The sequence below is a fragment of the Paenibacillus lactis genome (genome assembly GCF_017873605.1).
In the GTDB taxonomy this organism is placed as follows: domain Bacteria; phylum Bacillota; class Bacilli; order Paenibacillales; family Paenibacillaceae; genus Paenibacillus_AQ; species Paenibacillus_AQ lactis.
Genome location: NZ_JAGGKI010000003.1, coordinates 345738 through 461080, shown reverse-complemented (window position 1 = coordinate 461080; position 115343 = coordinate 345738). Strand labels below are relative to the sequence as shown.

Sequence of the window (115343 nt, the reverse complement as noted above, 5' to 3'; positions counted from 1 at the left end):
ATGCTCTTGATGATTTCAATTACACGCTGCGTAAAGGGCTGCATGGGTGATCTAACTCCTTTTTTTAAAACATGATATCCAAAAATAAAAGGACGCTGCCCGGCGGAAATCCCGCCCTGAGCGTCCTTTCGCCTTGTGCTAAAGAGAGCTGCCTTTCCGGAAGTTTCACCAGGAAAGACTAATAGGATCTGCTGTAATCAATGACATTGCGGATCAGAGTCCCGTCCTTGACGTACGATTTCAGATTGTCCAGAAAAATCTCCACAGCGCGTTCCCCGTACCGGTCGGTGTCGCCCGCCATATGCGGCGTAATAATGACGTTGTCCATCGTCCACAGCGGATGCTCGGGCGGAAGCGGCTCCTCCTCGAACACATCGAGGCCGGCTCCGGCAAGCGCGCCGGATTGGAGGGCCTGGATCATATCGCTAGTAATCACCGTTGCGCCCCGTCCCACATTAACGAAGAACGCGGAGGTCTTCATTGCGGAGAAACGCTCGTGATTAAAAATATCCTTGGTTTGGGCCGTCAGCGGTAAAATATTGACGACGTAGTCGCCTTGGGACAATGCCTCATCGATTTGATCCACCGTATACATCACGTCCACATGCGGATCCGGCTTGCCGGAATTCCGAACGCCGATCGTCCGCATGCCGAAAGCCTGCGCAATGCGTGCGGTATGGCTGCCGATCTGGCCGACGCCGACGATCACGATCGTTTTTCCCGCGAGCTCGGTGAAGGTTCCGGACGTATCCCAGCGCTTGTTCGTTTGCTGGCGGACGGCGAGGTGGAGATTGCGGTTGAAGGCGAGAATCATCGCAAAGATATGCTCCGTAATCGGAACGCTATGTACTCCGCTGGCGTTCGACAGCAGGATTGCTCTTTCTTCGAATTTTTTCAGGGGCAATTTATCCACGCCTGCCGACCATGCCTGAATCCATTTCAGCTTGCTGTCTTGGGCTAGTGCTTCCTCCTCGATCGTACGCGACCAGCCGACCAGAATGTCGGCGTTACGGATCATTCCCGGAGCAAGATCCTTGGCTTTGGTGACGGTCAGCTCGTAACTGGGGGCGATTTCCTTGATTTTTTGCCGCTGCTGGGGTGTAATGTCATGTAAGGCAATGATTTTAGGCATGGTACTACCTCCTTGGAATGTAATGAGAGCCTGGGCATAAATTACATCTATTTCGTTCATCTTATCAGATATTGCGGTTTTCCGCATAGCCGCTGACAATCGAAAGGAAGTGAACAGGTTTGACACACACGGATTCGAATGCGATGGATCGTCTGTTTGTTGCCGTCCATTTGTCGCCGGATGCCTCTGCAAGTCTGGCTGCATGGGCGGACAAGCTGAAGCCGCAAGCGTCGTTCCGCAAATGGGTGCATCCGCAGGATTATCATATCACCGTTCAATTTCTGGGCGATACGCCGAGGGAGCGTATTCCCGAGCTGACGGCCGGGCTTGCGGCGGCAGCTGCAGAGCATAAGCCGTTTTCCTTAGGGGTACACGATGCTGGGGTTTTTGGCGCAAGCGCATCGCCGCGAATTTTATGGGCTGGAATCCGAGGCGATCTGAACGCCCTGGCGAAGCTTCAACGCTCCGTCGTATCGAGGATGGAATCGTACGGTTTCGTACCGGAGGATCGCCCTTATCGCCCGCACATTACAATTGCCCGCAAATTTCAAGGGGATGAAAAATTTTCAATGGACATTATTGGAAGCCTTCCTGTAAACATCCAGTGGGACGTTCATGAACTGGTTCTTTTCCGAACAAATTTACATGCGGCCCCGATGTACGAAATCGTTGGAGTGGCGCGGCTTTCAACAAATTTCTGAAATTAAAAATAAAATGTTCATAAAATTACCATGTTTTCAATGCCCAAAAATGTGGTTACATAGTGTAGGAATGTGCCGACATTATAGGAGGAAAAATATGGTTATTAAACTGCTACGGCAAAATCGCTGGGTTGCGCTGCTTCTTGGTGCGCTCTTGGTGAGTTTGTCTCTTATAAGCTTGCTTGGTATGCAAACAACAGAAGGGGAGCAGCTGGAAGCGAAGCCAGGGTTTGCGATGACAGCGTTGGCTGCGGAAGGCGTCCCCAATCCTGCTGGGAATAAAGCTAAGATCATAAGTAATGGGGAACCTGTCAACATTTTATCTTCAATTGTTTACCAACCATGGAATATGAAGGGCGAAGATATGCTCTCCTTTCCTAATATAGAGCGTGGCACCACCGCCACCGGGAACCCGAATTCACAGTCTAAAGCGAAGACGGCTAAAGCGCCGAAGGCCAAGACTGCCGAGGATACAACGGGGAACAAGAAGGGGACGCATGTCGCCAAGTCACAGGCCGAAAGCCTAAAACCCCCCACAACTTTATTCTTCACGAGAACAAAGACGTTGACCCAGGATCAGAAAGACCAAGCAACCTGGACCTACGATTTGTCAGCTGAAGAACTGCTTCTGCTCCAGAAGATTGTCATGGCGGAAGCGGAAGGCGAACCGTACGAAGGCAAAGTGGCAGTTGCCAATGTTGTCTTAAACCGGCTGCGGTCAGCCAATTTTCCCGATACCATTACTGAAGTCATCTATCAAAAGCATCAATTCAGTCCTGTTGCGAACGGGCGTCTTAAGCGTGTCAACCCGAACGAAGAGACGATCAAATCCGTCAATGCGGCGCTTCATGGCCATAAGGCGGTTCAGGATGACACGTATTTTTTTCTGTCTTTAAAGCTTGCTCAGGATTTGACCGTGCATCATTCCCGAACGTTTGTGAAAAAAATAGGAAACCACTCTTTTTACAAGTAGTCCCCGAACGGGTAAACTAGGTTGTAGGAGGTGTGTTTAACGATGAAAATAACGTACTACGGCCATTCTAGCATTCTAGTGGAAGCGGGCGGAAAGAGCGTCATCATTGACCCGTTCCTATCCGGAAATCCCGGCTCCGGCATCTCGCCCAGCGATGTAAAGGTGGATGCGGTGGTGCTCACCCATGGGCATTCCGACCACTTTGGCGACTGCATTGAAATTGCCAAGAACAACGATTGTCCCATCATTGCGGTCTATGAGCTTGCCGTATATTGCGGGAACCAGGGGGTCAAATCCCATGGTATGAACATCGGGGGAAGTGCGCAGTTTGACGGCTTCAAGGTGAAGTACACCCCTGCGTTTCACTCCTCATCCATCTCGGTGGGAGACACCTGGATTTATGCAGGTCAGCCAGGCGGCGTCATCCTTACGATGGGAGGCAAACAGTTCTATCATGCGGGCGATACGAGCCTATTCGGCGATATGAAGCTGATCGGCGAGATGAATAACATCGATGCAGCCGCGCTTCCGATCGGCGATTTGCTGACGATGGGACCGGAGGATGCTCTCCTCGCGGCGCAGTGGATTCGGACCAAGCACGTCATTCCGGTGCATTACGATACGTTCCCGGGCATTCGCCAGGATGCGCAGGCATTCTGCGAGGAGCTGGCCAAAACCGGCGTATCCGGGCATCCGCTGAAGGCGGGAGAAAGCCTGGAGATTTAGATTCATTGAAGAATAGATTCATAGCAGCAAAGATTCAATATCTTAGCTATCTATAACAAAAGCTTCCCCGTCTGAATAGCGACAGGGAAGCTTTTTTATTATGCGGTCGATCGGGAATGAATCTATTAGAATAAAGCAGTTGAACATCGTGAGAATAACGATCAACCCTAAGGCTGATCCGAGACTCGTGGAGCCTCGTCGCCTATCGCTGGCAGCTGCTCATCCGTCAACAGCTCCATGACCTCCGCGGCGCAATGCTTCGGCGCCAGATGCGAGGAACGCGACTGGGCGGTGGAGGTGCGATGTTCCTGCACCTGCTCATAGTGATTGGACAGCAGATCCAGCCATTTGTCGATCACGGATGCGGAATCCAATATTTCGGCATATCCCTTGCTGACAAAGAAATTGGAGTTCTCCTCCTCCTGTCCCGGAATCGGCTCATAGAACAGCATGGGGATGCCTTTTGCCACGCCTTCCGTACAGGTCATGCCGCCCGGCTTCGTAATCAGGAGGTCGGATACGTCCATCAGCTTATGTATATCGTCACGGTAGCCCCAAACGTGGATGTTGGGGTGCTGAAAGATCGGGTCCTCGCGCATGCTTGCTACCAGCTTCTCGTTCTGGCCCATACAGAAGACGAGTTGGATATCGTCCGCTCTCGCAGCCAGCTTGCTCAGAAGCTCCTTATTGAATACGAGTCCCCAGCCCCCTCCCATGATCAGCACGGTAGGCATGCTGTTGATGCCCAGCTCCGCCTCCAGCGCCTTCCTGTCGCCGCTCTCCCAGAATTTCGGATGCACGGGTATGCCGGTCACGCGGATGAACTCCGAAGGAACTCCCCGGTGCATCAGCATCTTTTTCACATGAGGGGTAGATACCAGATATTCATCCACCTCCGAATTGACCCAGGTGCCGTGGGCATCATAATCGGTAATCAGCGTATAAAGCGGAACAGAGAGCCCTTGGCGCTTCAAACGGGAGACGACCGCGTTCGGAAACGGATGGGTGCAGATGATCAAATTCGGCTTCAGCTGCTCGATCACGCGCTCGGCCTGTGCGTAGAAAATGCGATGCAGCGCCAGCCTCGTCAAACGGTTTAACGATTTCTTATATTGCGAACGGTACAGCATCCCGACAAGGCGCGGACGGGTGCTGACGGTTTTGCGGTAAGCGGACAGAATCAACGGGCCCACCGTCGGGTTCAGAAAATTACCCAGCTCGATGACGCGGCAGTGGATCCCGGGATTCATCCGCCGGATGCCTTCAGCCAGCGCATAAGCTGCTTGCGTATGCCCCGTACCGAATCCTTCGGAAAAAAGGAGCACTCTTGGATATCGCATGATTTCACCTACTTCTTTCTCCCTCTATCTTACAGAACAGGAATCATTTTTTGAAGAGCGCGTGGAAAAAAAGAGCATGCGTCCTATATATACGCGCCGATGGGGGAAAGCATTTCAATTATTTTGTCCATCCACCACGGGGATGCGTCCTTGCCCAGACCTTTTTCTTCTATAATATAGAGATGGTTGAATAGAGCTCCCGAGGGCTCTATGATCTAAATATGAAATAAACCTATTGCAAACCGGATGACAATCTGGTAAAGTAAATTTTGACCAAATGACCAAAAGTGTATTTCGGTCAGCTTTGAGAAATCGGACGAAGTGCGCTTATTACAGGAGGAGGGGTTGGCATGTCAGCTGTGGACCGTCGGAAGCAAGTGCTTGATGCGGCCTCCAAATCGTTTGCCTTGTTCGGCTACAAGGCGACGACGATGGAACAGGTGGCGAAGATCGCGAATGTGGGGAAGGGCACGATTTATACGTTTTTTACGAATAAGGATGAGCTGTTTGACGAGATTTTGCACTCGGCGATCATGGAGATGAAGCGGATGGCCGAGCGGGAAATCCGGGAGGACAGGGAATTCTTCGACAATCTGTATCGTGTGCTGGATGTCCTTCTGGAGTTCCGGAGCGAGCATGAGCTCTTCATTAAGCTCTCGCAAGAGGTAAGAGACATCGGGACCCCTAAGGCGCATGAAGGATTGACCAAGGTAGAGAACGGGATTGTCGGCTATTTGAAGGGGATTGTGGAACGCGCCATGGCAAGCGGCGAGATCAAACCGCTGGATGCCCAGGTGGTATCCTTCGTCATGCTGAAGCTGTACATTGCCCTTACAACCGATCTCAACCAGCTGCATGCCCCCCTGAGCAAAGAGCAGATCAAGGAATATATGATGGTGTTTCTGGCTGACGGGTTAAAGACCTCGAAGTAAGAAATAGAAAGGGACTCCTTTCTTGGTCTGCCGCATTTAGGAGACCTTCCGTTCACGGATAAGATCATAAGATCAGCGGGTGAATGAGGAGGTCTTCTTGGATCGGTCATTTTTTTTCGTCTCGACTGACCAAATGAGCATATTGGTCATTATGTACTGGCTTGCCATGTAATACCTCCACGAATGTGGAGCATGTCGGCATGCAACACCGTTATTTAGAGAAAAAGGGGAGAGACTCCGATGAAGTCATTATCTGTATTTGCAAAAGACATCGGCGCGGCGCTTCGTAATCCGAAAATTCTGATTCCGATCATCGCCGTGCTGTTCATACCGGTGATGTACAGCGGTATGTTTCTTGGGGCCTTCTGGGATCCATACGGGAAGATGGATGATCTTCCTGTCGCCGTCGTGAACAACGACCAGGGAGCCGTATTTGAAGGCAAGGAGCTTCAGGCAGGTAAGGACCTGGTAGCCGAGCTCAAGAAGGGTAAAGATTTTAACTGGCAGTTCGTGAACAAGAGCGAAGCCGAACAAGGAATGAAAGACAATAAGTATTACATGACGATCACCATTCCTGAGAACTTCTCGCAGCAGGCGACGACGTTAATGGATGAACACCCTCAGCCGGCCCAGATCGTATTCGAGCCGAATGAGGGCTACAACTTCCTCGCCGCCCAGATCGGCGGTACGGCAGTGAAGGAAATCCAGTCCAAGGTATCCCAGAAAGTGACGGAGGCCTATACGGAAACGCTGTTTGACCAGATCGGCAAAGTGTCGGATGGTTTGGGTGAAGCCGGAGACGGCGCATCCAAGCTGTCGGAAGGCGCGATCAAGCTTGATGACGGAGCCGTGAAGCTGAAGGAGAACCTGGCGAAGCTCGTTAGCGGAACCCAGGAGCTCCAAAACGGCTTGGCCCCTCTGACTAAAGGCGTCCAGGAACTGAACAGCGGCGCCGGCAAGCTTAGCACGGGGGCAGGAACCCTGTCCTCGGGCTTGGAGCAGCTGAAGAGCGCTCACGGCCAGCTTACAGCCGGGGCCGAGCAGGCAAGCAAGGGCGGCGCGAAGCTGCAGGCCGGGATTGAAGCTGCGGCAACGGGCAGCGCGAAGCTGAACGAAGGCCTGCAGGCCAACCAGGCCGGTGCCGCGCAGCTGGCGGCCGGTGCGAACAGCGCTGCGGAGGGCAGCGGCAATTTGAAGGCAGGGCTTCAACAATCGCTTGAAGCTGCGGCTTCCCTTGAGCAAGGGGCTAACGCGGTCGCAGACGGCCTGAAGCAGCTTGCGGAAGGGAACCCTGAGCTTGCGCAAAGTCCGGAGATGCAGAAGCTGCTGGCTGCCAGCCAATCCGTTGCTTCCGGTACTTCACAGCTGAATGCAGGCCAGAAGAAGCTGGCCGAAGGCGCAGCAGCCCTGGATCAAGGGGTGCAGCAGCTGAATGCGGGAGCGGGCAAGCTCAGCAGCGGTGCTTCGGAGCTTGCTGCAGGCGGCAAACAGCTGGCATCCGGCGGTAAGGAGCTGCTGGCCGGCGCGAAGCAGCTGAATGCAGGCCAGACGCAGCTGGTTGACGGCATGAAGCTGTTTGGCATGAAGCTTGGCGAAGCGGCAGCCGGAGGCAAAGAGCTCGCAAGCGGCGCCGCAACGCTGGCGCAAGGCACGCAGCAGCTGGCAGGCGGAGCAGGCAAGCTTGGCAGCGGCGTAGGCGCGCTGGCCGACGGCTCGAAGCAGCTGGACTCCGGCGCTGGTCAGCTGGTCAGCGGCATGAGCGAATTGAAGGACGGCAGCGGAGAGCTGGCCGGCAAGCTGAACGAGGCTGCCGACAAGACGGGCGATATCAAGACGACGGACGAGACCGTCACGATGTTTGCCGGACCGGTGCAGATCGATGAGCACAAGGTGAACGAAGTGCCGAACTACGGCACGGGCTTCGCGCCTTACTTCCTGTCGCTCGGCTTGTTCGTCGGGGCCTTGATCTCGACGATCATCCTGCCGATTCGCAACTCCTCCGTGCCGGATGCATCCGGCTGGAATCGATTCGTCAGCCGCACGCTTTCATTTGCCGGCATGGGCATGCTTCAGGCGCTGCTGGCGGTCATCGTCATGCTCTATGGGCTGAAGCTTGATGTACAGAACGTACCGCTATTCTACCTGTTCTCCTTCGTGACGAGCCTGTCCTTCATGTTCCTGGTTCAGGCGTTTGTCACTTGGCTGGATCAACCGGGACGCTTCGTTGTCATCGTGATTCTGATTTTCCAATTGACGACGAGCGCAGGTACCTTCCCGCTGGAGCTTATTCCGGACTGGATGAAGGTGCTGAACCCGCTGCTGCCGATGACGTACAGCGTGAAGGGGTACAAGGACGTCATATCGACGGGCAATTTCGACGGCATGTGGAGCAATACGGGCGTGCTGTCTGGATTCGGCCTCGTATTCCTGGCATTGACCGCCATCTACTTCCTGTCGAATCGCGGTGTTAAGAAATCGGTAAATACCGAGAACGCAGTATCGGCATAAGATGAAAGCAGTCACGCAGGCTTAGCTTAAGCCGAAGGGTTGGCAAGCTTGAAGGCACAAACCATATGCTGACGGGATAACCCCCTAAGGGTAAAGCAAATACTTCAGCGAAAAACGTAAAGCGGCCATCCAAACGATGAGCTAAAAGCGCGATAAGCAGTATCCACAAGGGGCTTTCCAAGGTCATCGGACCTGGGGAGCCTCTTTTCTGTGCTTATGATTTCACCGGGCGTCTATGGTCTGAACGCAAAGTGAGGCATGTAAACGGGTATGGAGGGTATTCGGAATGTTATATTTGCATTATTTTTTGCACTATTCTACATGATTTCGAACATCTATCTATCACGCATTTTCTTAAAAGTAATTCTTATCATCTTCATAAAAAGTTTGAATTGCCCCCATCGTATGACGGTGATACAATAATCTGTACTAATTAATCTAACGTATCAGGTAAGGAATAACCTTTGTCCATTTTGCACTAAACTGCATCATTTCTAATCGGTGTTCTTGCTTCAGCATGGTGATCGATGCAGGGTCGTATGCTTTTAGTTCATTCAGCCGCATTTTATTCTATAACAAGAAAGGTTGCATTCTATGAAACATACCGATTTTCCCCAGAAACAGGGCCTTTATGATCCGCAGTTTGAAAAAGATGCGTGCGGTATGGGCTTCATCGCCCATATCAAGGGCAAACCGTCCCATGCAATCGTCAGCAATGCGCTTACGATGCTTGCCAACATGGAGCATCGCGGCGGTCAGGGCAGCGAGCCGAACTCCGGCGACGGCGCGGGCATCATGCTGCAAATCCCTCATGCCTTCTTCGCCGAGGAAGCGGCGAAGCTGGGCTTCGAGCTTCCTGAAGCCGGACATTACGGTGTTGGGATGCTGTTCCAGTCCCATGACCCTGAAGTTCGTGCCGCGCATGAAGACCGGCTGGCAGCGATTATTGCCGAGGAAGGCCAGGCGCTGCTCGGCTTCCGGGATGTTCCGACCAACGACGAGATGCTCGGCAAATCCGCGAAATCGGCAAAGCCGTATGTCCGTCAGGTGTTCATCGGACGGAGCGAGGACATTTCGGATGATCTTGCTTTTGAACGAAAGCTCTATATTATTCGCCGCCGAGCTGAGCTGGCGATCCGTTACAGCGGCAAGCCCGAGGGCGACAGCTTCTATGTGTCCAGCCTGTCCTGCCGCAAAATCGTTTACAAAGGCATGCTGACGACGGAGCAGGTGGGCCAGTTCTACCTCGACCTGCAGGAGGAACGCCTCGAATCGGCCATCGCGCTGATTCACTCCCGGTTCAGCACCAACACCTTCCCAAGCTGGGAGCGTGCGCATCCATACCGCTTCATGATCCATAACGGCGAGATCAACACGCTGCGCGGCAACGTGAACTGGATGCATGCCCGCCAATCTCTGTTCGAGCACGAGCTGTTCGGCAGCGATCTGGAGAAAATCAAGCCGATTATCAACCCCGACGGGTCCGATACCGGCATGTTCGACAATACGTTTGAATTCCTGTATCTCAGTGGACGCTCCCTGCCGCATGTAGCCATGATGATGGTTCCTGAGCCTTGGAGCAACCATGAGAGCATGGATGAGACGAAAAAAGCATTCTACAAATACCACAGCACCCTGATGGAGCCATGGGACGGCCCGGCGGCGATGGCCTTTACGGACGGCGTCCAGATCGGCGCAACGCTGGACCGCAACGGTCTGCGTCCGTCCCGTTATTATGTAACGAAGGACGATCTGATCATCCTCTCCTCCGAAGCGGGGGTATTGGATATTCCGCCGGAGAACGTCCTGTACAAGGACCGTCTGCGTCCGGGACGGATGCTGCTTGTAGACACCAAGGAAGGCCGCATCATCTCCGACGAGGAGGTCAAGGCGGCGATCGCGGCCGAGCTGCCGTACGGGGATTGGCTGGAGGAGCATCTGGTCGAGCTTCATGATCTTCCGGATGCGCCGGAGGCTCCGGAGCCGAAGCACGAGAACGTGCGCCAGCTTCAGCAAGCCTTCGGCTACACGTACGAGGAGCTGCGCAAAGTTCTGGAGCCGATGGCGATTACCGGTGCCGAAGCCATCGCTTCCATGGGATACGATGCGCCTCTGGCGGTGTTGTCCGAGCGCCCGCAGCGCTTGTTCAATTACTTCAAGCAAATGTTCGCCCAGGTTACGAATCCGCCGATTGACGCCATCCGGGAGGAGCTGATTACCTCGACCGCCACGACGATCGGGCCGGAGCGGAACCTGCTGAAGCCGGAGCCGGAGAGCTGCCGCCATATCCTTCTCGATTCGCCGGTGCTGTCCAATGAGGACTTCGCGAAGCTGCGCCATGTTCGCCGTCCGGGCTTTAAATCGATGACGATTCCGATCTTCTTCCCGGCGGCCGAAGGGGCCGAGGGGCTTCGGAGAGCGATCGATACGATGTGCGAAGCGGCGGACCGTGTCATCTCGAAGGGCCATAATATTCTGATTCTGTCCGACCGCGGCGTCGACAAGGACAATGCGGCCATTCCTTCGCTGCTTGCCGTCTCGGCGCTGCATCATCACCTGATCCGTCAAGGGACGCGGACCAAGGTTGCGATTATGCTGGAATCCGGCGAGCCGCGGGAAGTGCATCATTACGCGCTCCTGCTCGGCTACGGCGTGAGCGCCGTCAACCCGTACCTCGCGTTCCAAACGCTGGACGATATGATCCGGGAGGGCATGCTTCGCGGCATTTCCCATGAGAAGGCCGTGAAGAACTATATTAAAGCGGCTAGCAAGGGCGTCGTGAAGGTTCTGTCCAAAATGGGGATCTCGACCATCCAGTCCTACCGCGGCGCACAGATTTTCGAGGCGGTCGGCCTGAAGGAAGACTTTGTCGAGAAATACTTTACCCGCACGCCTTCCCGCATCGGCGGAATCGGGCTTGAGGAGGTCGCGCTTGAGGCGCTGGCCCATCATGAACGCGCCTTTAGCGATAAGGACGGCAATGATAAAGTGCTGGATTCGGCCGGTGAATACCAGTGGCGGGCTGACGGGGAAGAGCATCTGTTCAATCCGAGAACGATTCATTTGCTGCAGCAGGCGGTACGTACGGGCGATTACGCCACCTACAAGAAGTATGCCGAGCTGGTGCAGGGCGAGAACGAAGCGCATCTGACGCTGCGGGCTCTTCTGAAGCTCAAGCCAGCGGGCGCACCGGTTCCGCTTGATGAGGTAGAGTCGGCTGCGTCGATCATGCGCCGCTTCAAGACCGGCGCGATGTCGTTCGGTTCCATCAGCAAGGAGGCCCACGAAAGCCTGGCCATCGGGATGAACCGCATCGGCGGCAAGAGCAATACCGGCGAGGGCGGTGAAGATCCTGCACGCTTCGTGCCGGATGCAAACGGCGATTCCCGCCGCAGCGCGATCAAGCAGGTGGCATCGGGCCGCTTCGGGGTAACGTCCAACTACCTGGTGAACGCGGACGAGATCCAGATCAAGATGGCTCAAGGCGCGAAGCCGGGTGAGGGAGGACAGCTGCCTGGGCGTAAAGTATATCCTTGGGTGGCTGAGGTTCGCGGCTCCACGCCGGGGGTTGGCCTCATTTCGCCGCCGCCGCATCATGATATTTATTCGATCGAGGATTTGGCGGAGCTCATCTATGATTTGAAGAACGCGAACCCGCGTGCGGACATCAACGTGAAGCTGGTGTCGGAGGTCGGGGTCGGCACGATCGCTGCAGGTGTGGCGAAGGGCCGGGCGGATATCATTCTGATCAGCGGTTACGACGGCGGCACAGGCGCTTCGCCGCAGGGCTCCATTCGCCATGCCGGCATGCCGTGGGAGCTGGGGCTGGCGGAAACCCACCAGACGCTGATCATGAACAACCTGCGCGACCGTGTCGTGCTGGAGACGGACGGCAAGATGCTGAACGGACGCGACCTCGTTGTGGCCGCTTTGCTCGGGGCTGAGGAATACGGGTTCTCGACGGCGCCGCTCGTGGCGATCGGCTGCATCATGATGCGGGTATGTCAGATGGACACCTGCCCGGTCGGCGTAGCGACCCAAAATCCGGAGCTGCGCAAGAACTTTACGGGAGACCCGGAGCATGTCGCCAACTTTATGCGCTTTGTCGCTGAAGATATGCGTGAAATTATGGCGGAGCTCGGCTTCCGCACCGTGGATGAAATGATTGGGCGCACCGATTGCCTGGATGCCGTGAAGGCCGATGATCATTGGAAGAAGAAGGGCGTCGACATCTCGGCGCTGCTGTATACGCCGGAGCTTCCGGAAGGCAGCACGCGATATCGCTCCCAAAGGCAGAACCATGGGCTAGAGCAGACGCTCGATATGCGTTCCCTTCTGGAAGCCGCCCAGCCTGCGCTGGAAAGCGGCACTCCGGTGGAAGGCACGTTCCCGATCACGAACGTGGATCGCGCCGTAGGCACCATTCTGGGCAGCGAGGTCACGCGCAAATACGGAGCTGCCGGATTGCCGGAGGACACGATCCGATTCAGCTTTACCGGATCGGCTGGTCAAAGCTTCGGCGCATTCGTGCCGAAGGGAATGACGCTGACGGTAGAGGGCGATGCCAATGACTACATCGGCAAAGGCCTGTCCGGAGGCAAGCTCATCGTGAAGCCTTCTCCGAAAGCGACCTTTAAAGCGGAGGAGAACATCATAGCCGGAAATACCGCATTTTACGGAGCCACCGGCGGCGAAGCTTATATCCGGGGAATTGCAGGCGAACGCTTCGCGGTTCGTAACTCCGGCGCTAGCATCGTCGTAGAGGGCGTAGGCGACCACGGCTGCGAATATATGACCGGCGGCCGGGTGGTCGTGCTTGGCGAGACGGGACGCAACTTCGCGGCCGGGATGTCGGGCGGCGTCGCTTACGTCTATGATCCGGAAGGAGCCTTCGTCCAGCGCTGCAACCTGGAGATGGTGCTGCTTGAGCGGGTGGAGGAGCCGAAGGAGAAGGACATTCTGTTCCGTATGATTCAGCAGCACTCCATCCACACGGACAGCGTGCCTGCCCAGCAGATTCTCGGGGAATGGGATGAGGCGGTTCAGCGCTTTGTCCGGGTCATTCCGAAGGATTACAAGCGGATGCTGCAGCAGATCGAGAAGGCGGAAGCCCAAGGCTTGGCGGGCGAAGCCGCGCTGCTTGCTGCGTTCGAAGCGAATATGAAAGAGTTGGCTCGCTCCGGCAGCTAAAAGGCCTATAAGACTTTTTACGTATAAAAAAGCTGCATTGTGTTCTTTAATCAGAATACAATGCGGCTTTTTTTCATATATAAGAAAACGGTAAGGCTGCACTGCACACTAGTACATGACGAAGGGGCGGCGAACCTCAATATTCGACAAAAATAGAAGCTTTGTCGGAGGACAATGCTTCCACCAGACGACACCATCATAAGGAAGGGTCCGCTATAATATTGGTAAGTAAGTTGTTTGTCGGTGAATCGTACATAACAACGTTGAAGAGCAGTAAGGGATGGATTAGGGAATATAGTAGATAGGAGAGTCGTTTAAGAAAATGAGTATGGACAAGGAGAGAAGCTCAGGAAGCACCGAGCAGAAGCTTGACCGACCGAAGACGGATCTGGACATTCACAAGCTCATGATCCAATTAGGAATCCATCCTGAAAAATGGCTGCAGGCAAAGGAGCGTCAACAAGGACAATAACACGGTCAACATATGTGAATACTGTTGCACAAAAATCCCCGGCGGACGGATCGATAGGATCAAATCCGCCGGGGATTTCGTTGATTTGCCGGGCAGGCGGCAAATGGGAATGGAAGAATAAAGCCGGGAGACCCCTTATTTCATGGAGCGCTCCATTCGCACAAAAGCGATGAACCGCTTGGCTTCTTCCTCCGTCAGCTTGCGACCGTCGATCGTGAGATTAAAGCGCTCCAGCAGATCGTCGTCGGAAAGCTCCAACTGGTCGACAAACTCACGTACCTCCGGCTCCAGGACTGCTTTGGGCAGTGCCGTTCGTCCGATGAGATAATCTATCGATACGTCAAAGAGGTCTGCAAGGCGGGTCAATGTTTCAAAATCCGGTTTGCGCCGGTTTTTTTCATAATGGGATAGTGCCGCACGAGTGATTCCGACAGAAGCAGCAAGCTCTTCTTGGGTCCATCCCCGCTGTTCGCGTAATTCAGAGATTCGTTCTCCGTAGTTCATATGCATTGATCCCCCTTTCGATGGAGTGTTTGTATCTATAGAAGCTGATTGCATCGATCTGTCATCTAGATGCCTGTGACCGAAATTATGGGAAAATCGGTATTATGCGGTTGACTAGATACAATATGTATCGTATTATGTTGAGTAGTAATGACAGATACGATTCGTATCTGCAAATCGGTCAATGGGTGACATTTAGTATCATTTTATCCAGCAAGGAAACGTCCCATACCAAAAAAATCGATAAGGGATGGCGGAGATATCTTATCATGTTACACGAACGGCAGCACCAAATCACCGTTAGCATTCGCCTGCTGCGAATCGGAGAGATGACCATTCATGGGAAAAGCCACCCGGTTACTCCGCTTGAGCTGGTTCCGAATGGGCTGGTATTCCTATGTCCGTGGAAAATCCCAATACAATCTAATGTTTTACTCGGTTATGTGATTGACGATCGGGTGGACCATCTTCTGTTAACAGGAACTCTTGAGGATCGGGGGCTCTTTCAAGGTCATTATATGTACCGGTTGGAGTTTGAAGCGGACCGCGAACAGAAAAGCCGGATCATCGGTATGCTGAACAGAATGATGCTCCAAGAACTCCAGCCAAGCAGGCTAAAATTGTACAGCTGAAAAAATACCGGACATCCCAGACATGACCGCTGACAAAAAAACTTATGACTTAAGATGTGATATACGAACTTCGGCTCATTGTTATTCTACTATATTTACGATGCCCGGTCATTAGTTCTTTTACCTTAAATCAGAGCGTCCTATATGGCGAAAACCTTGACGATTTAGCTCGTAACGGCATTTACATGACCCATGCGAACTACTCTCCCGATACCCCTTTTTGGCGTGAATCATGATTGATTCAGCTATAATCCACGCAATGCTCCTCCTCATAATACGACAGAATAAGTTGCAAATCGACAGATTTCGAGCGAGGCATTTTGTTATTGTATGTTGGTCTTATAATCGTGGTGATTTTATTAGGAGGGCAGCTTCGAAATGAGAATATGGAGAAAATGGTGGGTGTGGCTGCTCATCGTTCTTGTGGTTGTCCCTGCGGGTTATATGACGTATGTGTACCAGTCCATCAAATCGACAGCGAATCAAATTTACGAGGAACGAGAGGAAGGATTGCCGCCGGTAGTGCCAGTGTCTACTGTCGATCAGAATGTCCCCGTCAAGCCGGATAAATTGAAGAATGCGGATCAGCCGGTCCCGTTTACGGTGCTTATGCTTGGGGTGGATGAACGACCGAATGACAGGGGGCGCTCGGATACGTTGATGCTGATGGCCGTGAACCCTGCCAAGGGCTCGATCATGATGTTCAATGTTCCGAGAGATACCCGAACGAGCATCGTCGGCCATGGCAAGGTTGACAAAATCAATCATGCATACGCCTTTGGCGGTGTAGATATGTCGATTCGTTCGGTCGAGAACTTCCTTCAGTATCCGATTGATTATTACGTTAAAGTCAATATGGAAGGCTTCTCGCAGATCATTGATTCCCTCGGCGGCGTAACGGTACGCAACCAAATGGAATTTGATTATGCGGGCTATCATTTCGGCGAAGGCATTCTGAAGCTGAGCGGGGAGGAGGCTTTGGCCTATTCACGGATGCGTTTCGAAGACCCCAAGGGAGATCTGGGGAGAAACGCTAGGCAGCGGGAGATCATCAAGGGAATCCTCGATAACGCGATGAGGATAACGACGGTGTTCAAGCTCGAGGCCCTGCTGGATGATGTCGGGGGCAGTGTCAAAACGGATATATCCTTTGATGAGATGAAACGGTTCGTCACCGATTATCTTCAGAAGCTGGATCGGATCGATCAGGTGGAGATCCAGGGGCGCGGCCAGACCATTGATGGAATATGGTACTACATTGTCGATCAGAACGAGAAGGAACGCATTCATTCTCTGCTTAGTGATTTTATGGGGGGCTAGGGCGCGTGTCCTTATCTCGTCGCCTTAGTCAACGAAGAGGTTCATGAGGAAAAGGAGGTGCAGGTTAACTGCCTCACCGCCGTTTCCTCTTTTTTATTCGGCAAAATAGGAGCGCTTTCATTGGAAGCCGGATGCTTGGTCCAGCCTGCCTTGTTCCTGTATTCCATCCTCTCTTAGCCGGAAGCTAGCGTCCGATAATTTTATCGATCGTGGTCTCGAATATGTCCGCTAGACGCGTCAGCGTCTCCAGATTGGGTTTTCTTCGGTTTTGTTCGTAATGCGATAGGGATGCACGGCTAATTCCTATTAACTCTGACAGCTCTTCTTGAGTCCATCCTTTCTGTTCCCGCAGTTTCGCTATGCGAGATCCATATGTCATTCATATTCACCTCACTACACTCATCAAGGATTTTAAAGAAATCAATGACTGCTTCTAGGTTTATCATGATACAAAATGTATCCTAAAATAGCAATATCGTCAATACATATTGTATCAAAGTGTTAAAAATGAAACAAATTGTATCAAAGAATATCGCGAGCCATTTTTTTCTGTTTTATTTGACAAAGGTCAGCATATTTTATAATATGGATACAAAATGTATCATAGTGAGATGAGCATAACAGCTTATGAATCCCGGAAAGGAGATGACGGGATGAGTGAAGGGTTGATGTATTGTGTCAGCTGCTGCCGAATACTGCCCGTGATGGAAAGCTACACTTTGTATAGAACCGGATTTTATAAGCATAATGTCCCTGCGGGGATGTGCAAGGAATGCCAGGCGGGTTTATCGGAGGACCGCAAATAGCATTGCAGGGTTACTGGGGTTGAGGGGATTGGGCTGGAAGTTGAAGCTTGGCATAAGGCCTGTTATGACTGCGCACATTTAGTCTTTTGCTCTGGTATTGTATAATGGGCATGTTTCAAAGGATAGGATACCAGGGCAAAGGAGAGTAGATGATGCAGCAGGAACCGCTTGTAAGGCTGCTCGGCGTGACGAAGAAGATATCGTCCAAGGTGCTGGTGGACAACGTAACCTTTGATATACCGCCGGGCCAGATCTTCGGATTTCTTGGGCCGAACGGCGCGGGCAAGACGACGACCATCCGGATGATGGTCGGGCTGATGTCCATCACGGAGGGGGATATCGTGATCGGAGGCTACAGCATCCGGTCGCACTATGAGCAGGCTGCCGCATTGATTGGGGCCATCGTCGAGAACCCGGAGATGTATAAGTATCTGTCGGGGTATAACAATTTGAAGCATTTCGCCCGGATGATGCCGGGAATATCCGAAGAGCGCATCCGCGAGGTGGTGGAGCTCGTGGGGCTTGAGCATCGAATCCATGACAAGGTTCAGACCTATTCACTCGGGATGCGCCAGCGGCTGGGCGTGGCGCAGGCCCTGCTTCATCGGCCGAAGCTGCTCATCCTGGACGAGCCGACGAATGGATTGGATCCGCAGGGGATCCGCGAGCTGCGCGACTACTTGCGCAGATTAACGCGGGAAGAGGGGACGACGGTGTTCGTTTCCAGCCACCTGCTGTCTGAGATGGAGCTGATGTGCGACCGCGTCGGCATTATCCGGCACGGCCGCCTGATCGATATCCGGCAGCTTCGGAGCGCCGACGGGCAGCGGACTGCCGAGGAGACTGCCTTTACCGTTCATGATGCCTCTGCGGCTGCGGCATTGCTTCAATCCTTCGGGGCGAAGACCGAAGGGAATAGGGTGATTGTCCGGGGCAATCCGGAGACCGTCGCGGATATCAATGCCCTTCTGGTTGAAGCGGGAATTCGCGTATTTGCGATACAGCCGGTAACCGAATCGTTAGAGGATCAGTTTTTGGAAATGACGGGAGGGGATCGCCATGTGGAGTAGCTTTCCCAATCTGGTCGCCAATGAGAATATGAAAATCTATTTCCGCGTAAGGACCTGGATCATGCTGGCGATCCTCGTGTTTTTCAGCGCCGCGATGCCGGCGATGCTGTATGTAACGGGGGCTGCGATGGACGCATGGACCGTTTTTACATGGACGGAGAGCTTTACGCTCTACCTGAGCGCGATCTTCACCGTTGTCATTGCCGCTGACATCGTAGCCGGGGAGTTTGCGGCGGGGACGATCAAGCTGCTGCTGATCCGCCCGCTCCGGCGGGGGAAAATATTGATGTCAAAATGGGTCGCCGTCCTGCTGTTCATCCTGCTCTGTGCCGTCCTGACAGCCGTGGTCGGCATCGCGCTGTCACAGCTGTTCTTCGCGGGCACGGGCGGCCTGGGCTCCGGTTCCGGAGCCTCATCGATGGTAAACTCATTGCTGCTGCTGCTCACCGATACGATCCAGCTGGTCATGATCGCGCTTGTTGCGTTTATGCTGTCAACGCTGTTCCGGTCGGGCAGCCTCGCCATCGGCATCTCGCTCCTGGTCTTGTTTACGAAGGATCTGTTCGGCTTTATGTTGAACCCGGATAAATACGTATGGGCGAAATACATCCTGTTCCTTCATATCGACCTGAGCGGATATATCCAATCGCCGATCGGTCCAGGCGGGGTTTCTCTCAGCTTCTCCATCTTCATTTTGGCCGCGTACAGCCTCGTCTTTCTGCTGATTACCTGGTGGGCCTTCGCCAAGCGGGATGTTGCCGCGTAGACACGCGAGCTGATGGAAGTTCTCGTTCGGTCATCCATATTCTGCTGTGCATTAGGGGAAAAAATAAGAGCTCCTTCGGCCAAGTGAATGGCGGCTGAAAGGGGCTCTTTTGCTTGGAGGGCCTTGGAGGGTAAGGGAGCGGTAGGCAGAGGATCCGCCCTGCCGGCAAGCTGAGCTTCCTGCAGGAACGTCGTTTCTCGAAGCCGCGCGCAGAGGCTGAAGGCCGAGGCTCGCACATCCGCCGAGTCAGCCTGCTTCCGGCTGCTGCATCGACGGTGCGGCCTCCGATTGCTCCGATGCGGCACCTGCTGCTTCCGCATGCTCCATCCGGCTGGCCCCGTTAAGTAATCCGCCTTCCATGATAATCAGGGAACCGGCGTAGACATCGCCGTACATCTGTCCGCTCGGGGTTATGGTCAGCTTGCCCTCGGCAATGACGTCCCCGTATACCTTCCCGGCTACAATGACCTCCTTGGCGGAAATATTGGACCGGCACGATGCGCTCTCGCCAATGGTAACGCTGCCTTGGCTTTCAATCGATCCGTTAAACCGGCCGTCGATCCGCAAATTATCCTCGGACTGCAGCACGCCCTCAAACTCACTGCCCGGGCCAATCAAGGAATCGATAAGATGAGCAGATGCTTTGCGTTTCTTTTTCTTCATAATCTGTTGTCCTCCTTACCAATCAATTAAATTTCTGGATTATTGCACATAACGCATAGGATCGACGGTCTCGTCGTTTTTGACAACCTGAAAATGCAAATGGGGCCCTGTGCTGCGACCTGAAGATCCCAGCTGGCCGATGATCTCGCCCTGGGCAACCTGGTCTCCGACCGAAACGCTCAGCTTGTTCAGGTGCATATACCAGGTCTCAAGGCCGTTAGGGTGCTTAATCACGATGTACAGCCCTCGTGCGCCGCTGCGCTCTGCCGCGGTAACCTGGCCGCTCCCCGCCGCATAGATCGGGTCGCCGATTTTGCCGGCAATATCGATACCGGCATGATAGGCGGACCGGCCGGTGAACGGATCGCTGCGGTAGCCGAAGCTCGAGGTCAGCCTCCGCGAGTCAGTCGGCCACAGCGAAGGAAGGCCTTCCCGCCGCTCCTGGGTTTCCTGGGCTTGGTCCAGCGTTCGCGGAATATGGCGCTCCAGCTGGGATAGCAGCTGCTGGATTTCCTCGAAATCATCCCGAATGTCGCTCGCCATATCAAGCATTTCGTTCTCATGAACGGCAATGTATTCTCCGCCGACATGCAGCTGCGCGTCATCGGACATCGAGGATGTCGGCGTGCCTGATAAAGACCCGTGCTTCTCGATGAATTGCTGGAGCTGCTGCTCCAGCTGCTGAACGCGTTCCATCTGCGCCTTCGTTTCTTCAGCCTCGCCCGACAGCTGGATGATGGCTTTGTTCAAGCGCTCGATGGCTTCATCTTTGTCGCTGACGGTCACTTCCATCTTCAAGGCTTCGAGGCTCTTGAGCGTCAGCTGCTGCTCCAGAGTCGAAATGGTCTGAGCCGATTGGATCTGCAGCGACACGATCAGTCCGGCGATCGACAATACCGCGGCTGCTGGCACCGCGATCATGAGAGGCTTGGACAAATGAAACTGCTTGACGGAATGCTGGGCATCCCGGAGCACCAGCAGGGTTAAGCGTTGGTTACGGTGCGCGGTTTTCATGGCATCTCCCCTCCATTCATGTTTAGTGGGTATAGCATCCTCCGCAAGACTTGGCCAGCTCCTTATCTTCTATGTATTCTACTCTTTCGAAAAACATGTCAAAAATGAGATGTAAACGTATATTATTCAAGCAGGTGTGACATTGGGTAATTGAATAAATACATAATTAATTGGTCAAAGCTGTAGTTATCTGTCTTTATTTACGCTACTTATTCACGATAGCTGAGACGCCTAGACCAGCAATGTCTGTTTAAAAGAAAAGACCACTATTATTTCCGTTAGGAGGCTGCCGTATGGTGTGGCTTCTGCTTGTTCTCATTGTGTTTATTTTGCAAATGGCAGCGGTGCTGCTGCTTGAATTCCGCAATCCTTCCAAGACGGTTGCATGGATGTTTATTCTGTTCTGTCTCCCGCTGCTGGGATTCGTGATCTATTTTTTCGTTGCACAGGATTATCAGAAGCGTCTTAAGATTCGCCAAAAAGGTTCCCGGCTGTTTCGGGAGATGAAGGAGCATTTCTGGGACCGGGCGGCTGTCGTCCTGCGCAAGGAGGATATGAACAATCCCGGCTTCCATCATCATGATCGTCTGTTTAATCTGTTAAAGCATTTATCCGAAAGTCCGATCACGGGCTGCAACGAGACCCGTGTCTTAACCGATGGCAAAGAGACCTATGATGCGATGCTCAAAGCGATGGAGGAGGCCAAGGATCATATTCATGTAGAGTTTTATATTTTCAGAAATGACCGGATCGGTACGAAGTTTCAGGATGTGATGATCCGTAAGGCCAAGGAAGGGGTCAAGGTGCGTCTTGTATGCGACGGGCTGGGGAGCTATAAATTGAAGAAAGCGTTCATAAGGCGGTTTAAAGAATCCGGGGTTCAGTTCTATTTCTTCCTGCCTGCCATGGTATCCATGTTCAGCCGCAGAATCAATTACAGAAACCACCGGAAGATCGTCGTGGTGGACGGTACCGTCGGATTCCTCGGCGGCATCAACGTCGGGGATGATTATCTCGGGGAATATCCGGACATGGGCTACTGGCGGGACACCCATCTGCAAGTAGAGGGAGATGCGGTCTATTTTCTGCAGAGCGTATTCCTGCACGACTGGAAGCTGGCATCCGGCGAAGCGATCTCGAATCCGAGCCTGTATCCCGAGCACCACTGTACCGGGAAGGAGCAGGTGCAGATCTTGAGCAGCGGTCCGGATACGAGCTGGAATGCCATTCATGAGATGTGCTTTGGGGCCATATCGGTTGCCAAGGAGCGCATTTGGATTACATCGCCGTACTTCATTCCGGATGAAGGGCTGTACGAAGCGTTGAAGACGGCGGCGGTAAGCGGCGTCGACGTGAGGATTATTATTCCGGATCATGCGGATTCGCGGCTCGTCAAGCTGGCGTCGCTGTCGTACGTGGAGGAGCTGCTGGCGGCCGGAGTGTCCTTTTATGAGTATGAAAAAGGGTTTATCCATGCTAAGGTGCTGATCGTTGACGAGCTCCTTGCCTCCGTAGGCACGGCAAATATGGATATGCGGAGCTTCTTCTGCAACTTCGAGCTGACGGCTGTGATGTTCGACGAGCAGCCGATCCATCGGCTGGTATCGGATTTCAAGGAGGACCTGAACCACAGCAGAGCCATCGAACTGGAGACATTCCATGCGAGGGGGAGATGGCAGAAGGCAGCCGAAATCTTGTGCCGGATGCTGTCCCCGTTGTTATAGCCTCCATTACAGACAGTATTAAAGTCAGCTAATGATGGAATGACATGCATATAGAGGTTGATCTTTGAAAATGGTAGTAGCGGCTTTCATTAATATGATAGAATATTTATAGGAGTGCCGCTAATAAATATACAGTAGCTGAGGTTCATAATGAACGGGGGAGATTTATGTCAAATGATGTGAAGATTTCTGTACAGCCGCACACACAGCCGGAACCGCAGTCCGTGCCGCCGCTGAAAGCGGACCAGCAGAAGCCGGAGAATCCGAAGAGCGGATCAATTGCTTTAAAGCTTCTCCGTCGTCTGGTGTTCTTAACTTTCGGTGCAATGCTGATGGCGGTGGGACTGGAGATTTTTCTGGTGCCGAACAAGATCATTGACGGGGGAATTACCGGCATCTCGATTATGGTGTCCCATATAACCGATGTCCCGCTCGGGATATTCCTGACTTTATTCAACCTTCCGTTTCTGTTTATGGGTTATAAACAGATCGGTAAAACCTTCGCTTTATCCACGTTGTACGCCGTACTGGTCATGTCGATCGGAACCTATTTTCTTCATCCTGTCGCTCCGATTACGATCGATCCGCTGCTTGCTGCCGTCTTTGGCGGAATACTCCTTGGCGTGGGCGTCGGTCTGGTCATTCGATCGGGGGGATCGATGGACGGTACGGAAATTGTAGCGATCTTAATTACCAAGAGAACGCCGTTCTCGGTCGGGGAAATCGTGATGTTCATCAACGTATTCATTCTCGGCAGCGCAGGCTTTATCTTTGGCTGGGATCATGCCATGTACTCGTTGATTGCTTACTATCTGGCATTCAAGCTCATCGACATTACGATCGAGGGCATCGACCAGTCCAAATCGGTTTGGATTATCAGCGATAAGCATAAAGAAATCGGCGATGCGCTGACCCAGCGGCTTGGACGCGGAGTTACTTATCTTGAGGGCGAGGGAGCCTATTCCGGGGACAGCAAGAAGGTGATCTTCGTGGTCATTACCCGGCTTGAGGAAGCGAAGCTGAAATCGATTGTGGAAGATTGGGATTCGCAGGCCTTCGTGGCAGTCGGCAATATTCATGATGTCAAGGGCGGCCGGTTTAAGAAGAAGGCCATTCATTAAACGTTATACAAGCTTGAATAGTTCAGGGTTCCACCTGCATGCTGGTACAAGAAGCGGGCGGAGCCCTTTTTTTTGATGTCAAAAGCTAATCTCTATACGATGGAATTCCCGCTGCGATTTGTAGCCTAGGTGGGGCTTTGCGTCTTCTTGTAATGGCGTATGATGCGGGCGATTCTGTGGACGGCGGCCGACTGGCCGATGGCTTGATTTACCGTCCCGGTGAAATATAACCCCGTTTCCGGGTGGTGGAAGGCAAATGCGCCGGATTGGCCCCAATGGCCGATTAAGCCGTCTTTCATGTTCAAGAGGGACAATGGCTGACGTACAATGCCTGAACCGTAGAAGAAAGTGCCGGGTGCCCATAGAAATTTCCATTCCATGAGCTCCTTCAGATGCGTCTGCGGAAATAGAACGCCGTCGAAAAACGCTCGGAGGAAGGTCATGGTCTCTCGGGCCGTGGAAACGATGCCGCCTTCGGGTGCGATGGAGGGCATGTACAAGGGGATTTGAAGCCGGGTTTTCCGGTGATAAAAGGAAGCGGGTCTTCCATCAAGAGGGTCCTTGTATACGTAGGTCTGGGTCAGGTTCAGCCTGTCGAAGATGTACTCCTTGAAAGCCGCCTCGATCGACTGGCCGGTTATCGTTTCAATCAGCTTCCCTAACAGCTATTCCCGATTACTAGCGGAATGTTTGACAAACTGATTTGTAAATCCAGTAAATTCCGATTATAATGGGAACATGTGTTTGTTATAATAAAATCATAACATTTTCGGAATAGAACAGGTTGCGACAAGGAGGCGAAGGGGATATGGCACAAACGACTTACGAGAGCATTTCGACCAAGCAAACGCTCAACCGGGTCAAGGAAGAGCGGATGCCGTTCGACTGGTCGATCAATCCGTACAGAGGATGCGGGCATGGCTGCAGCTTCTGCTATGCGCGCGCCTTCCAGTCCTTTATCGGGATGGGGGCGGAGGATGAATTCCAGCATCATATTTTCATGAAGACCAACGCGGCGGAGGCGCTGGCGAAGCAGCTGTCCGATGCAGCCGCCAAATTCGGCCATGACATCGAAGCGATGCGGAGGTCGATCGGACAGGTGACCATCGGGACGGCTACGGATCCGTACCAGCCGATCGAGGGGAAGGCGGAGATCACGAGGGAATGCCTCAAGCAGCTGGCAAAGTACCGGATCTCAACCAGCATAACCACCCGCTCGCCGCTCGTGCTGCGCGATATGGATATCCTGACCCGGATGGAGGACGTTTCGGTCAATATCAGCCTGAATACGCTGGACGCCGATCTGATCCGCAAGCTTGAGCCGGCTTCGCCGCATCCTGCGAGCAGGTTGGAAGCCGTGTGGAGGCTGTCTTCCGCCGGAATACGGACGGGCGTATTCGCAGCTCCCGTACTGCCCTATCTTACCGATGGGGAAGGAGGACTTCGGGAGCTTCTGTCCAGGGTGAAGGAACACGGCGCTTCGTTTGCCATGATATCGCTCTTGCGGCTGTCTCGCGACGTAAAGAAATGGTATATGGAGACGCTCAAGCTTCATTTTCCTGAGGTCGTGCAATCTTATCGGGAGCTGTACAGAGCGGGGGCTTATGCCGAAGAGCAGTATGTACGGAGCTTTAAGATGATGGCTGCCCGCCTCTTGTCGGAGCATGGACTGGAATGGATGGCGGCGAGGCGCACGGAGAATCCATCCACGGGCTATTACGATCCCGCGACGGGAGGGAAGGCCTCCGGATTGGCGGAGGGCATTGGTGGCAATGTAGCAGGGGCAGGCTCGCAGGGAAGTGCCGGGTATAAGGAAGAGGAGGAGCGGGACCGGGAAGCAGCCCCGTCCCTTTCCACCCGACGGCGCAAGCTGCCTGAGCCTGCGGCACCGGTCTCCGCTGAAGAGCTGAAGCCGGAGGTTGAGCAGCTATCCTTTCCGTTTTGATGCTGGTTTTCCCTTGGCATTCAGATGCCGGATGATGTCTCCAATCGGCTGCGGAGGCAGGGACTGAAGCAGGTCGCCCTTCTCTTTAAGACGCTGCTCGATGTTCAGCAGGTGGAAATCCGACGGAGAGACATCCCGCTGAACCTCTTCCCAGGTGAGCGGCGTCGATACCGTCGCCAAGCGTCTTGCCCTGGGGGTATATGGTGCGGCAAGCGTTCTTCCGCTGTAATGCTGGAGATAATCGAAATAGATTTTGTCGCCGCGATTTTTCTTTAGCCGCTCGATTGTGAACAATTTGGGGTGTTTCTCCGTTACGTATTGACCTACGAATTGGCCGACGGAGCGCAGCTCATCGAACGTAATGCCTTCGGGAATCGGGACGATGATCTGCACCCCGGTTGCCCCTGACGTTTTCGGAACGGAGGCGATTCCAAGCGAGTGCAGCACATTGCCGACGATGGCGGTAGCTTCCATGATCCTCGGTTCCTCGGGGAGCGACGGGTCAAGGTCGATCATCCACTCGCATGGCAGAACGTCACCGGCCAGGTGGAGCGAAGGGTGGAATTCCAAGGCTGCGAGGTTGCCCAGCCATAACAGCTCGGGCAGCCCGTTCAGCATGACATAGTTGATGCCCTCGTGCACGTAGGTGCTGACAAAGGGCGGGAGCGGCTCGGGCGCATTTTTTTGATAGAACGATTCCCCGTCCACGCCATGCGGATAACGGATGGTTGTCAGCAGCCTGCCTTTGCAATAGCGGAGCAGGTGGGGAGAGATCGCCGCGAGCTTCTGCAGATAGATGGCTTTGGTAATGCCGACCTCTGGCCACAGCGGCTTGTCCGGATTGGTAATCTGAATCTCTTGACCTTCAATGGTCAGCGTTCCTTTGACGGTACGGGCCATAGCCGTTACACCCCCTCAATCGACAGCAGCTTCGGATGCCGCATCATTCCGTCCTGGCTCCACTCCAGGAAGGTAACCGTAGCGGTCAGCGGCTTGCTTAGCCAAGCGAGCTGCTCCTTCTTCAGGTCTGCGTGCAGCGAATTCCAACCAGGACCTGACGGATGCAGGCCTGCATACTCTAACAGCCGCTGCTTGGTCTGTTCGTTCAGTCCAAGCGATGCCCTGCCGATATAGTTGTTCTCATCGTCAGCCAGCACAAGGCTGGCTACACGGCCTTCTCTTATGATCAAGGCGACAGCCTCCGCCTGGATGGTGATGGCGATCTTTTTCTTGTACCAGTCCCGGTGCTTCTTCCCTTCACGGTAAGGGGAGGAGAGCCGTTTCATAACGATTCCCTCCCATCCGCGTTCCTCTGCCCATGCCCAGAGGCTCTCGCCTTCCAGGAACAGATCGGCCGTCAGGATTCCGGGCGTATTGGAGACGATTTCTTTCAGCCGGTGATGCCGGTCAAGATAGGGCAGCTTACGCATATCCTTATCGCCGTCGACCAGAATGTCAAACAGCACATACGTGAAATGCGGGGCGTCCGACCGAACCGATCGAGAACGTTCCCGCTGCAGCACCTTCTGGAACACCGGGCGTCCCAGCTCGGGATGAAAATAAACCACTTCACCGTCCAGGAGCAGACGATCATGCTGCAGCTTCGACAGTGCGGCAACCACCTCGGGATAGAGGGACGTCTTATTCAGCAGCTTCCGGGAATAGAGGGAGACCTGCTGATGGTCGATGCCTGCAAGGATACGCACCCCGTCCCACTTCAATTGATAGCCCCAGTCGTCGCCAGTTTCGATCTTCTCCGTGGAGATCGGCGCCATCGGCTCTTTAGGCAGCAGCTCTCTTAAATGTCCCATTTCGTTTAGGAGCCCGCTTCAGTTTTCTTGGCTTTGACGCGGCGCTTGGGCTTCGGCGTTTCATCCGTATCGTCGCCGCTCGCTTTCGCGGCCGGCTCTTTGGCTGCCGGCTTGCGCGTTGTCTTCCGCGGCTTCGCCTTCGTTCCCGGATCGGTCCCGATCGGCTTCACCGCCTCGATGCTGGCCTGAAGTGCGGCCATAAGGTCGACAACATTGGTTTCCTGGCGGGCTGGGGCGATTTTGATTTCCTCGCCGGACACCTTGCTGTTGATGGCTTCCAGCAGACGCTCCCGGTAATCATCCGTATATTTCTCCGGGTCAAACGGCGTCGAGAGCTGATCGATAAGCAGCTTCGCCATATCCAGCTCCTTGGAATTGACCTCGGTCTTCTCCGGCAGATTGGGCACCTGCGAGATCGGACGGATTTCGTCCGGATAAAAAATCGTTTCGATTGACAGGCACTCATCCAGCACCCGAATCGCCGCCAGGCTGCTCTTGGAGCGGATGGAGATTTTGGCGATCCCGATCTTTCCGGACTCCTTCATCGCCTCCATCAGCAGGCGGTACGCGTTCGCGCCCGCTTGATCGGGCGAGAGATAATAGGTCTTCTGGAAGTAGATCGGATCGATTTCCGTCAAATCGACGAAATCGAGAATCGTGATGTTTTTGCTGTTCTGCTCGGCCAGCTGCTCCAGCTCATCTTTTTCAAACAGCACGAACTTGCCTTTTTCATACTCATACCCCTTCGTAATTTCCTCCCAGCCGACTTCCTCTTCACAAACCGGACATTTGCGGACATAAGAGAGCGGGCTGCCGCATTCCTTGTGAATATAGCGCATGGAGATATCCTTGTCTTCCGTTGCCGAGAACATCTTTACCGGCACATGCACCAGGCCGAAACTGATGGCGCCTTTCCAAACCGTATGCATCTATGAAACCTCCTATCTGTTTTTGGAATGAATCGTATGAACAGGATGTGGACGTATAATCTGCTTCTATTAGTGTGCCCAAAAAAAGATGCTCCTATGAGTCATTGCCGGTCTTTGCATAAACCGGGAGCCGACCGGGGAACATGATGGGTCTTTGGAATAACCCCGGGGACTGAGGCACATGACTGTTCTTTGAATAAACCCGGGGGAATCGAGGCATATTGACGGTGAACACTGCCTTAGCAAGGAGAGTGATCTTTAATGGATAAGCACAGGGAATCAGAACCATCGGAAGAAATTCAGAAGGATCGTTCCTCGGACCGTGCTTTTGCAGAGCCGATCAGCGGAGACGTGGTGGATTGGCACAGCATGACTTCGGAGGAGAGCGACATCTCCCGGGAATCTACCATGTTTGACATTGACCGCATGATCAACGAAGGTCTTGGCGGGGGGAATGTCACGATGGACAACGGGCTGATCGGCCCTTCGACCACCGATACGATGGATCTCGTCGACGAATCGCCGAGATGCAAGAAAGAGAGGGAATAGGAATGGATGTGCAACGCGCCGTCGAAATATTCGAATCCAAGGACACGTACAAGGTGAATCTTGAAGGCGAGCCGGTCTGGATCGAGCATGTGGATCAGCAGAACGGCATGGCTACCGTCCAGGTCGGGTCTCGTCCTACTAATACGCAGACCGTGAAGGTAGACCGGCTGGAAGAGGGCGAATAACCTTTAACCGGGGGCCTTTACGTGGATGAAAATACACCTTAACCGGTGGTGTTGTGTTTTATAAAGCACCACTTGGGTAAGGTGTATTTTAATTGGTGTGAAGATGCTAACGGAGTTTTCTGAAAAACATGCGAATATCATCCGTCAATAGCTCAGGTGCCTTGATGGGGGATGTGACTTTCCTTGCAGGGGGAAGAGAGGACCGATATAATGAAGATCAAGCATTTTATAAGGCTGGATTATTTCATTAAAGGTGGGTTAAATCGTGAATAATGGCCGCACGGATGGCCGGTTTCAAATGATTTCAAGCCGTCTGGAGGAGACGGAGCAGCTTGCCGCCTGGTTGGCAGAACATGCGCAGCCCGGGACGGTGATCGGTCTGGACGGAGATCTTGGAGCGGGGAAAACGGCATTTTCCCAGTATTTCGCAAAGCATCTCGGCGTAGCCGGGGTGGTGAACAGCCCGACGTTTACGATTATTAAAGAATATAACGGGCGGCTGCCGCTCTATCATATGGATGTATACCGGCTGTCCATCGATGAAGCGGACGAGCTGGGTCTGGATGAATACTTTTACGGTGACGGCGTCTGCCTTGTGGAATGGAGCAGCCTGATCACGGACCTGATGCCGGAGCAGTATCTCCAACTTTCGATTGCCATGACGGATGAAGGAGACCGGTTGATGACGCTGACCCCTCAGGGGAAGCTATACGGCGTTTGGTGCCGGGACTTGAATGAAAAATGGGGTAAACAGGAATGAACAACAACGACACGAAGCCGCAGAAGCGGTTTTTGGCGCTGGATACGTCCACGTCTTCGCTGGCGGTGTCCGTGATGGATAACGATCAGCTGTTAACGGAAATCAACACGAGCGCGGAGCGGAACCATTCTGTGTATCTGCATCCGGTCATGGCGCAGGCCTTGGAACAAGCCGGCATCGGCATGGATGATATCGACGGCATTGCCGTCGGAGTCGGTCCGGGCTCCTATACCGGAATCCGGATTGCGGTAACGGCTGCGAAGACACTGGCCTGGGCGAACCGGATTCCGGTCGTCGGCGTTTCGAGCCTGCATGCGCTGGCTTGGGGCGGGCTTCAAGCTGGCAGGGACCAGCATGAAGCAGCAGCAGGGAATCATTGGGTTATCCCCCTGCTCGATGCAAGACGGGGGCAGGTATATACGGCTCTGTTTGCTGCAGAAGCAGCAGGCTCGAAGTCGAAGGCACCAGAGCGGCTTGCGGCAGATGGCATCCGTCTGATGGAAGCCTGGGTGGATGAACTGAATGAGCGAATCGGCCAACTGTCCGAGCAGGAGCGCCCGTCTGCTGTTTATGTAGTAGGCGAGACGGATCTTCATGCCGAGGCGGCCCGCCGTTTGTCATCCTGGTTCGGCGATCACCTGCAGCTGGTGCCTTATGCGCTCGAAGGGCGCTGGCTTGGCTATCTTGGAGCGGCTCGTTTGTCGGCCGGGGATTCGGATGAGCCGCATACGCTGATACCGAACTACACACAGCTTTCCGAAGCGGAAGCGAATTTGCTGCGCAGGCGGTGAAGTCAGGAGGGACGTTCATGGAGCAGGAGTGGAAGCCGGATGCACGGGAGGAAGGCGCGCTGTCCTTCCGGCTGATGACACTAGAGGATATTCCGGATGTTCTTGCGGTGGAGCACGAGGCCTTTTCGGTGCCCTGGACGGAAGAAGCATTTCGCAATGAGTTGAAGCTGAATCATTTTGCACATTATATGGTGATGGAATACGAAGGACGCTTAATTGGATATGCAGGGATGTGGACGATTGTTGACGAAGCCCATGTGACCAATATTGCATTGCTCGAAGCCTATCGCGGACGGAAGTGGGGCGAGCGGCTGCTCAGCGAGCTGATGAAGACGGCGGCATTTATGGGAATGGAGAAAATGACGCTGGAGGTCCGTTTATCCAATCATGTCGCTCAGCGCTTATATATGAAAAAAGGATTTAAGCCCGCCGGCGTCCGCAAGGGTTATTATTCGGACAATCAGGAGGACGCGCTGATTATGTGGGCGGATCTGCCTCCCTATCGGGGGGACGAAGGCATGGAAGGAAGTCATAAACAGTTATGATAGATGAAAGAATAGATCGGGAGCATAGCTGTATCTTGGCTATTGAAACCAGCTGCGACGAAACCTCGGTTGCGGTCGTGAAGGATGGATACAAGGTACTCTCGAGCGTCATTGCAAGCCAGATTGAGACCCACAAAGCTTTTGGCGGCGTGGTGCCTGAAGTCGCCTCGCGAAAGCATGTCGAGAGCATCACGATGATTATTGAACAGGCGGTGAAAGAGGCCGGAATCGAGATGAAGGACATTTCGGCCGTCGCAGTCACCCAAGGCCCCGGCCTGGTCGGTGCGCTGCTGGTCGGCGTTATGGCAGCGAAGAGTCTGGCCTTTGCGCTCGGCAAGCCGCTGATCGGCACTCATCACATAGCCGGGCATATTTATGCGAACCGGTTCGTTGGGGACATTGTTTACCCAAGCATGGCCCTGGTCGTATCCGGCGGGCACACGGAGCTTGTTCTCATGAAGGAGGAGGGGAGCTTCGAGCTGATCGGCAGGACGCGGGACGATGCGGTCGGCGAGGCTTACGACAAGGTTGCGCGCGCGCTCGGCTTCCCGTACCCCGGCGGGCCTCATGTGGATCGAATGGCGCTGGAGGCGCCGGAGTCCATCGAATTGCCTCGGGTCTGGCTGGAACCGGATAGCTACGACTTCAGCTTCAGCGGATTGAAGTCCGCCGTTCTGAATGTCGTCAATCAGAGTAAAATGCGCGGCGAGGACGTCCGGATCGAAGCCATCGCCCGCGGCTTCCAGGAGTCCGTGGTGGAAGTGCTGGTCGAGAAGGCAGTCCGTGCCGTCAAGGAGTATGGCGCAAAGCAGCTTCTCTTATGCGGCGGCGTGGCCGCCAACAGGGGCCTGCGCAGCGCGCTGACGGAACGCTGTCAGGCGGAAGGCATCCAGCTGACGATTCCGCCGTTCCAATATTGCACGGACAATGGCGCCATGATCGCCGCGGCCGCTCACTTAAAGTGGAAGCAGGGCAGCTTTACGCCGCTGGATATGAAGGCTGATCCGCAATTGCCGTTGGAGGATTGGGCGAAATTTTAGGCCATGCGCGGCGTTTGCGTAATGATGGGAAGGAATAAGCATAAAGGTAGAGCCTGTCGTCTCTGTTTAAAGGGACGGCAGGCTTTTTTGCTATGCTTCGCTGTATGTGAACTTGTCATCGGCCGGCATCAATCATTGCTTTATGGTGGTGGGGACTGTCTGCTTCATGGCGGTGTGCAATCGCATTCCGCACTGCTCCCCAGCGCGCGATGGGACATTGCAAGACGGGGGCACGGCCCCGTGTTTACATGGAGCGGCTTCTTCGTGATTGTGAAATTCGGATGCTGTCAAGTTGTGAACAAAGTTATCCACATATCCGGTGAAAAATGTGAATAAGCAAGAAAAATGTCGATAAACCGGACTTCTGAAAAAGAATGAAATAAGGGGACATGATTTTCATTTTTGCCGGTGGAATCTGTGGATAATGTGTATAACTTAGTGGATAATGTTGGATATCGGGCCGCGAGGGCTCGGATAACAACAAAAAAATGGCCATTTCGGCCATTTTTAAGTTTGACTTATGCACCAATTCTGGGGATAAGTTTGTGAATAAATCCAATCCCTCATTTGAAACGATTTTGTGAATTTTTTTGAAGGTGATTAAAAGGTCCCAGGGAAGCATGGCGTCGATGTCGATTCAACATCGATTTGTTCGGGCAGAACTCTCCCATCACGGCCTAGGACCGTCCACATGAGACTTCTTGAGTCGGCTCGTTAGACGGGAGGGACATTAGTCTTCCAGAAGAGCTTCCCACTCGGCAAAAATTTGATCAAGCTGCGCTTTCTTCTCATCAAGGGACTGCTGCCGCTCCTGAAGCGCCATGTAATCCTGATAAATCTCGGGCAGCGCCATTTCTTCCTCCAGCGCGGCAATCTCGGACTCAAGGGTATGAATCTGTTCCTCCAGGCTCGCCAGCTTGCGCTGCCGATTCCGTTCCTCGCGCTTGGCCTGCTTCTCGGCTTCGAAAGAAAGGGCCCCCTGCTTCTCAACCGGGGTCTCCTGCTTGGCCTGGGGCTTTATAGCATGCCGGGCGAAAGGCTCAGACGGTTCATCGTCCATATCCAGAATCTCCTGCTTTTTCTCTGTATAATCGTCATAATTACCCAGGAAATGTTGAATGCCGTCCGGATGAAGCTCGATGATCCGTTCCGCCATTTTGTTGAGGAAGTAACGGTCATGGGAAATGAACAGCAGCGTTCCCTCATAATCAATTAGTGCCGATTCAAGCACCTCTTTGCTGAATAAATCCAAATGGTTCGTCGGCTCGTCGAGAATAAGCATATTGGCTTCAAGCAGCATCAGCTTGGCGAGCGACACGCGTGCTTTCTCGCCGCCGCTTAAGGAGCTGATCTTCTTGAGCACGTCCTCGCCGCTGAACAGGAAATTGCCTAGAACCGTGCGAATACGGGCTTCCTCCATATGCGGATAGGCGCTCCACAGTTCCTCAAGCACGGTATTGCTTGGATTAAGCTCCGATTGCTCCTGGTCATAATAGCCGATCTTCACCTTGGTCCCCCATTGCAGCGATCCGGCAGCCGGCTTCATCGTTCCGATGAGGCATTTCAGCAGCGTGGACTTGCCGACCCCGTTCGGACCGATCAATGCAACCGTCTCGCCGCGATGCAGGTCGAAGGACGCATGCTCGAATAATGGCTTGCCCGGCTCGAAAGCGACCGACAAGTCCCGAACCTGAAGCACGTCCTTGCCGGACATATACTCAGGCTCAAAGGAGAAATGGGCTTTTTTCAAATCCCCCATTGGCTTGTCCAGACGTTCCATCTTTTCCAGCGCCTTGCGGCGGCTTTGCGCCCGCTTGGTCGTTGACGCCCGGACGAGATTGCGCTGGATAAAGGTTTCCATGCGCGCAATTTCCTCCTGCTGCTTCTCATATTGCTTCAGCTGGGATTCGTATTCAGCTGCCTTCAGCTCGATATAACGGCTGTAGTTGCCCGTGTATTTCTTGGAATGGCGGCGTTCGATTTCGACAATGGTCGTAACAAGCCGATCCAGGAAGTACCGGTCATGGGATACGACCAGCAGCGATCCTGAATAACCGCGAAGATAATCTTCAAGCCAAGTCAACGTGGCGATGTCCAGGTGGTTCGTCGGTTCGTCGAGCATAAGCAGATCGGGCGCCTGCAGCAATATTTTAGCGAGAGCAAGCCTTGTTTTCTGACCGCCGCTCAAAGTAGAGATGGGCGTATCCGGGGAGAAGCCGCCAAAACCCATCCCGTGAAGCACGCTTCGGATGCGCGTTTCGATCTCGTACCCGCCTTGGTCCTTGAACCAGTCGGAACGGATCGCGTAACGGTCCAGCAGCTCTTGATATTTCTTCGGATCCTCGCTCGATTTCGGGTCGGCAATTTGTTCTTCCATCGAACGGAGCTCGCGCTCCGTCTCGAGCAGCGGTGCGAACACGTCCAGCATCTCATTCCAAATGCTCCGTTCCGATTGAAGACCGCTGTTCTGGGCAAGATAGCCGATCGTCGTCTCCTTGGCTTTGAATATTTGGCCTCCGTCGTAGGACATTTCCCCCGCCAAAATTTTCAGCAGGGTGGATTTGCCGGCTCCGTTCACGCCGACCAGTCCGATGCGTTCACGCTCCAGCACTTGCAGATTAATTCCTTCAAGCACCGGGGTTACTCCATATAATTTCGTTATGCCATTGGCCTGCAGCAGCATAGATGTGAAACCTCCATCAATCGATATACTTCAATTAAGAAATGGTTCGTAATACAGTAAGTTTACCTGAAAACGGTGGAACAATCGACCTTGATATTGACTTTGCGTCTTTCTTGGCTAAAGGGAGGAACAGTGGTAAACTAGTCTTAATTAAACGTGAGAGGAAGAATCACGTTGTCGAAATTTGATGAAGAGAAGATTTCAGGAAGCATGAAACAACAGCTGCGGGAGCAGATGACAAGGCTCCGGAGCGAACTCTCCCCGGAGGAGCGGTCGGAACGCTCGCGTCAGGCATGCGGGCATGCATCCGAATTAATGAAGCAGCATTCATTCAAGAGCATGATGATTTATGTTCCTTTCCGCTCCGAGATGGATACGAGGCCTTTGGTGGAATGGGCCTGGCAGGAGGGGATTCGGGTTATCGTCCCCCGGAGCATTCCGAAAGACCGCTCCATGGAGCTGTATGAGATCCGCTCGTGGGACGAGTTGGCCCCGGGTGCATATGGCATCATGGAGCCTGATCCGAAGCGGGTAAGCAAGTATTCGGCCATGTCTCCTGATGTCATCTGGGTACCCGGGCTTGCCTTTGACCCCGACGGCGGCCGCTTAGGTTACGGCGGCGGTTACTATGACCGGCTGTCCGGCGCGCTTGAGCCGGATTCAAGGACGGAAGAGGCGGAAGAACGCGGTAAGTCATGGTGGATCGGTCTCGGTTATGAAATTCAGCTCGTGAATCAGGTCCCGATGGATGAGCATGACCGGCGATTGGACGGCGTGATCACGGACAAGGGTTACTATAGAGCGGGCATTCGCTCGCAGCGGAGGGATATCGGATGGAACTGAGTCATTTTAACCAGCAGGGCAGAGCCCGTATGGTTGACGTGAGCGATAAGGACATAACGGCCCGGACAGCCGTGGCGAAAACGACGGTGCGGATGCATCCGGATACGCTCGCGCGAATTCAAGAAGGAAAGATCGGCAAGGGCGACGTCCTGGCAGTGGCTCAAGTCGCAGCGATTATGGCTGCGAAGAACACGTCAAACTGGATTCCGATGTGTCATCCTCTGCCTCTCACCGGCGTGAACGTCGATTTCAGCGACAATGGAAGCGATGAGCTGTATATCGAAGCAACGGTGAAGACGACAGGAAAGACCGGGGTCGAGATGGAAGCCCTGACCGCCGTTTCGGCTGCGGCATTGACGGTATACGACATGTGCAAGGCGCTGCAGAAAGACATGATCATCGGTCCGACCATGCTGGTCAGCAAATCCGGCGGGAAGAGCGGGGATTACATAATGGAAACAACTTAATATCGCTATACCGGAGATTCGGATAGAGTGGGAAGGAGAGAGGCTCATGCTGTGGAAGACGGCGATCCTGACGGCGAGCGATAAAGGCTCGCGAGGAGAACGTGAGGATACAAGCGCTCAGGTGATCCGGGAGCTGGTAGAGGAAGAGCTGGGCGGTGAAATAATCGAATACCGGATCGTGCCGGATGAGCAGGATGAAATTATTGCTGCATTGATTGAGCTGACGGATTATTACCAGGTGGATCTTGTTCTGACCACAGGCGGGACAGAGCTTGCCGTCCGCGACGTTACGCCGGAGGCGACAAGGCGGGTCATTGAACGGGAAGTGCCGGGCATTGCGGAGGCGATGCGGGCAACCGTGATGCAGAAGAACCGGAGCGCCATGCTCTTTCGGGGCGTCTGCGGCGTTCGCGGCCGCACCTTGATTGTCAATCTCCCGGGCTCCCCGAAGGGTGTGCATGAAAATTTGGCTGCCGTCATGGACCAGCTTCCTGAAGCGCTGCTGATGGTGACCGGCCAGTATCGGGAGCAGCTTTAAGCATAGCCGCTGATTTGGCAGGCTTGGATTTAACAGTATCGATCATTCACTAGATAAATATGTAAATAATCTGTCACGATTGCAGACTGTATATGTGATTTACATTATGGTATGATGGCGATATATTGTACGAGGTTAAATGATGAATCGTCCATTGTAATTGTCGGTTTGGTTAACACCTGTGAAGTCAAAGGTTTGACGGATTGCTTTAAGACTTTCCTGAAGTCCTTGAATGGCAATAAGCAGGACAAGGAGGAGAATAGATATGGGCTCTACGATCGGAGTGCCGGGCATTATCCTGCTCGTGATCTTGGCGCTGCTGCTGTTCGGTCCGAACAAGCTTCCTGAATTGGGACGGGCTGTCGGCAGAACATTCCGTGAATTTAAGAACGGCACGCGCGAGATTCTGGCGGAAGATGAAACACCGGCTAAGAAGAAAGAGGAGGCTCCCCAGCAGGCTGTAGCACCCAGCAAGTCTGAGGACAAGCGTCTTCCGGAATAAGCATATGCATTAGCAAGCTGTGAAATCCCTCCTCCATGGGAGGGATTTTGTTTTGTCAGGGTCACAATAGGGTGGTGTCTATCATGTCAAAGCCAATGAAAGAGATGGCGCTTGTGGAGCATTTAGGCGAGCTTCGCAAGCGGATCATCGTCGTGCTTGTCGTATTCGTGGCTGGCCTCATCGGCGGAATATTTGTCGCGGAACCGATCTATCATTACTTAACGGCAGCGGAGCAGGCGAAAAATTTCGAGCTGCATGCCTTCTCATTCTGGGACGGTATTGGAATTTATATGAAAATTGCCGCGATCTTCTCGCTGGTCATTTCCATCCCGCTGATCTTTTACCAGCTGTGGGCGTTCGTGAAGCCGGGATTGCACAAAGACGAGCAAAAAGCGGCAGTAAGGTATGTTCCGTATGCGTTCATCCTGTTCATCGTAGGTATCGTATTCGGATACTATATTGTTTTTCCGATGACATTGTCCTTTACCACCATGATTACGAAGAGCATGGGACTTACGGAAACGTACGGCATTACGAATTACCTGAATTTTATGTTCAATCTGGTGCTGCCGCTGGCGCTCTTGTTCGAGCTGCCGCTGGTGGTCATGTTCTTAACCCGAATCCGGATCCTCAATCCGCTTCGGTTGCGGAAAATGCGGAAGCTGGCTTACTTTGCGCTCGTATTCATCGCGGTGGTCATCACGCCGCCGGATTTCATCTCGGATTTCCTGGTGACGATTCCGCTTCTGCTGCTATATGAATTCAGCGTGTTTCTGTCTTCAAAGATCTATCGCAAGCAGCTGGAGGCGGATATGGAGCGGGACAGCCGTTATGTCTCGTTGGATGAGGACACTGATTGATATTTACGTACACACCCCGACAGTCTGACTTTGTACCGGTACCGGTCTTAGTCTGATTGCCGGGGTTTTGCGCATATAACACGTTGAACTCTTCCATAAACCAAGGGTGAATACTCCGACAAACAGAAATGTCGACTTGACAGCTCCTTCCCCAGACCAGCTCTACCAGACTGGGACAGTCTTCTGTCAGCTGATCGAATCCGATTCGAATATTTGACGGGGGAGATATCCTATGAGATCAGCCGCTTGCTCATCCATAAGCCCCTACAATGGCGGGAAGATTTAAAGGCATATTTCGGCGGGGCATGGATACAATGGTGAAGTGGGTTTTGCGGACAAACCGAAGGAGCGGGAACCCTCAAAAAAATGATCAGAAATTGATGCAAAGGACTTGAAATCTTCAATCAACTTGAGTATCATAAAGTTGGTTGTTAGCACTGAGACCTGTCGAGTGCTAATACATAAAGCTTTGAAAAAAGCATTACAACATATTTAAAGGAGGCTATTTTTTCATGATCAGACCTTTAGGTGAACGCGTATTGGTAGAACCGATCGAACAAGAAGAAACTACAGCATTCGGGATTGTACTTCCTGATTCCGCTAAGGAAAAGCCGCAAGAAGGCAAAATTATCGCTGTAGGCAGCGGCTCCCTGAAAGACGGCGTTCGCGTACCTTTGGAAGTTAAAGAAGGCGACCGCGTAATCTTCTCCAAATACGCCGGCACGGAAATCAAATACGAAGGTAAAGAATATTTGATTATGAAAGAAAGCGACATCCACGCGATCTTAGGCTAATGCACGCCTGAATATATCTTGTTTCCATTTTTTCTATAAATCCACTAGGGAGGATGTTATACCATGGCAAAAGACATTAAGTTCTCTGAAGACGCCCGTCGCGCAATGCTTCGCGGTGTTGACGCTTTGGCAAACGCAGTGAAAGTAACGCTCGGACCGAAAGGCCGCAACGTGGTGCTTGAGAAGAAATTCGGAAGCCCGCTCATCACGAACGACGGTGTTACCATCGCAAAAGAAATCGAGCTGGATGATGCATTCGAGAACATGGGTGCACAGCTTGTTAAAGAAGTTGCTACCAAGACAAACGACGTTGCCGGTGACGGTACAACGACGGCTACGGTTCTTGCTCAAGCCCTGATCACGGAAGGCTTGAAGAACGTAACGGCAGGCGCAAGCCCGATCGGCATCCGCAAAGGGATCGACAAAGCCGTTCGTGCAGCGGTTGAGGAGCTTCACAACATCTCCAAGCCGGTTGAGAACAAACAATCCATCGCTCAAGTTGCAGCCATCTCCGCAGCGGACGACGAAGTCGGCGAACTGATCGCTGAAGCTATGGAAAAAGTGGGCAACGACGGCGTTATCACCGTTGAGGAATCCCGCGGCTTCGAAACCGAGCTCGAAGTGGTTGAAGGTATGCAGTTCGACCGCGGCTACATTTCTCCATACATGATTACGGACACGGACAAAATGGAAGCGGTGCTTGACAATCCTTACATTTTGATCACCGACAAAAAAGTAACGAACACGCAAGAAATCTTGCCTGTTCTTGAAAAAATCGTTCAACAAAGCAAGCCGCTGCTCTTGATCGCCGAAGATATCGAAGGCGAAGCGCAAGCGATGCTGATCGTGAACAAGCTGCGCGGTACGTTCAATGCGGTAGCTGTTAAAGCTCCAGGGTTCGGCGACCGTCGTAAAGCTATGCTGCAGGATATCGCTGCTCTGACAGGCGGCCAAGTGATCACCGAAGAACTGGGTCTTGACCTGAAATCGACTTCGCTGGATCAACTGGGTACGGCTCGTCAAGTACGCGTAACGAAAGAAAATACCATCATCGTTGACGGTGCTGGAAGCAAGGAAGACATCGAGGCTCGCGTGAAGCAAATCCGTTCCCAGCTCGAAGAAACGACTTCCGAGTTCGACAAGGAAAAACTGCAAGAGCGTCTTGCTAAGCTTGCTGGCGGCGTAGCTGTCATCAAAGTGGGTGCTGCTACTGAAACAGAGCTGAAAGAACGCAAGCTGCGCATTGAGGACGCCCTGAACGCAACTCGCGCTGCAGTTGAAGAAGGTATCGTATCCGGTGGCGGTACGGCTCTGATCAACGTTTACGGTGCCGTAGCTAAAGTAGCCGAAGCTCTTGAAGGCGACGAGCAAACTGGCGTGAACATCGTGCTTCGCGCACTGGAAGCTCCAATCCGTACGATCGCTGCCAATGCGGGTGAAGAAGGTTCCGTTATCGTGGACCGTCTGAAGCGTGAAGCAGTGGGCGTAGGTTACAATGCTGCAAACGGCGAGTGGGTGAACATGATCGACGCGGGTATCGTTGACCCTGCGAAGGTTACGCGCTCCGCGTTGCAAAACGCTGCATCCGTTGCTGCAATGTTCCTGACTACCGAGGCTGTTATCGCCGACAAGCCTGAGCCTGAAAAAGGCGGCGCTCCAGACATGGGCGGCATGGGCGGAATGGGCGGCATGATGTAACAAAGGGGTCAAAAACCCTATAATACCGCATAATGAAAGGCTCCCGAGAGGGAGCCTTTTTTATATTATATGAGCGCCCATGGTTTTTGGCGTAACGTGTTTGGACATGGTTCATCCTGAACATTCATGAATATACTGTTTGTAAATGATTCAGGAGGAAACCCATGTATTATTGTCCGAATAGGTCCGCGTATGTCCCTTTATATTACCGTCCTGCGAGTCCAGTAGCTTCTTATAAATCATTAGATGAGGCATTGAAATTAATTGAACAAGCAATCAAGGGCGAGCGGGAAGATGAATTGTTCTATGATTACCTCATTGCTGAGGCGCCGACCCAAGAGGATAAGGAGATTATTGTTAGTATTAGAGATGACGAGATAAAACATAATCGCATGTTTCGTATGATATATGAAGCATTTACCGGGAAGAACGTTCAATCACCAACGGAAGTGCAATTCCAAAAGCCAAGCTCCTATATAGAAGGTGTAAAGAAGGCTTTGCTAGGCGAATTAAAGGCCGTGGAGAACTACCGAAATATTCGGGCCGGCTTGCCAAACAGATATTACAGAGATATGGTATTTGAAATCTTAACCGACGAACTTAAACATGCCAGTAAGTATAATCTCATTTTAAATTTGGACCTTCGCAGAAAAGTTTATTCATGACGGAGTGATGAAATTGAATGAAGATGAGGGTAAACGCATCATTACGTTTATCGTAATAGCTGTGATTATTTTTTCACTTATAACCAGCCCCGCGGAAGGAGATGGGGGAGATGACGATATTCCGATTCCGATCATAGTGAGCCAGTGATGGGGGTAAGTGCAGTGAGGAAGAATGGGAACAGTGGTAATGGGAAGAACAAAAAGAATGGCAAAAACAAGAAAAACTCACTGCCCCAAATATCCCCTCAACAAATTGCAGTCATCGTCGGATTGCTAACAAACGCATTGGAGGTAGAGTCTGTCTTAATCGACAGGGATCAAAAGATACAAATCTTACTAGAAGGCTCGTTAAGGAAGAAAACAAAAGCAGATAAAGTGGCAGAAGTACTGGATGATATAAGTGTTAGCGATCTAATAGAAGCTTATATTCTCCGATGAGAAAATATGATATAGGGATTTCTCTGTTTAATTCTTCCACACTTGCCCATACTAAAAATATATAACGATAATCGGAGTGTGGGCGTTGGTGATTGAACATGTTGTCATTCTAATTCGCAGCATATCGGCATTTGTTCTATTGCTGATCATTACGAGATTCTTGGGGAAACAGACATTATCCAACATGAATTTCCATGAATTCGTAACGGCGGTTATTTTAGGGGCTATTGCTGCGAATTTTGCTTTTAACGAAAAAATACAAATCGGACATTTATTAATCTCGCTCGCGGTCTTTACATTCACTTCGTATGCACTTTCTAAAATTGTGATAAAAAACCGGAAAGTCCGCATGTGGACTGAAGGGACACCGACGATTCTTATTGAGGGCGGAAATATTCTCGAGGAGAATTTAAAGAAAAACCATCTAACATTAGACACATTAAATCAGATGCTGCGTCAAAAGGATATTTTTGATTATGGCGAAATCGAATATGCTTTATTGGAGATCAACGGGAAAATCTCAGTGATGAAAAAGAAGGAATACCAGAACGTAACGTTAAAAGACTTGAGAAAGGGATCCAAAGACGTTGGACAATTTCCGATTGAACTCGTAATGGATGGTCAACTATTAGAGGGGAATCTAAAGGTCAACAATATCCCTCCGGAGTGGGTTACAGATAAACTAACCGCTCGCGGGAAGCAGCTGGAAGATGTCTTTTATGCAGTAAAGGGGAGTAACGGACAACTGTATATTGATTTCTATCATGATAAAATAAGCCACCCCATCGATATAGAATAAATCAGGAGCACGTTAACCAAGAAATCGAAAACTCCCGGAGCGAAAAAATCTGCCCGGTTCTTAAATACAGCCCGTCCCCTTTATATCAAGGAGGCGGGCTGTGTTTTGTAAGGGATCCCGGTATACAAGTCTAACAAAGGAACTATTTCTCGTCCCAAAGTCACAAGCTTGTCTCCATTTTGTTACAACCGCGTAACAGAAACGGGGGCTGCCTTCCAATATAATGAAAGGAAGTGAATTGGAGGGGGAGAGGACATGAATAAGAAACTTGCGGCTGGAGCAGCGATTCTGCTGATGTCCGCGATATTGGCGTGTACGCCTGCACCGCAGCAGGTACAGGCAGCTGATCAGATAGAGCTGCTGGTAGATGGAGAGGCGGCAAAGGCTGCCGGGCAGCCGTTTTATAAAGGAAAAACATTGTATATTCCGATTAGAGTACTGGGTGAATTCTATCCGTATACGTTTCATTGGGACAATAGAAGAAAGATCGCTACGCTAAAGTCTTCGGATGGAGCCAGCGTTTTTAAAGCGGGAAGCAAGCTGGCAACGGCAGTGGGAATGGGCGAAGTCGTATTATCAGGTCCTGTTCTGCTGAAAAATGGCCATTTGTACTTTCCTGCATACGATCTGAACACTTTCACGGGGGCGGAGCTCGTTACGGATACCTCCGGCCGGGTTGATATCCGTTCCGGCTCGATGAGCACGAGCGTACGTGTTCCGACCGAACCGATCGCTGTAGCGGAAGAGAATCCGAAGGTGAAGCTGTACCCTGCCTTGAAGGACGGCGATAAATACCGCGGATTTATTTTGGAGGCTGAAGGCAAGCGATTGCGGTTTAACTGGGAAATTCCAAGATTTCCGAATCGGCCGCCTCAGCTCTTCTACGCGGACGTGAACGGTGACGGCAAGCCGGAAGCGGTTGCCGTGTTTGTGACAGGCTACGGAACCGGGGTGTATGCGCAAGAGATTCACGTCGTCAGTGTGAAGGACGGGAAAGAAATCAAGGTAACGCCTCCGGAGACAGCGGCAGAAGAGCTTGTCGCATCGAGCATTCAGCTTGAGGGTTCAGAGCTGCGGATCGACCTGAATTTACGAGGGAAGTCTCCTAAAAAGCTCCAGCTCCGAATGTCGGATGCGTTTCCCGATTACTCATACAGGACGGAGATCGGCTTCGGCGGGGTCACGTATTATCGGGTGGAGGGGAACAAGCTGATTGCAAGTTCGGCGGGGGATATTGGGTTTGCTTATTATATCGGCGACTTTGAGTTCACATATGCGAACGGTCCGGACGGCCTTCGTCCAGAATCCGTCAAGTTGAAGAACCTGATTGATGAAATCTCGGTAGAAGGTCAGGACAAGCCTGCAGGGAAATAAACGACGGATTCAATACGAGGGTGAGGAGGAACTTATATGGATCAGGGACCGTTTCGTTCCATCGTGACGACCGAGGAGGAGCTCCGATCGATGTTCGGGGAACCGAATCAGGTGGTCAAGCATAAAATGATACATGCTTTGGACAGGCATTGCCGGGACTTTATCGCCAAGAGTCCGCTGCTCTTCATGGCTACGTCGGATGCATCGGGAGCATGCGATGTTTCGCCTCGCGGCGACTCCGCCGGCTTCGTGCATGTGGTGGATGATCACCATCTGGTCATCCCCGAGCGGCCGGGCAACCGCCGCTTCGATTCATTTCGAAACCTGTTGACAAGTCCGGGGATCGGCCTCATTTTTGTCATCCCGGGATTGAAGGAGACGCTGCGAATCAACGGCCAGGCTGTGCTTATCCGTGACGAAGACCTGCTGGAGAAGCTTTCGGCACAGGGCAAAAAGCCGTGGCTCGGCATCGGCGTCACGGTCGAGGAATGTTATATGCATTGCGCCAAATCGTTCATGCGTTCCGGAGTCTGGGATCCGAATACATGGCTGCCGGCAGATAAGCTTCCGAACCCATCCCGCATTATCGCCGATCATGTCAACCAGGAAGGCGTGTCGGAGCAGTCGGTTGCGCAAGGCTTGCAGGAAAGCTATACGAAACGTCTGTACTAACGGGGACGTCCATATCGATGCGTACGCGGTGCATGATCACAGACGCAAAAAGAAGGCGTCCCGAAAGGTCAAATGATCTTATGGGACAGCCTTCTTGCATTCCGGCGGATTCACACGAGGAGTTACCATTAGCCTTCCGCGGCTAGGGGATATAGGCTAATCATCATCCCTGCGGTTGCTCTTGGATGCTGCGACCACAAAGGCAATAATGACAAGCGGAATAAAAATAAACCAGGGAATCGTGATCGTGGTCCCCAGTAGCATGGCCAGCAGCAGGAGGACAACCGCCCCGATAATCAAATAGAGGCAGCCTCTACCGAACGTCTCCATCTTCCATCAGCTCCTTTGTTTAGGATAACGTGAAAGACAAGAGCAAAGTTCCATTTATTTTTTCCAATCATGAAAACTCTAATTCGGGATATTCCTATTGCCACAGGCCTGCGATCCCCGCGATGACATGTACCCATAGCATATCCGATGACTGACGTTAAAACGCCATACCGTAACCGACAAGCTTTATGCTCACTCATGAATGGGTGTTTCAATGGTTTGCGACTACATAAGAATTCATAGGCCGTTTACAGTGCCATCACGCCCATGCGGTCACGCTGGCCTCCGTAATCGGCTTGGTGCAGCTTTAGTGTAAAATATGAAAAGCATACCAGATCAAGTGTTTTTTCAAGCAAGACAAAAGCGCCCCGCCATCGTCTTAGTGAGACGAATGGCAAGGGCGTTTGGTGGTTAAACGGCAGAATGGAGCTTAAGGACGACCAGCCCCAGGTCGGCGATATCGATCAGACCGTCGCCGTTGATGTCCAGTTCCCGGGTATCCTCATTCACGGCCGTACCCACGAACTTGGCGACCAGCATGACATCCAGCAGGTCGACGGTACCGTCATGGTTGACATCCTCTGCTACGGCTTTGACAATGCTCACATGCTTCACGATATCTTCGCTGATGTGGTGGAGCTCGCCTGTCTCGTCTGCATTCGCCAATGTCCAGGAGGAGCCTGCAGCAAGCGTAACGGAGGCATTCCCTATCAGATTCAATGCCTTGAAGCTGAGCGTGAACACATCGGTGTCGCCGATGACGCTGCGGTCTCCGGTCAGACTGGAGGTAATAACGGCTTTACCGGGCTCCAAGGTGGTGTTCATGTACGTGCCTTCGCCTGCAAACTGGCCGGCCTGTGCGACGTCGACCAATTCCAGCTTGGAGGCATCGTAGCTGATCCGCGAATGCATGCTGTACAATAGATCGGCATCCGCTGTCTTAACGGTCACATCAAACGTTTCACCGGTTTTGGTTTCCGCAGGTGCTGCGAGATCGAACCGGATCCGATCGTTCCCCGGGACTTCCGGTTCCTTCGCCATATTCATCGTAATCCGATACATTTGAGTCCGGTTAAAGGACGGGGCATAGTACAGATGGCCGTCAGGCCCGAGCGTGAACGATTCGGTATCGGCCAGCTCGATGAACTCGAACGTAGCCGGATCGATTGCATACAGCTTCTTCGTCAAATTGGCGAGCAGAATGCCTTCCTTGCTCCAAACCAGATCATAGTTGCCCCAGCGAAGAGCGGTGCCGCTGTCGGCTGGATTGACGTTAAAGTACTTGATGACCTGAAGCGTATTTGGCTCCAGTGCAAATACATAGCCGTTCACGCCGCCCCACAGCAATCCGTCCGGACCGAAGGTCAGGCCGCCGATGGCAGGAGGGTTGGACAGTCCGGGAATGTCCAGCGTCGTCTCCAGAATCTTCTCCTCCTTAACCGTATCCCACACGAATAGCTTAGCTTCTGAGGCCTTCGGATCAACGGCCATGCCGCCGTTAATGCTGGTGGATCCGTACAGCTTGCCGTCTTTGTAAGCTAGGGAAACGACGCTTTGATCTTGCACGACGTTTCGGAACACGCGATAAGCGGCGGAAGGGTCCGCTTCGGTCGGATCAAATACCGTAATGGCTCCTCCAAGCTCGCCGTAGGTCGAAACGGAGCCGAAGTAAATTTTGTCGCCGGCAAGGGTGCTTGCGCCGATTCGGTCCTGGCCGTTGCCCAGCGTGAACAGCTTCTTCGGATTGCCGGTTCCGTCCGGTTGACCCAGATCGTATTCATAGATATCCCCGCCAGGGTAAACGCCGAAGTACATCCGGTTGCCGTAAGACTCGACCGCGCCGGCCTGCCCCATGCTGAACGTCTTGGCCGTATTCGTTGCAATATCGTAGGCGGCCGCCTTGGAAGCCTGCATGCCGGTAACATAAATTTTGCCGTCAGGGCCATTCACGAATTTGTGGGTAATGGTTGCTGAAGGCGGTAAAATATTTTCATATCGCTTGACGGTATTCGTCTGCGGATTGAAGAACACGATAATGCCGCTGAAATTCATCGTAACCAGGCTTGTGCCCGGCAGATCGGGATCATCGACCTGCACCCAATTCGCGCCCCGGAACGCCGTTTCGTATTCCATTCCGGAATCGGCGACTTCATGTGTTACGATATCAAAGGTTTTGATTTTTTTGTCGGCCGGAAAGTAAATTTTGCCGTTCAGAGATTTCTTCGGCAGATGAAGGCCTGACGAGCTCTTCTCGATCACGACATCGAGCCATTCCCCGGCTTCGATATCATAAATGTAGCGTTTTTGCGGCGTATCGTACCGGATGACCAGGAACTTGTCGTCAACAATGCTCAGATCATACACATACCCGGTTTCGTTAAGGGAGGAAGCAATCTCAACCTTTTCCCCGGTCTCGACATTCACTTTATAGACTTTGCTGTGGGACGTACCTGCATAAATATATCCGTTGCTGTAATCGATGGATCGCACGTATTGCTGACCGGCTCCATCAACCATAATGCCGTAGTCGCGGCTCTCCTTGGTGGCCGGATCATACTTCAATACCCGTCCGCCGGGTCCCGCTCCGATATAGACAGCTCCCGCCTCATCGATGGCAAGACACCAGAACACGCTCTCGGTCGGATGGGTATACACTTTCTTCACGTCCTTTGTAACCGGGGAGTAAGCCCACAGCTGCCCGGCCGAGGTGATATACACCGTGCCGTCCGGGGCGATTTCATGGTTCCACACTTCGCCGCCGCCTTCAAGCGGTAAACTGCGGATGACACGGTAGTCATCGAGATCGACGACGTGGAACATCGGAGGGATGCCTTTTACGGTTGTGTACATAACGTTTTTGCCGTCCTCAATGCCGGCTTCGCCGTCCATCAACCCGACAACGCCGGAAATCGGAAGCGTCCTGAATTCAGGCTCGCCGAATTGAATGTCATCGAGGCTTGCTCCAGGCTGACCTGAAGCCTCTCCGATCGTAATCAGCTTCACTACATTTTCGGAGACGGATTCCATGCCGTTCAGCTGTGCTCCCTTGGCGAGCATGAGCCACGTGCTTCCGCTATCCGCGATGACGTTGAACGTCATCTTAGCGATATCGCTGTCACCATCGATGGCATCCGGCAGGCTCCCCTCCAGACGAATGCTGCCATTCTCTTTATCCGAGGAGAAGGAGGCTTGTGCATCTCCAAACGCACCGGCAGGCTTCACCTCGGCGATCTCCAGCATGGAGGGGTCGTAATAAATGGAGGCGGTAACGCTGGAAATGTCCGCGCCTTCCGTCAAGCTCAGCATCGTGCTGATGGTATCCCCTTGTTCTGCGCTAGCTGGAGCGGACAGCGCCAGCTTTCCCGGAAGCTGGACCGGTTGTTCGTAAGACATCGTAATGTCGTCATAATAAGCGGTTGCCCGGCTGTAAGCGGTCGTATACAGAATAATTCTGGCATATGCCGCATTCGCCGGCGCTTCCAGGCTTGTAGATGCCGAGGTCCACTGCTTCACGGGAAAGCCCTTCGAGGTGTCGTTATGAAGCGGCTTTTCGGCAATGGATTTATCGGCCGCATCGAAGTAACGGAGGTTCAAGCTTGCCGTCCCGCTTTCTTCCATATACACCGAGGCGGTCACGGTATAAGTGACACCGCTCGTAATATCTAGCTTGCCGCTCATGAGAGCCACGGAATTGCTTTGCGACGTATCGGTGATTTTCAGGCTCTGATTGCCGCTATGGCTGTTCTCCGTGGAAACGGCATAGGTATATTCACCCTCCTTCACAGCAAACATGCTGCTCCAGCCCGGGATGGCGGCTCCAGGAGCGCTATCCTCAAAACCAGGATTGGTTAAAGGCATGCTGACGGATTTGGAAGCCGCCGCCGTAACGCCCGCGGGTACAAGCTCAGAAGCTGCAGCTGCAGGAGACATGGATAGAAATAGCGAAACGGCCAGCGTGATTGACAGCAGGGAAGCGAGGCTTTTCTTCATTTTTCGAAGGCTTTTATACAATGAAATCCCTCCCGGTAATAAGATTAGGAATGTCTGAATGGATATAAGGAATCGGCTATTCATATTGCTGCCGCATGACAGCTACAGTTTTATGGTGACTTGCAAGCAGGCTGACTCGGTACAGGCTAGCTTGGAGAATCAGACTTTTTGCCTGGGTGGGGGGAGATTTGGAACAACAGCTCCTTCATCGTCTCTAGCGGCAGAAGCCGAAGATCGTTCTTGCCATGTTCATTTACATAGACCTCGGTTGTAATCGCTTTCACACCATGTAATTGAAGAGTGGCTACACCCGGTTTTAAAGCAGTGAACGTCATTTCTGCGACTTGAAGCTTCTTCTTATAGGACGTATCCTTGCTCTCCTTGCGGATCAGCGCAGCGGAAACCTGGCCCTCCTTGGTCTGCGAACTGGATGGGTAGTTGATATACTGATTCGAAATCTTCATCCCTTCATATCGAAGTTGGCTGGAATTGAATTTTAGATTGAACTGCAATCCATATAAATCCTGTACTTGCGAGGCATTTATGCGAATTTTGACCTTGGATCCCGGCTTGAGAGCATTAGGCACTCTCACCAGCTCCAATTGTCCGCCTGCTGCGGATGCAGGGTAGGGGGCGAACAGACTGACGAGTAAAAGGACGATCATGACCGTTAAACCGTATTGTTTTCTCAATATGATACACCTCCAGTGATTTTGAATGTTGTTTTGTTGAATCAAAGCATGCTTGCTGACCGGGCACGACCTCCTTCCCTTCGCATTCATCTTTCAGAAATCACTTTATTTACTCTGGTATCCATGAGGTATACAAAAATGATAATCTCATTCGAAATTACTGTCAATGTCCTTAAATAGAGAATAAATTGGTGTAAATGTGGTGTATGATCTGTGTAGAAAATGCTGGATATGGTATACTATCCCTACTATGAACATTGCCTTGTTGGTGAATGGGGAGTCTTGACGATGAGCAACAAACCTGATCGTGTCACGTTTCAGAAGCGGTTGGATGAGATGGTAAGCACGCTTCGGCGCGACATTCTCACCTCGGTCCGCCCGCCTGGGGATTATCTGCCTTCCGAGCTGGCGTTGGCAGAGCAGTACATGCTTAGCAAAAAATCCGTCCGCAAGGGACTTGAACTGCTTGTGGAGGAAGGATTGATAACGAAAGAACCGCGCGTGGGCAACCGGATCAACGCTCCTGCTCCTGTGCCGAAGGTATCGCTGAAGCTTGGATGCTATCCTTCTCTGGATGATGAGATGGATCTGAAAGGATTGCTTGAACAGTTCCACGCGCAGTATCCCCACATCTCGGTGGATACGATTACACTTCCCTACACGCACTATCCTGAAGCGATCCAGGGGTATTTGGAAAACGGATGGGTAGATGTACTTTCGCTAAATACGTGGAATTTCCGTGAAATGCTGGAGCATGGCGAACTGGATCGGTTTCTTCCGCTGGAGCCGGATCCGGAGGCGTATTCGTTTCTGGGGGATTATCTGGCGCATGAAGGCAGGCTGTATGCCCGGCCGCTCACATTTTCGCCGGTTGTGCTGTGCTATAACAAAACCCTATTCCGGAAGTGGGGCATGCCGGAGCCGGATAGCAGCTGGTCATGGAAGCAGCTGGCGGAGACGGCAGCTCACATCCAAAGAGAGCACCAGTTGTTCGGCTTCTACGCGCATATTGCCTCAACGAACCGTTTCCCGATCGTATTGCTGCAGAAGCACTTTCGGTTTGCGCAAGAAGAAGGCGGATATCGTTATGATGATCCGAAGCTGTGGGACAGCCTCGGCATGTTCCGGGAGTTAATCTACGGACAAGGCTTGTCTGCCTCTTTCCTGTCCGAATCGGACGGGGACGCCGAGAAACTGTTTTTGCAGCAGAAGACGGCCATGGTGATGACGACGTATTATGGATTAAAAATGCTGAAGCAAGCCGATTTCGAATATGATCTCGCCCCGCTTCCTTATGAGCAAAGCGCGAAAACGCTGCTGCTCGTGACGGGGCTGGCCGTCAACCGGCAATCGAAGCAGAAGGAGGCGGCGCGCCTACTGGTTGATTTTCTTGGCTCGGCCGCGGCCCAGCTGCATATCCGCAAGGAGACGCTGAGCATTCCGGCCCGGAAATCGTCGGCCGAATGGGACGGCGCGGAAACGATGTATCGACCGTCGCGCTTTAACCTATATCGCGAGATCGTCCCAACCTTCAGCAGCTATGCGGACTTGGGCATCACGATGGAGGAGCTGCATCGGCTCCGGAACGAGCTGAAGCTGTTTTGGGCGAATATGGAGCAGGCCCAGGATGCCGCCGCACGTCTTGCAAGCAGGCTTGGAGTGAAATCCCGACAATAAGCCTGTCCCTGCACGGGAATCTCGCCGGATGGGATAGCATATAGGCAGGAATGCAAGCATCGGGACTGAAAAATACGATTCGTGGTGACCATGGATCGTATTTTTTATTGCAATAGAGATGAAAAAGGACAGGTTTGTTCCTTTTTTATAACCCTAAGGATGCAAAAGTCAAAATAGTGCACATCAAGGCAAAAATCGGATCTACAAGAACGGTGAGACTCCCCCTATCATGAATCGTAATCATGATCGATTCGAAGGGAGCACGACGTTATGTGGAGCAGTGCGATTAAAGATGCCGTAGAGAAAATCCGGAGGAACATGGATGCCTTCGGGACCCGATTCCCCCACGTCAGCAAGGACGGCGCCTATTTGCTGAATGATAATGACGATTGGACAAACGGCTTCTGGAGCGGTCTTCTCTGGCTATGTTACGAATATACGAGCGACGAGGCATTCAGATTGGGAGCCGTACGAACGGTAGAAGACTTCCGCCGGCGCTTTGCGGACAAGAAGGTGCTTGATCATCACGATATCGGATTTCTGTATTCCTTGTCCTCCAAAGCGCAGTGGATCGTCGAGAAGGATGAGAGCGCACGCCAGTTGACGCTTCAGGCTGCGGACTTGCTGCTGAAACGCTGGCGTCCAAGCGGAGGTTATATTCAAGCGTGGGGGCCTGAAGGAGATGAGAAGGAGGGCGGCCGCATCATCATCGATTGCTTGATGAATTTGCCGCTGCTCTTCTGGGCTGGGCAGCAAACCGGTAACTCCCAGTACCGCGACATCGCCATCATGCAGGCGGAGAAGACAAGGCGTTATCTGGTGCGCGGCGACGACAGCTCCTACCACACCTTTTTCTTCGATCCACATACCGGGGAGCCGATAGGTGGGGCTACGCACCAGGGCTATACGAACGGCTCGACATGGACGCGGGGACAAGCCTGGGGGGTGTACGGATTCGCACTGGCTTATCACTATACAGGGGATCGTGTATATCTGGAAACCTCCAAACGAATGGCGAAATATTTCTTGAAGCACTTGCCGGAGGATCATGTCGCCCTTTGGGACTTTAATGCTCCCGTAACCGCCGATACCTATCGCGACAGCTCGGCCTCGGCTATTGTGGCGGCAGGTTTGCTGGAACTGATTGGACATTTGGAGGATGGGGATCCCGATAGAGCACGCTTTGAACAAGGACTGCAGGATTCCATGACCTCGCTGGTACGGAATTATTCCACCATCGGCCAAGAGGCGGAGGGCCTGCTGCAGCACGGTTCTTATCATGTGCGCGGCGGATTGTCCCCGGATGATTTCATGATCTGGGGGGATTATTTTTACCTGGAGGCTTTGATTCGTATGGAGACCGGAAACAAGGGGTATTGGTATGAACGCTGATGCCACGGAAGCTTTGGTGAAAGCCCTTTTAACCACGCTGGATCCGGAGGATCCCGCAATCGGTCCGATGCTGAATGCAGATGATCAAGGTCATCGGCACGATGTACTGGGTGAACTGCATGCATACTTCTCTTGCCGGAGAACAGCCGGATGGTGGATGAGCCGTGAGGAGAAGCGGATGATCACCGATTATGTGAAGCAGCACTGTGGGGATGAGCTGGACATCGTCATGAAGACGGCGAATGAGGTGATGCAGCAGACGTTCCTGTTCCGCTTTCCGTGGGATATGGAGCGGAGCGTCGTTCCCGTTACATTTGACGGTGATATCGATTGGTGCCATATTCCCGATCAGGACGTAGAGTGGGCTTACATGCTGAATCGCCACCGCTATTGGGTGGCGCTGGGACAAGCGTATGCGATGACTGGCGATGAGAAGTATGCGGAGGTGTTCTGCCGCCAGCTTGAACACTGGATCGATCGGAATCCTGTCCCCGAAGAGCCTACGACGGATACGTTGACCTGGCGCCCGATCGAGGCGGGGCTGCGCAGCGCGAACTGGATCAAGGCGCTTCGATACATGATCGGCAGCCCATCCCTTACTCCGTCGCTGCTCGGTAAAGCGCTGATTTCGCTTCACGAGCACGGGGAGTATCTGGCCGCTTCCTTCACCAGCTGGAAACATATCAGCAATTGGGGCGTCCTGGAGACTTGCGGCTTATACCATATTGCGTTGTTCTTTCCCGAATTCACCCAGTCGGCAGGGTGGCGGGAAATGGGCGAAGAGAGATTGAAGGAGACGGCAAGGCTCCAGATCATGGCGGACGGCATCCACTGGGAGCAATCGCCAACGTATCATCACGAGGTGCTGGCTTGTTATCTTGACTGCGTCCACCTTGCCAAGCTCAACGGGTCGGAGCTTGACGACTCATTTTGTCGTACGGTCCTCGAGATGGCCGAAGCTTCCTTGTACTGGGCCAAGCCGAATCACAGGCAGCCGATGCTGGGAGACAGCGACGATAGCGATATCCGTTCCATTCTGACCTTTGCCGCATGGCTGTTTGAGGATTCCGTCCTGCGCTTTGGCGGACATGCCCGGCCGGATTACGACAATGCCTGGCTGTTCGGCATGGAGGGAATCCGTGATTACGAAGCGATGGTGCCCGTAGAGCCGCCATCCATGAGCCGGGCTTTTCCCCATTCCGGTCATTATACGATGCGAACGGGCTGGGACGAAGAAGCGCTGTACCTTTATTTTCACTGCGGTAAGCTCGGGGGAGGCCACGGTCATGCCGATATGCTGCACATCGATCTCCATGCCTACGGCCGCGACCTGCTCACCGATCTTGGACGGTACAACTATAGCGATCATACGCCGCACAGAAAAGCATTAAAGGAGAGCTCCGCCCATAACACGACCGTCGTCGACGGAATCGGGTTCACCGGGATCAGGGATACCTGGTCTTTCGACCGGATGGCCGGGCCGATGGGCTGCAAATGGATCAGCAAGCCTGACTTTGACTATGTCGAGGGGATGCATGACGGCTATCTTTATGGGAATGAACCGTTAATTCCGCGCAGAAGGATCATCTTTATCAAGCCGTATTTCTGGCTGTTGATTGACAGCTTGGCGTGCCGTGAGCAGCATACCCTGACTCAGCACTTCCATTTTCCGCACCCGCCAGGCGAAGTTCTGATGGAAGCAGACACCAAGATTTGCCGTACAAACACCCCCGGGGAAGCGAATCTTTCGATTATCCCCATAACGACGGCCGACCTGTGCGGGGAAGTGGGCGAGGGCGTGATCTCCCGCGAGTATAACCTGCTCGAGCCTAATTCGAATGCGTCATACTCCCGGACAGGAAGAGGATGGATCAGCATCATGCAGGTGCTTTATCCCCATCGTCCAGGCGAAACAGCCTCTCCGCGAGTCCGCAAGGTACCGGTATATCGTCATACGGGGGAGCAGGTTCATGACGGGCAAGCCGAGGCTTGCGGCGTTCAGCTCCCGGGAATGGAAGAGGAGTTTATTCTCGTTGTTAGCCACCGTGCACCGTCGGGTCATTTTGATTGTTATGTGGTGGAGGGCATGCAGATCTTCGGAGAGGTTGTGCTGATGACCCCTCAAGGAAGAAAAATGCAATCAACCGTCATCATTTAATGCATGCTTCCAGCACAGAGGATTGATAGAATAAAGAGGACAAGGAGCATAAGAAAGGGCAGAGAAACATGTTCAAATTTACCTTCTACAAACGCATCCAGCTGTCGTTTCTTTTGCTGATCTTCATTCCGCTGATAGCGGTTTCTATCATATCGTTTGTTCTGATCCGGGATACGATGGTAGAGAAGCTGCAGCTCAGCAACGAGAATGTCCTGAATGTCATGACGGATGAGCTGAGCAAAACCATTGACGATATCACGTTTGCCTCTCATTTTATCGTGAACGATACAAGTGTTCGCAATATTCTGAAGTCATTCGCAGACACCGAGAGGCTGGCAACTTATGAGGATTATGTGCATTTTAGACAAATTCAGGACATCTTTTCCCTGATTAACTCCAAGCCGCTGAATAATAATGTCCGCATGTACCTGGTCAACCCGCAGCAATTCGTCATCTCTTCCGGCACGGAGGATTTGACCACGATTAACGGAAGCGTTGACGAACTGATGCAGCGCGTTGATCTCAACAAACCGGAAACCCTGCAATGGCTAGGAATGGCCGGCGGCGACTCGGCGGGGAAGGGGAAAAGCTACTACATCGCCAGGGTGATCTATGACAGCCGCGAGAAGAGGCAAGTGTCCGTATTGCTGTGCGCCATTTCCGATAAGTACTTCAACCGGCTGCTCGGTACGGTCGACTTTGGCAAGGTGGCCCTCTTTGATGCAAACGGGGAATTCATTGCAGGTCATGCGGAGCTGATTCCGCATCATACGGAGACCAAGAGCAGTGTCCGATCGGATAGAACCATTTTGAAATCGAACTGGAAGCTGGCCTACGAAGCTTCGGAGAAAGAGTGGTCGGAGCCAATTTCCCGGACGTTTTATACCGGTCTTGCCGGGGTTCTTCTGCTGTTTCTCGTGTTCTCCGGGATGTCTATCCTGATCGCCAAAAGGCTGCACAGGCCGATTCTCAAGCTGCAGCGAGTGGTGCGGCAGTTCGGAATGGGAAATCTGGACGTCCGGCTGGAGGTCAAGGGCAAGGATGATATCGCTGAGTTGAGTCAGACGCTGAATACGATGCTGGATCAATTACAGCGGCTGATCCATGATATCGAACAGGAGCAGGAACAGAAGCGGGTGATGGAGCTCGAAGCCTTGTTTATGCAAATTCGCCCTCATTTTTTGATCAACACGCTCAATTCGATCAAATGCAGCCTCATCCTGACGAAGGATACGCTTCACAGCGGAATTATCGATTCCCTGATGAGCTTGCTGCGAGCCTATCTCAAGGTCAATGAGCCGGCCACGTTGCGCGAGGAGTGCAAGCTGCTGGGCCACTATGTCGACATTATGAAAATCCGCAACGAAATACCGCTTCGCTTAGAGGTCGATCTGGAACCGGAAACCGAAGGGCTCATATTGCCAAAACTCATATTGCAGCCGGTCGTTGAGAATGCCATCGTCCACGGACTTGTCGATCATCAGACGCCACGTATTCAGGTCCGCTCCAGACGCGACCCGGACGGAATCAGGATTGAGATTATCAACAACGGTACCCGGGCCGAAGAAGGAATGCTCGAATGTCTGAACCGCAGGCTGGGGAAACCAAGCGATGAGCAGGATGGAGCCTATGAGAGAGTCGGTCTGATGAACGTGGTCCAAAGACTCCGATTGACCTTCGGGCAGGAAGCGAGGCTGACACTCGCCAACCTTCCGCATGAGGGGATGTCTGTTTTGCTGTACTTGCCCGTAAGTCAACATCATGGTTATCTACCGGAGGGAGAGGAAGAGTAATGTATAGAGTTATGCTCATCGACGATGATGTTCCTATGCTCAAGGTATTGCAGCAGATGATTGACTGGGAGGCCAACAATCTGCAGATTGCCGGCAGTACGTATTCCAGCGCCAAAGCGCTGCATATGTTTGAGGAAGTGCAGCCGGATATTGTCATTACAGATATCGGACTTCCGCAAAAAAACGGCATTGAGCTGGCGGACCATTTTATGCGCGTGAAGCCGGAGGTACGGATTATCTTCCTGACCTGCCATGAGGATTTTCATTATGCCCAGCAAGCCGTAAAGCTGCAAGCGGATGATTATCTGATCAAGGATCAGCTTACAGCGGAGCAGTTGGAACAGAGCCTCGGCAAATCCATGAACTTGCTAAAAATGCGAACCGGTCTGATTCATCGCGAAGGGGCCAATTACAATAGTCAGCTCTTTCGGCAAGACCTGCTGCAACGGGTGATCAATGGCTCGCCGTCCGAAGCCACTCAGGCTTATGCAGCGCAGCTCGGCATCTCCTGGACCTATCCGTGGTTTGCGTTGGGGCTGGTCAGCATTCGACTCTCCAGCTTTGACAAGCGCTTCAGACAAACGGAATTGCCGCTGATTTTATACGCCGTTTATAATATTGCGACGGAATTGTCCGAGTCGTACGAAGGGATTACGCCGTTCATGGAGCAGGGGAACATTGTGATTCTGCATAACTTTAGGGTCAATCTGGCGCAGAATGCCAGCTTGCATCTTCATCATTATTTGCAGCGACTGCGTTATCAGTGCCTCCACTTTCTCAAGATTCAACCGAATGTTGTCTCCGTCACGGACAAGATGGAATTAAGCTCGATCGGCTCCGTCTATCAGGATATTTTTCATGGAAAATACGAGTTTTATGAAAATACCGACTATACGATGCTGGAAGCTTCGCAAATCCGAACACGGTGGTTCCAAGCCGCGCCTCAGGGGTTTCTGGACAGTTACGTTTCGGAGCTGGAACGGATGCTCATGAAGCAGGATCTCGACGGTATACGCGCTGCGCTGCAGAAGATCGCCGGAACCGCGAAGGAGCTGTCGATTGATCCGGGCGACTTTGCCCGGGATCTTTCCTCCATGCTTCGCAGCATCGAGCTGATGTTTTCCAGTCTGAAATTCGAAGAGGATCTGTTCGCCTATCTCGGTTTAGCCCGCACCTTGGAGGATATGATGGAGCTGGTGGAGAGAAGGCTGATCCAGACGATCGGAACCCGGAAAACGGGAGCGGGAAGCCCAACGAACGAGCCGAAGCTGCAGGTGATCCAGCAATATATCGATCAGCATCTCGACGATAACATTACATCGATCGATATGGCACGCTATCTGTTTTTGAACCCGAGCTATTTTTCCCGGTATTTCAAACGGTTGACAGGGCTCACCTTCACGGATTACGTGCATCAATACAAAATGAAGATGGCCACCAAAATGCTTAGAATGTCCGGGCAGAATTTGGAGTCTCTGGCTATGGAATTAGGCTATTCGGATCGTACGTATTTTTCGAAAGTGTTCAAAAAATACGTGGGGACCACCCCGAGCGAGTATAAAGCGAAGTACACCGCGCGAAAGTAAGCGGGCCTATAGTATTCAATTTAATTATACAGCAGCATGCCGCCCGGCAAGGGCGGCTTTTAAAGTTTTCACCAAAGCGCAAGCCACCCGCAAAGTATTTGGAATAAGCATCGAAGGATAGGCTCCCCCTTTGTGGGGCTTTTGTTCTGGGGTCCCCGCAAAGTATTTGGAATAAGTATCGAAGCGTAGGCTCCACTTTGTGGGGCTTTTGATTTGGGGTCCCCGCAAAGTATTTGGAATAAGCATCGAAGCGTAGGCTCCACTTTGTGGGGCTTTTGTTCTGGGGTCCCCGCAAAGTAATTGGAATAAGTATCGAAGCGTAGGCTCCACTTTGTGGGGCTTTTTTTAGGTCAAAATCTTGCACATGGCTGGTCAGAATCCCTCCTTCTTGCCGATGGCGGATGTATTACTATAATGACAACTTACAAATTGTTGAGGTGATGCTTCATGGAGGCTGTACAACGACCAGTGCCCAAGAGCCGGCGGAAGTTTTGGACTCCCAAGCGGAAAGAGGCTTTGATCGGGTGGCTGTTTCTTGCCCCGGAAATCGTCGGGATGCTGTTATTAAATGTATTTGCCCTTGGATTCTCTTTGTATTTGAGCTTATCCGATTGGGATATGCTGTCGGGTGTCCAGGGTATCGAATTTACCGGTTTCGATAACTATATCAAGATGTTTCAGGATCCAACCATCATTCAAGCGATAAAGAATAATTTGATCTATATGGTTCTTACGGTGCCGATCCCGATTGCCATCGCCCTGGTGCTTTCGGTTTTGATTCACAACAGTGTGTTCTTCAAAAGCTATTTTAAAGTCGCGTTCTTCATTCCGTATATTTCTTCGATTATCGCGGTCGCTGCGGTGTGGAGCGCATTATTCCATCCATCGCTGGGACCGATCAACCAGTTTCTGATGGAGCTCGGGATCAGCAATCCGCCGAAGTGGCTGGTCGATCCGAAAACGTCGCTCCTGGCGATTTCGATTATCAGCTCCTGGGCGGGCCTGGGCTACACGATCATTATCTATATGGCCGGGCTTACGAACATATCGAATGAAATTTATGAAGCGGCGGATATTGACGGTGCCGGTGCAATTAAAAAGTTTTTTGCGATCACGGTTCCGATGCTCCGTCCAACAACCTTCTTCCTGTTGATCACGATGTTGATTGGTTCGTTTAAAGTGTTTGACATTATCGCGTTCCTGACGGAAGGCGGACCGAACAATTCTTCTACCGTGCTTGTATTCCGTATCTATGAGGAAGGCTTCCAATATTACAATATGGGATACGCTTCGGCCATTTCCTGGCTGCTGTTCGCGATTATCGGCCTGATTACCGCGCTCACCTGGAAGATGAGAAATGAAGAATAGAGAGGGAGAGGATTGTACATGCAGTTGCTTCGAAAAAACATGTCCAAAGGGGTAATCACCCTTTTGATGGGGGCATTGTCCATCGTGTTTCTCGTTCCGCTCATTTGGATGATTTCCGCGGCTTTCAAATACGAGAAGGATGTTATGCGCTTTCCAATTCAATGGATACCGGAAAAGGTGAATCTGGCGTATAATTTCAAGACGGTTTGGATGGGGAGAGTTCCCTTCTATGATTTCTATTTTAATTCTTTTAAAATAGCCATTATCACGACCTTAATCACGCTGATCATCTCATCCATGGCCGCTTATGCGCTAACGAAGATCCGATTCAAGGGACGGAATCTCGTCTTTATGGCCCTACTCTCGTTCATGATCATTCCGGATCAGGCGACGCTGATTCCGCGGTTTCTGCTCATTCGCTGGTTTGGTCTCTACAATACGCATGCGGCCATCATCTTCATGAGTATGTTCTCGATCTACTTCACGTTCCTGCTTCGTCAATTCATGATCGGGATCAGCGATGAATATTTGGAAGCTGCGAGAATTGACGGTGCGGGCCATCTGCGGACATTTGCTTCCATTATGGTTCCGCTGTGCAAGCCTGTGCTGGCTACGGTAGCGATCATTAAATTCATTTGGACTTGGAACGATTACCAGAATCCGCTGATCTTCCTGCTGGACAAGGACCTATACACGATTCCGCTGGGGATGACGCTGTTCCGTGATGACTATACCAACAACTATGCCATTATGATGACGGCGGCGGTATCGGCGATCATTCCACTGGTCATCGTGTTCATCGTATTGCAGAAGCAGGTCATAAACGGTATCGCTTTAGGCGGGGTAAAAGGTTGATCCGAAGCCTAATGTGAAAAGGCCGAAGGTTTCGCAAAAGTCAAAAAAGTAATCCTAGAACCTCAAAATTGTGCACTTGATCGGCCGTGCCGGTGCCTATAATGAACATGAAAACAGCACAACAACTAATTTATCTGTGCAGGGGGAAGTAAGATGAAGAAAAAAGTCAAACACAGATTATCCATCATTCTAAGCACGGTTCTGGCAAGCACCCTGATTTTAAGCGGCTGCGGGAATTCCGGTTCAGAATCGGGTGCCGGCAAGGCAGACAATGGGGTTACCACCATCAAGTATTACAACTGGGATAACGAGGCCCAGCAGGCGGGCACGGATGCCATGCTCCAGGAATTTATGGATCAAAATCCGGACATCAAGGTCGAGCATGTGGTGCTGGTTCCCGGCGATTCCGTGGAAATGCTGAAAAAGCTGGATTTCCTGATCTCTTCCGGCGAAGCGATCGATGTTATTCAATTCCCGAGCTTGGGCGGAGTTCTCGAGCGGGCTGAACGCGGAGCTCTTGCTCCTCTGAACGAGTTCTACGAGAAGGAAAGCTTGGTTCCGGAAGACGAGTATTTCGTAAATCCCAAGTTAGGCGACAAGTATTATGGCATGCAGTATACCAAGAGCACGAACTATGTCATGCTCAATAAGGATGCCCTGGATGAAGCGGGACTTGAGGTTCCGAAATATGGTTGGACATGGGACGACTACCGCGAATACGCCAAAAAGCTGACCAAGGGCGAAGGCGTTGACAAGCGCTACGGATCTTATTTCCACACATGGGAGCTTTATATGAACGCTCCGGCCCAAACCATGATGAAAGATCCGTTCGTCTATGAAGACGGAACGACGATTCTGGCGGATCCGACATACAAATATTTCTTCCAGCTCCGTAAAGACATGGAGGAGAAGGACAAGTCGGCCAAGCCTTACAGTGACGTGCTTGCTGCGAAGCTGAACTACCGTACGGAATTCTTCAATGAAGAAGCCGCTATGATTCTTACAGGCAACTTTACGATCGCAGACCCAGGCAATACCGAGCAATATCCGCATGAGTTCAAAACCGCCTTCGCTCCTGTACCTGTGCCTCCTGCTGGCTGGGAACCGAAAGAGTATGAAGGAAAATACTTCACCAGCGGCAATATGCTGGCAATGGGCGCCAACTCCGCCAACAAGGCAGCCTCCTTCAAGCTTATGAGATTCATGACAACAGCCGATTCGGACAACAGACTTGAGTTCTCTGGCTACAAAAAGGCGAATAACGAGGAATTGCTGACGAAGCTGGTTGCCGGCAAAGAGGATATGTACGATATGGATTCGTTGAAATATACGCTGTTCAGCGATGAAATCCAATATCTGGATGCCGCCAAAGTCATGATCGCGTCTACCGCGGAATTGACCAAGATCATAAATGACGGCTTCTCTAAATTCATGCTCAGCAATGAGCCGATTGATGAGGTTCAACAATGGATGGTCGATGAGGCCACGAAAATCATTAACGAAAAAGGCGTTATCAAGTAACAGGGATAGCACAGGGTAAAGAATCCTGGTAGGAATCGGGCTTCGGGGGGCCATTAAGCCGGCTTCCCAAAGCCCTTTTTTTTCAACTGTAGAGAGTTGGAGGGGAAAGCATGTCAATAACAAGAAAGCTAGAGGAGCAGCTAGCTGTTCCTTCGCCGGAGCAATTAGCTTGGCAGGATATGGAGCTCGGGATGTTCTGCCATTTTGGAATCAATACGTTCTGTGACCAGGAATGGGGGGAAGGCAAGGATGCTCCGGCCTTGTTTAATCCGGAACGCCTGGATGCCAAACAGTGGGCCCGGTCCGCGAAGGAAGCCGGCTTCCGTTATCTCATACTGACGGCCAAGCATCATGACGGCTTTTGCCTGTGGCCGACGGCGACGACGGATTACTCCGTAGCCTCGAGCCCGTGGAAGGAAGGCAAGGGCGATGTCGTGAAAGAATGCGCGGAAGCTTGCCGGGAGGAGGGCATCGGCTTCGGTATTTATGTATCCCCTTGGGACAGGCACGAGCCGTGTTATGCCGATCCGCAGCAGTATGATGACTTTTATTGCAGACAATTGGAGGAGCTCTTAACCGGCTATGGTCCGCTTGTGGAAATTTGGTTTGACGGCGCGGGATCGGAAGGCCGCGAATATGATTGGCCGCGAATCATGGGTCTTGTGAAAAAATATCAGCCAAGCGCCATGGTGTTTAATATGGGCGCGCCCACGATTCGGTGGGTCGGCAATGAGGATGGTGTCGCTCCGTATCCTTGCTGGAACACGGCCGATTCTTCTCGGGGCAGCATGTTCAGCGAAGAATCGCTGAAATGGCTGACGGAGACGCCGAGCTGGGTGCCCGCAGAATGCGATGTACCGATCCGAAAAGACCGCTGGTTCTGGCATCCGGACGAGGAACATTTGCTGTTGTCTCTTGATCAGCTTAAGGACATCTATTACCGGTCGGTTGGACATGGAGCGACCTTGCTGCTCAATGTCGCTCCGGACCCCCGGGGACTGCTTCCGGAGGCCGATGTAAAGCGGCTTCTGGAATTTGGCAGAGAGATCAAGCGTCGGTTCGGTTCTGCCCTGGCCGAAGGCTCGGGATCGGGAGAGGCCGTTCAGTTAATCCTTCCCCAAGCATGCGTGATCGATCATGTCGTGGTCATGGAGGAGATTGCATACGGGGAAAGGATCAGTCAGTATGTGCTGGAAGCCTTCGTCGGTGGAGAGTGGCTCGAGCTGACACGCGGCAGCGCGATCGGTCACAAGAAAATCGATGCGTTCTCTCCGGTAACGACCGACAAGGTGCGTTTGCGGGTACTGGAAGCGGCCGCAAGTCCGGTCATCAAAAAATTGGCGGTTTATCGCTGCGGGCAATAAGCCTTGGATCCTAACATAAGGTGGAGGAGAACTGGAATGGGAGTGCTCACTTGGAAGAACGGACAATACCTGCTGGACGGGCAGCCTTACCGGATCATATCGGGAGCGGTTCACTATTTCCGTGTCGTTCCTGAATATTGGGAGGACAGGCTTTTAAAATTAAAGGCCTGCGGCTTTAATACCGTTGAAACGTATATCGCATGGAATGTGCATGAACCCACAGAAGGGGAATTTAACTTTAGCGGGATGGCCGACGTTGGATCGTTTATCGAATTAGCCGGGAAACTCGGCTTGCACGTCATTGTCAGACCCAGCCCGTTTATCTGTGCGGAATGGGAATTTGGAGGTTTGCCGGGCTGGCTGCTAGGTTATGGAGAAATCCGGCTTCGCTGCAGTGACCCGCTCTATTTAAGTAAGGTGGATCATTATTACGACGAGCTGATCCCGAGAATGGTTCCGCTCCTGTCTTCGAACGGAGGGCCGATCCTGGCTGTTCAGGTCGAAAATGAATACGGCAGTTACGGCAACGATCACGCTTATCTGGAGTATTTGCGCGCAGGACTGGTGCGGCGTGGCGTCGATGTGCTTCTCTTTACCTCCGACGGGCCAACCGACGAAATGCTGCTGGGCGGGTCCATCGACCATGTGCACGCGACTGTAAATTTCGGTTCCCGGGTAGAAGAATCGTTCGGCAAATACCGCGAATACCGTACGGATGAGCCGCTGATGGTCATGGAATTCTGGAACGGCTGGTTTGATCACTGGATGGAGGACCATCATGTCCGGGATGCGGCCGATGTCGCCGGCGTACTGGATGAAATGCTTGAGAAGGGCTCCTCGATCAATATGTATATGTTCCATGGCGGAACCAACTTCGGCTTTTACAGCGGAGCGAATCACATCAAGACCTATGAACCGACGACGACAAGCTACGATTATGATGCCCCTTTGACGGAATGGGGGGATAAGACGGAGAAATATGAGGCGGTGCGGACTGTGCTCGGCAAGCATGGTTTTAAGCCGGGTTGCGCCTTTCCGGAGCCCATTCCAAAGGCGGCCTACGGAAAGGTCGCTTTGTCTGAGATGGCCGGTCTGTTTGCGGATGCCAATCTAGAGCATCTCTCAGAGCCGAAACAAAGCGTGTGCATCAAGCCAATGGAAACATTCGGACAGTCCTATGGCTTTATCTTGTACAGCACCTTTATTCCGGGACCAAGGCAAGGACAGCAGCTGCATATTCAGGAGGTTCGTGATCGCGCCCAGGTATTTCTGGACGGTCGGCCGCTTGGCGTTATCGAACGATGGAATTTGCAGCCGCTCGATATTACCGTACCCGCAACGGGAGCAAGGCTGGATATTCTCGTCGAGAACATGGGCCGGATCAATTATGGGCCGCTGATCCACGATCCCAAGGGAATCACGGAGGGCGTGAGAATCGATAACCAATTCCTGTATAACTGGACGGTCCGGACCCTGCCGCTTGCGTCCCAGATGCTGTCATCCCTCTCTTATAAACCGGTTATGGATAAAGGGCAGGCGGAGCATGAAGAGCTGTCTACGTCGACGTCGGAAGACACGGGTCTGCCCGGATTTTACCGCGGCAGCTTTCAGGTGGAGGACATCGGGGATACGTTCCTTCGCTTTGATGGCTGGACGAAGGGTGTCGCCTGGATTAATGGCTTCAATCTCGGCCGGTACTGGAACGCGGGGCCCCAAAAGGCCTTGTATATTCCCGGCCCTTTATTGCGTAAAGGGGAGAACGAGCTGGTTCTCTTTGAACTGCATGGCGGTCCCGAATCTTGCGAAGTTGAGCTGTCAGATCAACCAGACCTGGGACAGACCGCGGCAGTGGATGAAGCCGTGCTTAATTTCGTACAGGACGAAGAGGACAAGTAACCTATAACGACAGAATTATGCTGCAGTTTAGCTTGTTCAACGACCCGGGCAGAGAGGCTCTCTGGCCGGGCTTTTGCTGTATATGCCCTAAAATAGGGTCCGGTGCCTATCATGCAATGAAAGGATTGACAGCACGGCTTAAGATAATGGCCGGACGAATGCGGGGCTGCTTGGGAACCGGTCCTGTATGTATTTTCAAGCTTGTATGGACTTGAGGCTCTTTAATAGGTTTATATGTGTTCAAATTGGTTTCTTTTTGTTCGTTTTTATCTTACATTAGGGTAGGGAAGCGGCTTTATCACCGGATTGGGAAGGAGAAGACGATGAACGATTATCATGGAAGAATGAACCGGATTGTTCGGAATGTTGCGGAACAAGCATGGAGGCTGCCCCTGCAATCCAGCGGACTGTGGTTTCATGGGGATGTGCGAGACAACTTCTATTATGCCTCCTATTTGTTTGCAGCTTCGTTAGACCTGGAGCATGATCCGCAGTTCAACCGGCAGGAGGGTAAGCGGCTGGCAGAGGAGGTTTTGGGTCGTGTGCTGCGGCTGCAGGACCGGGATGCGAAGAGTCCGATGTACGGACACTGGCCGCTGAACCTGGAACCGAAGCCGGAGGCGGCGAGTCCGCACGTGCTGCCGGTGGAATTGATGGGGAGCTTGATGTTTTTTTTCCATCACAAGTTTGAAAGCGGGATGAACGAGGGCCTGGCGAGGGAGTTTGAGGCCGCGCTGGAACACATCTATCGCGGAGGTTTTTTTCGCAAGCCGCTCACGGTGTGCAACCATCATGAGGCGAAGTATACGGCGGCCAAGCTAATATTCGGCCAGCGGTTCGGGGATAAGGAGCTTCTGGAGGACGGAAAACAAAGCCTTAGGGATACCCTGACTCTGCTCCGCCGGGAGGGTATGGCTGAGTATGGGTGCCTGCCGTGGTTTTGGCATTGGACACAGGCGTTCACCTGTGCGCTGGAATTGGCGGAGGAACCGGAAGTGAAGCAGAAGCTTCATGAACTGTTGGATGAGCTGTGGAGCCTTCGCGCGTCTTATTACCTGAAGGGGGCGTGGGTAGGAGCCCACTCCAGGGGATGGCCGCATGATGCTCCGCGGGATGCCAATGTGCTTCACGATTATGTCCAGTTCGGTGATTTTAGCCTTCCGGAGGAGATGCCGCGCACGGAATATGCCGGTTTTCTATTCCACGAAGCTCCGGAAGCTGCCCGGCACCTTGCCCTGCATCGAAGCGAACCGGCGGAAGTGCGCAAGGTGCTGATGAAATCGGTTGACGGCGAGTTGCGAAAGCTGCACTCCTATGCTTATGTGACGGAGGATTTTGCGGCGGGCGGATTGTGGGAGCGGGTCCGGGAGTTCGACAACGAGCAGCTGCGCTGGATGTTCAGCCTGCCTGTCCGTTTAGGCGGGAAGGCGAATCAGCTGTATTTTTTCCATCCGGGGGAGGGATACGATCCTTCGGGAAGCGATCCTCGTCACCAAAGCGAGTGGATGGAGGTGCTGTATCACAAAAATGTGGTGCTGGCGCTCTATCCGCTGCCTGAACTGGCGGTTGCCAGTGGCGAAGAAATCGTCGGCGTTCTGCCGGAAGGGGAATGGTTGTACGAGGCCGAAGCTTTGTACGGCAAGGTAGATGAGGTTTATTTTGCCATACATTTAAGCCCGGGGACGGCTTATGACATTCGGGCGCAGTCCGGATATCAACAGATTGTTTGCCGAGGCGACGGAATTGCTCTCGCCGTAGAGGCGGTGTCCATTCGGGAAGCGGAGAACAGAGGGATCGGACAGCTGGCGGCGTTCGCACGGCAAATGTCCGGGCAGAGGCCGGAATTCAAGACAGACGGCGGGCTTGAGGTGGCGTATACAGGATGGACGACGGAAGACCGACTATTTTTGAAGCATAGGGGTTCAGGCAGCTCGGCGAGAATGATCAACGGGGCGGAATGTACGTTTGAACCGTATTCTGTGTAGTTATCGAACAGAAAAGAGGGACTGGCGAGTTAACCCGTCCTTTAAAGTATAGGAAATGTTGAGCAGATGCGCCGGTTGCGGACTCTCTGAGTCTTCAATCGGCGTTACTTTGTTGCTAGCCGCATTCGATGTCTTTTTAATCGAAGTATATTAATTTATTGTTGTAACTGTAATGACAAGTAGTTATATCCTTTGCCGAAATTGCCAAGTACTTGTACGTAGCCGATTCATTGACAGCCTAGATCGTCGGAGTGTGGATATAAAGCCGATACTCCCCATCCGATCCGTTTTTTTTCATGGCTCATTTAAACAGTATCATTTTTTGACACGATTTAAAGTTATGATTAACCCATCAAGTAATAAAACATAGGAATCACAATTTAAAGAAGAGGAAGGGATTGAATATGGCAAATTACAGTATTGAGGAAAAAGACAGCTTTATCGTATTAGGAATCGGAACGGAGCTTCAAAGCGACTACACCGACTATGCCGGCATAAACAAGGAGAAGGCGGACTTTTGGAAAGCCGTGAAACAAGATGGAAGACTTGACACATTAAAGGCCGTGGCCGCAAATGACTATATTTTTGCCGTAAACGAAGCGGTGAATAACAAGATGATGTATTACGCTGGCGTGATGACCGAGGCATCGTTACCGGAAGCGACCAGAGTCATCCAGTTTCCTAAAGGGGAATACCTCGTTGTAAAAGGAGAAGCGCAGACGGCTGAGGAGTTGAGTCAAGTGCTTACAGGCATTGCTTTTGGACAGGTGCTGCCGGAAGCACAGGATTTTGCCTATGTCGGCGGGCCCAACGCAACGGTGGAGATGGGGCAGCGAAACGGTCTCGTATCTGGTGAAGTGTGGATTCCGGTCGTAAGAAAATAAAGAGACTCGCGATGCTTCCGAAGCGAGTTTTGCTCGAAGTAGTTCGAAGAAGTACCCCACACAAAACTAAGTCTACGCTTTCGATGCGAGTTTTGTTCGAAGTAGGCTCGAGGAAGTAACGCTCACAAAACTAAGTTGATGCTTCCGATGCGAGTTTTGCTCGAAGTAATTCGAAGAAGTAACGCTCACAAAACTTTTAGGAGTGATGAACATGTCCCATATCGTTGATTTTAAAAACGTATCCACAGCCGGGTTAGAATCTTCGCCCGTGGCCGAAGCGCTGGCTGGTTTACGAGCGAACGAAGCCCGTTACTTTATGAACAAATATAAGCATGAATTTACGGTTGTACCCGCCAGCGAAAGCCAGGAGACGCTCGATTATGTAAACCGAATTTTGAAAGAAGAACGCGATATTGAGTTTGCGGCCAAACCTTTAGAAACGTCGCGTTTCCAGGTGGAGAATATCCAATTTGCCTACGTTTTTTACGAGGATGGTCTTGCCCTCAACGTCATGTATACGGTGGATGATCCTAAGAAGCGGGCCGTTGGCTTTAAGCTTTCTGAGGGGATGGAGGTGCCGCAGGAGTTAGAGGGGAAGTTTAAGTTTGCCAGACAGAAGTCCAAATTAGCCGGAACCATTCGGGGTTCGTTTTTCGTAATAAAAGGAGAGTATTAAGGGAGTAGAATTTCATTTCGACAAGCACTTCCATGTATATCGAAACTCAAAGGGACACGAAGCCCCGTGTACGACAAGAAATGATGATGAGTTTGTTGTCGGACGACAAAGAACATATAGTCAAGGAGCATAAAAGACAAAGAATATGTAGAAATTGAAAGCCGCATAAATTGCGGCTTTTCGTCTTACGTATCTATTCAGGTTCAGGCTCTCTTTTGAATCAACTACCTGAACATGATAGTATCGAGGATAGATAGACGGCAGGCTAGTATCGAGGGAGGGAAAGAGCATGGCCAATATCAAAGAAATCGCAAAGCTTGCGGGCGTGTCGGTATCCACGGTATCCCGGGTGCTCAATAATCATCCCTATGTTCGCGAGGAAAAGCGAGCGCGGGTCCTGGCGACGATGAAGCAGCTGAAGTATGCGCGCAATATGAACGCCGTTCACCTCATTACGGGCAGAACGATGAATATCGCCATTATGCTGCCGTTCATTAATCATGCGTACTTCTCATTACTGATGGAGGGAGCCGGGCAAGAAGCGCTGGCGGCAAGCTACCGGCTTATCCTTTGTCAGACGGGATATGCGCAGGACAAAGAATTGGAAGTGCTGGAGATGCTGCGGAACCGGGAAATTGACGGGATCATTATTCTATCGTCCGCCGTTACCCCGGAGCAGATCGAAGCCTACTGTCCATATGGCCCGATTGTTTGCTGTCTGGATGCGGGGGAGCGATTATTTTCTTCTATATATATTAATCATGCGGAGGCTTTCCGGCGTGCCATGCATTATTTGATTGACCGGGGACACCGCAGAATCGGATTTACGGTAGGAAGGCTGGACAGCCCCAGTACGAGAGCACGCAAAACAGCCTATGAGGAAGTGCTGAAGGAAATCGGAGAGCCTTACCGTGAGGAATGGATATTGGATGGCTGCATTGATCTTGAGGATGGTGCGGCAATCATGAACCGGCTTATGGATATGAGAGAACGGCCAAGCGCCCTGCTCGTGACGGGGGACCATGTGGCGGCCGGCTTGATCTACGAAGCGGAGAAGCGGGACATATCCATCCCGCAGGAGCTTGCGGTCATCGGATTTGACAATCAACCCATCGGCAAAATGCTAGGCCTCACGACGATCGATAACCGACTGCTCGATATGGGTTCAGAGGCTTTCAAAATCGTGTATGCCCATATTCAGGGAGAACGGAAAGACCCGGTGCGCAAGGAGCTGCCGTTCGAATTGATTGAGCGCTCGTCCGTATAGGAGCTTAGCCAAGTTCTTACAAATAGATTACAAAGTTCGACAATTGTGATATCCTTAATGTACAAGTGCTTTGTTTCACAACATCGATTAACGTCTGCAAGCGAGTTGCAGGCGTTCTATTCTGTTTTATGAGAGAAAGGAGCCTACGCCAGTGGATGTCCTGAATCAGTTTAAAAAAGCTTCGCGTATCCAAGTCATTCCGGTCATGCTCATACCGGTTGCTTTGGGGGCGCTTGGCGCTTATGTTTGGACAGGTCGTTTCGATATCGGGCTTTTTTTATTGACCTTGATCGGAAGCGGGGCCGCCCATTTGTTCTCCAATATGGTGAACGATTTGTGGGACTACAAGAACGGGACCGATACGGAAGCCCAGGAGGACGTCGATGCGATCTCCACGAATTCAGGTTTTCTAACCAAAGGCATCTGGTCCATCCGCAAATTCGAGAGCGTTACCTGGACGCTGTTCGGAATAGCCGCGTTATGCGGGATTATTCTGAGCTTGATCAGCGGCTGGTGGGCGCTTCTGTTCGGCGCGCTCGGCGGACTCATCGCTTATTTTTACGTGGCGCCGCCCGTTCGGTTCGGATACCGGGGCAAGGGCTACAGCGAAATTGCGATCCTGTTGTCCTTCGGTATTTTGCCTGTTATGGGAGCTTTCTATGTCCAGACGTCAAGCATGGATCTTCGGGCCCTGCTGTTGTCGCTGCCGATCGGGCTGCTCACGACGTTGATTTTGTTCAACCATCACTTCCTGCATTGGCAGGCGGATCGTCAGGCCGGAAAAAGAACCCTTGTGGTCGTATGGGGGGAAAAGCGGGCGTTGACGTTTTCACGGGCGCTGCTGCTGCTGGCCTGTCTGTCCCTGGTTGCCTGCGTCCTAGCGGGAGCTCTTCCACCTTATGCGATTATTGCTCTGCTGACCGTTATTCCATTGTATCTTGTGTATGGAAGACTGAAGGATAGCAATCGTTCCGAAGCTTACTTGCCGCTGATGGGCGCGTCAACGATGACAACGATGCGCTGCGGCGGCGTGTTGATCCTGTCGCTGCTCGTCCAAGGCATAATCCAGGCATTCTAACCTATTTTTGTGAGAAAGAAGGAGACCTTAGATGGAACAACAACGTGTTTTTGGTGATTTTCATACCATCCTGTCGGAGGGCAAGGTTTGGAAGATCGGCGGCTTTCCGCTGCCGGACGGTTCCTTCTGGGAGTACCGGGAGCCCGACGCTGTCGTTATCGTGCGCAACGGCATCCTGTATGTGCGCGCACCGCTGAGCCGCCAGCATAATCAGATTCAGATTCTCGACAATGCCAAGCATATGTATTATTCCGTGGAAGAGGTTGAAGTGCCGGAATCGGGCGAAGTGACCTTTGAGCTTCAGATCCGTGCCCGTACGCAGGGCACCGTTCCCGGTGATTTGTACGACGGTTACGTATCTTTGAATCTGCTGGATTTCTCAACCGGAGCGGCGCTCGACTTCTTCGCTTCGAACGATAAGTATGCGAGCGTGTATGCGGTGCTGCCTTTCCCTGGCGTTCAGGTGCCGGAATCGGATAAAACCCGCTTCTTCTGCATTTTTAAAGAGGAAGATACACACTTCAAGCCGCAGGAATTCAACACGTACACAATCACCTATAACCGCAGTGAGGACGAGGCGGTATTCTACGTGAACGGACAGGAGGTCCGCCGGGAGAACAATATTCCGATCAAATTCAACAAGTTCACGATTGCGCTTGGCATCATGACGGAGAAGGATCTGACGCCGCAGGGCAGCGTCTCGGTTCATGGTCAAACCGTCATTGCCGAGTATTCCCCGGTAACGGTAACCATCAAGGAATAGCTGCTATCCATGTAAAAAAGCGAGTCGCGCTCACGTTAGAGCGCGGCTCGTTTGCGTTGTGGGGGAGGGGGGAGCGGTTTGCTCGGGTAGTACTGGGGCAGGGAGTGGATTGGTTTGCTTGGGTAGCGCGGAGCAAGGGGGAGATTGGTTGTTTGAGTAGCGTGGAGGTTGGAAGTAGATTGGTTCGTTTGGGTGGCACGGGAGCTGGGAGTAGATTAGTTTGGTTGGATAGCATTGGTGTCTGGGAGTAAACTAGTTTGCTTGAGTAGCGCGGGAGAGTAGAGGCTCGAACATGTGCATTTCTCCCCGCGTCGACGATGGCATCTACTTGAATGTTATGGCCGCCCCCAAGCGAACGAGCCTCGCCCAAGCGGTGCCTACGGGGAAACAAGTCCCGAAAAGGGACTTATGCTGCGCTAAAGTGGCGCCAACGAGCCAACAGGTCCCGATAAGGGATTTGTGCCCCGCCCAAGCGGCGTCTATGGACAAACAAGTCCCGATAAGGGACTTGTGCTGCGCTAAAGTGGCGCCAACGAGCCAACAGGTCCCAAAAAGGGACTTGTGCTGCGCTAAAGTGGCGCCAACGAGCCAACAGGTCCCGAAAAGGGACTTGTGCTGCGCTAAAGTGGCACCAACGAGCCAACAGGTCCCGAAAAGGGACTAATGCTGCGCTAAAATGGCGCCAACGAGCCAACAGGTCCCGAAAAGGGACTTGTGCTGCGCTAAAGTGGCGCCAACGAGTCAACAGGTCCCGAAAAGGGACTTGTGCTGCGCTAAAGTGGTGCCAACGAGCCAACAGGTCCCAAAAAGGGACTTGTGCTGCGCTAAAGTGGCGCCAACGAGCCAACAAATCCCCAAAACGGACTTGCCCCCGGACTCCCCGTCCTGCCCATACATCCCCCTATAGCCCAAAAAAGCCACCCGCAAAGGGTGGCTTTCGTGTAGGTTCTATCTTTACTTCTTCAGATCTTCAATCGAGTTCACGTCGACATACGATGGAACGACGAGGCCGGTTTTAACGCCTTCCATGTTAGCGCCAAGGTCTTCGACCTGATCCTTGAACTTATCCCAGTAGTCGGCATGCGTCAGCGGGAGCCATGCGGCAACCGTAGCGTCAACGTCGCCGTTGGCGACCCCGGTCCACATTGGGCCGGCTTCGACTTGAAGCGCTTCGACCTTAAAGCCGAGCTTCTCTTCCATAATGACCTTCAGCAGATTGGTGCTGGCGATTTCGGAGTCCCAAGCAACATAGCTGAATTTAAAGCTTTTGCCGTCAACGGGCTGAACGCCTTGCGTCCATTCGTTCACTTTTTCGCTGTTGGCTTCCATCCATTCCTTAGCGGCAGCTTCCGGATTCTGTCCTTCCTGGATGGCGGTCATGATTTGACCCATATCGTCCGAGGTCCATTTGAAGTTGCTCAGGAACTGATAAGCCTCCGGCTGATCCTCTTTCAGGCCTTTACGAACAACCGTGTGAATTTCTTCGGCTTCACCATAAACCTTCTTCGGATCTTCAAGATACTTCAGATCATACTTGGAGAACATCCAGTGCGGCGTCCAGCCGGTAATGATGATCGGTTCTTTCTTCTTGATCGCCTTATCAAGCGTAGCTGTCATTGCTGCACCGGAGCCTTCGATCAGCTTCCAATCCGTCAAGCCGTACTCCTCAATCGCGGCAGCCGTGGCTTTCATAATACCTGCGCCTGGATCAATACCGATGATTTCATGGTTTACCTGCTCGCCGATCGAGCCGGCGGCTCCGCCGTTTGCGCCTTCGCCGCCCTGGGCTCCGTTCGTGCCGCCATTGCCGCCCTGTCCGCATGCGGACAGAAGGAGGACAGCTGCCAAGCTAAGCATCAACCACCATTTCTTGTTCTTCAAGTTAAGCACCCCTCTTTTTCGTTTTAAATATATTTTGTGTAAAGCGGTCCAGGACAATCGCCAGGATGACGACAGCCAGACCCGCCTCAAACCCTTTACCGATCTGCAGCTGGGTTACTGCACGGTAGACCTCGGCGCCGATGCCTTGGGCACCGATCATCGAAGCGATAACAACCATCGACAAGCACAGCATGATCGTCTGGTTAATCCCGGCCATTAAGGTCGGCATAGCCAGCGGAAGCTGGACCTTGAACAGCTTCTGTCCGGAAGTCGAACCGAATGCATCCGCAGCTTCGGTGAGCTCGCCGGATACCTGCATAATCCCCAGCCGCGTCAGACGAATCGTTGGCGGAATCGCAAAGATGACGGAAGCGATAACGCCCGGAACGACCCCGAGGCTAAAGAACGTAACCGCAGGCAGCAGATAAACGAAAGCGGGCATGGTCTGCATGAAGTCCAGAATCGGAATGATGATCCTGGATGCGGTTTTGCTGTAGGCTGCCCAAATGCCGAGCGGCACCCCGAGCACGATGGAGATCAAGCCTGCCGTGATGACCAGGCTGAGCGTGCTCATCGTTTGCGGCCAATACCCGAGGTTCTCGATAATGAGAAACCCGATGACCGTGAACAGCGTCAGCGGCAAGCGGCCAAGCAAATACGCGAGGACGGCCAAGATGACGATGAACAGATACGGATGGGGCAGCATGAACACATCTGTAAAAAACTCGACAATTCCTTCAATAATGAAGGAGATCGCATTGAAAAAGCCCGAGAACGTATCTCCCATCCACTCCACCAAGGAATCGATCCAGCTTGCGAGAGGAATCTTAGGCATCTTGCGTCACCCCCTCATTCTTGGATTCCCCGGCCAACGCGCCAAGCACGGCCCCGCGGACGATAACGCCCATCAGGCGGCCATTGTCATCCACAACGGCAAGCGGTACTTTGGACATGCTGGTAATTTCGAACAGCTCGTTGAGCAGGGTGTCCGGGCCGACTCTAGGACCGTCCGTTATCAAAATATCCTCCAGCTTGCGATGGTTCTTCATCGCATCGGAAGCTTCCTCGGCGGTGATGACCCCGAGCAGCTTCTTGGCGCGGTCAATCACGAACAGGTTCGAGATGCCGCGCTCGCGCATCAGCTCCAGCGCAACACGCGGACCGCGGTCCAGCGTAATCGCTTCGGGCCGGCGCATAACATGCGACGCCGTCAGTACCTTCGACAGATCGACGTCCTCCACGAACCGCTCAACGTAATCGTTGGCCGGCTGTGTCAGAATTTCCTCAGGCGTTCCGATCTGCACGACCGCGCCGTCTTTCATCAGGGCGATGCGGTCTCCGATGCGGAGCGCCTCATCCAGGTCGTGGGTAATGAACACGATCGTTTTTTTCATTTTGTCCTGAAGCTCGATGAGCTCATCCTGCATATCCCGGCGGATCAGCGGGTCGAGCGCGCTGAACGCCTCATCCATGAGCAGAATTTCGGGATCGTTGGCAAGCGCCCGGGCCAGCCCGACACGCTGCTGCATGCCGCCGCTGAGCTCATCCGGCATTTTGTCCTCCCAGCCCTTGAGCCCTACAAGCTCCAGCGCCTTCATGGCGGCTTCGCGCCGTTTGGATTTATTGACCTTCTGAATTTCCAGGCCGTACTCAACATTGTCGAGCACCGTACGGTGCGGGAACAATGCGAACTTCTGGAACACCATGCTGATCGTCTTGCGGCGTACCTCGCGCAGCTGTTCCTTATTCATTTTTCTCAGGTCCTTGCCATGGATCAGAATTTCTCCTGAAGTCGGTTCAATCAACCGATTTAGCAAACGTACTAGTGTGGACTTGCCGCTGCCGGACAGACCCATGATGACGAAGATTTCGCCTTCCTGAATATCAAAGCTGACACGGTTCACGCCAACCGTTATATTTTTCTCTTTTGCAATTCGCGCTTTGGACCAGCCTTGCTCCAGCAGCTGAAGCCCTTGCTCGGCACCCGGGCCGAACAGCTTGCTGACATTCTTCACTTGCAGAATAGCCAAGAGTGACTCCTCCTTTTAATGTGTAGAGACGCGTTCGTATTAACCTTAATGCAACCCCGATCCGTCACTGCCGTCTCGTAAACCCATGTGCATCATTGTAACAATCGATACGTAAAGTATCAAACGTTATATCCGTACGTAAAGTACGTACAGTAAAAACTGTACAAAGTTATCCTCCCAAATCCTTTCGTATGCTCCCTTATGCTTAGTCATCGCTGTTCTTTACTTTTAAAATAGCTTTCCCTACAATAGACGAGAGAATGTGTGTGGATTGGGTTTGTTTAGATTCGCTCCAGATCGTTCACACTACAACTCGAGTCCATCAGTTTTGTTGTATGGCATGACTTCTTGGATGGTTACAGAAAGAGGAGGCTGCAAGCATGAGCTTGTACCAGTTGGATGAGGAACGGCAGGCTGCTGTGCAAAAGATTCGTAAGCGTGTCATTGAAAATATTGGACGAAATATGGACTTGTACGGCATACCGCTCTCAACAGGTCATTTGTATGGTCTGTTGTATTTTGCCGATAAACCGATGAACCTGGATGAGATGGGACAGGAAATGAAGATGAGCAAGACCAGCATGAGCACCGGCGTGCGAACCTTGCTCGATAATAAGATGGTCAACAAGGTGTGGGAGAAGGGCTCCCGCAAAGACCTCTATGAAGTGGAATATGATTGGTATCAGACTTTTGTGGACTTTTTCGACATTAAGTGGAGGAAATCGGTGGAGAGTAACATCCTGGTCCTCCGCAAGGCATTGCAAGAAACCGAGAAGCTCCTCAAAGAATATGAGGATGATCCGGTTATGGTGGCTGTGCTTGAGGCCGATCGGACCAAGATGCGTGAAGCCGTGGCTTATTACCGGTGGCTGGAGCGGTTGATCGACGCCTTTGTTGACGGAGATATTTTTAAATATGTTCCGAAAGAGCCGCCGGAGGGCGGTTCCTGATCTTGTAAGCAGCTGAAATTCCTTATAGTGCGAGTTCAAAAAGTCGGATTTTCAGCACCGAGGCGCATGCTTCCGAAGTGCGTTTTTTTCAAAACGCTTTAGGTTGGATGAAGGTAGGGACTGAGGAGCGGAGCTACACGTTTTACAGAAAACATCTTGGCGAAAGCATCTGCTGTTTTGGGTACGTGAGCACCTGAAATGTTTCCGTAGGAAACATACTTCGAAAGCATAAGCTTAGGCCCGGCTGAATTCAAGATTCGATGCCGAGTTACTTCTTGACTCCCTTCGTGATCAAAAGATGACTTTTTGAACAACCTCTTTTATAATACGAGTAAGGCAATGCTTACCTAACAAGGTACAACCTGTTCACCGGGTTGTGCCTTTTTTTGTTGGGTCAGGGACGGGGAGGGAGCCGGCATCATAGATCCGGCATCGCGCGTCAAAGCTTCACCCTTGTTCCCCAAGAACATTGAGGGAGGGGTTACATATGGTACATTCGAAATCCTGGCATGATCAAAGATTGGTGGAAATTCCGCATTTTGCATCCGAAATCTTGGGCAACACCCGCAGCTTGTTCGTCTATCTTCCACCCGACTATCACGAGAATACGGAGCGTCGTTACGCCGTACTCTATATGCATGACGGACAGCACGTCTTCTCCGCGGATGCGTCGGGGGAATCCTGGGACATGCATGTTACCGCAGACCGGCTTGTCGCCGAAGGACCGATGGACGGGATCTTGATCGTTGGCATCGCGACCGTGCCGGATCAGAGGCTGAACGAGTATTTTCACGAGCATCCGAACATGCACCTTGCATTCAAACCGCCTTTTGATGGCGATCGGTATGAGGCGTTTGTCATTGATGAAGTGATGCCGTACATCAACAGAACCTTCAGAACGCTGACCGGTCCCGAGCATACGGCGATGATGGGCTCCTCTGCAGGCGGAATCGTCACCTACAATATCGGCTTTAGACGTCCGGATGTGTTCGGTCACATTGCGGTAATGTCGCCTTACTTCGTTAAGGCCGATTTCGATGAAAAGGGCGAGCTTCGCGAAATTCCGTTTTACCACAGATACGGAACGCATCCGAAGCTTCGGGTGTGGCTGGATATGGGCGGAGCCGAAGGGACGTTCATGGAGAAGTACGCCAGAGAAGAAGCCGAACGGCTGGTCGCCGACGGGTTTGTGCCCGGAGAAGACCTTATGCTGTACCTGCATCCGGGTGCTGGTCATAGCCAGAGCGATTGGGCGGCAAGAGCCCACGCCCCGCTGCTGTACTTCTTCGGACGAATCGGGAAGCCTGAAGCTCTCGAGATTTGCGGGGGCGAGATCGTGGGGGTGAAGGGTCCCGACAAGCGGATCAATCCGGTGGTGACGTATACGAGCGGTTTCATGCAGACCGTCATGCGAGCGACATATACGGTTCTTGACCCACAGCTCCTTGAAGTCAAGCCCGACGGCACGCTGATCGCCAAATCGCCCGGAACGACGCGGGTGATCGTCCAATATGGGAACTGTACGGCGGACAAGGAAATCACCATTGTCGACGCTTTGCCGGAACGGGTTAACGTAACGGTCACGGTAAAGGTCCCGGCATCAACGCCGACCTATCCTTCGCTGTATGCGGGGATTGAGGTCAAGCCGGCGGGAGACGGGCTCTACAAGGGGAGCGCGATGATCCCTCACGGTCTTACTTTTACGTTCAAGGTATCGCATGGGTTCGGCCGACATGAGCGGCTGAAGCCGGATTCGGGAATCACGCGGCGGTCGTTTGTGGCGTCTTCCGATCAGGAGCTGTATTATGAGGTAGAAGGTTGGGAGATATAGAATTATTGGAACAAAATCGGAGGTTATAACATCATGACGATTAGATCGGCAAGACCGGAGGATGCAGCAGCTGCATCAAAACTGCTATACGACGCCCTGCACGACATTGCGCACCAGTTGACAGGGGAAGAAAGCAAGGAAGGGGCTGTCCGTGTTCTGGAGCAGTTTTTCCGGGAGCATGAGGGCAGGCTTAGCCATAAGCAGGCGGCTGTAAAAGAGATCGAAGGCAAAGCAGCCGGAATTATCGTGGCCTACGGAGGTGACCAAGCGCCGGAACTGGACCGCCCGATCATCGAGCGTTTGCGCCGTCTCAAGCATGACGATACATTGACGCTGGATAAGGAAGCCGATGTCGACGAGTATTATATCGATACATTGTCCGTATCCCCGGCATTCGGCGGGCAAGGCATAGGTTCTGCATTAATCAGCTATATGGAGGAGCGGGCAAGGGAGCTGCAATATCGTAAAATCGCGCTCGCTGTCGTACACGGGAATGACCGGGCCTATGCTCTATATGAAAGAAGGGGCTACGCCACCGATAAAGAAATCATGATTAACGGACATGTGTACCGTCATATGGTCAAGCTCTTGTAAAAAGTAATCCAAGAAAATTATTTTTAAACCGCCTATTTACAATTGGTAATAGGTGGTTTATTATTAATCCAAGACGATCTAAAAAATTAGAATGAATAGAAAGATTAGAACAAACGACTAAAACAGATCGAATTATGTAATTGGAATGAATAATAATTATTGGAACGGAGTGATTCATATGGATTCGAATCAAAATCAACAGGGCATGTTCGACATTACGGTGGAACAGGCGAAGCTGCTCGGGAGCTCACAGCGAGTCAAGATCATCGGGAGCTTGACCGATACGCCGAAAACCGCCAAGCAAGTAGCCGATGAGCTGGGCGAATCCCCGGGAAGCATCCACTACCATATCCAGAAGCTGTACGATGGAGGCCTGATCGATCTGGTAGAGACCCGTACGGTTGGGGGGATTGTTGAGAAATACTACAAATCCAAGGCCAAATGGTTTAACACGACAGGCACGCAATCGCTGGATCCGGCGCTGGCCGATGATTACAATGCGGTTTCCAGCACGAAGATCCAGTTGCGGCTGCAGCTGACGGAAGAGGAGCGGGAAGAGCTGGCGAAGGATTTTAGATCGCTGCTAGAAAAATGGGTCAAGAAAACCATCGCCGCCAAAGACGATTCCAAGGAGTATGCGATCGGCGTCAATTTAGTCTCTACCGAAGAGGCGTCTAAGAAATAAGGAGCTTGCTTCCGAGCCTCCCCAAAAAACGAATTGAAATGGAGTGTTAAAACGATGGAAATTTTTAAGAACCGCAACTTCCTGCTCCTCTTTATCGGCCGCATCTTGACGAATATCGGCGACAGCTTATACGCTGTTGCCGCCATGTGGCTCGTTTACGATTTGGGAGGCTCGACGCTCTACACGGGTCTGGCCGGGTTTCTATCCATTCTGCCCCGGGTCATCCAGATTTTCTCAGGACCGCTCATCGACCGCTTTCCACTGCGCGGAATCCTGGTTTACACGCAGCTCATCCAGGCCGGATTGCTGCTCATCGTGCCTGCTGCCTATTATTTCGATTTTCTGACGGTGGGGCTGGTGCTGACCATTACGCCAATCATGTCGACGCTCAATATGTGGGTGTATCCGGCTCAAATGTCGGCACTGCCAAGAATCATTGACAAGAAGCAGCTGACGCAGGGCAATTCATTGTTTACTCTGGCTTACCAAGGCATTGACGTTGCGTGCAACGCCGTTTCGGGCGGGCTCATCATTCTGCTAGGCGCCGTATCGCTGTACGTGTGGAATTCGGTCGGTTTTTTCATCGGGGCGCTTCTGTTTGCCCAGCTTCGCATCAAGGCATCAAGTTTAACTTCATCTAACAACGCACAAACGAATGGAGATAAAGAAAATCCTAAGGACGGTTCATCGCCAATCAAACGGAAAAACGCCTTCCGTTTATACATCGAGGATATGAAAGCAGGAATGCGATTCTTCATAGGGACACCGCTGGCGCGGATTCTGTTCGGCGTCATTGCCATCAACGCCGTCGGAGGCGCAACCTTTACGGTCATGCCGGCCTTTGCCGACAGTCTCGGCGGCCCCGGCGTCTACGGCATTCTTCTTATGGCGCAAGCATGCGGAAGCCTGCTGGGGGCGCTGGCGGCTCCGTATTTGAAGCTGGAGAAATACCGCCTCGGGATGATTTACGCGATGGCTTTCTGTGTGGCGGGAGCCCTTTGGTGCTTGAGCGTACTGACGCCTTGGACTTGGATGGTGGTTCTGATTTACGGCCTGGCCTGGTTTCCTGGCGGCATTACGAACGTCATCATCAATACGGTCATCCAGAAGTCGATTCCTGAGAAAAATATGGGGACGGTCTTTGCGGCTGCCAACGGATTAAGCGGGATTGCAATGCCGCTCGGCAGCCTGATCGGCGGAAGCTTAGGCATGATTCTTGCCAACTCCTCGATCATTGCCGGCTCCGGTCTGGTCGTGCTGCTTGTCGGTCTGTACTGGATCTTCGATCCGGTAACGCGGGGTCTGCCGGCTCCGAATGATATGGATGAGAGCAGCTTCGCGCCGGCAGCAAAGAAATCCCCGGCCGGTATTGTATCAACGGAAGCATGATGAAACTGTATTTCCGGTCTTCCAGACCGATTCTCGGAGGAGGCAATGTGTCGGGCTCATGCATATTGCCTCTTTTACGCATATACCGGAGCATCCGCAATTTACGGATTGGATTCACGAAAAAGCAAAAAGCGCGCATTCATGCTTGTCAGGCTAGTCTGCATAATGTGAACAAGTCCCTCATAGACATGTATCAATCAAGTCAAAACATGTATTGAAGGGGATGATGACATGCGCCGGATTTCATGGGTGCTGCTCGCTGTCGTATTATGCATGGCAACGATACTGGCGGGATGCGGGAAGAAAAATGCGGACAGCGTTGTGAAGGATCTGAACAAGGTGGCAGATAAGCTGGAAAGTGCAAAGGGCGCTTACCAGGGAGCGGGCGTCATGACCATACATACCGGTACGACGCCGCAGGAGTATCAAGTTGAGGTATGGTACCAGTCTCCATCTTATTATCGGATCAGCTTGGCCAACGGGGAGAAGGACATTAAGCAAATCGTGCTCCGCAACGATGACGGCGTATTTATTCTGACGCCAAGCTTGAACAAAAGCTTCCGCTTCAAGAGCGATTGGCCGGATAACCAAGGGCAGGTATATCTGTATCAGACGCTGCTCAGCAGCATCCTGAACGATAACACCCGCCAGTTTGCCGAGGATAAGGACAGCTATGTATTTGACGTCGCGGCGAATTATCACAGTCATTCGCTGATCCGGCAGAAGATCTGGCTTGCGAAGGACAATTATTCGCCGAAGCAGGTTCAAGTTTCCGATTCGGAAGCGAACGTAGTCGTTGAAGTGAAATTCAATAACTTCACGTTCGATACGAACTTGACGAAGGAATCCTTTGACACGAGCCGGAACCTCTCCGCGATGGGCGAAACCCAAGGCATGCTGGCCGAAGTGGATGAGAACGGGCTCCCGATCGCTTCCGGTACCGAGAACGGCAATGCGAATGCACCTGAAGGATTGACGGAGACGGCCACGGGCAAAGACATGGGGTCCTTCGGCATCGTCTATCCGGAATATGTGCCTGCCGGTGTAACGGAAAAGGATACGATGGAAGTGCCGAATAGCGAAGACCATGCGGTGATTCTGAAATATGACGGGGTATACCAGTACACGATTATGGAATCCAGACCGAAGGACCGTGTCGTATCGCTTGTGCCGGGCGAAGCGGTGTACATTGACTTTACGACGGTTGGACTGCTGACCGGCGACCAGCAGCGAACGCTGACTTGGAGCACGGATGGGGTCGAATATAGACTGACGAGCGCCAATCTCCCCGTCGAGGAGATGAAGAAAATCGCTGCTTCCATGCAGGGACAATCGGGTAAATAATACGATGAAGGCGGATACCAAGCTTGGCGGAAGGAACATTCCGACAATGAGGCCATTCGCCTCTTTTTCCAAATAAAGGACCTTTGAGGCAGGCTGCGATATGTTTTGCTGCTGATTTACCAAGGGATCTCCATGCTATGCGTTTCATGGTACCAGCCATGGACGAAAAATGGGCAGGAGGTGTCAATTGACAGTTGCCTTCGGGAACATTACCATTAATCTATTATTAGCCTACAGCTTTTTCAAAATGGTAAGAAGGTGACTGGAATTGCAAGCGATATATCGACCTACCCTGGCGGACATCAACTTGGATCATCTGCGTGCCAACTACAACGCCTTTCGTGAAGCGCTGCCTACAGACATGCTGCTGCTTGCATGCGTGAAGGCGAATGCGTACGGACACGGGGCCGTGGAGGTGGCGCGCGAGCTTCAGCAGCTGGGTGCGGACTACTTGAGCGTTGCGTTTCTCGATGAGGCGCTCGAGCTGCGTCAAGCCGGGATCACGCTGCCGATCCTCGTGCTCGGCTATACACCGCCGGAAGGCGTGGAGGTTGCGCGCCGGCATGACGTAACGATCACCCTGTTCAGCACGGAAGTGCTCCAAGCGATCCAAGCGCTGCCTGCGGAGCCGGATAAGCCGCTGAAGGTACACATCAAGATCGACAGCGGGATGGGTCGTCTGGGCCTGCTTCCCGGCGAGCATGCCCTTGCGTTTATCGAAGAGGCGTTCTCGCTGCCGCAGGTCATTGTCGAAGGAATGTTTACCCATTTTGCAAGAGCAGATGAAAACAACAAAGACTATACATTGGAACAGTACCGCCGTTTCAAGGGCGTAGCGGACGCGCTGCGGGATAGAGGCAGACATATCCCGATCATACATACGGGTAATAGCGCCGCCGCCATCGATACACCCGAGCTGTCCTACAATATGGTGCGTGTCGGCATCAGCTTGTATGGACTGTATCCCTCGGAGGAAGTGAATCGAAGAGCGGTGAGCCTTCACCCTGTCATGACGTTAAAGACCAGGCTGGTCTTTGTCAAAAATCTCCCTCCGCATTCCGGAATCAGCTATGGCTCGAAATATGTCACCGAGCAAACGGAGACGATCGGTACGCTTCCGATCGGCTACGCAGACGGCTTTTCCCGGATGCTGAGCGGCAAGGCAGAGGTGCTGATACGCGGCCGCCGCGTCCCTGTTGTCGGAAATATCTGTATGGACCAATGCATGGTATCGCTCAAACCATTTGCCGAAGAGTCGGCACAAATTCAAGCTGGTGAAGAGGTTGTACTCATCGGCCAGCAGTCTGGCGAGCGCATTACGGCAGATGAGCTGGCTGCCAAGCTGGGAACGATCCACTATGAAGTCGTCTGCATGATTGCCCATCGGGTGCCGCGCCGGTATATACGGGATGATATACCCGTAAAGACGCTGAACCCGCTTTGGACCACCCCTTGAATAAAAGACGCCGCATGTGTATTTTAAATCAAGGAAGACAGCAGGAGGAATCTGGACGGTCTTTGGCGAATGATGAATATGTCGCGAAAGTCTGTACGAATGTGTCGATTGTAGTTTATAATGATATGCAGCATACATGATATACCTTCGGCATATATATTCTTTTGTATAAATTTCCTTGAATAATGTAATACTGGTGCACAGGGCGAGAAGGTTGTGGGGGTGTAATAGAAGGTGGCCAATATGCAGAACACCAAACGAATCATGATCAGTTTACCGGATCATCTTTTGCAGGAAGTGGACGGGATCGCGCAGCTGGAGAATTCCAACCGCAGTGAGCTTATTAGGCAAGCCATGAAGTTGTACCTGAATGAACGGAAGAAGCGATATATTCGCGAATCCATGCAACGGGGTTATATGGAAATGGCCAAGATTAACCTAACCATGGCTTCCGAGGCGTTTCACGCGGAGGAAGATGCAGACAACACTCTAGACCGCTTAGTAAGCGGGGTGTAGACAGTGATCGTTAAACGGGGCGACGTATTTTTTGCGGATTTATCACCCGTTGTCGGTTCGGAGCAGGGAGGCGTAAGGCCGGTCCTTGTCATTCAGAACGATATCGGCAACCGGTTTAGTCCGACGGTAATTGTTGCAGCCATTACGGCACAAATTCAAAAAGCCAAGCTGCCGACCCATGTCGAAATCGACGCGGCGTCGCATGGATTTGACCGGGATTCCGTTATCTTGCTAGAGCAGATTCGTACGATTGACAAGCAGCGGCTAACCGATAAAATCACCCATCTTGACGACGAAATGATGAGCAAGGTGGATGATTCCTTGCAGATCAGTCTGGGCTTGATCGATTTCTAGCGAACCGAACAAGTATATATGCGTTTAGATCATATAGGTATGTGCAAAAAACCTCAAGGAGAGTGTCCTTGAGGTTTTTTGCGGCGCGTTGAGTAACCGGGTACAGCATATGTATCGTTCATGACGTGTCGTTGTTGAGGGCCCCCGGCGACAGAGACAAGCCAGGAGCAGGAGCGCGATGCCGGCGGCAGGTCAGACCCCTTAGCAGGAGCAAAAGACATGCAGCTCATGGCTTTTGGCTGGGTGAGGCTTAGAGGTTACAGCTCATGGCTTTTGGCTGGGTGAGGCTTAGAGGTTATAGCTCATGGCTTTTGGCAGGGCAAGGCTTAAAGATTATGCCCCGGGCGCCGGTATGAGAAAATAGGCGGTGGTAACAGCGGCTGCAATAAACAACAGGCATATTAAGGACCATGTCCATGCTTCGTTGATCTTCATCGTGATGTCCTCCTACATGTGGTTGAAGTTGGTGAGTCCGGTATATGGCGGGGGAGTCCTGCCGCCCTCTGGATTATTTCAAGCATGACCCGGACGACGCTTCATGAGCACGGGGTATACCCTTAGCCTTGGCAGCGATCGAAGATCTGTCCGCTAAAGCTGCCTCAAATGCTAATTGATCGTTAAGGTATTTATAGAATATAAAGCGAATCTTAAAAACAGATGAAAAAGACATGAAACGAAGCTTAAAGCTGCCTGCTTTACGGACGTAAGGTGGAAATGCCAGCGGAGATTTGGGATAATAGCTGTACAAGTTACGTTGAAGATAGAAAGAGGGATATCATTGTCTGATTTGGAAGCCGTAATGGAAGCGAATGAGGAACAAATTCGAAAAGAAGAGCTGAAACGGATCATTAAGCAGATCTCCAGGGAGCTGCAATTGTCCGAGAAACAGGTGCGTACGACCGTAGAGCTTCTGGATGAAGGCAATACGATACCGTTTATTGCGCGATACCGTAAGGAAATGACAGGCGAGCTGGATGAGAACCAATTGCGCAGCATCGAGGAACGGACAGGCTATTTGCGCAATCTCGAGGTCCGAAAGCGGGAAGTTATTCGCATTATTGAGGAGCAGGGCAAGCTGACCGAAGAGCTGAAGGCATCGATTACAGCCGCCGTCAAGCTTCAGGAAGTAGAAGATCTGTATCGCCCTTATAAGCAAAAGCGCAAGACCCGGGCCAGCGTGGCGAAGGAGAAAGGCCTTGAGCCGTTATCGGAATGGATCTGGTCCCAGCCGAAGCAGGGCGATGCCCTGGCCGAGGCTGCAAAATATGTCAACGAGGAAAAAGGAGTGGCTTCTCCGGAGGAGGCGCTTCAAGGCGCCATGGATATTTTGGCCGAAAACATTGCGGACGATGCCAAGATTCGCGCCTGGGTACGGCGCTTCAGCTTGGACCACGGCATTCTGACCTCGGAAGCCAAGGATGCGGAAGCGGAATCGGTGTACGAGAATTATTACAGCTACCGGGAATTGGCGAAGAAAATGCCGCCGCATCGGATTCTGGCCATTAATCGGGGAGAGCGTGAGAATATACTGAAGGTCGGGCTCGAGGTTCCATATGAGTCCATTCATGCTTATATCGGCAAGCAGGTGCTGAAGGGCACATCTGTTGTCACCGATATCTTAACGGCCGTCATTGAGGATTCCTACAAGCGCCTGATCGCGCCGTCGATCGAGCGCGAGGTGCGCGGGGAGCTCACCGAGAAGGGGGAGAACCAGGCTATCTCGATCTTCGCCGGCAACCTGCGCAGCCTGCTGCTGCAACCGCCGGTGAAGGGGCGCTGCGTGCTGGGTGTGGATCCGGCCTACCGGACGGGCTGCAAGCTGGCCGTCGTTGACGAGACCGGTAAGCTGCTGGAGGTGGCGGTTACGTATCCGACGCCGCCGAACAACAAGAAGCGGGAGGCTGCCGCGAAATTCAAGGAGCTGATTGCCAAGTATGGCATTAAGCTCATCGTCATCGGCAACGGCACAGCTTCACGCGAGACGGAGCAGTTCGTCGCCGAAGACGTGATCGCAGACATCGGAGATCCTGAGCTTGCTTACCTGATCGTGAACGAGGCCGGAGCCAGCGTCTATTCCGCCTCCAAGCTGGCGCAGGAGGAATTCCCGGATCTGGATGTGGCGGAACGCAGCGCGGCTTCGATTGCAAGACGGGTTCAGGACCCGCTGGCCGAGCTGGTGAAGATCGATCCGAAATCGATCGGCGTCGGGCAGTATCAGCATGACGTGACGCAGAAGCATCTGGAGGAAAGCTTGAAGGCGGTCGTCGAGTCGGCGGTTAACCATGTCGGCGTGGACGTGAATACGGCCTCCCCTTCGCTGCTCTCTTATGTATCGGGCATCAATGCCACGATTGCGAAGAATATCGTGAAATACCGCGAGGAGAACGGGAAATTCGTGAGCCGCAAGCAGCTGCAGAAGGTGCCTCGCCTTGGAGCCAAGACGTTCGAGCAATGCGTGGGCTTCATGCGAATTTCTGACGGCGAGAACATTCTGGACCGGACGCCGATCCATCCGGAATCGTATCCGGTGGTGGACCGGCTGTTCCAGGAGCTCCAGGTAGGGCTGGACAAGCTCGGCAGCAAGGAGCTGGCCGAGCTGCTGGATGCCCAGCAGCCCGAACAGCTCGCGGTGAAGCTGGATGTCGGGGTGCCGACCCTTCGTGATATCCTGGACAGCTTGCAGCGTCCGGGACGGGATCCGCGGGAGGAGCTGCCGCAGCCGATCTTCCGGCACGATGTTCTGAAGATCGAGGACCTGGTGCCGGGAATGGAGCTTCAAGGCACGGTTCGCAACGTGATCGATTTCGGCGCTTTTGTCGATATCGGCATCAAGAGCGACGGCCTCGTTCATATTTCCCAGCTTAGCGATGGATATGTCAAGCATCCGATGGATGTCGTTTCGGTCGGTGACAACGTGACGGTCTGGGTGCTGAATGTGGATTTGAAGAAAGGCCGCGTCGGACTGACGATGCGAAAGCCGAAGGATCAGTAATTAATACGGCGGAAATGGAACTGACGTCGAGGCAAGAGGCGTATCTCCTGTTATGGGGATACGCCTCTTTTTTTGGGGTGCGTAGATTCAAGGCAAGGCCTAATCGAAATCGGGCGAAATCGTAATGTGTTGTTCTCCGGCGGTCAGCCTTCCGGTTTATTAGTCCAAATAGGAAGCCTTTGGGGAAATGCGGACAACTAGTATAATCCAGCGAATTCTAGGCCAAAGAGCATTGGCTTGTGCCTACGCAGCATAAGTATTAATCGGCAAGGATGGCCTCGGTGCATCGGATAAGCTTGTCTTCGAGTCATTCCGGGTGGCCTCGGTACTCTGGATAAGCTTGTCTTCAAGTCGCTCTGGTGACCTCGGTATTCCAGATAAGCTTTGTGCTTCGAGCTGTTCTGGGCGGCCTTGGTATTCCGGATAAGCTTGTGCTTCGTGCCGTTCTGGGTGCCCTCGGCGTCCCGGTTAAGCTTATGCTTCGAGTTACTTCGGCTCGTCCTGCTTGTCGCTCGAGTCGTTCTGTTTCTTTTTTGCGCGGAAACGCCGAACCTTCATCAGATTGCCGCACGCCTTCTCGTCACAATAGCGCTTGGAGCGGTTGCGGGTATCGTCGTAATAGACCCACAGGCAGTCCGGGTTGGTGCAGATCCGAATCCGGGAGGCTTCGCCTTCCGCCAGCGTAACGGCGAAGGAGCCTGCAATTTCGGCGATGGCGCCTTGCCATCCGGATTCGAGCGGCCTGTAGCCGATCGCCATCGGCCCATCCATGCCGGCATGAAGCCGCCGGACGAGCGGACCGCCTTCCATCCAGCGGTTTAGCTCCTTGACCTGGCTCTCGTGCAGGGCTTCTCCAGTAGCGATGGACCGTACAACACCCAGAAGAAAGGAGCGGAACGATCGAAGCTTATCCATCTCTTGAGCGGTCGGCAACGCGGACACGCGGAGGCGGTGATTGCGGATCAGCTCCTCTACCCAATCCTTACGTTCCAGCCGATCCTCAGAGCGGCCGCTGCCCCGCCAGTCGCGCCACTCGCTATTCAAAAAATCATCCCATAGCATGGTGATACATCCTTTCTTGGCTGCTTCCTATTGTAACAATCAAACATGAGATTTGCCAGTTACTTGAAAATAGAGTGAAGGTATGATAAGTTGGTTGTAACGGTCTAAACATCATTTGATAGTTACATGCTTTGATCGCTAATATCATGGGGAGGGCGATGAGGATGAGTTTACGGGACGTGCTGCTTCAGAATTGGGATTATGTGATGGATCAGGAGGATTGGTACCCGCCTGCGCTCGATGCATTAAAGGATGTGACAGCGGAGCAAGCGTTGTGGAAGCCTGAAGGGAGCCCGGTCAACTCCATTTGGGAGAACGTGCTGCATCTGCTGTATTACAAACAGCGGCTGCTTGCCCGGCTTGAAGGGACAACGCTGCGCCATGAGGCGGCGGATAATGATGAGACCTTCATCGTTCAAGAGCGGAGCGAGGAAGCATGGCAGTTTGCTCAAGAGCAGCTGAAGGACGTTCATGCAGCGTTAAGGCAGAAGATCGAGCAGCTGCCGGAGGAGGAGCTTGAGGAATCGCCGCAGCGGTTTGTTAGCTTAATTACCCATGACGCCTACCATATCGGACAGTTGATTATGCTGCGGAAGATGCAGGGCTCGTGGCCGGCCAAGCGCCATTTCTCGTAGCCGCTGTTCAAGAAGCGACGAGGACAGCTATTATCCATGCATGCAAAAACAAGCCGGACGAAAGATGTCCGGCTTGTCGTTCATACATACCTTGGCTATTGATCATGAGCGGCGCGTCTTATCTGACATTCGATTTCTCGCCCGGGGAGTTCCGGTAAAAGAACCAGCATTCGTTCAGCAGCTTGATCTGACGTCTGTCCTTTTTGCGGAAGGCGCGCGTCAATTGATTGCAGAGCCATTGCGGCAAGGGTATCTCCTCCTCTTGCTAATTCCATCTGTATGGATAGCATATGGGGAAAAGGCCCAAAGCGTGCAGGTCTACATGGATTTATTGCCCTTCTTCCTCATACCACTGCTCAAGCTGAGCTTGAAGTGCACGGATTTCGGTCAGCAACGCAATGAGCGGATATTCGCTCTCATTCAGGGAAGCAAAGGATTGCTCAAGTTCATTTATGTACTCCAGTCCGTTCCGGATGCTCATGGATTCCTGAAGCAAATCCAGGCTGTCACACTCGGCTATGGCAATCGGCAGCCGCGGCTTGCCGGGAGCGGTCAGTTTGTCGATCTCTTTATTCAGGCGCAGGTTCAGCGCGCTGAGCTGATACGCATAGTCGCTGGGCATTTCCACAAATTCCAGCTCATGCTGCCGCTGTAGGATTACGTAACGCATCGTTGGCATGTTCGCAGGTTCTCCCTCCATGACTTTCTACTTGACAGTGTAGCCCAGAGGGAAGTTAAAATTCAAGTAGCATTTACAAGCCTAGGAAAGGAACAGGCAGGAACCATGAAGGAAATGAGCAACGAGGAACTGCAGGCCTGGGTTGAAAGCGTCTCGTTGAAGAGCTTCGGGGTACCCTTTAGGCATAAAGCAACGTTTAACCGCCGTTTATCCTCCACCGGAGGCCGGTATTTTCTGAAAAGCCATCACATCGAAATCAACCCTCACCAGCTGGCCGCGAATGGACCGGAAGAGGTGGAGAAGATCATTAAGCACGAGCTGTGCCATTACCATCTTCACCTGGCGGGGAGGGGCTACCGTCACCGGGATCCCGACTTTAAACAGCTGCTGCAGGCGGTGGGAGGCAGCCGGTTTTGCAAGTCGCTGCCGGCGGCAAAGCCGGCGGGCAGGAAGCCGGAGCCTTATCGATACAAGCTGCGATGCGGGGCATGCGGAACCGAATATTTGCGTAAGCGCAAAATGAACCCGGCGCGTTACCGGTGCGGTCGCTGCAGCGGACGTTTGACGCTTCTACAGCTTGACTCCCCCAAGAAGTCATGATAAATTATTACTAGCTAATCGACTTGACGTTCCCCGATAGCTCAGTTGGTAGAGCACTCGACTGTTAATCGAGTTGTCACAGGTTCGAGTCCTGTTCGGGGAGCCATTTCATGGAGAGATACCCAAGTGGCTATAAGGGGACCCTCTGCTAAGGGGTTAGACTGCGTAAGCGGTGCGAGGGTTCGAATCCCTCTCTCTCCGTTCAGATACACACCATGGGAAGCTCCCGTCACATCAGTGACCGGGGGCTTTCTTGCGTAGGGATGATATGGACCGGAAGCTTTATTGTATGGATAGCGAACAACCAACTAATTGGGCAGGTCATTCCGCAGTATCAGGGAAATAGACATCTGGAGGGAGAAGAGATGAAACAGATAATTGCCATGGGCGGCGGGGGGTTCTCCATGGAGCCGGACAACCTGCTGCTTGACCGGTATGTACTGGCGCAAGCTTCGAAAGAGTCACCGAAGGTATGCTTTATTCCGACGGCGAGCGGAGATGCGGACAACTATGTGGAGCGGTTCTATACTGCATTTCGTTCGCTGCCCTGCACGCCGTGCCACTTATCCTTTTTCCAGCCCAATTTCACAGATCTGAGAACCTATGTGCTTGAGCAGGACATCCTTTATGTTGGAGGCGGCAATACCCGAAACATGCTGGTGCTGTGGAAAGAGTGGGGCCTTGATCGAATCCTGCAGGAAGCCTATGAGCGTGGAGCCGTTTTAACCGGACTCAGCGCAGGGTCGATCTGCTGGTTTGAAGAAGGCGTTACCGATCCGCTAAACGGCCCGCTGTATAAACTGAACGGCCTTGGTTTGCTCGCGGGGAGCCATTGCCCGCATTATGACGGAGAGAGCAAGCGGAGGCCCGCTTACCATGAACTGATCCTTCAAGGAGAGGTTCGGCCTGGTTATGCCGCAGACGATGGAGCCGCATTGCATTTCATCGACGGGCGCCTGCACGGTGTCGTCAGCTCGAGGCCCGACGCGAAAGCATACCGCGTAGAGCGATCCGGGGATACGGTGAAAGAGCATGAACTCCAGGTGAAATGGCTGGGTTAATGGCCTTTTATGGTGTCTGCAAAAAAAATATAAAAAAATGAAAAAAAGGGCTTGTCATCTTTTTTGAATTTATGCTATACTCAATCTTGTCGTCACGGCGACGTGCTTAAAGTGGCCCGTTGGTCAAGGGGTTAAGACACCTCCCTTTCACGGAGGTAACAGGGGTTCGAATCCCCTACGGGTCACCACTTTCATCATCGCATCACGGATCATAATCCGGATGGTTGGGAAGTCTTTATGGCAGCTGCATGATTGTCATCGAGAGCCATTAGCTCAGTTGGTAGAGCACCTGACTTTTAATCAGGGTGTCGAAGGTTCGAGTCCTTCATGGCTCACCAGTTTTTTCGATAAAGTGATCGATTCGCTTCATCTTTATATTATGCGGTAGTGGTGGAATGGCAGACACGCTATCTTGAGGGGGTAGTGGGTGTATACCCGTGGAGGTTCGAGTCCTCTCTACCGCATACATGAATGGAAATGAGAAACCCTGTACGGTACAGTGCAGGGTTTCTTTCGTATTTATGAACTTTATGCGGAGGATGCACCCGACTTTTTATTACACATATACGCAAGAGATAATGTTTCATATTTGCAGAAGAGGTTAATATCATACCGTAGACGAGTACAACTTCTAAAAACCTATAAGGAGTGATTCAGAATGGCTAACAACAATAATGGTAAGATGAGCCGTGAAGAAGCAGGACGTTTAGGTGGGGAAGCTACAGCAAATAATCATGACAAAGAGTTCTATCAAGAGATTGGACGCAAAGGCGGCGAAGCCACTGCGGAGTCTCATGATAAGGAGTTTTATCAGGAGATCGGGAAGAAGGGCGGCGAAGCCACTGCCGAATCCCATGACAAGGAGTTCTACCAAGAAATTGGCCAGAAGGGCGGCGAAGCCACCGCGGAGTCTCATGGACGAGAGTTCTATGAGGAGATCGGACGCAAAGGCGGCGAAGCAACCTCCGATTCCCATGACCGTGAGTTCTACCAGGAGATCGGGCAGAAGGGTGGACAAGCCCGAAATGACAGCGACGGCAATGACGGCAAGATGAGCCGTGAGGAAGCAGGGCGGAAAGGCGGCGAGGCAAGAGCACGCCAGCGCCGCGGTGATTAACATTATCGCCGAATCGTTCGGAAAAGGCAGGCTTAGCAGCCATTAGGTTTGGTGCTAGCGCCCATTCCAAAGCCCCGCCAAATGCTCCATGCATGCGGGACCGCGTAGATAAGCCTGCAAATCGACGTTTAACAACCGAGGCAGCTGCGAATCCATACTGGATACGCAGCTGCTTTATTTGTGTCTATAGGATGGGGCAGCACGTTTCCAGCGTTTCCAGCTCCCCCTCATGCATTAAGCCTTAAAGGCGGTGATTAAGATAAGGCGGCATAGTTTGAAATCGGCATACATATTTTGAGCGAAATTCGCTGGACAAGGATCCTTATGTGAATATATGATAATGATAACCATTCTCATTTATGATAGGGGTTTTTTACATATGGATGTGGCCGGGAATAGCCAGGTACTGAACGGAATTAAGGAATTTGGGGGCCTGACGGCCTGGTTGTGGAATATTGAAATATTCCGGGAGCAGGATTTGCCGCTCGATTACCAGCTTACGATGCAATCGGCACTTATTCTGCAGATGGGAGGGGAATCGTTCCTCCATACGGGGGAGCAGAGCCTGCATATGCGCAAAGGCAGCGTTAAGATCTGCCGGGCAGGTTCTACCTTCTGTCTGACCAAGGCCGGTCGTGAAGAGAGGAAGAAGCAGGCGCATGCCGTCATCGCCATTCTTTATTTTGCTTTCTATGAAGGGCTGCCGGGGAGCGGGCACCTTCGTGAGGCGGATGACTCCGTATTGATTCCTTGCGGAGAGTTTTGCGAAGCCGGCCTGCCGGAATCGCTGTACAGCTCCTGCAGCTCGCTCTATGAATATTTTCACAGCGGAGACAGGATGAAGAAGTGGCGGGCACAGCTTGACTTTCAGGAGCTGCTGTACACGATGATTACGGAATCTGTTTCAGGTCAATCCGAGGGTAAGCGGCAGGCGCTGGAGCGGGCCAAAGACTATATGCATGAGCATTATGACGAAGAGCTGACGCTGGATCAATTGGCAGATCTGGCGGGCTTTAGCCCGAAATATTTTGCCGAAGTGTTCAAGAACACCTACGGCCACACCCCGATGGATTATCTATCGGGCATCCGCATGAATAAGGCGAAGCTACTGCTATTGCGGTCCGAGCCTTTGCTTCGGGAGGTTGCGCATCAGGTGGGATATAAGGATGAGTTTTATTTTAGCCGCAAGTTCAAGAAAAGCTTCGGCCTCTCTCCATCCGAATACAGAAAAAAACGAAAAAACAAAATCGCCTTGTACGGCTCGACCTCGCTCCTCGGATATGCGATGCCGCTCCAATTCGTCCCTTATGCCGCGCCGGTCCACCCCAAGTGGTCCCCTTACTATTATCATGCCCTTGGCTCTGAAATCCCCGTGCATCTTGACGCTTACAGACAGAACCACAACAAATCCGCGAATCTGGAAAGGCTGGCCACAGCAAGCCCGGAGCTGATTATATGCGCACAAGAGGTCGAGCTTTGGGAACGGGAGCTGCTGGAGAAGATTGCGCCTATATACGTGATGCCGGGGGACCGGGAGGGATGGCGCGTTCAACTGCTTGCTTTAGCGGACAAGCTGGGCAGGAGGCCGGAAGCGGACAGCTGGATCGAATCGTATCAGGAGAAGACGGCGAATTGCTGCAGCGTAATTGAGAATCTTCCGAATGAGGAGAAGACGGTCCTGACGCTTCGCATCCATCAGCGCGAGCTTACGGCTTACAGTCATCCCGGTATGAAGGAACTATTGTACGATCGTCTGAAATTGCAGCCGGCGCTTGAATCCCTCCTTGAAGCTGACCGTCATGGTCTTGAGGATTTGAGCGTAACGGCGATTAAGGAATGCGGAGCGGATCATATCCTTCTCCTTGTTCGTCAGGATTCGGAAACACTCGCTTTTTGGAAGCAGGTGCAGGCGTCGCCGGAGTGGCTGATGATTCCTGCCGTAAGGGAGGGTCGTGTGCACCAGCTGCCCTCTTTCCCATGGCGGGAGTATTCTCCTGTCGCGATGGAACGAATGACGGAGGAGGCCTGCAGGCTCTTTACCGAAACTGCCCGTATCCGGAAATGATCCATGGGCAATCCGCATTTCGTCCATGGCGAAATGAATCGCTATCCCTTAACATAATCAATAATGATAATCATTATCAACTATGGAGATTTGAAAGGGGAAGCAGGAGAGAGATGAAGAGAACGAAATGGATCTTGGGGCTGTTGCTTACGGCAGCCCTGGTGCTGTCCGCTTGCGGCGGCGGAACGAATAAATCGGAGGATGCAGGCATCGCGGCAACCGGCGGTTCGGAACCAGCTGGAGCAGCGAATGCGGATGCCGGAACCAAAGAGAAAGAAGAAACGGCACCGGCATCGTCCGAAACGAAGGTTGTCAAATACTTGGATCAGGAGTACACGCTTCCGGCAAATACCGAGCGGATCGTGATTACAGGTGCTGTCGAGGCAATGGAGGATTCCATCGTGCTGGATGTGAATCCGGTTGGAGCCATCTCGTTCTCCGGCGAGTTTCCCCCAATGTTTCAATCGATAACGAAAAACGCGCAGTCGATCGGAGAGAAAACGGAGCCTAACTTTGAGACCATTTTGTCCCTGAAACCGGACGTGATCCTCGGTTCGACGAAATTCAAGCCGGAGGTTGTCGAGCAGTTGAATAAAATCGCGCCGACGATTCCGTATTCCCATGTGTCGACCAACTGGGAAGCGAATCTGAGATTGCTTGGGGAGCTAAGCGGGAAAGAGGAACAGGCCGAGCAGGCCATCAGCCAATATCAAGCGGATCTGGAGGCGGCCAAAGCGAGTTTGGGCGATAGCCTGAAGGACAAGAAGGTCGTCGCGCTCCGAATCCGTGCGGGAGAGATGTACATTTATCCGGCTGGCGTATTTTTCAATCCGGTGTTGTATGAGGAATTGGGGATAGCGGTACCGGCTGAGGTAGCGGCTGTAGAGGCGCAGGAGCTGATCTCGAAAGAGAAGTTCGCCGAGATGAACCCGGATTATGTATTTATCCAGTTCTCTCCTGACGAGAACAAGGATACACCGAATGCGCTGGAGGAGCTGCAGAACGATCCGATCATGAGCAATTTGAACGCCTTCAAGAACGGCAAGGCATTCGTGAACGTCGTGGATCCGCTTGCTCAGGGCGGAACGGCGTACAGCAAGATCGAGTTTCTGAAGGCGGCTGTGGAGCATCTGGCGAAATAAAAATCACGGCACAAACGGATAAGGATTGTTGTTCATGGGATTCAAGAAATCGCTGCCGGCTGTCATCCTGGTGATGGCCCCGGCAGTATGCTTATTGCTGATGGGGGCTTCCATCCTGTATGGGGCCAAAAATATTACGATGAATACCGTCTGGGATGCCATCGTTGCCTTCGATCCGAACAGCGTGGATCATCAGATCATTCGGAGCTCCCGGCTCCCCCGGGTCATCGGGGCCATGCTGATCGGCGCTTTTCTTGCGGTTTCGGGAGCGCTGATGCAGGGCATGACGAGGAACTATCTTGCGTCCCCTTCGATTATGGGGGTGTCGGACGGCTCGGTGTTCGCGGTCACGCTGTTTATGGTGCTGATGCCGAATGCCTCCTCCGGCCTGTATATTGTCAGCTCGCTAGTCGGCTCCGCGATCGGGGCCGCCGTCGTATTCGGCTTGGCTTGGCTTATACCGGGCGGCATGCGTCCGGTTCAGCTCGCCATACTCGGCACCGTAATCGGAACGTTTCTCAGCGGTACGGCGGAGGCGATCGCGGCTTATTTTCAAATCTCACAGACGGTCAGCCTCTGGTACAATGCCCGTCTGCATGCGATGGATCCGGAGCTGATCAAGCTGAGCATCCCTTTCGCTGTGGCCGGCTTGGCGCTTGCCTTAACGCTTTCCAAATCGGTAACGCTCCTTTCGCTCGGAGACGATACGGCTAAAGGTCTCGGCGTGCGGCCATGGATCATTAAAGCCTTGGCGATGCTTGCGGTTGTCATTCTGACCGGCGTGTCGGTTGCGCTTGCGGGGAAAGTGGCTTTTGTCGGGTTGATCATCCCTCATATTGCGAGGTATTTGTCCGGCTCGGATTATCGCTGGATCGTTCCCGTCTCCGGGGTGCTTGGCGGCCTATTCCTGGCTCTGTGCGATATTCTGGCGCGCTTCGTCAATTACCCGTTCGAGACGCCGGTCGGCGTGATCACGTCCATCATCGGCGTTCCCTTCTTCCTGTACTTAATCAAAACGAGGGGAGGGGCGCAGCGTGCGTAATGCTACCGGCCGGTTCGGCCTCGTGTTCGGCGCAGGGATTGTACTGGTGCTGGCCGCTTTTTATTTCAGCTTGACGAGCGGAACGTTTGATATGTCCGTCGCGGAAGTCGTTCGCACGCTGCTGCGCATCGATTCAAGCCACGAATTCGATCTCGTCGTCTTCGAATTCCGGCTGCCGCGAATCGTCCTTGGCGCGCTCGTCGGCTTCGGGCTCGGCACGGCAGGAGGAGTGATTCAAGGCGTTACCCGCAACGGGCTTGCGGATCCGGGCATCCTCGGCATCAATGCCGGAGCAGGCATGGCGGTTGTGCTGTTCATGTTCCTTTTCCAAGGACAGCTGACGATGACAGGCTGGACCGGTGTCATGATGATGCCGATGTTCGGCGTGGCGGGCGGTTTGGCCGCTACCGGAGCCATCTATATGTTTGCAAGGGAAGGTGGAAGGCTCGATCCGCAGCGGCTCATTCTGGTCGGGATTGCAATAGCTTCCGGTTTCGGGGCGGTGACGATGTATTTTGCACTCAAAATGAATCCCAAGGATTACGAGATGGCGGTTGCCTGGCTGGCAGGAAGCCTTCACAGCGCCAACTGGAAGTTCGTGGTGACGATGATTCCCTGGCTGCTAGTTCTGCCGGTCATTATTTGGAGCCGTGCCCACGTGCTTGATCTGTTCCAGCTCAGCGAGGAGAGCGTGAAAAGCGTTGGCGTATCGGTGGAACGCGAGAAAAGGGTTCTTCTGCTCTGCAGCATCGGATTGGTTAGCGCAAGCGTCGCCGTATCGGGCAGCATCGGCTTTGTCGGCCTGATCGCTCCGCACTTGGCCAGACAGCTTGTCGGGCTGAAGCATCGGTATATGCTGCCGGTCAGCGGCCTTGCCGGCATGGCGATCATCATGATCGGGGATCTCATCGGACGAACGATCTTTGCTCCCGCAGAGCTTGCCGCAGGCATCGTCGTCTCGGTGATCGGCGTTCCTTATTTCGTTTATTTATTGTTTCGCATGAGAAAATCTTGATCATCCGGGGAGGAACTATGAACCGATATCAGAAGCTTTCGGCCTTGGACCGAGAACTAACCCTGTATTTGCCCCCCTCTTATCACCATTCGGACCGCTGCTATCCTGTAGCTTATGTTCAGGACGGCGGCGATTCCTTCATGGATTGCTTGAATTATTTAGAGCATCTGTTCAAGGACGGAAGGCTCGGAGAGCTGATCCTGGTCGGGATCGCGACGGAGAAGCGGAATGATGAATATACGCCATGGCCGGCGAAGTCGCTGCTTGAAGGCCGTCCTCCTTTTGGGGGACGGGGAAGAGAGTACGTCGATGAAGTCGCCGATCGCATCAAGCCTTACATTGACGGTCGTTACCGGACGCTGCCGGAGCCGGAGCATACGGGGATCGTCGGCGCCTCGTTCGGCGGGCTGATCTCCATGTTCGCAGGGTATTGGCGGCCGGATACGTTCGGCCGGATCGGCATGCTATCGGCCTCATTATGGTATGAAGGCGTCATGGAGTTCATCCGTGGCCATGAGAAGCTGCCGCCGGGCCTCCGGGTCTATATGTCGGTCGGTCAATACGAAGGGGCCTACAAGCAAGGAATCCAGCAGTTCATGACCCCGAGCAATCTGGAGGCATACCGCATTTGGACGGGGGAAGAAGGAGCGGATTCCAGGGTTAGGCTCCACATGGATCCGGATGGAACCCATGATCCGATCTTTATGTCCAGGAGATTCCCGGATGCGGTGTCGTGGCTGTTTGACGAAGATGGCAGCGGGGCTGCTGTGGAGGCCCGAGCAGCGATGGAGCAGGATGCAAGGACAGAGGGCCAAGCCGTTACGGCGGAAGGAATACGCGGCATCCCGGAGACGGCTGGGCCCGCTTATCGCATATCAGGCACGGTTACATGGAACATGCAGTCGGAGTCGACTGGGCGCGTATACCGAATATCCGTGGCCGAGCCGATGGGACCGCCGCCTGAAGGCGGCTATCCGGTGCTGTATTCGCTTGATGCCAATGCATCCTTCGGGACGCTGGCGGAGGCGGTGAGGCTGCAATCCCGTACACCGCGCGGCATAACGCCTTCCATCATCGTCGGGATCGGCTACGACAGCGACAGTCCGATCGTGACGGATGAGCGGTTTTACGATTATACCGTGCCTGCAGCGGCACACGAGCTCCCCGTCCGTCCGAACGGAATGCCGTGGCCGGAAACCGGCGGCGCCGAAGACTTCCTGGATTTTATCGAGCTTCAGCTGATCCCCCGCATTGCGTCGCGATATCCGGTGAATCCCGAGAAGCAGTCGGTGTTCGGCCATTCTTTGGGCGGTTTCTTTGTGCTCTATGCGCTGTTCACGAGGCCCCACATCTTTCGGCGGTATATTGCAGCGAGCCCATCAGTCTGGTGGAAGCAGCATGTGCTGTATAAGACATGGGAGGTCTCCAAGCCATTCCTTCAGCCGTTCGACTTGCAGCGGGAGCTGAGCATTTTTGTCGGTACCGAAGAAAAGCCCGCCATGGTCCAAGACGCAAGGGATTTGTATGCAAAGCTGCGAGAGCACCGGCATTTGCTGCACGCCGAGCTTCATGAAATCGAAGGGGAGGGCCATGTATCCGTGCTGCCGTCCCTGGTAAGCCCGCTTCTCCGTCTGATCAGTTCATAATAGGAAGCAACGCAGATATAACCAGTTATAACAAAACAAAAGCAGTATGGGACCCGATGGATCCTATACTGCTTTTTTATAATGTGCTCGTATTTGAATCCGCCCGCATAGGCTGCAGGCCGCCAGGGTGGCGAACTTCGGGAATGGCGAATGTACGAAAAGCGAGGAGAACGATGAGCGTGGTTATTCCTCCGTTTCTCCGGCATGGTCATCGTCCAGCGCGGAGGAATATTTCGGATAGAGCCTGCGGATGCATTCGGGACAAATATCGTGCGTAAATTCGACGGGAAGGCGTCTCTCAAGATAGCTTTCAACCGGTTCCCATGTCTCTTCCTGGCTGACATGCTTGCATACGGCGCAGATGGGGATGTGCTCCGGGAGCGGAAGGCTGCGGGCAAGCGTCTGCTCGAGCAGGATTTGCCGCTCTTTATACTTTGTAATGTCGGTAAAGGAAAGGATGGCGCCGTGAATGAAATTATCGCTGCTTTCGGACAGCGGCTGGACCTCGCATAGCACCCAGAATACTTTACGGTTCCGGGAGACCGAATACTCCAGGACGCAATCCGGCCGGCTTCCTTCCAGAACGGCTCTGACCGAGGATAAATAATGTTCACCGTCCAAGCTGCCGAAATCGACCTCCCCAAAGCACCAGGGCATAATATCAAAAAATGATGCCCCCTGCCATTGAAAATCAGGCGAGACACCATATCTTACGGACATCGTTACAAGCGGATCGTTTATCTTATCGATCATGCCGTCGGGCGTAATGATCATTAAGCCTCTGTTCAAGGCATGGACGGCATAGTTCCAAGCTGTGCTCATGGTATCGTAGGGCAAAAGGGTTCGCTCCTCTTACGAAATAGACTCATGGGTAAAAGGTACAACGATCCATGGGTCCTATGGTATAATTTAGGCAACATAGATAGATTATACACGTATTTAAGTTGTTTTGCAAGAGGAAAATACGTATTTAAGTAATTTTTCTTGGAAAGAGAATCAGGAAGGCGGTTGTTTGATGCAGTCTATTTACCAACGAATCGAACATCTGATAGAAAGCCGGGGTATGACGAAGAAGGCGTTCTGTGAAACCCTCGGGATCAGCACAGGGAATTTTGGTGACTGGAAGCGAGGGAAAACAACGCCGAGTACGAATAAATTAATTGAAATAGCAGCATTTTTCTCCGTTAGCCTGGACTGGTTGATTATCGGGAAGGGCAAGCCCACCACCCGGGTGAATGAAACGAGAGAGGAATATGAGGCGGAAACGGCGCTATCCGCGCTGTCGGGTCTCGAAGAGCGCGAGAAGGAGTTCATCCGGGAGTACCTTGAGTTTTCGGCTTACCGCAGGGATAAGCGAAACGAGAAGACTTAGCGTCAAGGCTATGGCGTGCGGGAAATAATTGGATCTTTACAATTGTGGATTATGGCTATATAATAGGGAATGTTCTGCTGAAGAACTTCTTTATTATATGCGGTAGTGGTGGAATGGCAGACACGCTATCTTGAGGGGGTAGTGGGTGTATACCCGTGGAGGTTCGAGTCCTCTCTACCGCATTATGATTGAATCGGCATAAGAAGCTGTTGTTCAAGCGTAAGCTTGGGCATCGGCTTTTTTTGTTGTCTCGAACGCCCCGGTTTGACTCTTTCCTGTGCCGACAAAGCCTTTACATACCGTTTCAATTTGTGCCACAAGTTTAAAGTCTTATTGTAGCGTTCATAATAGGGCATGAAGGAGTGAGGCGAGTTATGAAACCATTGTACACGGCTGACGTGAAGGTTGTTGGTGGACGCGAGGGCTCGATCCAGTCGTCCGACGGAGCTCTTAATCATAAGCTTAGCATGCCGAAGGAGCTTGGCGGACCCGGGGGGGAAGGAACCAATCCGGAGCAATTGTTCGCAGCGGGATATGGGGCTTGCTACGAAAGCGCGCTGGCCAATATCGCCCGCAAGGAAGGGGTAACGCTCAAAGACGTGACCATCCATTCTCCGGTGATGATCGGCAAGGATGAAACGGACGATGGCTTTAAGCTGGCCGTGAAGCTGAAGATTGAGATGCCGGGAATCGAGCGGAGCCAGGCCGAGGAGCTTGCAAAAAAGGCGCATGCGTTCTGTCCGTATTCCAAAGCGACGCGAGGCAACATCGATGTGGAGCTGAACGTAATCTGACGATTGAATAGAAGGGGATTGTCCTCCATGAGGGATAATCCCCTTTTTATTGCATAACAATATGGAACTTTTTCCATACTTCGCCGTATTCCGTTATTAAAAGGCAGCTTGAAAGGAGCGCATAATATGCGTATTGAAGAGATGATCGCTGAACGGTTTGTCTGCAGCAAATGCCGCGGAACTCAGTGCGAGACGAAGGAAGTATCCATGTCGGGAGCGGGGCTCAGCAAGCTGTTCGATATTCAACACAATCATTTCCTGTTTGTATCCTGCACCCACTGCGGGTATGTGGAAGTGTTTAATCCGGATATTTTGGAGGGGAAAAAGCGCGGCCAAATCGGCTCAATCCTCGATGTGTTCTTCGGTTGACATCGCCTTTAAAATTCTTTAATATGACTAAGTACCAGAAAGTACAACCAGTCATAAGCAATTACAAATCAATATAAACGGGTGATGACATGCCATACAAACCGCAGATTACAGATGTAACCAAAGCTGGGAGCAATGAGAAGGAAGGGTTGTACGAATTCATTATCCATTTGGCTGACGGAACGGATTGCCGCGTGTTCTACAACCGGTTTCCTGAGTGGAAGATGACGGCGCTGAGCCGGCTTGGGAAAGTGCCATGCCCAGTATGCCGCAAGGATTTCATTTGTAAATGCATGGATAAATTTTCAGATGATTTCGATCAGCAGATGAGAGACGGCGAGTGGTTGAGCAAAGCGGTCGAATCTGAATAAGGCGACGCATGATGAAGCGCGGGAATTTTCCTGCGTTTTTTCTTATTGGGCGAGTTTTAGGGTCGCATCGTAACCAAAGGAGGGCAGGTTGATTATGAAGAAGGCGGGCAAGGATAACGAAGAATACGCCATCGTGTTGATTGACGGGGTGTGTCACTTGTGCCAGGGCTTGACCCGATTTATTATCCAGCGGGATCCAGCCGGCCATTTCCGGTTCGCATCGCTCCAATCGGAGATCGGGCAGTCACTGCTGGAGCAGGGAGGACTGACGCCGGATGGCGGGGATACGATGGTGCTGATTGAAAAAGGAAAGTACTACACCCGGTCGCAGGGGGCGCTGCGCATTGCCCGGCGGCTCCGCTTTCCGTGGCCTCTCGCCTATGCGATGATCATCGTGCCTCGTCCGATCCGGGACCGTGCGTACCGCATCGTGGCCAAGAACCGTTACCGCTGGTTCGGCCGCTCCGAGGCATGCATGATACCGACGCCGGATATCCGGCGCCGGTTCCTCTCATAAATTCCCGGAATGCGAATGGCCCCTACGAGCGGGGAGCCCGGAACCCGGCCGCGACGGCCTCCTCCTCGGTGCAGAACCATTGCTCCTCCTTTGTCCGCTCGTAGTATGGCGATTCGGGTGTGTGGTAGATCTTTTCGCCTTTCGAGTTGATGTTCCCTTTGATGCTGCAGCCGGACTTGGCGCTGCCTGCAGCAGATGCTACTGTCTCTGCCGGTTCCGGGGATTCCCCGGATGCGGCGGTGGATTTGGATTGAGCGTCCCTGTCCTGTTCTTCAGGGTGGAAGCCGTCCTCTTGCGCGTAATTCTCGACGCTCCAGATGCCGAGCGCCTTTTCCCTGCTGATGCGCTGAAGATCATTGAATTTATCAACGTAACGGACGTTCGGCGGATAAATATAGGCTACCCGCGCCAGCCCCTGCTCGAGCAGCGCTTCTTGGACCATTTTTCCGTCTACATAAACGTACGCAAGCAGCCGGGAGTACTTATCCCGGTTCGGACCGATATCGAATTCCAATTCGAGCTTGTCGGCTTGCTCAACGAGCTCCTTCGTGAAAGCTTTGGCCTCCGGTCCGAAAGGCTGGACTCCCAGCTTGGGATGGCTTGTCTCGGGCGTGTCAATCAGCAGCATCCGGACGTTCTCCTTCTTGCCTTCAAACATAACGCTGATCGTGTCCCCGTCCACCGCTTTGACGAGCTCGACGGGTACCCGGGGCAGATTCAGGTCGTCAGTAGGATAAGAGGCTTGCTTCCCGTTCGGACTTTGGCTTTGTGCCGCCTTCGTGGACGTTGTCTGTTCCGTTTGGGGGGCAGCAGCTGTCTTCTCGTTCGAAGCAGGTGGCGCTAGCGGCTGGCTGCAGCCGGACAACAGCAGCAGACCGGTTAACAGTGCGGTTAAGATTCGTTTCTTCACGTGATGTCACTCTCCTGACTAGGCTGTATGATATGTATGGGTAGGGATTAGGAGACTCTATTAACCCATCCTATATAAGGAAGTTCTATATACAAAATATTTGCTCCAAGCTTTTATAGTATTGCATATATCCTTGTTTTGGCAATAGCGGTAAAGGCATATATCCTGCAGAAAAATAATGCTTGCCGTCTGCTGGCGGCTATGCTATTCTAATGTCAAATTATAACAAGTCAACGGAAGCACCGTTCATGAACCGCAGGGTTGCGGCATGAATGGTGCTTTTTTGCGTTGTCAGGGAAAGGAAGAGGGGATATGCAATGCTACCGGTACGATTCGTGCTGGCCGTACAGGATTCCAGGTATATAGAACCGCTGCTGAACTACGTAAACGGAAGCTCCTATAGCTCGTCGATGCAGGTAACCGCCTTCACACAACAGGATGCGTTTCTTCAATATATGGAGTCGAGAGAACCCCCAGCTCTCGTGGTTGGAGATGCAACGATGCTGATGGCATGGTTCCAGCTTGGCGACCCGGCTGTGCCTTGGCTGCTGCTTAACGACGGCGCTGAGATACCTGCTTCTTGTCCGCCTGGAGGATCCCATACAGCCAAGTACCAGCCGCTGCCGAAGCTGCTGGAAGCGATATCCGCCCGCTGCCACGGAAACAGTACCTTATCGGGAGGCAGCAATGGAATCAGCGGCGGTACGGGACTTCAGACCGGCACGGCTGCCGTCATCGGAGTTGTTTCTCCCTTGAGCGGGTGCGGCAAGAGCACGCTGGCAATGAATATGGCCAAGCAGTTTGCCGTATTGGGACTGCGGGTGTTTTACCTCAATTTGGAGAGCGTCAACAGCAGCGTGCTGTTTCCTTCAGGCTGCGACGGAATGGAGGGAAGCTTCTCCCGGCTTCTGTACGATATTAAGGCCGCTCAGGAAGACGGGTCTGATAATGTTCTTCAGGTTATGCCGTACCGACTCAGGCATCAGGGGCTGAAATGCGACACGTTCGAGCCGAGCCTGCACGTGAAAGAGATCATGGAGATGACGAGGTCCGACACGGAGCTGCTCCTTCGATCGCTTGGATCTACCGGCCAGTACGATGTCATCGTTGTGGATACGGATGGAGCGTCGGGGGTCCGGGAGGAGAGGCTGCAAGCGGTGCTTGAGCATGCCGGTGCGCTGATCTGGGTCCTGCTGGACGATCCGATCAGCATGTTTAAAAGCGGAACCCGGATCGACCAGCTGCTGCAGTCGGGCGAGAGCTTCTCGGGCGGCTTGATGAAGCGGAGCAGGTTTGTTGTCAACCGTTATACCGGACAGCTTGTGAACAGGCCTCCTCGGCAAGACATCCGGATCGATTGCATGCTGCCTTATATCCCCTCCTGGAAGCAGCTTCACCAGCAGGAGCTGCTGCTGATGTCACCGATATACCAAAGGGAAGTTCTGAAGCTGTGCCGGCAGCTCCTTGGGGGTGGAGATTTCGGGCTGTCCGGCGAAAACAGGGGGGAACTCTATGCATGAGGAGCAGTTCCGTTCGGTTAGGGATCAGATTCGGTCGGAGCTGGATATGACCGGCAGCGTCCATAATTCCGAATTCATGGCGCGCATAGAGGACTTGGTGTGGAGGAGACAGGAGCTTGCAGGACTGACGGCCATGGAGAAACGGACTTTGGTTCGCAGAGTGTACGATTCCTTTCGCGGGCTGGATGTGCTGCAGCCGCTCGTCGACAATCCCCGAATTACGGAGATTATGATTAACAGCCACCGGGAGATCTTCATCGAGCAGGACGGAGAGGTGAAGCAGGTGCCGCTGCAGTTCGAATCGCAGGGAAGGCTGGAGGACATTATCCAGAGTATCGTGGGGAGTGTCAATCGGGTCGTGAACGAGTCTGTGCCCATCGTGGACGCCCGGCTGAAGGATGGGTCCAGGGTGAATATCGTGCTTCCGCCTATCGCGCTTAAGGGGCCGACCATGACGATCCGAAAGTTTCCGGATGCGCCGATGACGATGGAGGATTTGGTGGGACGGGACGCATTATGCCCGGAGGCGGCAGAGCTGCTTCGAATCCTGGTCAGGGGCAAGTACAACATTTTCATCGGCGGGGGGACCGGCTCGGGGAAGACCACATTCTTGAACGCACTTTCCCAGTTCATCCCGCCCGATGAACGGGTCATCACGATTGAGGACTCCGCCGAGCTGAAGATTGTTACGGTGCCGAATCTGGTATCACTGGAGACGCGGAATGCCAATACGGAGGGACGGGGCGAGATTACGATCCGTGACTTGATCCGTTCGTCGCTGCGGATGCGCCCGAATCGCATCGTTGTCGGCGAGGTCCGCGGCAGCGAGGCGCTGGATATGCTGCAGGCAATGAACACAGGGCATGAAGGCAGCCTTTCGACTGGCCACGCTAATAGCGTGAGGGATATGATCAGCCGATTGGAGACGATGGTGCTGAGCGGCTCAGAGCTGCCAATCAGCGTTGTCCGTCAGCAAATCAGTTCGGCTGTCGACATCTTCATTCATTTAACACGGCTTAGAGACCGTTCGCGCCGTGTGACGGAGGTCAGTGAGGTGGTCGGGATGAGCGGCGGGGAAGTGCAGTTAAACCCGTTGTACCGCTTTCAAGAAACCGGGGAGGCTGACGGCAAGGTGCTTGGCCGTCTCGAAGCCTGCGGCAATCCGCTGCGAGGGACGGAGAAGCTGCGGATGGCCGGCATTACCGCCTGGCCCCTGCAAGGGTATGGAGGTGACTCTTATGAAGGCCAGCAGCCTCATGAGATCCGTGAAAGCTGATAAAGCGGGAGTGAAGCCGAAGAGACCAAAGGATCGGACAGAGCCTCAGCGCCAGCGGACCGACAGCAGCAGCCGGCTGCCCGACTACAGCGTGTACGTATTGTCCAAGCGAGAGAAGGTGCTATGTATACTGCTCGGCGCGGTGTTATTCTTCGCGATCGGATATCTGTTCTATCATCATGTGATTTTGTCACTTCTTCTTGGGGTAGCGGGATTTGCCGTTCCGAAGTTTTGGCGTCGTCACAGGCTGGAGCAAAGACGGAGAACCTTGAATCTTCATTTCAAGCAGACTTTGTACTCCTTGTCCTCTTCGTTGTCGGCCGGACGATCGGTGGAGAACGGGTTTAAGGATGCCGTACAGGATCTGCTCCTGCTGGATCCGGGCGGGGAGAGCGACATGATCTTTGAGCTAAAAGTCATCGGATCCCGGCTGGAATATGGAGAGGCGATCGAGGCTGCTCTCCAGGATTTTGCGCGAAGAGCCAGTATGGAGGATATTACGAATTTCGCCGATGTGTTTGCGACTTGTAAACGAACCGGCGGGGATCTGGTCGAGGTCGTTCGAAGAACCTCTTCCATTATTGGCGAGAAGCTGGATATACAGCAGGAGATCTCCGTCATGATCGCCCAGAAGCGCTTCGAATCCAAGGCGCTGCTGGCTGCTCCGTTTTTATTGGTGCTGTTTATGAATATGACTTCGCCGGACTATATGGAGCCTATGCACAGCGGGGCTGGGATCTTTATATCTACCGCTGCTCTGATTGCTTTGGTCGGCTGCTTTTGGTGGATTACCAGGATGATGAACATCAAGGTATAAGGAGGTGAGGGAAGCGTGGTGGTATGGATATCCGCGCTGCTGATGGTTCTGCTCGGGGGTGGTTGGGTGGTGCTGAACCGGATCGGCGGTGAACGGTACCGGCAGCTGAGCAGGCTGCCCATGGAGGGACTACGTCTGCAGAAGCTGACGCCGCCGCTGGTGTATTTGCTGGAGCGAAGCAAAGTTCCCATGAGATTTCCGATATGGTTCTACCGGATTCAAGGCTCGGTCCAAAAACTGCACGGATTACGGCGCAGTCCGGAAATGACGCTGCTGTTCATGGCTGATGTGCTTGCTTATACTTGGCTGATTTGGATCGGGGGCTGCATTTGGTCATTGCTTACGGGCGAACCCATGGGAATGATCGCGGGATTTGGCCTAGGTGTACTGCTGCCGATCGCATTGATCAGAGATATGCAAAAGAAAGTGCTGCTGCGTGAACAAGAGATCGTAATCGAGCTCCCGGAGCTCCTCAGCAAAATCGTTCTGCTGGTGGGTGCAGGCGAGACGGTTCAACGGTCGATCGTGCATTGCGTGGAGCGGAGCAAGGACAAGAATCATCCCCTCTATAACGAATTGGGGAGGATGCTCTTGGAATGGGAAGGAGGCCATCCGTTCCAGCAGGCTTTCGAGCAGTTTAATAAGCGCTGCGGCGTCCAGGAGGTTTCGATATTCACGACGACAGTGCTGCTGAACTTCCGGCGGGGAGGAAACGACTTTGCGCTTGCCCTCCGTGATTTATCCCGGGTGCTGTGGGAGAAACGGAAGGCCATCGGCAGAACCCGAGGGGAGCAGGCATCCTCGAAGCTGGTGTTTCCGATGGTTGTTATTTTTATGATTGTCATAATATTGCTCGGCGCGCCTGCGTTTATGATGATGAACATGTAGAAGGGATCGGTGGATGCAATGATGCTGACCATACTAAAGAACAGAATGAAGCAGTTATGGAAGGATGAGAGCGGGATCGGTACGTTGGAGATGATCCTCATTCTGGTTGTTATTTTAATTATCGCTCTAATATTCAAAGATGAAATTACGGAGCTGGTAGACAAACTGTTCAGATCTGTAAACTCGAAGTCTGAGGAGTTCCTTGAGTAGGCGGCAGCCTGGAAAATGGAGGGACGAGTCGGGAAGCTTCACGATCGAGGCTTCCCTCGTTCTTCCGATCGTATTGGTTGTAACCGCGCTGCTTCTGTTCCTCTGCCTATATATTTACCAGAAATCCATGCTGGCTCAAGCTTCGGCTGCGGCGTCCGAGCGCACGGCATATATCTGGGACAACAGCCATAAAACGGCACCCTCCGGATCCGTGGAGCAAGGATTGCATGATTCATTGTATTGGCGGCTAACGGATGATCAACTGCTCGGGACCCTGTTTGGTTTGTCAGGCGGGGAAGCACCCAAGAGCATATCGATCCCTCAGGGAGAGAACCGGGACGGAAATCTTCCTGAACTTAAGATGTCCAAAGGGAGCACGGCCGTACCGGCCGGAATGAGCGGGGAGATGCAGTACAGCAACCAGCTGCTTATTCGCAAAGTAACGACCTCTATGCATCAACAGGTATCGTTTACGCCGCTAAACCGTTTATTGGAAGATGGGGGACGGATCCAGGTTAGCGCGCAATCGGTCGTGGTTGATCCGGTTGAATTTATTCGAACGGTTGATGTCATGAGATACTACGGCTCCAAGTTTCAGGGCGGGAGGAATCGGACGGACCCGTCAGCCGCCAAGGATGTATTACGGAAGTTCGGAGGTGCGAGATAGTCATGGGGAAGCTAAGAAGAACAGGCAAGGCCGGGAGAAGCAAGAGATTGTCCACCGACGGATCGGTTTCCATTTTTCTGATTATTGCGTTAGCCGTGGTATTTATGTTTGTGGCAGTATTCATTGATTATTCCCGGATCGCTGCGATGAAGGTACAGAGCGAGAGGCTGACCCGAGCCGCCGTCCGGTCCGTGATGTCCGCTTATGATCCCGGGCTCCAGCAGGAGTACGGTCTTTATGCCTCAGGGGACACCAGCGGGGATCTGATCATGGGAAAGGTGCTTAACGAAAGCCTGAATCCCGGGGAGCGGAGCGATGCTTTTCACCTGCTCTCCATGGAGGTCGACAGCTCCAGTCTGCATCTGCAGCGTCCCCTCGGAGAGTATGAAATCTTTAACCGACAGATTTTGGAGGATATGAAATACAAAGCTCCGATCGATTTCACGCTGGAGCTTGTCTCCAAGTTCAAACCCCTCTCCCAATCTATGAAGGAAGCTTCCAACACGGTGGATGTGCTCCGGAAGCTTAGGAAGCTGTATGACAAGCGTGAAGCTGCGCTTGATGAGATGCTGGACAAGCAGCGCAAGGCGGGAAAGAATGCGGAAGTGCTATCGAGGCTTATCATGGATCCTCCCGGCACATCTATCGAGGATGCTTCATTGGGTGGTAGTATTCGAACCGCGGCGGATGCAGCATCGCAATATGAGGATTACTGGACGAAGAAGGGGGAGGATGCCGACAGGCCGCCCAAGGAGAAGCTGTATACCCTTTCCATTATGGCTTACGAAGCAGGCGTTTCGTCAATCGGTTCGCGAATATCAGCCGAGGCGAGCCGTTTGCAGCGGGAGAACGACCAGCTGCTGACCGAGGCTTTGAGGCTGTGGGAGAAAGCCCGAACCCTGAACGAAGAGATGAAGCAAGTGATTCAGGAATCCGAGAACCGCTCCTCTAACGCCGGTTACGATCTGGTTACACGTGACAACACGCCTGGCGCATCTGCCTCGGAGGGCACGGACGCCGAGACGATCCAGGCCATCCGGAAGCAGGCCGGTCAATTGATCCATGGCGAAGAGTTGTTACATGGTCTGAAGGAGGACATAAGATCCCAGCAGCTGCAGGAGCAGTCGGTGCAGCGGTCCGTTTCATCGCTTCGTTCCTCATTAGGAGGCGTTGGAGCAAAGGGAGCTGTGCTGGAGGCGAGCCGAGTTGTCAGAGAATATATTTCGAGCTACGGAACTTCAGGGCCGTCCAATGTTGTAGACCGTAATCAGGCGAAGCTGGAGCAGTATCGCTCTTCGGACAAGGAGCGGAAGGCAATGGAGAAGCAGGCAAACGGGAAATTGAAGGAGGCTTCCCGGGTCATTAGCGCGATTAACGGGCTTGATGGCCAAAGTCAGGCAATCCAGGACGAGTTTCGAAAACTGCAAGCCTATTACGATGAGAGTCTTCAATTTAATCAAGAACGAAACGATGGAGCTTCGGGCAGATCCATGGATGATGATCCGTATGACGCGGGCAAAGCTGCGATGGATAATATGGACGGAATGTTTGGCTTCATGGGAGAGGCTCTTGGCGGGGTAAGGGACGAGCTGTTTCAGAATGAATATGCCGTTCATTATTTTCAGCATTTCGACCCGTCGAAGCTGTCCGGGATCATTAGCGGCTCATCCTCCGTAGACGAGCTGGCGGGGGAGTTTGCGATTGCCAATCAGGAGGTGGAATACATCCTTTACGGCTTTCACAATCCCGCCGGAAATATTTCTGCCGCGTATGCTGAAATATTTGCCTCCCGGCTCGCGATTCGTACGATGGAAGGCTTCGTCGTCAACAGTAAGCTGGGAAACCCGCTAGCCATATTGGCTGCTGCTCTCCTGTACGGAATTGAAAAGGCAATCGCGGATATGATCGAGCTGTGCAAAACGGGTGAGATTGAGCTGTCCAGGTACGCTCCGGTCAAGCTGACGTATCGCGATCATTTAAGAATATTTATGTTTATTCACAGCAACAACGAGAAGAAGCTGTCCCGCATGCTGGCTTTAATCCGGCTTAACACCGGAGTCAATCCGGCTGAGCGGATGACGTATGCTTCCGGTGAAGTGAAGACGGCAATGCGAATATGGTTTCTCCCCGGGTTATCGAAAGCGCTGGGTCAGGTATTCGGCAGCGCGGACGAGGTTCAGGGCAACCGTTATATCGTAACGCGGACAGCGGATTTTTCTTATTAGGTCAGGAGCTCATGGAATGAAACGATCTGCAGATTGGGCAAAAGGCGGCCGTAGAGGCGGAGCTGGAGGAGAACGGGGCAGCATCGTTGTCGAGGCAGCGCTAGTGCTGCCGATGTTCATGTTTTTTGTGATCTTTCTTATTTATATGGTGCAGATGACATTGATTTCAACCGCACTCCATAGTACGGCTGCGGACGCAGTCAAGATGGTCGCCTCCCACATGTATCCGGTGTCGCTTGCCGTTCAGCAGAATTCGGCAGGTGGGGAAGCGGTAGGGTCGGAGAGCACAACCCATTGGGAAAATCCGAGGCTTTCCTTAAGCGACTGGGCCTCACAGTACAGTGATTCGCTGCCTTCACCTGTCAACGAGTGGATTGTTCAGGCTGTTGCCACGGGTGAGGAGCCGCTGCAGCAGCTGAAGAACCAGACCGTCGAAGCGGTATTGGATCCTGTGATTAAACCTTTGCTGCAGCCGTTCACGCAAAGCGGCCTTCTGGATGTCGACAGGATTCATGTATCCAATGTGCGCGTGCCGAATCTAAAAAGCGGACAAAGTCCGTACTTTGGAATCGAGCTCAATTATGATCTGCCGATTCGGGTGCCTTTCCTGAACAAAAGCATCGTTCTGCAGGCGAAGGCCCAAGAAAGGCTGTGGATCGGGGATACAGGAGAGGGCGGGGACGGAACGGGCGGGGATGGCAGTACGCCCGGCGGGGCGATTCAGCTGCTCGAGAAGCCGAATCCTGCGGTTGCAAGCCGACAAGCGACCGTAAAAGTTAAGGTGGAGCCCGGGATGGACGCGAATCTGTCCGTTTATTACAAAAGCGGGCAGAGCACGGCCAAGTATTTGGGCTGGAAAACGGCGGACGAACACGGCTATATCGAATGGGAGTGGAATGTCGGCTTCAACACAACGCCCGGCACTTGGCCGTTCGTAGTAGAGACACGGAATGGGGAACGAATGGAAGTGATGTTTACCGTGGTGGCTAGGCCGTGAGCAGGCAGAGACCCTGCCGTCTTCCCGCACTGCACCGGGCACTGCATATTCAGTTCAGTAGCTTGAGCGATTCATCAAGGCGGACGGACAAAGTCGCATTCATGGAGGCTGGGTGTGGCCCTGTTCGTTTCGGTGCGGTATCCTGCCCTGAAAGGAGATGACTTCGTTTGGGAATGGCTTATGGTATTTGTGCCATGTATTTGATTGCTGCTTTTATAACGGATCTTCGCTCTATGAAAATTCCTAACCTGCTTACGGTTGCCTCCATGGTTCTAGGGCTTACCTACCACGGTGTCCTGTCAGGGGGTGAAGGGCTGCTGTTCTCGCTGCAGGGACTTGGCGCAGGTTTTTCCATACTGCTGGTCATGTATGTAATTGGAGCGGTCGGTGCCGGGGACGTCAAGCTGTTTGGAGGAATCGGGGCCTGGACCGGACTGTGGTTCACGTTACAGTCGATCATGTACTCGGTTCTGTTTGCGGGGGTGATTGCACTCGCCATTTTATTGTGGCGGCGGGAGACATTTCTCAGATTGCGGAAAGTTATCGGCAGTATGATGGGAGTACTCATGTTCAAAAGCCTTGCGCCATGGCGGAGCAGCCAGGAGGAGCAGCTGCGGTTTCCGTTCATGATCGCGGTGCTTCCGGGGGTCATCAGCGCGTATATGATGCTCCATATGTAGGAGGTGCGATTCGTGTTAGGGTTGAAAACGGATTTTGTTCAGAACGACAGGACCATGATGATCCTCGACCGGGAGCAGGGAATGCGTACCGATGAGCTCAATGAAGTACAGTTAGGCATGATTCGTTCGTCAAGCATTCCCCACTTTCTGAAGCTGCATATCAAGGAAGTGGATTACAAAATCACGATGGAATATGACATTACCGGCAAAAAAATGCTCTCCCAAGCATTGAAAGCCGAGCGCATGTCCTTGACAGAGTATTACGGATTGCTGCTTCAGATTGTGACGGCATTGCATGACAGCAGTCTGTATATGCTTAAGGCCGAGAACTTCATTCTGCACGAAGATTACATATTTATTGATGGATCCTTGCGGCTGGGGACGCTGTATTTAACCTATATTCCGCTCGAGACTACAGCTGAAAGCGGTCATCTGAGGTCATCCCTGAAAGAATGCATGACAAGACTTCTGGCTTCCGTAACGGAGTTAAAGGGAAGAGGCGTTCAGGCTTTAATGTCATTTTGCGGGGAACAGAGCTTTAGTCTCCCCGGCTTGAAGAGGCTGATCATCGAGCTGCTTGCTGGTGAAGATGATGGTGCTATCTCTGGACGGACGGATACCCGGCCGGAATTAAGCGTAAGCGAGCAGGGTATCCGTGCTGTTCGGTCAAGCGTGCTGAACTCCGGCAGCACAAGCCCGAATTCCGGGAATGATCAGGCTGGAGCCTGGTCAAGGACCGGACAGGAAGCGCCCGTTGACCGTGGAAATCTTATCCGCAGTATTCATTCAGCGAGCCATTCAGGAATGGAGCAACCGGAACGGATCGATAAGCCGGTTCGCCCGCGCTTCGGGGCTGCCTCATGGCTCCCGGAACGGAATGGGGAAAGTGCGGAGCCTGAAGACCCTGAGCAGTCTTCCCCGCTTCGGACCTATATATTATTAGCATGCATGCTGGCTGCTGCAGCAGTCTGGCGATTGCTGTATTTGAGCCGGCCATCTCTGCTCACCCTCGGATTATCCGCCGGTGTTACGTTTCTGCTGGCCGCGGCAGCATGGCTGGGATGGCAGGGGAAGCTGCAGACATTATTCCGCAGGACGGACCCATGGTCAGGTGCGCTGCCGGCGATGGAGTCCACCGAGCTGGAACATTACGGCCCCTCCGCATGGAAGGCGCCTCCCCGGTTTCAGGCAGACCCGTTATCCGGACTGCTAAATGGAGGAGAGCATATCCATCGGAAGGATCGCCTGGATGATCGGAAGACACTTGATTCAAAAGAGAAATGGCGATGGAAATCTCCAAGAACGGATACTGAAGCCGATGAAGGTCCAAATCAAAACGTGGAAACTCCGTTCCATGGTGGAGTCTCGCTGCGGGGTAGAATAGGGGCCAGTGGTTTCACGGACAGGGGGATAGAACCAGGCAGCAGCCCTGCTGGACAATCCCCAAGTCCGACCAATGACCAGGGACAGTCTGTAGCAGGCCGCAACAAGGAAGCATACAAAATTTTAGAAATGTATCCCCAACCAGGAGTAAGCTCTTCTTCTCAAGGATACGGAAACGCCGAAGCAGCTGCTGGTGAGGAGGATTACTACGCGCATTTAAGCGAGCATACCGAGATCTTATCCTCGTCAGGGGATGGCGGAACGGTTCTGTTAAGTCAGGGTTTCGTTCCCGGGAAGCATCCGCAACGACATGCCTATTTGGAGGTCCGCTCCCCTGAAGGCGGTTTGCCTGAGCGGGTCGAAATTAACCAGCCTCACTTCATTATCGGCCGGTCTGCCGAGGTGGCGCAATACGTGGCTCTGGGTGTAGGTACATCACGAGCCCATGCGGAGCTGTCGCGCGGAGCTGAAGGGTATGTGCTCAAGGACTTAGGATCAAGAAAC

General features: G+C 52.7%; 103 protein-coding genes, 6 tRNA genes and 2 pseudogenes (2 of these 111 cut by a window edge). 88 read left to right on the top strand and 23 right to left on the bottom strand.

The window, feature by feature from the left end; genetic code table 11:
- Together J2Z18_RS07765 and J2Z18_RS07760 are read right to left on the bottom strand one after the other, a co-directional pair.
- Nucleotides 1-44, bottom strand: the start of a protein-coding gene (locus J2Z18_RS07765; RefSeq protein WP_028405877.1) for an MGMT family protein. The gene continues 268 nt to the left of window position 1, outside the view; only the first 44 of its 312 coding nucleotides appear in the window; its start codon is at nt 42-44; its stop codon lies beyond the left edge, outside the window.
- Nucleotides 45-178: 134 nt separating this feature from the next.
- Nucleotides 179-1132, bottom strand: a complete 954-nt coding sequence (locus J2Z18_RS07760; protein WP_210094514.1) for a D-2-hydroxyacid dehydrogenase — start codon at nt 1130-1132, stop codon at nt 179-181.
- A gap of 119 nt (nt 1133-1251) precedes the next feature.
- Between J2Z18_RS07760 and thpR the strand changes: the two genes are divergently transcribed.
- From thpR to J2Z18_RS07745, 3 genes are all read left to right on the top strand, one after another.
- Nucleotides 1252-1833 carry an RNA 2',3'-cyclic phosphodiesterase gene (thpR, locus tag J2Z18_RS07755; protein ID WP_210094513.1) on the top strand — a complete coding sequence of 194 codons (582 nt, stop codon included), beginning with the start codon at nt 1252-1254 and terminating at the stop codon, nt 1831-1833.
- 97 nt (nt 1834-1930) lie between these two features.
- Nucleotides 1931-2806 (top strand): cell wall hydrolase, encoded by an 876-nt coding sequence (locus J2Z18_RS07750; RefSeq protein ID WP_007132077.1) that lies wholly within the window; start codon nt 1931-1933, stop codon nt 2804-2806.
- A 42-nt stretch (nt 2807-2848) separates the two neighbouring features.
- The gene (locus tag J2Z18_RS07745) at nt 2849-3532 is read left to right on the top strand and encodes a metal-dependent hydrolase (protein WP_210094512.1); all 684 of its coding nucleotides are present in this window, start codon (nt 2849-2851) and stop codon (nt 3530-3532) included.
- A gap of 167 nt (nt 3533-3699) precedes the next feature.
- On the opposite strand, the gene J2Z18_RS07740 is transcribed toward J2Z18_RS07745, so the two are convergent.
- Nucleotides 3700-4872, bottom strand: a complete 1173-nt coding sequence (locus J2Z18_RS07740; RefSeq protein ID WP_210094511.1) for an MGDG synthase family glycosyltransferase — start codon at nt 4870-4872, stop codon at nt 3700-3702.
- Between the two features lie 350 nt (nt 4873-5222).
- Here J2Z18_RS07740 and J2Z18_RS07735 point away from each other — a divergent pair, with 350 nt between their 5' ends.
- From J2Z18_RS07735 to J2Z18_RS07720, 4 genes are all read left to right on the top strand, one after another.
- Nucleotides 5223-5804, top strand: a complete 582-nt coding sequence (locus J2Z18_RS07735; protein ID WP_028405882.1) for a TetR/AcrR family transcriptional regulator — start codon at nt 5223-5225, stop codon at nt 5802-5804.
- A 240-nt stretch (nt 5805-6044) separates the two neighbouring features.
- On the top strand, nt 6045-8312 hold the full coding sequence (locus J2Z18_RS07730; RefSeq protein WP_210094510.1) for a YhgE/Pip domain-containing protein: 2268 nt from the start codon (nt 6045-6047) through the stop codon (nt 8310-8312).
- 594 nt (nt 8313-8906) lie between these two features.
- Nucleotides 8907-13502, top strand: a complete 4596-nt coding sequence (gltB, locus tag J2Z18_RS07725; protein WP_007132314.1) for a glutamate synthase large subunit — start codon at nt 8907-8909, stop codon at nt 13500-13502.
- A gap of 322 nt (nt 13503-13824) precedes the next feature.
- Nucleotides 13825-13974 carry a hypothetical protein gene (locus tag J2Z18_RS07720; RefSeq protein ID WP_007132315.1) on the top strand — a complete coding sequence of 50 codons (150 nt, stop codon included), beginning with the start codon at nt 13825-13827 and terminating at the stop codon, nt 13972-13974.
- 135 nt (nt 13975-14109) lie between these two features.
- On the opposite strand, the gene relB (J2Z18_RS07715) is transcribed toward J2Z18_RS07720, so the two are convergent.
- Nucleotides 14110-14478 carry a type II toxin-antitoxin system RelB family anti-toxin gene (relB, locus tag J2Z18_RS07715; RefSeq protein WP_007132316.1) on the bottom strand — a complete coding sequence of 123 codons (369 nt, stop codon included), beginning with the start codon at nt 14476-14478 and terminating at the stop codon, nt 14110-14112.
- A gap of 269 nt (nt 14479-14747) precedes the next feature.
- On the opposite strand from relB (J2Z18_RS07715), the gene J2Z18_RS07710 reads away from it, so the two are divergent.
- Nucleotides 14748-15110, top strand: coding sequence for a YceI family protein (locus J2Z18_RS07710; RefSeq protein ID WP_138919355.1), 363 nt, complete (start codon nt 14748-14750; stop codon nt 15108-15110).
- Between the two features lie 378 nt (nt 15111-15488).
- Nucleotides 15489-16430 (top strand): LCP family glycopolymer transferase, encoded by a 942-nt coding sequence (locus J2Z18_RS07705; RefSeq protein WP_007132318.1) that lies wholly within the window; start codon nt 15489-15491, stop codon nt 16428-16430.
- A 187-nt stretch (nt 16431-16617) separates the two neighbouring features.
- Here J2Z18_RS07705 and relB (J2Z18_RS07700) read toward each other — a convergent pair.
- Nucleotides 16618-16809 (bottom strand): annotated as a pseudogene (gene relB, locus J2Z18_RS07700) (type II toxin-antitoxin system RelB family anti-toxin); the annotation flags it as partial.
- Between the two features lie 579 nt (nt 16810-17388).
- On the opposite strand from relB (J2Z18_RS07700), the gene J2Z18_RS07695 reads away from it, so the two are divergent.
- Both J2Z18_RS07695 and J2Z18_RS07690 read left to right on the top strand, forming a co-directional pair.
- Entirely contained in the window at nt 17389-18306 is a 918-nt protein-coding gene (locus J2Z18_RS07695; protein WP_083832673.1) for an ABC transporter ATP-binding protein, read from the top strand.
- On the top strand, nt 18296-19072 hold the full coding sequence (locus J2Z18_RS07690) for an ABC transporter permease (RefSeq protein WP_210094509.1): 777 nt from the start codon (nt 18296-18298) through the stop codon (nt 19070-19072). The genes J2Z18_RS07695 and J2Z18_RS07690 overlap by 11 nt, the downstream gene beginning before the upstream one ends.
- Before the next feature lie 246 nt (nt 19073-19318).
- Here the strand turns inward: J2Z18_RS07690 and J2Z18_RS07685 are convergent, their stop codons facing one another.
- Complete coding sequence (locus tag J2Z18_RS07685) at nt 19319-19735, bottom strand: bactofilin family protein (protein WP_007132323.1); 417 nt, start codon at nt 19733-19735, stop codon at nt 19319-19321.
- Nucleotides 19736-19774: 39 nt separating this feature from the next.
- A complete protein-coding gene (locus tag J2Z18_RS07680; protein WP_007132324.1) occupies nt 19775-20749 on the bottom strand; it encodes a M23 family metallopeptidase in 975 nt (324 codons plus the stop codon).
- Nucleotides 20750-21042: 293 nt separating this feature from the next.
- On the opposite strand from J2Z18_RS07680, the gene cls reads away from it, so the two are divergent.
- Nucleotides 21043-22473 (top strand): cardiolipin synthase, encoded by a 1431-nt coding sequence (gene cls, locus J2Z18_RS07675; RefSeq protein ID WP_007132325.1) that lies wholly within the window; start codon nt 21043-21045, stop codon nt 22471-22473.
- Between the two features lie 167 nt (nt 22474-22640).
- Nucleotides 22641-23594 (top strand): YitT family protein, encoded by a 954-nt coding sequence (locus J2Z18_RS07670; protein ID WP_028405889.1) that lies wholly within the window; start codon nt 22641-22643, stop codon nt 23592-23594.
- 125 nt (nt 23595-23719) lie between these two features.
- Here J2Z18_RS07670 and J2Z18_RS07665 read toward each other — a convergent pair whose 3' ends face one another.
- Complete coding sequence (locus J2Z18_RS07665; protein WP_245255912.1) at nt 23720-24247, bottom strand: serine hydrolase; 528 nt, start codon at nt 24245-24247, stop codon at nt 23720-23722.
- A gap of 155 nt (nt 24248-24402) precedes the next feature.
- On the opposite strand from J2Z18_RS07665, the gene J2Z18_RS07660 reads away from it, so the two are divergent.
- Nucleotides 24403-25539: an SPL family radical SAM protein gene (locus tag J2Z18_RS07660; protein WP_210094508.1), complete on the top strand. Its 1137-nt coding sequence runs from the start codon at nt 24403-24405 to the stop codon at nt 25537-25539.
- Here the strand turns inward: J2Z18_RS07660 and ligD are convergent.
- From ligD to ku, 3 genes are read right to left on the bottom strand one after another with little or no spacing between them, the layout of a single operon-like run.
- On the bottom strand, nt 25522-26439 hold the full coding sequence (gene ligD, locus J2Z18_RS07655; RefSeq protein WP_210094507.1) for a non-homologous end-joining DNA ligase: 918 nt from the start codon (nt 26437-26439) through the stop codon (nt 25522-25524). The two genes, J2Z18_RS07660 and ligD, sit on opposite strands and share 18 nt — an antisense overlap.
- Nucleotides 26440-26444: 5 nt before the next feature.
- Entirely contained in the window at nt 26445-27350 is a 906-nt protein-coding gene (locus tag J2Z18_RS07650) for an ATP-dependent DNA ligase (RefSeq protein WP_210094506.1), read from the bottom strand.
- Between the two features lie 5 nt (nt 27351-27355).
- Nucleotides 27356-28279: a non-homologous end joining protein Ku gene (gene ku / locus J2Z18_RS07645; protein WP_210094505.1), complete on the bottom strand. Its 924-nt coding sequence runs from the start codon at nt 28277-28279 to the stop codon at nt 27356-27358.
- A gap of 261 nt (nt 28280-28540) precedes the next feature.
- Here ku and J2Z18_RS07640 point away from each other — a divergent pair, with 261 nt between their 5' ends.
- The 6 genes from J2Z18_RS07640 (at nt 28541) to tsaD (ending at nt 32149) form a co-directional block, all read left to right on the top strand.
- On the top strand, nt 28541-28828 hold the full coding sequence (locus J2Z18_RS07640; RefSeq protein ID WP_210094504.1) for a hypothetical protein: 288 nt from the start codon (nt 28541-28543) through the stop codon (nt 28826-28828).
- 2 nt (nt 28829-28830) lie between these two features.
- Nucleotides 28831-29013, top strand: a complete 183-nt coding sequence (locus J2Z18_RS07635; protein ID WP_007132334.1) for an H-type small acid-soluble spore protein — start codon at nt 28831-28833, stop codon at nt 29011-29013.
- Nucleotides 29014-29311: 298 nt separating this feature from the next.
- On the top strand, nt 29312-29773 hold the full coding sequence (gene tsaE / locus J2Z18_RS07630) for a tRNA (adenosine(37)-N6)-threonylcarbamoyltransferase complex ATPase subunit type 1 TsaE (protein WP_210094588.1): 462 nt from the start codon (nt 29312-29314) through the stop codon (nt 29771-29773).
- On the top strand, nt 29770-30564 hold the full coding sequence (gene tsaB, locus J2Z18_RS07625; RefSeq protein WP_007132336.1) for a tRNA (adenosine(37)-N6)-threonylcarbamoyltransferase complex dimerization subunit type 1 TsaB: 795 nt from the start codon (nt 29770-29772) through the stop codon (nt 30562-30564). Before tsaE ends, tsaB begins: the two co-directional genes overlap by 4 nt.
- 17 nt (nt 30565-30581) lie before the next feature.
- Nucleotides 30582-31109: a ribosomal protein S18-alanine N-acetyltransferase gene (rimI, locus tag J2Z18_RS07620; protein ID WP_210094503.1), complete on the top strand. Its 528-nt coding sequence runs from the start codon at nt 30582-30584 to the stop codon at nt 31107-31109.
- Nucleotides 31106-32149: a tRNA (adenosine(37)-N6)-threonylcarbamoyltransferase complex transferase subunit TsaD gene (gene tsaD, locus J2Z18_RS07615; RefSeq protein WP_210094502.1), complete on the top strand. Its 1044-nt coding sequence runs from the start codon at nt 31106-31108 to the stop codon at nt 32147-32149. Before rimI ends, tsaD begins: the two co-directional genes overlap by 4 nt.
- Before the next feature lie 730 nt (nt 32150-32879).
- Here the strand turns inward: tsaD and J2Z18_RS07610 are convergent.
- Complete coding sequence (locus J2Z18_RS07610) at nt 32880-34832, bottom strand: ABC-F family ATP-binding cassette domain-containing protein (protein WP_210094501.1); 1953 nt, start codon at nt 34830-34832, stop codon at nt 32880-32882.
- A gap of 174 nt (nt 34833-35006) precedes the next feature.
- On the opposite strand from J2Z18_RS07610, the gene J2Z18_RS07605 reads away from it, so the two are divergent.
- The 12 genes from J2Z18_RS07605 to J2Z18_RS07550 all read left to right on the top strand — a co-directional run bounded on the left by J2Z18_RS07605 (nt 35007) and on the right by J2Z18_RS07550 (nt 44482).
- Entirely contained in the window at nt 35007-35675 is a 669-nt protein-coding gene (locus tag J2Z18_RS07605; protein ID WP_210094500.1) for a 5-formyltetrahydrofolate cyclo-ligase, read from the top strand.
- On the top strand, nt 35666-36142 hold the full coding sequence (gene moaC, locus J2Z18_RS07600; protein ID WP_028405901.1) for a cyclic pyranopterin monophosphate synthase MoaC: 477 nt from the start codon (nt 35666-35668) through the stop codon (nt 36140-36142). Before J2Z18_RS07605 ends, moaC begins: the two co-directional genes overlap by 10 nt.
- A gap of 46 nt (nt 36143-36188) precedes the next feature.
- Complete coding sequence (locus tag J2Z18_RS07595) at nt 36189-36680, top strand: MogA/MoaB family molybdenum cofactor biosynthesis protein (RefSeq protein WP_007132342.1); 492 nt, start codon at nt 36189-36191, stop codon at nt 36678-36680.
- Nucleotides 36681-36945: 265 nt separating this feature from the next.
- A complete protein-coding gene (gene tatA, locus J2Z18_RS07590; RefSeq protein WP_007132343.1) occupies nt 36946-37182 on the top strand; it encodes a twin-arginine translocase TatA/TatE family subunit in 237 nt (78 codons plus the stop codon).
- An 83-nt stretch (nt 37183-37265) separates the two neighbouring features.
- Nucleotides 37266-38042, top strand: coding sequence for a twin-arginine translocase subunit TatC (tatC, locus tag J2Z18_RS07585; protein WP_210094499.1), 777 nt, complete (start codon nt 37266-37268; stop codon nt 38040-38042).
- Nucleotides 38043-38554: 512 nt separating this feature from the next.
- A complete protein-coding gene (gene groES, locus J2Z18_RS07580; RefSeq protein WP_007132345.1) occupies nt 38555-38836 on the top strand; it encodes a co-chaperone GroES in 282 nt (93 codons plus the stop codon).
- A gap of 63 nt (nt 38837-38899) precedes the next feature.
- Nucleotides 38900-40534, top strand: a complete 1635-nt coding sequence (gene groL, locus J2Z18_RS07575; protein WP_028405904.1) for a chaperonin GroEL — start codon at nt 38900-38902, stop codon at nt 40532-40534.
- 164 nt (nt 40535-40698) lie between these two features.
- Nucleotides 40699-41199, top strand: a complete 501-nt coding sequence (locus tag J2Z18_RS07570) for a ferritin-like domain-containing protein (RefSeq protein WP_210094498.1) — start codon at nt 40699-40701, stop codon at nt 41197-41199.
- 162 nt (nt 41200-41361) lie between these two features.
- The gene (locus J2Z18_RS07565; RefSeq protein ID WP_210094497.1) at nt 41362-41637 is read left to right on the top strand and encodes a hypothetical protein; all 276 of its coding nucleotides are present in this window, start codon (nt 41362-41364) and stop codon (nt 41635-41637) included.
- An 88-nt stretch (nt 41638-41725) separates the two neighbouring features.
- Nucleotides 41726-42436 carry a DUF421 domain-containing protein gene (locus tag J2Z18_RS07560; RefSeq protein ID WP_210094587.1) on the top strand — a complete coding sequence of 237 codons (711 nt, stop codon included), beginning with the start codon at nt 41726-41728 and terminating at the stop codon, nt 42434-42436.
- A gap of 255 nt (nt 42437-42691) precedes the next feature.
- Nucleotides 42692-43810 (top strand): stalk domain-containing protein, encoded by a 1119-nt coding sequence (locus J2Z18_RS07555; protein WP_210094496.1) that lies wholly within the window; start codon nt 42692-42694, stop codon nt 43808-43810.
- A 36-nt stretch (nt 43811-43846) separates the two neighbouring features.
- Nucleotides 43847-44482 carry a pyridoxamine 5'-phosphate oxidase family protein gene (locus J2Z18_RS07550; protein ID WP_007132350.1) on the top strand — a complete coding sequence of 212 codons (636 nt, stop codon included), beginning with the start codon at nt 43847-43849 and terminating at the stop codon, nt 44480-44482.
- Nucleotides 44483-44638: 156 nt separating this feature from the next.
- Here the strand turns inward: J2Z18_RS07550 and J2Z18_RS07545 are convergent, their stop codons facing one another.
- The 3 genes from J2Z18_RS07545 to J2Z18_RS07535 form a co-directional block, all read right to left on the bottom strand.
- The gene (locus tag J2Z18_RS07545; RefSeq protein WP_007132351.1) at nt 44639-44812 is read right to left on the bottom strand and encodes a hypothetical protein; all 174 of its coding nucleotides are present in this window, start codon (nt 44810-44812) and stop codon (nt 44639-44641) included.
- 411 nt (nt 44813-45223) lie between these two features.
- Entirely contained in the window at nt 45224-48823 is a 3600-nt protein-coding gene (locus J2Z18_RS07540; RefSeq protein WP_210094495.1) for a cohesin domain-containing protein, read from the bottom strand.
- 125 nt (nt 48824-48948) lie between these two features.
- Nucleotides 48949-49494 (bottom strand): cohesin domain-containing protein, encoded by a 546-nt coding sequence (locus J2Z18_RS07535; RefSeq protein WP_210094494.1) that lies wholly within the window; start codon nt 49492-49494, stop codon nt 48949-48951.
- Nucleotides 49495-49782: 288 nt separating this feature from the next.
- On the opposite strand from J2Z18_RS07535, the gene J2Z18_RS07530 reads away from it, so the two are divergent.
- The 16 genes from J2Z18_RS07530 (at nt 49783) to J2Z18_RS07455 (ending at nt 71757) form a co-directional block, all read left to right on the top strand.
- Nucleotides 49783-51171 carry an extracellular solute-binding protein gene (locus J2Z18_RS07530; RefSeq protein WP_007132354.1) on the top strand — a complete coding sequence of 463 codons (1389 nt, stop codon included), beginning with the start codon at nt 49783-49785 and terminating at the stop codon, nt 51169-51171.
- A gap of 270 nt (nt 51172-51441) precedes the next feature.
- A complete protein-coding gene (locus J2Z18_RS07525; protein ID WP_210094493.1) occupies nt 51442-52563 on the top strand; it encodes a glycoside hydrolase family 88 protein in 1122 nt (373 codons plus the stop codon).
- A complete protein-coding gene (locus J2Z18_RS07520; RefSeq protein WP_210094492.1) occupies nt 52553-54721 on the top strand; it encodes an alginate lyase family protein in 2169 nt (722 codons plus the stop codon). Before J2Z18_RS07525 ends, J2Z18_RS07520 begins: the two co-directional genes overlap by 11 nt.
- A gap of 68 nt (nt 54722-54789) precedes the next feature.
- Complete coding sequence (locus tag J2Z18_RS07515; protein ID WP_210094491.1) at nt 54790-56514, top strand: cache domain-containing sensor histidine kinase; 1725 nt, start codon at nt 54790-54792, stop codon at nt 56512-56514.
- Nucleotides 56514-58100: a response regulator transcription factor gene (locus J2Z18_RS07510; protein ID WP_210094490.1), complete on the top strand. Its 1587-nt coding sequence runs from the start codon at nt 56514-56516 to the stop codon at nt 58098-58100. The genes J2Z18_RS07515 and J2Z18_RS07510 overlap by 1 nt, the downstream gene beginning before the upstream one ends.
- A gap of 447 nt (nt 58101-58547) precedes the next feature.
- A complete protein-coding gene (locus tag J2Z18_RS07505) occupies nt 58548-59468 on the top strand; it encodes a carbohydrate ABC transporter permease (protein WP_007132359.1) in 921 nt (306 codons plus the stop codon).
- A gap of 18 nt (nt 59469-59486) precedes the next feature.
- A complete protein-coding gene (locus J2Z18_RS07500) occupies nt 59487-60323 on the top strand; it encodes a carbohydrate ABC transporter permease (RefSeq protein ID WP_007132360.1) in 837 nt (278 codons plus the stop codon).
- 153 nt (nt 60324-60476) lie between these two features.
- Nucleotides 60477-61844 (top strand): ABC transporter substrate-binding protein, encoded by a 1368-nt coding sequence (locus J2Z18_RS07495; protein WP_007132361.1) that lies wholly within the window; start codon nt 60477-60479, stop codon nt 61842-61844.
- A 110-nt stretch (nt 61845-61954) separates the two neighbouring features.
- The gene (locus J2Z18_RS07490) at nt 61955-63208 is read left to right on the top strand and encodes an alpha-L-fucosidase (RefSeq protein ID WP_210094489.1); all 1254 of its coding nucleotides are present in this window, start codon (nt 61955-61957) and stop codon (nt 63206-63208) included.
- 36 nt (nt 63209-63244) lie between these two features.
- Nucleotides 63245-65104 (top strand): glycoside hydrolase family 35 protein, encoded by a 1860-nt coding sequence (locus tag J2Z18_RS07485; RefSeq protein WP_007132363.1) that lies wholly within the window; start codon nt 63245-63247, stop codon nt 65102-65104.
- Between the two features lie 323 nt (nt 65105-65427).
- Nucleotides 65428-67089 carry a hypothetical protein gene (locus J2Z18_RS07480; RefSeq protein ID WP_210094488.1) on the top strand — a complete coding sequence of 554 codons (1662 nt, stop codon included), beginning with the start codon at nt 65428-65430 and terminating at the stop codon, nt 67087-67089.
- A gap of 404 nt (nt 67090-67493) precedes the next feature.
- On the top strand, nt 67494-67973 hold the full coding sequence (locus J2Z18_RS07475; protein ID WP_210094487.1) for a GyrI-like domain-containing protein: 480 nt from the start codon (nt 67494-67496) through the stop codon (nt 67971-67973).
- Between the two features lie 211 nt (nt 67974-68184).
- Nucleotides 68185-68649 (top strand): DUF8821 family protein, encoded by a 465-nt coding sequence (locus tag J2Z18_RS07470; protein WP_210094486.1) that lies wholly within the window; start codon nt 68185-68187, stop codon nt 68647-68649.
- Between the two features lie 289 nt (nt 68650-68938).
- On the top strand, nt 68939-69916 hold the full coding sequence (locus J2Z18_RS07465; RefSeq protein WP_007132368.1) for a LacI family DNA-binding transcriptional regulator: 978 nt from the start codon (nt 68939-68941) through the stop codon (nt 69914-69916).
- Between the two features lie 151 nt (nt 69917-70067).
- The gene (locus J2Z18_RS07460; protein WP_007132369.1) at nt 70068-70994 is read left to right on the top strand and encodes a prenyltransferase; all 927 of its coding nucleotides are present in this window, start codon (nt 70068-70070) and stop codon (nt 70992-70994) included.
- A 31-nt stretch (nt 70995-71025) separates the two neighbouring features.
- Nucleotides 71026-71757: a DUF6081 family protein gene (locus J2Z18_RS07455; RefSeq protein WP_007132370.1), complete on the top strand. Its 732-nt coding sequence runs from the start codon at nt 71026-71028 to the stop codon at nt 71755-71757.
- Nucleotides 71758-72711: 954 nt separating this feature from the next.
- Here the strand turns inward: J2Z18_RS07455 and J2Z18_RS07450 are convergent.
- The 3 genes and pseudogenes from J2Z18_RS07450 to J2Z18_RS07440 form a co-directional block, all read right to left on the bottom strand.
- Nucleotides 72712-73638, bottom strand: a complete 927-nt coding sequence (locus J2Z18_RS07450) for a glycine betaine ABC transporter substrate-binding protein (protein WP_007132371.1) — start codon at nt 73636-73638, stop codon at nt 72712-72714.
- 12 nt (nt 73639-73650) lie between these two features.
- Nucleotides 73651-74473, bottom strand: a pseudogene (locus tag J2Z18_RS07445) (ABC transporter permease); the annotation flags it as partial.
- Complete coding sequence (locus J2Z18_RS07440) at nt 74466-75668, bottom strand: quaternary amine ABC transporter ATP-binding protein (protein ID WP_007132373.1); 1203 nt, start codon at nt 75666-75668, stop codon at nt 74466-74468. The pseudogene J2Z18_RS07445 and the gene J2Z18_RS07440, both read right to left, overlap by 8 nt.
- Before the next feature lie 380 nt (nt 75669-76048).
- Between J2Z18_RS07440 and J2Z18_RS07435 the strand changes: the two genes are divergently transcribed.
- From J2Z18_RS07435 to J2Z18_RS07390, 10 genes are all read left to right on the top strand, one after another.
- Nucleotides 76049-76618, top strand: coding sequence for a GbsR/MarR family transcriptional regulator (locus J2Z18_RS07435; protein WP_007132374.1), 570 nt, complete (start codon nt 76049-76051; stop codon nt 76616-76618).
- Nucleotides 76619-77105: 487 nt separating this feature from the next.
- A complete protein-coding gene (locus J2Z18_RS07430) occupies nt 77106-78449 on the top strand; it encodes an alpha/beta hydrolase (RefSeq protein ID WP_210094485.1) in 1344 nt (447 codons plus the stop codon).
- A 33-nt stretch (nt 78450-78482) separates the two neighbouring features.
- The gene (locus J2Z18_RS07425) at nt 78483-79043 is read left to right on the top strand and encodes a GNAT family N-acetyltransferase (protein ID WP_210094484.1); all 561 of its coding nucleotides are present in this window, start codon (nt 78483-78485) and stop codon (nt 79041-79043) included.
- 178 nt (nt 79044-79221) lie between these two features.
- The gene (locus J2Z18_RS07420; protein ID WP_210094483.1) at nt 79222-79728 is read left to right on the top strand and encodes a winged helix-turn-helix domain-containing protein; all 507 of its coding nucleotides are present in this window, start codon (nt 79222-79224) and stop codon (nt 79726-79728) included.
- 54 nt (nt 79729-79782) lie between these two features.
- On the top strand, nt 79783-81117 hold the full coding sequence (locus J2Z18_RS07415) for an MFS transporter (RefSeq protein WP_210094482.1): 1335 nt from the start codon (nt 79783-79785) through the stop codon (nt 81115-81117).
- A 231-nt stretch (nt 81118-81348) separates the two neighbouring features.
- Nucleotides 81349-82461: an outer membrane lipoprotein-sorting protein gene (locus J2Z18_RS07410; RefSeq protein ID WP_007132379.1), complete on the top strand. Its 1113-nt coding sequence runs from the start codon at nt 81349-81351 to the stop codon at nt 82459-82461.
- Nucleotides 82462-82729: 268 nt separating this feature from the next.
- A complete protein-coding gene (gene alr / locus J2Z18_RS07405; protein WP_144871092.1) occupies nt 82730-83917 on the top strand; it encodes an alanine racemase in 1188 nt (395 codons plus the stop codon).
- A gap of 234 nt (nt 83918-84151) precedes the next feature.
- Entirely contained in the window at nt 84152-84433 is a 282-nt protein-coding gene (locus J2Z18_RS07400; RefSeq protein WP_028406492.1) for a CopG family ribbon-helix-helix protein, read from the top strand.
- 3 nt (nt 84434-84436) lie between these two features.
- Entirely contained in the window at nt 84437-84787 is a 351-nt protein-coding gene (locus J2Z18_RS07395) for a type II toxin-antitoxin system PemK/MazF family toxin (protein ID WP_006212388.1), read from the top strand.
- A gap of 799 nt (nt 84788-85586) precedes the next feature.
- Nucleotides 85587-87779, top strand: coding sequence for a Tex family protein (locus J2Z18_RS07390; RefSeq protein ID WP_210094586.1), 2193 nt, complete (start codon nt 85587-85589; stop codon nt 87777-87779).
- A gap of 486 nt (nt 87780-88265) precedes the next feature.
- Here the strand turns inward: J2Z18_RS07390 and J2Z18_RS07385 are convergent, their stop codons facing one another.
- The gene (locus J2Z18_RS07385; protein ID WP_210094481.1) at nt 88266-88841 is read right to left on the bottom strand and encodes a CGNR zinc finger domain-containing protein; all 576 of its coding nucleotides are present in this window, start codon (nt 88839-88841) and stop codon (nt 88266-88268) included.
- A gap of 164 nt (nt 88842-89005) precedes the next feature.
- On the opposite strand from J2Z18_RS07385, the gene J2Z18_RS07380 reads away from it, so the two are divergent.
- Entirely contained in the window at nt 89006-89476 is a 471-nt protein-coding gene (locus J2Z18_RS07380; RefSeq protein ID WP_210094480.1) for a DinB family protein, read from the top strand.
- Nucleotides 89477-89594: 118 nt separating this feature from the next.
- On the opposite strand, the gene cmpA is transcribed toward J2Z18_RS07380, so the two are convergent.
- Nucleotides 89595-89723: a cortex morphogenetic protein CmpA gene (cmpA, locus tag J2Z18_RS07375; RefSeq protein ID WP_007132384.1), complete on the bottom strand. Its 129-nt coding sequence runs from the start codon at nt 89721-89723 to the stop codon at nt 89595-89597.
- A gap of 81 nt (nt 89724-89804) precedes the next feature.
- Nucleotides 89805-90155 carry a hydrolase/acyltransferase gene (locus tag J2Z18_RS07370; RefSeq protein WP_077567965.1) on the bottom strand — a complete coding sequence of 117 codons (351 nt, stop codon included), beginning with the start codon at nt 90153-90155 and terminating at the stop codon, nt 89805-89807.
- Nucleotides 90156-90269: 114 nt separating this feature from the next.
- Here J2Z18_RS07370 and J2Z18_RS07365 point away from each other — a divergent pair, with 114 nt between their 5' ends.
- From J2Z18_RS07365 to J2Z18_RS07305, 13 genes are all read left to right on the top strand, one after another.
- Nucleotides 90270-90755 (top strand): SprT family protein, encoded by a 486-nt coding sequence (locus tag J2Z18_RS07365; RefSeq protein ID WP_007132386.1) that lies wholly within the window; start codon nt 90270-90272, stop codon nt 90753-90755.
- Between the two features lie 30 nt (nt 90756-90785).
- Nucleotides 90786-90861: transfer RNA gene (locus J2Z18_RS07360), tRNA-Asn, on the top strand.
- Nucleotides 90862-90867: 6 nt separating this feature from the next.
- A tRNA-Ser gene (locus J2Z18_RS07355) sits at nt 90868-90956 on the top strand.
- A 164-nt stretch (nt 90957-91120) separates the two neighbouring features.
- Nucleotides 91121-91816, top strand: a complete 696-nt coding sequence (locus tag J2Z18_RS07350) for a Type 1 glutamine amidotransferase-like domain-containing protein (protein ID WP_210094479.1) — start codon at nt 91121-91123, stop codon at nt 91814-91816.
- 113 nt (nt 91817-91929) lie between these two features.
- Nucleotides 91930-92004, top strand: a tRNA-Glu gene (locus J2Z18_RS07345).
- A gap of 74 nt (nt 92005-92078) precedes the next feature.
- A tRNA-Lys gene (locus J2Z18_RS07340) sits at nt 92079-92154 on the top strand.
- A gap of 43 nt (nt 92155-92197) precedes the next feature.
- Nucleotides 92198-92280 (top strand) — tRNA-Leu (locus J2Z18_RS07335).
- Between the two features lie 194 nt (nt 92281-92474).
- On the top strand, nt 92475-92933 hold the full coding sequence (locus J2Z18_RS07330; protein ID WP_210094478.1) for a KGG domain-containing protein: 459 nt from the start codon (nt 92475-92477) through the stop codon (nt 92931-92933).
- A gap of 379 nt (nt 92934-93312) precedes the next feature.
- Nucleotides 93313-94998: an AraC family transcriptional regulator gene (locus J2Z18_RS07325; RefSeq protein WP_210094477.1), complete on the top strand. Its 1686-nt coding sequence runs from the start codon at nt 93313-93315 to the stop codon at nt 94996-94998.
- Nucleotides 94999-95111: 113 nt separating this feature from the next.
- Complete coding sequence (locus tag J2Z18_RS07320; protein WP_210094476.1) at nt 95112-96140, top strand: ABC transporter substrate-binding protein; 1029 nt, start codon at nt 95112-95114, stop codon at nt 96138-96140.
- A 34-nt stretch (nt 96141-96174) separates the two neighbouring features.
- Nucleotides 96175-97182: a FecCD family ABC transporter permease gene (locus J2Z18_RS07315; RefSeq protein ID WP_210094475.1), complete on the top strand. Its 1008-nt coding sequence runs from the start codon at nt 96175-96177 to the stop codon at nt 97180-97182.
- On the top strand, nt 97175-98197 hold the full coding sequence (locus J2Z18_RS07310; RefSeq protein WP_210094474.1) for a FecCD family ABC transporter permease: 1023 nt from the start codon (nt 97175-97177) through the stop codon (nt 98195-98197). Before J2Z18_RS07315 ends, J2Z18_RS07310 begins: the two co-directional genes overlap by 8 nt.
- Before the next feature lie 17 nt (nt 98198-98214).
- A complete protein-coding gene (locus J2Z18_RS07305; protein ID WP_210094473.1) occupies nt 98215-99843 on the top strand; it encodes an alpha/beta hydrolase in 1629 nt (542 codons plus the stop codon).
- 183 nt (nt 99844-100026) lie between these two features.
- Here the strand turns inward: J2Z18_RS07305 and J2Z18_RS07300 are convergent, their stop codons facing one another.
- Complete coding sequence (locus J2Z18_RS07300) at nt 100027-100680, bottom strand: PAS domain-containing protein (protein WP_210094472.1); 654 nt, start codon at nt 100678-100680, stop codon at nt 100027-100029.
- A 178-nt stretch (nt 100681-100858) separates the two neighbouring features.
- On the opposite strand from J2Z18_RS07300, the gene J2Z18_RS07295 reads away from it, so the two are divergent.
- The 6 genes from J2Z18_RS07295 to J2Z18_RS07270 all read left to right on the top strand — a co-directional run bounded on the left by J2Z18_RS07295 (nt 100859) and on the right by J2Z18_RS07270 (nt 103266).
- Nucleotides 100859-101215 carry a helix-turn-helix domain-containing protein gene (locus tag J2Z18_RS07295; protein ID WP_210094585.1) on the top strand — a complete coding sequence of 119 codons (357 nt, stop codon included), beginning with the start codon at nt 100859-100861 and terminating at the stop codon, nt 101213-101215.
- A gap of 99 nt (nt 101216-101314) precedes the next feature.
- Nucleotides 101315-101397 (top strand) — tRNA-Leu (locus J2Z18_RS07290).
- 192 nt (nt 101398-101589) lie between these two features.
- Entirely contained in the window at nt 101590-102009 is a 420-nt protein-coding gene (locus J2Z18_RS07285; RefSeq protein ID WP_210094471.1) for an organic hydroperoxide resistance protein, read from the top strand.
- A 126-nt stretch (nt 102010-102135) separates the two neighbouring features.
- Nucleotides 102136-102378, top strand: a complete 243-nt coding sequence (locus J2Z18_RS07280) for a zinc ribbon domain-containing protein (protein WP_077567953.1) — start codon at nt 102136-102138, stop codon at nt 102376-102378.
- Between the two features lie 89 nt (nt 102379-102467).
- A complete protein-coding gene (locus J2Z18_RS07275) occupies nt 102468-102749 on the top strand; it encodes a hypothetical protein (RefSeq protein WP_210094470.1) in 282 nt (93 codons plus the stop codon).
- A 94-nt stretch (nt 102750-102843) separates the two neighbouring features.
- Nucleotides 102844-103266, top strand: a complete 423-nt coding sequence (locus tag J2Z18_RS07270) for a thiol-disulfide oxidoreductase DCC family protein (protein ID WP_210094584.1) — start codon at nt 102844-102846, stop codon at nt 103264-103266.
- Nucleotides 103267-103288: 22 nt separating this feature from the next.
- Here the strand turns inward: J2Z18_RS07270 and J2Z18_RS07265 are convergent, their stop codons facing one another.
- The gene (locus tag J2Z18_RS07265; protein WP_210094469.1) at nt 103289-104176 is read right to left on the bottom strand and encodes a thermonuclease family protein; all 888 of its coding nucleotides are present in this window, start codon (nt 104174-104176) and stop codon (nt 103289-103291) included.
- Nucleotides 104177-104493: 317 nt separating this feature from the next.
- Between J2Z18_RS07265 and J2Z18_RS07260 the strand changes: the two genes are divergently transcribed.
- The 10 genes from J2Z18_RS07260 to J2Z18_RS07215 form a co-directional block, all read left to right on the top strand.
- On the top strand, nt 104494-105696 hold the full coding sequence (locus J2Z18_RS07260; RefSeq protein ID WP_210094468.1) for a nucleotide-binding protein: 1203 nt from the start codon (nt 104494-104496) through the stop codon (nt 105694-105696).
- Nucleotides 105689-106972: a TadA family conjugal transfer-associated ATPase gene (locus tag J2Z18_RS07255; RefSeq protein WP_210094467.1), complete on the top strand. Its 1284-nt coding sequence runs from the start codon at nt 105689-105691 to the stop codon at nt 106970-106972. The genes J2Z18_RS07260 and J2Z18_RS07255 overlap by 8 nt, the downstream gene beginning before the upstream one ends.
- Complete coding sequence (locus tag J2Z18_RS07250) at nt 106935-107789, top strand: type II secretion system F family protein (protein WP_245255881.1); 855 nt, start codon at nt 106935-106937, stop codon at nt 107787-107789. Before J2Z18_RS07255 ends, J2Z18_RS07250 begins: the two co-directional genes overlap by 38 nt.
- 42 nt (nt 107790-107831) lie before the next feature.
- Nucleotides 107832-108677, top strand: coding sequence for a type II secretion system F family protein (locus J2Z18_RS07245; protein WP_245255908.1), 846 nt, complete (start codon nt 107832-107834; stop codon nt 108675-108677).
- A gap of 18 nt (nt 108678-108695) precedes the next feature.
- Nucleotides 108696-108887, top strand: a complete 192-nt coding sequence (locus J2Z18_RS07240) for a Flp1 family type IVb pilin (RefSeq protein ID WP_210094582.1) — start codon at nt 108696-108698, stop codon at nt 108885-108887.
- Entirely contained in the window at nt 108880-109554 is a 675-nt protein-coding gene (locus tag J2Z18_RS07235) for a TadE family protein (RefSeq protein ID WP_210094465.1), read from the top strand. Before J2Z18_RS07240 ends, J2Z18_RS07235 begins: the two co-directional genes overlap by 8 nt.
- A gap of 2 nt (nt 109555-109556) precedes the next feature.
- Entirely contained in the window at nt 109557-111779 is a 2223-nt protein-coding gene (locus J2Z18_RS07230; protein ID WP_210094464.1) for a TadE/TadG family type IV pilus assembly protein, read from the top strand.
- Nucleotides 111780-111795: 16 nt separating this feature from the next.
- Nucleotides 111796-112776 carry a TadE/TadG family type IV pilus assembly protein gene (locus J2Z18_RS07225; RefSeq protein WP_210094463.1) on the top strand — a complete coding sequence of 327 codons (981 nt, stop codon included), beginning with the start codon at nt 111796-111798 and terminating at the stop codon, nt 112774-112776.
- Between the two features lie 167 nt (nt 112777-112943).
- Nucleotides 112944-113456 carry an A24 family peptidase gene (locus J2Z18_RS07220; RefSeq protein ID WP_210094462.1) on the top strand — a complete coding sequence of 171 codons (513 nt, stop codon included), beginning with the start codon at nt 112944-112946 and terminating at the stop codon, nt 113454-113456.
- A 12-nt stretch (nt 113457-113468) separates the two neighbouring features.
- Nucleotides 113469-115343 carry the 5' portion of a DUF6382 domain-containing protein gene (locus tag J2Z18_RS07215; RefSeq protein ID WP_276825177.1) on the top strand. It continues 156 nt past the right edge of the window, so only the first 1875 of its 2031 coding nucleotides appear in the window; its start codon is at nt 113469-113471; its stop codon lies beyond the right edge, outside the window.

What these genes read in the sequence shown, in the direction of transcription:
- J2Z18_RS07545 (WP_007132351.1), bottom strand. Translation starts at nt 44,812, where the DNA reads ATGGAGACGTTCGGTAGAGGCTGCCTCTATTTGATTATCGGGGCGGTT.
- J2Z18_RS07260 (WP_210094468.1), top strand. Translation starts at nt 104,494, where the DNA reads ATGCTACCGGTACGATTCGTGCTGGCCGTACAGGATTCCAGGTATATA.
- J2Z18_RS07420 (WP_210094483.1), top strand. Translation starts at nt 79,222, where the DNA reads ATGGATTCGAATCAAAATCAACAGGGCATGTTCGACATTACGGTGGAA.
- J2Z18_RS07710 (WP_138919355.1), top strand. Translation starts at nt 14,748, where the DNA reads ATGTTACACGAACGGCAGCACCAAATCACCGTTAGCATTCGCCTGCTG.
- J2Z18_RS07515 (WP_210094491.1), top strand. Translation starts at nt 54,790, where the DNA reads ATGTTCAAATTTACCTTCTACAAACGCATCCAGCTGTCGTTTCTTTTG.
- J2Z18_RS07325 (WP_210094477.1), top strand. Translation starts at nt 93,313, where the DNA reads ATGGATGTGGCCGGGAATAGCCAGGTACTGAACGGAATTAAGGAATTT.
- J2Z18_RS07525 (WP_210094493.1), top strand. Translation starts at nt 51,442, where the DNA reads ATGTGGAGCAGTGCGATTAAAGATGCCGTAGAGAAAATCCGGAGGAAC.
- J2Z18_RS07295 (WP_210094585.1), top strand. Translation starts at nt 100,859, where the DNA reads ATGCAGTCTATTTACCAACGAATCGAACATCTGATAGAAAGCCGGGGT.
- J2Z18_RS07320 (WP_210094476.1), top strand. Translation starts at nt 95,112, where the DNA reads ATGAAGAGAACGAAATGGATCTTGGGGCTGTTGCTTACGGCAGCCCTG.
- J2Z18_RS07640 (WP_210094504.1), top strand. Translation starts at nt 28,541, where the DNA reads ATGGATAAGCACAGGGAATCAGAACCATCGGAAGAAATTCAGAAGGAT.
- J2Z18_RS07410 (WP_007132379.1), top strand. Translation starts at nt 81,349, where the DNA reads ATGCGCCGGATTTCATGGGTGCTGCTCGCTGTCGTATTATGCATGGCA.
- tsaD (WP_210094502.1), top strand. Translation starts at nt 31,106, where the DNA reads ATGATAGATGAAAGAATAGATCGGGAGCATAGCTGTATCTTGGCTATT.
- J2Z18_RS07650 (WP_210094506.1), bottom strand. Translation starts at nt 27,350, where the DNA reads ATGGGACATTTAAGAGAGCTGCTGCCTAAAGAGCCGATGGCGCCGATC.
- J2Z18_RS07305 (WP_210094473.1), top strand. Translation starts at nt 98,215, where the DNA reads ATGAACCGATATCAGAAGCTTTCGGCCTTGGACCGAGAACTAACCCTG.
- J2Z18_RS07705 (WP_007132318.1), top strand. Translation starts at nt 15,489, where the DNA reads ATGAGAATATGGAGAAAATGGTGGGTGTGGCTGCTCATCGTTCTTGTG.
- J2Z18_RS07635 (WP_007132334.1), top strand. Translation starts at nt 28,831, where the DNA reads ATGGATGTGCAACGCGCCGTCGAAATATTCGAATCCAAGGACACGTAC.
- J2Z18_RS07285 (WP_210094471.1), top strand. Translation starts at nt 101,590, where the DNA reads ATGAAACCATTGTACACGGCTGACGTGAAGGTTGTTGGTGGACGCGAG.
- J2Z18_RS07275 (WP_210094470.1), top strand. Translation starts at nt 102,468, where the DNA reads ATGCCATACAAACCGCAGATTACAGATGTAACCAAAGCTGGGAGCAAT.
- cls (WP_007132325.1), top strand. Translation starts at nt 21,043, where the DNA reads ATGGTGTGGCTTCTGCTTGTTCTCATTGTGTTTATTTTGCAAATGGCA.
- J2Z18_RS07430 (WP_210094485.1), top strand. Translation starts at nt 77,106, where the DNA reads ATGGTACATTCGAAATCCTGGCATGATCAAAGATTGGTGGAAATTCCG.
- J2Z18_RS07485 (WP_007132363.1), top strand. Translation starts at nt 63,245, where the DNA reads ATGGGAGTGCTCACTTGGAAGAACGGACAATACCTGCTGGACGGGCAG.
- J2Z18_RS07610 (WP_210094501.1), bottom strand. Translation starts at nt 34,832, where the DNA reads ATGCTGCTGCAGGCCAATGGCATAACGAAATTATATGGAGTAACCCCG.
- J2Z18_RS07470 (WP_210094486.1), top strand. Translation starts at nt 68,185, where the DNA reads ATGTCCCATATCGTTGATTTTAAAAACGTATCCACAGCCGGGTTAGAA.
- J2Z18_RS07240 (WP_210094582.1), top strand. Translation starts at nt 108,696, where the DNA reads ATGATGCTGACCATACTAAAGAACAGAATGAAGCAGTTATGGAAGGAT.
- tsaB (WP_007132336.1), top strand. Translation starts at nt 29,770, where the DNA reads ATGAACAACAACGACACGAAGCCGCAGAAGCGGTTTTTGGCGCTGGAT.
- groES (WP_007132345.1), top strand. Translation starts at nt 38,555, where the DNA reads ATGATCAGACCTTTAGGTGAACGCGTATTGGTAGAACCGATCGAACAA.
- J2Z18_RS07760 (WP_210094514.1), bottom strand. Translation starts at nt 1,132, where the DNA reads ATGCCTAAAATCATTGCCTTACATGACATTACACCCCAGCAGCGGCAA.
- moaC (WP_028405901.1), top strand. Translation starts at nt 35,666, where the DNA reads ATGGAACTGAGTCATTTTAACCAGCAGGGCAGAGCCCGTATGGTTGAC.
- J2Z18_RS07315 (WP_210094475.1), top strand. Translation starts at nt 96,175, where the DNA reads ATGGGATTCAAGAAATCGCTGCCGGCTGTCATCCTGGTGATGGCCCCG.
- relB (WP_007132316.1), bottom strand. Translation starts at nt 14,478, where the DNA reads ATGAACTACGGAGAACGAATCTCTGAATTACGCGAACAGCGGGGATGG.
- J2Z18_RS07555 (WP_210094496.1), top strand. Translation starts at nt 42,692, where the DNA reads ATGAATAAGAAACTTGCGGCTGGAGCAGCGATTCTGCTGATGTCCGCG.
- J2Z18_RS07280 (WP_077567953.1), top strand. Translation starts at nt 102,136, where the DNA reads ATGCGTATTGAAGAGATGATCGCTGAACGGTTTGTCTGCAGCAAATGC.
- rimI (WP_210094503.1), top strand. Translation starts at nt 30,582, where the DNA reads ATGGAGCAGGAGTGGAAGCCGGATGCACGGGAGGAAGGCGCGCTGTCC.
- J2Z18_RS07245 (WP_245255908.1), top strand. Translation starts at nt 107,832, where the DNA reads ATGGTTCTGCTCGGGGGTGGTTGGGTGGTGCTGAACCGGATCGGCGGT.
- J2Z18_RS07720 (WP_007132315.1), top strand. Translation starts at nt 13,825, where the DNA reads ATGAGTATGGACAAGGAGAGAAGCTCAGGAAGCACCGAGCAGAAGCTT.
- J2Z18_RS07500 (WP_007132360.1), top strand. Translation starts at nt 59,487, where the DNA reads ATGCAGTTGCTTCGAAAAAACATGTCCAAAGGGGTAATCACCCTTTTG.
- tatC (WP_210094499.1), top strand. Translation starts at nt 37,266, where the DNA reads ATGTCAAAGCCAATGAAAGAGATGGCGCTTGTGGAGCATTTAGGCGAG.
- J2Z18_RS07230 (WP_210094464.1), top strand. Translation starts at nt 109,557, where the DNA reads ATGGGGAAGCTAAGAAGAACAGGCAAGGCCGGGAGAAGCAAGAGATTG.
- J2Z18_RS07370 (WP_077567965.1), bottom strand. Translation starts at nt 90,155, where the DNA reads ATGCCAACGATGCGTTACGTAATCCTACAGCGGCAGCATGAGCTGGAA.
- J2Z18_RS07695 (WP_083832673.1), top strand. Translation starts at nt 17,389, where the DNA reads ATGCAGCAGGAACCGCTTGTAAGGCTGCTCGGCGTGACGAAGAAGATA.
- J2Z18_RS07255 (WP_210094467.1), top strand. Translation starts at nt 105,689, where the DNA reads ATGCATGAGGAGCAGTTCCGTTCGGTTAGGGATCAGATTCGGTCGGAG.
- J2Z18_RS07330 (WP_210094478.1), top strand. Translation starts at nt 92,475, where the DNA reads ATGGCTAACAACAATAATGGTAAGATGAGCCGTGAAGAAGCAGGACGT.
- J2Z18_RS07530 (WP_007132354.1), top strand. Translation starts at nt 49,783, where the DNA reads ATGAGCAACAAACCTGATCGTGTCACGTTTCAGAAGCGGTTGGATGAG.
- tatA (WP_007132343.1), top strand. Translation starts at nt 36,946, where the DNA reads ATGGGCTCTACGATCGGAGTGCCGGGCATTATCCTGCTCGTGATCTTG.
- J2Z18_RS07750 (WP_007132077.1), top strand. Translation starts at nt 1,931, where the DNA reads ATGGTTATTAAACTGCTACGGCAAAATCGCTGGGTTGCGCTGCTTCTT.
- J2Z18_RS07385 (WP_210094481.1), bottom strand. Translation starts at nt 88,841, where the DNA reads ATGCTATGGGATGATTTTTTGAATAGCGAGTGGCGCGACTGGCGGGGC.
- J2Z18_RS07570 (WP_210094498.1), top strand. Translation starts at nt 40,699, where the DNA reads ATGTATTATTGTCCGAATAGGTCCGCGTATGTCCCTTTATATTACCGT.
- J2Z18_RS07480 (WP_210094488.1), top strand. Translation starts at nt 65,428, where the DNA reads ATGAACGATTATCATGGAAGAATGAACCGGATTGTTCGGAATGTTGCG.
- gltB (WP_007132314.1), top strand. Translation starts at nt 8,907, where the DNA reads ATGAAACATACCGATTTTCCCCAGAAACAGGGCCTTTATGATCCGCAG.
- J2Z18_RS07365 (WP_007132386.1), top strand. Translation starts at nt 90,270, where the DNA reads ATGAGCAACGAGGAACTGCAGGCCTGGGTTGAAAGCGTCTCGTTGAAG.
- J2Z18_RS07510 (WP_210094490.1), top strand. Translation starts at nt 56,514, where the DNA reads ATGTATAGAGTTATGCTCATCGACGATGATGTTCCTATGCTCAAGGTA.
- J2Z18_RS07475 (WP_210094487.1), top strand. Translation starts at nt 67,494, where the DNA reads ATGGCAAATTACAGTATTGAGGAAAAAGACAGCTTTATCGTATTAGGA.
- J2Z18_RS07350 (WP_210094479.1), top strand. Translation starts at nt 91,121, where the DNA reads ATGAAACAGATAATTGCCATGGGCGGCGGGGGGTTCTCCATGGAGCCG.
- J2Z18_RS07685 (WP_007132323.1), bottom strand. Translation starts at nt 19,735, where the DNA reads ATGAAGAAAAAGAAACGCAAAGCATCTGCTCATCTTATCGATTCCTTG.
- groL (WP_028405904.1), top strand. Translation starts at nt 38,900, where the DNA reads ATGGCAAAAGACATTAAGTTCTCTGAAGACGCCCGTCGCGCAATGCTT.
- J2Z18_RS07415 (WP_210094482.1), top strand. Translation starts at nt 79,783, where the DNA reads ATGGAAATTTTTAAGAACCGCAACTTCCTGCTCCTCTTTATCGGCCGC.
- J2Z18_RS07735 (WP_028405882.1), top strand. Translation starts at nt 5,223, where the DNA reads ATGTCAGCTGTGGACCGTCGGAAGCAAGTGCTTGATGCGGCCTCCAAA.
- J2Z18_RS07660 (WP_210094508.1), top strand. Translation starts at nt 24,403, where the DNA reads ATGGCACAAACGACTTACGAGAGCATTTCGACCAAGCAAACGCTCAAC.
- J2Z18_RS07435 (WP_007132374.1), top strand. Translation starts at nt 76,049, where the DNA reads ATGAGCTTGTACCAGTTGGATGAGGAACGGCAGGCTGCTGTGCAAAAG.
- tsaE (WP_210094588.1), top strand. Translation starts at nt 29,312, where the DNA reads ATGATTTCAAGCCGTCTGGAGGAGACGGAGCAGCTTGCCGCCTGGTTG.
- J2Z18_RS07520 (WP_210094492.1), top strand. Translation starts at nt 52,553, where the DNA reads ATGAACGCTGATGCCACGGAAGCTTTGGTGAAAGCCCTTTTAACCACG.
- J2Z18_RS07455 (WP_007132370.1), top strand. Translation starts at nt 71,026, where the DNA reads ATGGAACAACAACGTGTTTTTGGTGATTTTCATACCATCCTGTCGGAG.
- J2Z18_RS07745 (WP_210094512.1), top strand. Translation starts at nt 2,849, where the DNA reads ATGAAAATAACGTACTACGGCCATTCTAGCATTCTAGTGGAAGCGGGC.
- J2Z18_RS07730 (WP_210094510.1), top strand. Translation starts at nt 6,045, where the DNA reads ATGAAGTCATTATCTGTATTTGCAAAAGACATCGGCGCGGCGCTTCGT.
- J2Z18_RS07225 (WP_210094463.1), top strand. Translation starts at nt 111,796, where the DNA reads ATGAAACGATCTGCAGATTGGGCAAAAGGCGGCCGTAGAGGCGGAGCT.
- J2Z18_RS07380 (WP_210094480.1), top strand. Translation starts at nt 89,006, where the DNA reads ATGAGTTTACGGGACGTGCTGCTTCAGAATTGGGATTATGTGATGGAT.
- J2Z18_RS07390 (WP_210094586.1), top strand. Translation starts at nt 85,587, where the DNA reads ATGGAAGCGAATGAGGAACAAATTCGAAAAGAAGAGCTGAAACGGATC.
- J2Z18_RS07270 (WP_210094584.1), top strand. Translation starts at nt 102,844, where the DNA reads ATGAAGAAGGCGGGCAAGGATAACGAAGAATACGCCATCGTGTTGATT.
- J2Z18_RS07595 (WP_007132342.1), top strand. Translation starts at nt 36,189, where the DNA reads ATGCTGTGGAAGACGGCGATCCTGACGGCGAGCGATAAAGGCTCGCGA.
- J2Z18_RS07495 (WP_007132361.1), top strand. Translation starts at nt 60,477, where the DNA reads ATGAAGAAAAAAGTCAAACACAGATTATCCATCATTCTAAGCACGGTT.
- J2Z18_RS07505 (WP_007132359.1), top strand. Translation starts at nt 58,548, where the DNA reads ATGGAGGCTGTACAACGACCAGTGCCCAAGAGCCGGCGGAAGTTTTGG.
- ligD (WP_210094507.1), bottom strand. Translation starts at nt 26,439, where the DNA reads ATGGCCCGTACCGTCAAAGGAACGCTGACCATTGAAGGTCAAGAGATT.
- J2Z18_RS07740 (WP_210094511.1), bottom strand. Translation starts at nt 4,872, where the DNA reads ATGCGATATCCAAGAGTGCTCCTTTTTTCCGAAGGATTCGGTACGGGG.
- J2Z18_RS07425 (WP_210094484.1), top strand. Translation starts at nt 78,483, where the DNA reads ATGACGATTAGATCGGCAAGACCGGAGGATGCAGCAGCTGCATCAAAA.
- J2Z18_RS07490 (WP_210094489.1), top strand. Translation starts at nt 61,955, where the DNA reads ATGTCAATAACAAGAAAGCTAGAGGAGCAGCTAGCTGTTCCTTCGCCG.
- ku (WP_210094505.1), bottom strand. Translation starts at nt 28,279, where the DNA reads ATGCATACGGTTTGGAAAGGCGCCATCAGTTTCGGCCTGGTGCATGTG.
- J2Z18_RS07550 (WP_007132350.1), top strand. Translation starts at nt 43,847, where the DNA reads ATGGATCAGGGACCGTTTCGTTCCATCGTGACGACCGAGGAGGAGCTC.
- J2Z18_RS07690 (WP_210094509.1), top strand. Translation starts at nt 18,296, where the DNA reads ATGTGGAGTAGCTTTCCCAATCTGGTCGCCAATGAGAATATGAAAATC.
- J2Z18_RS07670 (WP_028405889.1), top strand. Translation starts at nt 22,641, where the DNA reads ATGTCAAATGATGTGAAGATTTCTGTACAGCCGCACACACAGCCGGAA.
- J2Z18_RS07250 (WP_245255881.1), top strand. Translation starts at nt 106,935, where the DNA reads ATGAAGGCCAGCAGCCTCATGAGATCCGTGAAAGCTGATAAAGCGGGA.
- J2Z18_RS07465 (WP_007132368.1), top strand. Translation starts at nt 68,939, where the DNA reads ATGGCCAATATCAAAGAAATCGCAAAGCTTGCGGGCGTGTCGGTATCC.
- J2Z18_RS07680 (WP_007132324.1), bottom strand. Translation starts at nt 20,749, where the DNA reads ATGAAAACCGCGCACCGTAACCAACGCTTAACCCTGCTGGTGCTCCGG.